This window comes from bacterium (assembly GCA_030646995.1).
In the GTDB taxonomy this organism is placed as follows: domain Bacteria; phylum Patescibacteriota; class Minisyncoccia; order UBA6257; family WO2-44-18; genus JAUSKF01.
In genome coordinates, this window is record JAUSKF010000002.1 from 1 (window position 1) to 109764 (window position 109764).

At 46.1% G+C, this 109764-nt stretch carries 135 protein-coding genes, 5 tRNA genes and 2 pseudogenes (1 of these 142 only partly in view); 108 read left to right on the plus strand and 34 right to left on the minus strand.

Annotated elements, in window-relative coordinates; translation table 11 throughout:
• Together Q7S83_00425 and Q7S83_00430 are read right to left on the minus strand one after the other, a co-directional pair.
• Positions 1-673, minus strand: a 673-nt coding sequence (locus Q7S83_00425; protein ID MDO8466590.1) for a ParB N-terminal domain-containing protein, incomplete at its 3' end; no start/stop codon positions are given.
• 407 nt (positions 674-1080) lie between these two features.
• Entirely contained in the window at positions 1081-1287 is a 207-nt protein-coding gene (locus tag Q7S83_00430; GenBank protein MDO8466591.1) for a DUF3892 domain-containing protein, read from the minus strand.
• 122 nt (positions 1288-1409) lie between these two features.
• On the opposite strand from Q7S83_00430, the gene Q7S83_00435 reads away from it, so the two are divergent.
• The 5 genes from Q7S83_00435 (at position 1410) to Q7S83_00455 (ending at position 4663) form a co-directional block, all read left to right on the plus strand.
• A complete protein-coding gene (locus Q7S83_00435; protein MDO8466592.1) occupies positions 1410-2060 on the plus strand; it encodes a S24 family peptidase in 651 nt (216 codons plus the stop codon).
• 2 nt (positions 2061-2062) lie between these two features.
• Positions 2063-2470: a hypothetical protein gene (locus Q7S83_00440; GenBank protein MDO8466593.1), complete on the plus strand. Its 408-nt coding sequence runs from the start codon at positions 2063-2065 to the stop codon at positions 2468-2470.
• A complete protein-coding gene (locus Q7S83_00445) occupies positions 2448-3197 on the plus strand; it encodes a M15 family metallopeptidase (GenBank protein ID MDO8466594.1) in 750 nt (249 codons plus the stop codon). Before Q7S83_00440 ends, Q7S83_00445 begins: the two co-directional genes overlap by 23 nt.
• Before the next feature lie 218 nt (positions 3198-3415).
• Entirely contained in the window at positions 3416-3628 is a 213-nt protein-coding gene (locus Q7S83_00450; GenBank protein MDO8466595.1) for a hypothetical protein, read from the plus strand.
• A 165-nt stretch (positions 3629-3793) separates the two neighbouring features.
• Positions 3794-4663 carry a matrixin family metalloprotease gene (locus Q7S83_00455; protein MDO8466596.1) on the plus strand — a complete coding sequence of 290 codons (870 nt, stop codon included), beginning with the start codon at positions 3794-3796 and terminating at the stop codon, positions 4661-4663.
• A 37-nt stretch (positions 4664-4700) separates the two neighbouring features.
• Here the strand turns inward: Q7S83_00455 and Q7S83_00460 are convergent, their stop codons facing one another.
• Positions 4701-5237 carry a C39 family peptidase gene (locus Q7S83_00460; protein ID MDO8466597.1) on the minus strand — a complete coding sequence of 179 codons (537 nt, stop codon included), beginning with the start codon at positions 5235-5237 and terminating at the stop codon, positions 4701-4703.
• Positions 5238-5318: 81 nt separating this feature from the next.
• Here Q7S83_00460 and Q7S83_00465 point away from each other — a divergent pair, with 81 nt between their 5' ends.
• The 14 genes from Q7S83_00465 to Q7S83_00530 all read left to right on the plus strand — a co-directional run bounded on the left by Q7S83_00465 (position 5319) and on the right by Q7S83_00530 (position 17589).
• Positions 5319-7184 carry a VanW family protein gene (locus Q7S83_00465; GenBank protein ID MDO8466598.1) on the plus strand — a complete coding sequence of 622 codons (1866 nt, stop codon included), beginning with the start codon at positions 5319-5321 and terminating at the stop codon, positions 7182-7184.
• A 72-nt stretch (positions 7185-7256) separates the two neighbouring features.
• The gene (locus tag Q7S83_00470; protein MDO8466599.1) at positions 7257-7520 is read left to right on the plus strand and encodes a hypothetical protein; all 264 of its coding nucleotides are present in this window, start codon (positions 7257-7259) and stop codon (positions 7518-7520) included.
• 44 nt (positions 7521-7564) lie between these two features.
• On the plus strand, positions 7565-9121 hold the full coding sequence (locus Q7S83_00475; GenBank protein MDO8466600.1) for a DUF2779 domain-containing protein: 1557 nt from the start codon (positions 7565-7567) through the stop codon (positions 9119-9121).
• Positions 9122-9184: 63 nt separating this feature from the next.
• The gene (locus tag Q7S83_00480) at positions 9185-9514 is read left to right on the plus strand and encodes a type II toxin-antitoxin system RelE/ParE family toxin (GenBank protein ID MDO8466601.1); all 330 of its coding nucleotides are present in this window, start codon (positions 9185-9187) and stop codon (positions 9512-9514) included.
• Positions 9504-9818, plus strand: a complete 315-nt coding sequence (locus Q7S83_00485; protein MDO8466602.1) for a helix-turn-helix transcriptional regulator — start codon at positions 9504-9506, stop codon at positions 9816-9818. Before Q7S83_00480 ends, Q7S83_00485 begins: the two co-directional genes overlap by 11 nt.
• A gap of 59 nt (positions 9819-9877) precedes the next feature.
• Positions 9878-10600 carry an exonuclease domain-containing protein gene (locus Q7S83_00490; protein MDO8466603.1) on the plus strand — a complete coding sequence of 241 codons (723 nt, stop codon included), beginning with the start codon at positions 9878-9880 and terminating at the stop codon, positions 10598-10600.
• A 19-nt stretch (positions 10601-10619) separates the two neighbouring features.
• Positions 10620-11288, plus strand: coding sequence for an SDR family NAD(P)-dependent oxidoreductase (locus Q7S83_00495; GenBank protein MDO8466604.1), 669 nt, complete (start codon positions 10620-10622; stop codon positions 11286-11288).
• Between the two features lie 9 nt (positions 11289-11297).
• The gene (locus Q7S83_00500) at positions 11298-11990 is read left to right on the plus strand and encodes an HAD-IB family hydrolase (GenBank protein MDO8466605.1); all 693 of its coding nucleotides are present in this window, start codon (positions 11298-11300) and stop codon (positions 11988-11990) included.
• 18 nt (positions 11991-12008) lie between these two features.
• Positions 12009-12278 carry a hypothetical protein gene (locus Q7S83_00505; protein ID MDO8466606.1) on the plus strand — a complete coding sequence of 90 codons (270 nt, stop codon included), beginning with the start codon at positions 12009-12011 and terminating at the stop codon, positions 12276-12278.
• Positions 12279-12390: 112 nt separating this feature from the next.
• Entirely contained in the window at positions 12391-13653 is a 1263-nt protein-coding gene (locus Q7S83_00510; GenBank protein MDO8466607.1) for a hypothetical protein, read from the plus strand.
• 62 nt (positions 13654-13715) lie between these two features.
• Complete coding sequence (locus Q7S83_00515; GenBank protein ID MDO8466608.1) at positions 13716-15521, plus strand: neutral/alkaline non-lysosomal ceramidase N-terminal domain-containing protein; 1806 nt, start codon at positions 13716-13718, stop codon at positions 15519-15521.
• Positions 15522-15580: 59 nt separating this feature from the next.
• On the plus strand, positions 15581-16432 hold the full coding sequence (locus Q7S83_00520) for a type II CAAX endopeptidase family protein (protein ID MDO8466609.1): 852 nt from the start codon (positions 15581-15583) through the stop codon (positions 16430-16432).
• On the plus strand, positions 16432-17142 hold the full coding sequence (locus Q7S83_00525; protein ID MDO8466610.1) for a CPBP family glutamic-type intramembrane protease: 711 nt from the start codon (positions 16432-16434) through the stop codon (positions 17140-17142). Before Q7S83_00520 ends, Q7S83_00525 begins: the two co-directional genes overlap by 1 nt.
• A gap of 51 nt (positions 17143-17193) precedes the next feature.
• The gene (locus tag Q7S83_00530) at positions 17194-17589 is read left to right on the plus strand and encodes a hypothetical protein (protein MDO8466611.1); all 396 of its coding nucleotides are present in this window, start codon (positions 17194-17196) and stop codon (positions 17587-17589) included.
• 81 nt (positions 17590-17670) lie between these two features.
• On the opposite strand, the gene Q7S83_00535 is transcribed toward Q7S83_00530, so the two are convergent.
• Positions 17671-17916, minus strand: a complete 246-nt coding sequence (locus tag Q7S83_00535) for a GIY-YIG nuclease family protein (protein ID MDO8466612.1) — start codon at positions 17914-17916, stop codon at positions 17671-17673.
• Between the two features lie 33 nt (positions 17917-17949).
• Here Q7S83_00535 and Q7S83_00540 point away from each other — a divergent pair, with 33 nt between their 5' ends.
• Complete coding sequence (locus tag Q7S83_00540; protein ID MDO8466613.1) at positions 17950-18420, plus strand: GNAT family N-acetyltransferase; 471 nt, start codon at positions 17950-17952, stop codon at positions 18418-18420.
• A 221-nt stretch (positions 18421-18641) separates the two neighbouring features.
• Entirely contained in the window at positions 18642-18863 is a 222-nt protein-coding gene (locus Q7S83_00545) for a hypothetical protein (protein ID MDO8466614.1), read from the plus strand.
• 56 nt (positions 18864-18919) lie between these two features.
• Here Q7S83_00545 and Q7S83_00550 read toward each other — a convergent pair whose 3' ends face one another.
• A complete protein-coding gene (locus Q7S83_00550) occupies positions 18920-19225 on the minus strand; it encodes a hypothetical protein (GenBank protein ID MDO8466615.1) in 306 nt (101 codons plus the stop codon).
• 182 nt (positions 19226-19407) lie between these two features.
• Between Q7S83_00550 and Q7S83_00555 the strand changes: the two genes are divergently transcribed.
• Genes Q7S83_00555 through Q7S83_00565 form a run of 3 tightly spaced genes read left to right on the plus strand, consistent with a single transcriptional unit; the run spans position 19408 to position 20528 of the window.
• On the plus strand, positions 19408-19632 hold the full coding sequence (locus tag Q7S83_00555) for a DUF167 family protein (GenBank protein ID MDO8466616.1): 225 nt from the start codon (positions 19408-19410) through the stop codon (positions 19630-19632).
• Positions 19633-19669: 37 nt separating this feature from the next.
• On the plus strand, positions 19670-20149 hold the full coding sequence (locus Q7S83_00560; GenBank protein MDO8466617.1) for a hypothetical protein: 480 nt from the start codon (positions 19670-19672) through the stop codon (positions 20147-20149).
• A 40-nt stretch (positions 20150-20189) separates the two neighbouring features.
• Complete coding sequence (locus Q7S83_00565) at positions 20190-20528, plus strand: hypothetical protein (protein MDO8466618.1); 339 nt, start codon at positions 20190-20192, stop codon at positions 20526-20528.
• A 314-nt stretch (positions 20529-20842) separates the two neighbouring features.
• Here Q7S83_00565 and Q7S83_00570 read toward each other — a convergent pair whose 3' ends face one another.
• On the minus strand, positions 20843-21079 hold the full coding sequence (locus Q7S83_00570) for a hypothetical protein (protein ID MDO8466619.1): 237 nt from the start codon (positions 21077-21079) through the stop codon (positions 20843-20845).
• 103 nt (positions 21080-21182) lie between these two features.
• Between Q7S83_00570 and Q7S83_00575 the strand changes: the two genes are divergently transcribed.
• Genes Q7S83_00575 through Q7S83_00585 form a run of 3 tightly spaced genes read left to right on the plus strand, consistent with a single transcriptional unit; the run spans position 21183 to position 23020 of the window.
• Positions 21183-21689 (plus strand): sigma-70 family RNA polymerase sigma factor, encoded by a 507-nt coding sequence (locus tag Q7S83_00575; protein ID MDO8466620.1) that lies wholly within the window; start codon positions 21183-21185, stop codon positions 21687-21689.
• Entirely contained in the window at positions 21673-22503 is an 831-nt protein-coding gene (locus tag Q7S83_00580; GenBank protein MDO8466621.1) for a DUF5667 domain-containing protein, read from the plus strand. Before Q7S83_00575 ends, Q7S83_00580 begins: the two co-directional genes overlap by 17 nt.
• A gap of 25 nt (positions 22504-22528) precedes the next feature.
• Positions 22529-23020, plus strand: a complete 492-nt coding sequence (locus tag Q7S83_00585; GenBank protein ID MDO8466622.1) for a DUF5667 domain-containing protein — start codon at positions 22529-22531, stop codon at positions 23018-23020.
• 39 nt (positions 23021-23059) lie between these two features.
• Here the strand turns inward: Q7S83_00585 and Q7S83_00590 are convergent.
• Positions 23060-23133, minus strand: a tRNA-Met gene (locus Q7S83_00590).
• Positions 23134-23295: 162 nt separating this feature from the next.
• On the opposite strand from Q7S83_00590, the gene Q7S83_00595 reads away from it, so the two are divergent.
• A complete protein-coding gene (locus tag Q7S83_00595; GenBank protein MDO8466623.1) occupies positions 23296-24483 on the plus strand; it encodes a peptidoglycan DD-metalloendopeptidase family protein in 1188 nt (395 codons plus the stop codon).
• Between the two features lie 19 nt (positions 24484-24502).
• On the opposite strand, the gene Q7S83_00600 is transcribed toward Q7S83_00595, so the two are convergent.
• Both Q7S83_00600 and Q7S83_00605 read right to left on the minus strand, forming a co-directional pair.
• Positions 24503-24865, minus strand: coding sequence for a hypothetical protein (locus Q7S83_00600; protein ID MDO8466624.1), 363 nt, complete (start codon positions 24863-24865; stop codon positions 24503-24505).
• Between the two features lie 119 nt (positions 24866-24984).
• Positions 24985-25731: a glycosyltransferase gene (locus Q7S83_00605; GenBank protein ID MDO8466625.1), complete on the minus strand. Its 747-nt coding sequence runs from the start codon at positions 25729-25731 to the stop codon at positions 24985-24987.
• A gap of 60 nt (positions 25732-25791) precedes the next feature.
• Between Q7S83_00605 and Q7S83_00610 the strand changes: the two genes are divergently transcribed.
• Both Q7S83_00610 and rplU read left to right on the plus strand, forming a co-directional pair.
• Entirely contained in the window at positions 25792-26109 is a 318-nt protein-coding gene (locus tag Q7S83_00610) for a hypothetical protein (GenBank protein ID MDO8466626.1), read from the plus strand.
• Between the two features lie 2 nt (positions 26110-26111).
• Positions 26112-26420, plus strand: coding sequence for a 50S ribosomal protein L21 (rplU, locus tag Q7S83_00615; GenBank protein MDO8466627.1), 309 nt, complete (start codon positions 26112-26114; stop codon positions 26418-26420).
• Between the two features lie 57 nt (positions 26421-26477).
• Here the strand turns inward: rplU and Q7S83_00620 are convergent, their stop codons facing one another.
• Genes Q7S83_00620 through Q7S83_00640 form a run of 5 tightly spaced genes read right to left on the minus strand, consistent with a single transcriptional unit; the run spans position 26478 to position 31117 of the window.
• Positions 26478-26762 carry a hypothetical protein gene (locus Q7S83_00620; GenBank protein MDO8466628.1) on the minus strand — a complete coding sequence of 95 codons (285 nt, stop codon included), beginning with the start codon at positions 26760-26762 and terminating at the stop codon, positions 26478-26480.
• Between the two features lie 44 nt (positions 26763-26806).
• A complete protein-coding gene (locus Q7S83_00625) occupies positions 26807-27376 on the minus strand; it encodes a toprim domain-containing protein (protein ID MDO8466629.1) in 570 nt (189 codons plus the stop codon).
• A gap of 35 nt (positions 27377-27411) precedes the next feature.
• Positions 27412-28776: a replicative DNA helicase gene (gene dnaB / locus Q7S83_00630; GenBank protein ID MDO8466630.1), complete on the minus strand. Its 1365-nt coding sequence runs from the start codon at positions 28774-28776 to the stop codon at positions 27412-27414.
• The gene (gene cysS / locus Q7S83_00635) at positions 28777-30156 is read right to left on the minus strand and encodes a cysteine--tRNA ligase (protein ID MDO8466631.1); all 1380 of its coding nucleotides are present in this window, start codon (positions 30154-30156) and stop codon (positions 28777-28779) included.
• Between the two features lie 52 nt (positions 30157-30208).
• On the minus strand, positions 30209-31117 hold the full coding sequence (locus tag Q7S83_00640; GenBank protein MDO8466632.1) for a CorA family divalent cation transporter: 909 nt from the start codon (positions 31115-31117) through the stop codon (positions 30209-30211).
• Positions 31118-31173: 56 nt separating this feature from the next.
• On the opposite strand from Q7S83_00640, the gene Q7S83_00645 reads away from it, so the two are divergent.
• The 7 genes from Q7S83_00645 to Q7S83_00675 are packed head-to-tail and all read left to right on the plus strand — an operon-like array spanning position 31174 to position 38132.
• Positions 31174-31638 (plus strand): hypothetical protein, encoded by a 465-nt coding sequence (locus Q7S83_00645; protein MDO8466633.1) that lies wholly within the window; start codon positions 31174-31176, stop codon positions 31636-31638.
• A 25-nt stretch (positions 31639-31663) separates the two neighbouring features.
• Positions 31664-32833: a hypothetical protein gene (locus Q7S83_00650; GenBank protein ID MDO8466634.1), complete on the plus strand. Its 1170-nt coding sequence runs from the start codon at positions 31664-31666 to the stop codon at positions 32831-32833.
• 4 nt (positions 32834-32837) lie between these two features.
• On the plus strand, positions 32838-33671 hold the full coding sequence (locus Q7S83_00655) for a hypothetical protein (GenBank protein ID MDO8466635.1): 834 nt from the start codon (positions 32838-32840) through the stop codon (positions 33669-33671).
• Between the two features lie 55 nt (positions 33672-33726).
• Complete coding sequence (locus Q7S83_00660; protein MDO8466636.1) at positions 33727-34179, plus strand: nucleotide exchange factor GrpE; 453 nt, start codon at positions 33727-33729, stop codon at positions 34177-34179.
• Between the two features lie 25 nt (positions 34180-34204).
• Positions 34205-36070 carry a molecular chaperone DnaK gene (gene dnaK, locus Q7S83_00665; GenBank protein MDO8466637.1) on the plus strand — a complete coding sequence of 622 codons (1866 nt, stop codon included), beginning with the start codon at positions 34205-34207 and terminating at the stop codon, positions 36068-36070.
• Between the two features lie 30 nt (positions 36071-36100).
• Complete coding sequence (locus Q7S83_00670; GenBank protein MDO8466638.1) at positions 36101-37030, plus strand: hypothetical protein; 930 nt, start codon at positions 36101-36103, stop codon at positions 37028-37030.
• A 1-nt stretch (position 37031) separates the two neighbouring features.
• Complete coding sequence (locus tag Q7S83_00675) at positions 37032-38132, plus strand: DnaJ C-terminal domain-containing protein (protein MDO8466639.1); 1101 nt, start codon at positions 37032-37034, stop codon at positions 38130-38132.
• Between the two features lie 35 nt (positions 38133-38167).
• Here the strand turns inward: Q7S83_00675 and Q7S83_00680 are convergent, their stop codons facing one another.
• The 6 genes from Q7S83_00680 to Q7S83_00705 all read right to left on the minus strand — a co-directional run bounded on the left by Q7S83_00680 (position 38168) and on the right by Q7S83_00705 (position 42899).
• The gene (locus Q7S83_00680; protein ID MDO8466640.1) at positions 38168-39835 is read right to left on the minus strand and encodes a peptide ABC transporter substrate-binding protein; all 1668 of its coding nucleotides are present in this window, start codon (positions 39833-39835) and stop codon (positions 38168-38170) included.
• On the minus strand, positions 39825-40034 hold the full coding sequence (gene secG, locus Q7S83_00685) for a preprotein translocase subunit SecG (protein MDO8466641.1): 210 nt from the start codon (positions 40032-40034) through the stop codon (positions 39825-39827). The genes Q7S83_00680 and secG overlap by 11 nt, the downstream gene beginning before the upstream one ends.
• Before the next feature lie 12 nt (positions 40035-40046).
• Complete coding sequence (locus Q7S83_00690; protein MDO8466642.1) at positions 40047-40397, minus strand: phage holin family protein; 351 nt, start codon at positions 40395-40397, stop codon at positions 40047-40049.
• Between the two features lie 26 nt (positions 40398-40423).
• Positions 40424-41674, minus strand: coding sequence for a GIY-YIG nuclease family protein (locus tag Q7S83_00695; GenBank protein MDO8466643.1), 1251 nt, complete (start codon positions 41672-41674; stop codon positions 40424-40426).
• Between the two features lie 327 nt (positions 41675-42001).
• Positions 42002-42718 carry a class I SAM-dependent methyltransferase gene (locus tag Q7S83_00700; protein ID MDO8466644.1) on the minus strand — a complete coding sequence of 239 codons (717 nt, stop codon included), beginning with the start codon at positions 42716-42718 and terminating at the stop codon, positions 42002-42004.
• Between the two features lie 91 nt (positions 42719-42809).
• Positions 42810-42899 (minus strand) — tRNA-Ser (locus Q7S83_00705).
• Between the two features lie 210 nt (positions 42900-43109).
• On the opposite strand from Q7S83_00705, the gene Q7S83_00710 reads away from it, so the two are divergent.
• The 15 genes from Q7S83_00710 to Q7S83_00780 all read left to right on the plus strand — a co-directional run bounded on the left by Q7S83_00710 (position 43110) and on the right by Q7S83_00780 (position 53733).
• The gene (locus Q7S83_00710; GenBank protein MDO8466645.1) at positions 43110-43688 is read left to right on the plus strand and encodes a cysteine dioxygenase family protein; all 579 of its coding nucleotides are present in this window, start codon (positions 43110-43112) and stop codon (positions 43686-43688) included.
• Between the two features lie 29 nt (positions 43689-43717).
• Positions 43718-44677, plus strand: coding sequence for a D-alanine--D-alanine ligase (locus tag Q7S83_00715; protein ID MDO8466646.1), 960 nt, complete (start codon positions 43718-43720; stop codon positions 44675-44677).
• A gap of 57 nt (positions 44678-44734) precedes the next feature.
• Positions 44735-45691 (plus strand): hypothetical protein, encoded by a 957-nt coding sequence (locus Q7S83_00720; protein ID MDO8466647.1) that lies wholly within the window; start codon positions 44735-44737, stop codon positions 45689-45691.
• Between the two features lie 66 nt (positions 45692-45757).
• The gene (locus tag Q7S83_00725) at positions 45758-46237 is read left to right on the plus strand and encodes a hypothetical protein (protein MDO8466648.1); all 480 of its coding nucleotides are present in this window, start codon (positions 45758-45760) and stop codon (positions 46235-46237) included.
• Between the two features lie 34 nt (positions 46238-46271).
• Positions 46272-46343: transfer RNA gene (locus Q7S83_00730), tRNA-Arg, on the plus strand.
• Positions 46344-46609: 266 nt separating this feature from the next.
• Entirely contained in the window at positions 46610-46828 is a 219-nt protein-coding gene (locus Q7S83_00735; protein MDO8466649.1) for a hypothetical protein, read from the plus strand.
• A 361-nt stretch (positions 46829-47189) separates the two neighbouring features.
• Positions 47190-47633, plus strand: coding sequence for a hypothetical protein (locus Q7S83_00740; protein MDO8466650.1), 444 nt, complete (start codon positions 47190-47192; stop codon positions 47631-47633).
• 150 nt (positions 47634-47783) lie between these two features.
• Positions 47784-47930, plus strand: coding sequence for a hypothetical protein (locus tag Q7S83_00745; GenBank protein MDO8466651.1), 147 nt, complete (start codon positions 47784-47786; stop codon positions 47928-47930).
• A gap of 131 nt (positions 47931-48061) precedes the next feature.
• Positions 48062-48132 (plus strand) — tRNA-His (locus Q7S83_00750).
• A gap of 81 nt (positions 48133-48213) precedes the next feature.
• Positions 48214-48507 carry a co-chaperone GroES gene (locus tag Q7S83_00755; GenBank protein MDO8466652.1) on the plus strand — a complete coding sequence of 98 codons (294 nt, stop codon included), beginning with the start codon at positions 48214-48216 and terminating at the stop codon, positions 48505-48507.
• A 45-nt stretch (positions 48508-48552) separates the two neighbouring features.
• Complete coding sequence (gene groL / locus Q7S83_00760) at positions 48553-50172, plus strand: chaperonin GroEL (protein ID MDO8466653.1); 1620 nt, start codon at positions 48553-48555, stop codon at positions 50170-50172.
• Between the two features lie 162 nt (positions 50173-50334).
• A complete protein-coding gene (locus Q7S83_00765) occupies positions 50335-50601 on the plus strand; it encodes a hypothetical protein (GenBank protein MDO8466654.1) in 267 nt (88 codons plus the stop codon).
• Positions 50602-50673: 72 nt separating this feature from the next.
• Positions 50674-52179: an IMP dehydrogenase gene (locus tag Q7S83_00770; GenBank protein MDO8466655.1), complete on the plus strand. Its 1506-nt coding sequence runs from the start codon at positions 50674-50676 to the stop codon at positions 52177-52179.
• A 218-nt stretch (positions 52180-52397) separates the two neighbouring features.
• The gene (locus tag Q7S83_00775) at positions 52398-52733 is read left to right on the plus strand and encodes a hypothetical protein (GenBank protein MDO8466656.1); all 336 of its coding nucleotides are present in this window, start codon (positions 52398-52400) and stop codon (positions 52731-52733) included.
• 115 nt (positions 52734-52848) lie between these two features.
• Entirely contained in the window at positions 52849-53733 is an 885-nt protein-coding gene (locus Q7S83_00780; protein ID MDO8466657.1) for a DUF5667 domain-containing protein, read from the plus strand.
• A gap of 134 nt (positions 53734-53867) precedes the next feature.
• On the opposite strand, the gene Q7S83_00785 is transcribed toward Q7S83_00780, so the two are convergent.
• Positions 53868-54425 carry a YdeI/OmpD-associated family protein gene (locus tag Q7S83_00785; protein MDO8466658.1) on the minus strand — a complete coding sequence of 186 codons (558 nt, stop codon included), beginning with the start codon at positions 54423-54425 and terminating at the stop codon, positions 53868-53870.
• Positions 54422-54883 (minus strand): ParB N-terminal domain-containing protein, encoded by a 462-nt coding sequence (locus tag Q7S83_00790; protein ID MDO8466659.1) that lies wholly within the window; start codon positions 54881-54883, stop codon positions 54422-54424. Before Q7S83_00790 ends, Q7S83_00785 begins: the two co-directional genes overlap by 4 nt.
• A gap of 147 nt (positions 54884-55030) precedes the next feature.
• On the opposite strand from Q7S83_00790, the gene Q7S83_00795 reads away from it, so the two are divergent.
• From Q7S83_00795 to Q7S83_00805, 3 genes are all read left to right on the plus strand, one after another.
• Positions 55031-55447 carry a hypothetical protein gene (locus Q7S83_00795; GenBank protein ID MDO8466660.1) on the plus strand — a complete coding sequence of 139 codons (417 nt, stop codon included), beginning with the start codon at positions 55031-55033 and terminating at the stop codon, positions 55445-55447.
• A gap of 17 nt (positions 55448-55464) precedes the next feature.
• A tRNA-Ser gene (locus tag Q7S83_00800) sits at positions 55465-55552 on the plus strand.
• A gap of 163 nt (positions 55553-55715) precedes the next feature.
• Complete coding sequence (locus tag Q7S83_00805) at positions 55716-56654, plus strand: hypothetical protein (protein ID MDO8466661.1); 939 nt, start codon at positions 55716-55718, stop codon at positions 56652-56654.
• Positions 56655-56746: 92 nt separating this feature from the next.
• Here the strand turns inward: Q7S83_00805 and Q7S83_00810 are convergent, their stop codons facing one another.
• Positions 56747-57367 (minus strand): helix-turn-helix domain-containing protein, encoded by a 621-nt coding sequence (locus tag Q7S83_00810; protein ID MDO8466662.1) that lies wholly within the window; start codon positions 57365-57367, stop codon positions 56747-56749.
• A gap of 391 nt (positions 57368-57758) precedes the next feature.
• Here Q7S83_00810 and Q7S83_00815 point away from each other — a divergent pair, with 391 nt between their 5' ends.
• The 40 genes and pseudogenes from Q7S83_00815 to secY all read left to right on the plus strand — a co-directional run bounded on the left by Q7S83_00815 (position 57759) and on the right by secY (position 85571).
• Positions 57759-58280: a hypothetical protein gene (locus Q7S83_00815; GenBank protein ID MDO8466663.1), complete on the plus strand. Its 522-nt coding sequence runs from the start codon at positions 57759-57761 to the stop codon at positions 58278-58280.
• Between the two features lie 62 nt (positions 58281-58342).
• Positions 58343-58726 carry an SET domain-containing protein gene (locus Q7S83_00820; protein MDO8466664.1) on the plus strand — a complete coding sequence of 128 codons (384 nt, stop codon included), beginning with the start codon at positions 58343-58345 and terminating at the stop codon, positions 58724-58726.
• A gap of 129 nt (positions 58727-58855) precedes the next feature.
• The gene (gene bcp, locus Q7S83_00825; GenBank protein MDO8466665.1) at positions 58856-59314 is read left to right on the plus strand and encodes a thioredoxin-dependent thiol peroxidase; all 459 of its coding nucleotides are present in this window, start codon (positions 58856-58858) and stop codon (positions 59312-59314) included.
• Positions 59315-59494: 180 nt separating this feature from the next.
• The gene (locus Q7S83_00830; protein ID MDO8466666.1) at positions 59495-60859 is read left to right on the plus strand and encodes a DEAD/DEAH box helicase; all 1365 of its coding nucleotides are present in this window, start codon (positions 59495-59497) and stop codon (positions 60857-60859) included.
• A gap of 334 nt (positions 60860-61193) precedes the next feature.
• Complete coding sequence (locus Q7S83_00835; GenBank protein MDO8466667.1) at positions 61194-61673, plus strand: hypothetical protein; 480 nt, start codon at positions 61194-61196, stop codon at positions 61671-61673.
• A gap of 7 nt (positions 61674-61680) precedes the next feature.
• Positions 61681-63747 (plus strand): heavy metal translocating P-type ATPase, encoded by a 2067-nt coding sequence (locus Q7S83_00840; GenBank protein MDO8466668.1) that lies wholly within the window; start codon positions 61681-61683, stop codon positions 63745-63747.
• Between the two features lie 14 nt (positions 63748-63761).
• Positions 63762-64103, plus strand: coding sequence for a hypothetical protein (locus Q7S83_00845; GenBank protein MDO8466669.1), 342 nt, complete (start codon positions 63762-63764; stop codon positions 64101-64103).
• Between the two features lie 80 nt (positions 64104-64183).
• On the plus strand, positions 64184-64636 hold the full coding sequence (locus Q7S83_00850) for a DUF411 domain-containing protein (GenBank protein ID MDO8466670.1): 453 nt from the start codon (positions 64184-64186) through the stop codon (positions 64634-64636).
• Between the two features lie 2 nt (positions 64637-64638).
• The gene (gene nirK / locus Q7S83_00855) at positions 64639-65862 is read left to right on the plus strand and encodes a copper-containing nitrite reductase (protein MDO8466671.1); all 1224 of its coding nucleotides are present in this window, start codon (positions 64639-64641) and stop codon (positions 65860-65862) included.
• Positions 65863-65896: 34 nt separating this feature from the next.
• Positions 65897-66691 (plus strand): hypothetical protein, encoded by a 795-nt coding sequence (locus Q7S83_00860; GenBank protein ID MDO8466672.1) that lies wholly within the window; start codon positions 65897-65899, stop codon positions 66689-66691.
• Positions 66692-66703: 12 nt separating this feature from the next.
• Positions 66704-67030 carry a hypothetical protein gene (locus Q7S83_00865; protein MDO8466673.1) on the plus strand — a complete coding sequence of 109 codons (327 nt, stop codon included), beginning with the start codon at positions 66704-66706 and terminating at the stop codon, positions 67028-67030.
• 2 nt (positions 67031-67032) lie between these two features.
• Positions 67033-69099, plus strand: a complete 2067-nt coding sequence (locus Q7S83_00870; protein MDO8466674.1) for a hypothetical protein — start codon at positions 67033-67035, stop codon at positions 69097-69099.
• Positions 69100-69175: 76 nt separating this feature from the next.
• Positions 69176-69754 carry a site-2 protease family protein gene (locus Q7S83_00875; GenBank protein ID MDO8466675.1) on the plus strand — a complete coding sequence of 193 codons (579 nt, stop codon included), beginning with the start codon at positions 69176-69178 and terminating at the stop codon, positions 69752-69754.
• Between the two features lie 49 nt (positions 69755-69803).
• Positions 69804-70007 (plus strand): hypothetical protein, encoded by a 204-nt coding sequence (locus tag Q7S83_00880; GenBank protein ID MDO8466676.1) that lies wholly within the window; start codon positions 69804-69806, stop codon positions 70005-70007.
• A 204-nt stretch (positions 70008-70211) separates the two neighbouring features.
• A complete protein-coding gene (locus tag Q7S83_00885; protein MDO8466677.1) occupies positions 70212-70715 on the plus strand; it encodes a hypothetical protein in 504 nt (167 codons plus the stop codon).
• Positions 70716-70802: 87 nt separating this feature from the next.
• Positions 70803-71219, plus strand: coding sequence for a 30S ribosomal protein S12 (gene rpsL / locus Q7S83_00890; protein MDO8466678.1), 417 nt, complete (start codon positions 70803-70805; stop codon positions 71217-71219).
• 14 nt (positions 71220-71233) lie between these two features.
• Positions 71234-71701, plus strand: a complete 468-nt coding sequence (gene rpsG / locus Q7S83_00895) for a 30S ribosomal protein S7 (GenBank protein MDO8466679.1) — start codon at positions 71234-71236, stop codon at positions 71699-71701.
• An 83-nt stretch (positions 71702-71784) separates the two neighbouring features.
• Complete coding sequence (fusA, locus tag Q7S83_00900) at positions 71785-73893, plus strand: elongation factor G (protein MDO8466680.1); 2109 nt, start codon at positions 71785-71787, stop codon at positions 73891-73893.
• Positions 73894-73993: 100 nt separating this feature from the next.
• Positions 73994-75193: an elongation factor Tu gene (gene tuf / locus Q7S83_00905; GenBank protein MDO8466681.1), complete on the plus strand. Its 1200-nt coding sequence runs from the start codon at positions 73994-73996 to the stop codon at positions 75191-75193.
• A gap of 27 nt (positions 75194-75220) precedes the next feature.
• Positions 75221-75553 (plus strand): 30S ribosomal protein S10, encoded by a 333-nt coding sequence (gene rpsJ, locus Q7S83_00910; GenBank protein MDO8466682.1) that lies wholly within the window; start codon positions 75221-75223, stop codon positions 75551-75553.
• A 229-nt stretch (positions 75554-75782) separates the two neighbouring features.
• Positions 75783-76130: pseudogene (gene rplC / locus Q7S83_00915) on the plus strand (50S ribosomal protein L3).
• Between the two features lies 1 nt (position 76131).
• Positions 76132-76734 (plus strand): 50S ribosomal protein L4, encoded by a 603-nt coding sequence (gene rplD, locus Q7S83_00920; protein MDO8466683.1) that lies wholly within the window; start codon positions 76132-76134, stop codon positions 76732-76734.
• 23 nt (positions 76735-76757) lie between these two features.
• Complete coding sequence (gene rplW / locus Q7S83_00925; protein MDO8466684.1) at positions 76758-77036, plus strand: 50S ribosomal protein L23; 279 nt, start codon at positions 76758-76760, stop codon at positions 77034-77036.
• Between the two features lie 37 nt (positions 77037-77073).
• Positions 77074-77907 (plus strand): 50S ribosomal protein L2, encoded by an 834-nt coding sequence (gene rplB, locus Q7S83_00930; protein MDO8466685.1) that lies wholly within the window; start codon positions 77074-77076, stop codon positions 77905-77907.
• Between the two features lie 6 nt (positions 77908-77913).
• Positions 77914-78267, plus strand: a complete 354-nt coding sequence (rpsS, locus tag Q7S83_00935) for a 30S ribosomal protein S19 (protein MDO8466686.1) — start codon at positions 77914-77916, stop codon at positions 78265-78267.
• Positions 78268-78269: 2 nt separating this feature from the next.
• A pseudogene (gene rplV / locus Q7S83_00940) lies at positions 78270-78608 on the plus strand (50S ribosomal protein L22).
• Between the two features lie 201 nt (positions 78609-78809).
• Positions 78810-79499 carry a 30S ribosomal protein S3 gene (gene rpsC / locus Q7S83_00945; protein ID MDO8466687.1) on the plus strand — a complete coding sequence of 230 codons (690 nt, stop codon included), beginning with the start codon at positions 78810-78812 and terminating at the stop codon, positions 79497-79499.
• Positions 79500-79518: 19 nt separating this feature from the next.
• Positions 79519-79932: a 50S ribosomal protein L16 gene (gene rplP, locus Q7S83_00950; GenBank protein MDO8466688.1), complete on the plus strand. Its 414-nt coding sequence runs from the start codon at positions 79519-79521 to the stop codon at positions 79930-79932.
• Positions 79933-79937: 5 nt separating this feature from the next.
• Positions 79938-80141 carry a 50S ribosomal protein L29 gene (gene rpmC / locus Q7S83_00955; protein ID MDO8466689.1) on the plus strand — a complete coding sequence of 68 codons (204 nt, stop codon included), beginning with the start codon at positions 79938-79940 and terminating at the stop codon, positions 80139-80141.
• On the plus strand, positions 80128-80403 hold the full coding sequence (rpsQ, locus tag Q7S83_00960; GenBank protein ID MDO8466690.1) for a 30S ribosomal protein S17: 276 nt from the start codon (positions 80128-80130) through the stop codon (positions 80401-80403). Before rpmC ends, rpsQ begins: the two co-directional genes overlap by 14 nt.
• Positions 80404-80409: 6 nt before the next feature.
• Positions 80410-80778, plus strand: coding sequence for a 50S ribosomal protein L14 (rplN, locus tag Q7S83_00965; GenBank protein MDO8466691.1), 369 nt, complete (start codon positions 80410-80412; stop codon positions 80776-80778).
• A 13-nt stretch (positions 80779-80791) separates the two neighbouring features.
• Positions 80792-81112, plus strand: coding sequence for a 50S ribosomal protein L24 (rplX, locus tag Q7S83_00970; GenBank protein ID MDO8466692.1), 321 nt, complete (start codon positions 80792-80794; stop codon positions 81110-81112).
• 13 nt (positions 81113-81125) lie between these two features.
• The gene (gene rplE, locus Q7S83_00975) at positions 81126-81629 is read left to right on the plus strand and encodes a 50S ribosomal protein L5 (GenBank protein MDO8466693.1); all 504 of its coding nucleotides are present in this window, start codon (positions 81126-81128) and stop codon (positions 81627-81629) included.
• The gene (locus tag Q7S83_00980; GenBank protein ID MDO8466694.1) at positions 81629-81814 is read left to right on the plus strand and encodes a type Z 30S ribosomal protein S14; all 186 of its coding nucleotides are present in this window, start codon (positions 81629-81631) and stop codon (positions 81812-81814) included. The genes rplE and Q7S83_00980 overlap by 1 nt, the downstream gene beginning before the upstream one ends.
• An 11-nt stretch (positions 81815-81825) precedes the next feature.
• The gene (gene rpsH / locus Q7S83_00985) at positions 81826-82209 is read left to right on the plus strand and encodes a 30S ribosomal protein S8 (protein MDO8466695.1); all 384 of its coding nucleotides are present in this window, start codon (positions 81826-81828) and stop codon (positions 82207-82209) included.
• Positions 82210-82228: 19 nt separating this feature from the next.
• Entirely contained in the window at positions 82229-82780 is a 552-nt protein-coding gene (rplF, locus tag Q7S83_00990) for a 50S ribosomal protein L6 (GenBank protein MDO8466696.1), read from the plus strand.
• A gap of 37 nt (positions 82781-82817) precedes the next feature.
• Positions 82818-83171 (plus strand): 50S ribosomal protein L18, encoded by a 354-nt coding sequence (gene rplR, locus Q7S83_00995; protein ID MDO8466697.1) that lies wholly within the window; start codon positions 82818-82820, stop codon positions 83169-83171.
• A gap of 37 nt (positions 83172-83208) precedes the next feature.
• Positions 83209-83781 carry a 30S ribosomal protein S5 gene (locus tag Q7S83_01000; GenBank protein MDO8466698.1) on the plus strand — a complete coding sequence of 191 codons (573 nt, stop codon included), beginning with the start codon at positions 83209-83211 and terminating at the stop codon, positions 83779-83781.
• Positions 83782-83785: 4 nt separating this feature from the next.
• Complete coding sequence (locus Q7S83_01005; GenBank protein ID MDO8466699.1) at positions 83786-84268, plus strand: uL15 family ribosomal protein; 483 nt, start codon at positions 83786-83788, stop codon at positions 84266-84268.
• A gap of 31 nt (positions 84269-84299) precedes the next feature.
• Positions 84300-85571 (plus strand): preprotein translocase subunit SecY, encoded by a 1272-nt coding sequence (secY, locus tag Q7S83_01010; protein ID MDO8466700.1) that lies wholly within the window; start codon positions 84300-84302, stop codon positions 85569-85571.
• Between the two features lie 97 nt (positions 85572-85668).
• Here secY and Q7S83_01015 read toward each other — a convergent pair whose 3' ends face one another.
• Entirely contained in the window at positions 85669-86268 is a 600-nt protein-coding gene (locus Q7S83_01015; protein ID MDO8466701.1) for a hypothetical protein, read from the minus strand.
• 49 nt (positions 86269-86317) lie between these two features.
• Here Q7S83_01015 and Q7S83_01020 point away from each other — a divergent pair, with 49 nt between their 5' ends.
• The 5 genes from Q7S83_01020 to Q7S83_01040 all read left to right on the plus strand — a co-directional run bounded on the left by Q7S83_01020 (position 86318) and on the right by Q7S83_01040 (position 90543).
• Positions 86318-87004: a nucleoside monophosphate kinase gene (locus Q7S83_01020; protein MDO8466702.1), complete on the plus strand. Its 687-nt coding sequence runs from the start codon at positions 86318-86320 to the stop codon at positions 87002-87004.
• Between the two features lie 2 nt (positions 87005-87006).
• On the plus strand, positions 87007-87765 hold the full coding sequence (map, locus tag Q7S83_01025; GenBank protein ID MDO8466703.1) for a type I methionyl aminopeptidase: 759 nt from the start codon (positions 87007-87009) through the stop codon (positions 87763-87765).
• Between the two features lie 30 nt (positions 87766-87795).
• Positions 87796-88254 (plus strand): hypothetical protein, encoded by a 459-nt coding sequence (locus Q7S83_01030; protein MDO8466704.1) that lies wholly within the window; start codon positions 87796-87798, stop codon positions 88252-88254.
• 192 nt (positions 88255-88446) lie between these two features.
• The gene (locus tag Q7S83_01035) at positions 88447-89757 is read left to right on the plus strand and encodes a Mur ligase domain-containing protein (protein MDO8466705.1); all 1311 of its coding nucleotides are present in this window, start codon (positions 88447-88449) and stop codon (positions 89755-89757) included.
• Between the two features lie 12 nt (positions 89758-89769).
• Entirely contained in the window at positions 89770-90543 is a 774-nt protein-coding gene (locus tag Q7S83_01040) for a hypothetical protein (GenBank protein MDO8466706.1), read from the plus strand.
• 61 nt (positions 90544-90604) lie between these two features.
• Here the strand turns inward: Q7S83_01040 and Q7S83_01045 are convergent, their stop codons facing one another.
• A complete protein-coding gene (locus tag Q7S83_01045) occupies positions 90605-90877 on the minus strand; it encodes a hypothetical protein (GenBank protein ID MDO8466707.1) in 273 nt (90 codons plus the stop codon).
• Positions 90878-90989: 112 nt separating this feature from the next.
• Between Q7S83_01045 and Q7S83_01050 the strand changes: the two genes are divergently transcribed.
• On the plus strand, positions 90990-91184 hold the full coding sequence (locus Q7S83_01050) for a hypothetical protein (GenBank protein MDO8466708.1): 195 nt from the start codon (positions 90990-90992) through the stop codon (positions 91182-91184).
• Between the two features lie 29 nt (positions 91185-91213).
• Here Q7S83_01050 and Q7S83_01055 read toward each other — a convergent pair whose 3' ends face one another.
• Positions 91214-92032 carry a hypothetical protein gene (locus tag Q7S83_01055; GenBank protein ID MDO8466709.1) on the minus strand — a complete coding sequence of 273 codons (819 nt, stop codon included), beginning with the start codon at positions 92030-92032 and terminating at the stop codon, positions 91214-91216.
• A gap of 117 nt (positions 92033-92149) precedes the next feature.
• Between Q7S83_01055 and Q7S83_01060 the strand changes: the two genes are divergently transcribed.
• Complete coding sequence (locus Q7S83_01060; GenBank protein ID MDO8466710.1) at positions 92150-92749, plus strand: hypothetical protein; 600 nt, start codon at positions 92150-92152, stop codon at positions 92747-92749.
• Between the two features lie 85 nt (positions 92750-92834).
• On the opposite strand, the gene Q7S83_01065 is transcribed toward Q7S83_01060, so the two are convergent.
• The 5 genes from Q7S83_01065 to Q7S83_01085 form a co-directional block, all read right to left on the minus strand.
• On the minus strand, positions 92835-95192 hold the full coding sequence (locus Q7S83_01065; protein ID MDO8466711.1) for a type IV secretion system DNA-binding domain-containing protein: 2358 nt from the start codon (positions 95190-95192) through the stop codon (positions 92835-92837).
• Between the two features lie 270 nt (positions 95193-95462).
• Positions 95463-95873, minus strand: a complete 411-nt coding sequence (locus Q7S83_01070; GenBank protein MDO8466712.1) for a hypothetical protein — start codon at positions 95871-95873, stop codon at positions 95463-95465.
• Positions 95874-95970: 97 nt separating this feature from the next.
• Positions 95971-96159: a hypothetical protein gene (locus Q7S83_01075; GenBank protein ID MDO8466713.1), complete on the minus strand. Its 189-nt coding sequence runs from the start codon at positions 96157-96159 to the stop codon at positions 95971-95973.
• 366 nt (positions 96160-96525) lie between these two features.
• Positions 96526-97176, minus strand: a complete 651-nt coding sequence (locus Q7S83_01080; protein ID MDO8466714.1) for a class I SAM-dependent methyltransferase — start codon at positions 97174-97176, stop codon at positions 96526-96528.
• A 241-nt stretch (positions 97177-97417) separates the two neighbouring features.
• Positions 97418-98437: a redox-regulated ATPase YchF gene (locus tag Q7S83_01085; GenBank protein MDO8466715.1), complete on the minus strand. Its 1020-nt coding sequence runs from the start codon at positions 98435-98437 to the stop codon at positions 97418-97420.
• Between the two features lie 73 nt (positions 98438-98510).
• On the opposite strand from Q7S83_01085, the gene Q7S83_01090 reads away from it, so the two are divergent.
• The 4 genes from Q7S83_01090 (at position 98511) to Q7S83_01105 (ending at position 105230) form a co-directional block, all read left to right on the plus strand.
• Positions 98511-99623: an AAA family ATPase gene (locus Q7S83_01090; protein MDO8466716.1), complete on the plus strand. Its 1113-nt coding sequence runs from the start codon at positions 98511-98513 to the stop codon at positions 99621-99623.
• A 97-nt stretch (positions 99624-99720) separates the two neighbouring features.
• Positions 99721-101001 carry a thiolase family protein gene (locus Q7S83_01095; GenBank protein MDO8466717.1) on the plus strand — a complete coding sequence of 427 codons (1281 nt, stop codon included), beginning with the start codon at positions 99721-99723 and terminating at the stop codon, positions 100999-101001.
• A 154-nt stretch (positions 101002-101155) separates the two neighbouring features.
• Entirely contained in the window at positions 101156-103171 is a 2016-nt protein-coding gene (locus tag Q7S83_01100) for a 3-hydroxyacyl-CoA dehydrogenase NAD-binding domain-containing protein (protein ID MDO8466718.1), read from the plus strand.
• A 73-nt stretch (positions 103172-103244) separates the two neighbouring features.
• A complete protein-coding gene (locus tag Q7S83_01105) occupies positions 103245-105230 on the plus strand; it encodes an acyl-CoA dehydrogenase family protein (protein ID MDO8466719.1) in 1986 nt (661 codons plus the stop codon).
• A 28-nt stretch (positions 105231-105258) separates the two neighbouring features.
• On the opposite strand, the gene Q7S83_01110 is transcribed toward Q7S83_01105, so the two are convergent.
• Positions 105259-105642: a hypothetical protein gene (locus tag Q7S83_01110; GenBank protein ID MDO8466720.1), complete on the minus strand. Its 384-nt coding sequence runs from the start codon at positions 105640-105642 to the stop codon at positions 105259-105261.
• 41 nt (positions 105643-105683) lie between these two features.
• Here Q7S83_01110 and Q7S83_01115 point away from each other — a divergent pair, with 41 nt between their 5' ends.
• The gene (locus Q7S83_01115; GenBank protein ID MDO8466721.1) at positions 105684-107507 is read left to right on the plus strand and encodes a glycosyltransferase family 39 protein; all 1824 of its coding nucleotides are present in this window, start codon (positions 105684-105686) and stop codon (positions 107505-107507) included.
• A 102-nt stretch (positions 107508-107609) separates the two neighbouring features.
• On the opposite strand, the gene Q7S83_01120 is transcribed toward Q7S83_01115, so the two are convergent.
• Entirely contained in the window at positions 107610-108347 is a 738-nt protein-coding gene (locus tag Q7S83_01120) for a hypothetical protein (GenBank protein ID MDO8466722.1), read from the minus strand.
• 11 nt (positions 108348-108358) lie between these two features.
• On the minus strand, positions 108359-109474 hold the full coding sequence (gene alr, locus Q7S83_01125; protein ID MDO8466723.1) for an alanine racemase: 1116 nt from the start codon (positions 109472-109474) through the stop codon (positions 108359-108361).
• A gap of 87 nt (positions 109475-109561) precedes the next feature.
• Here alr and Q7S83_01130 point away from each other — a divergent pair, with 87 nt between their 5' ends.
• Positions 109562-109764, plus strand: the 5' end (the start) of a protein-coding gene (locus tag Q7S83_01130; GenBank protein ID MDO8466724.1) for a CPBP family glutamic-type intramembrane protease. It continues 322 nt past the right edge of the window; only the first 203 of its 525 coding nucleotides appear in the window; its start codon is at positions 109562-109564; the stop codon falls past the right edge of the window.

The window sequence follows — 109764 nt, forward strand, 5'->3', positions numbered from 1 at the left end:
CTAAATATTTACGGTCACGCTTGTACCCGAATCCTTCAGTCGCTTTGCCGTTTTTCTTCTTACCTTTGAGGTAGTCCAGGCGATACGGTGGGTCTGTCAGGCAGAGCGACGCCTTATCGCCGCCCATGAGTTTCGTCATATCGGCTGCAATAGTGGAATCGCCACACATAAGCTTATGTTGGCCCAACTGCCAAACATCGCCCTTCTTAATCAGGATTTTGGTGATGTTGAGTTTCTTTAGCTCCTTTTGGAGGTCAAAGATTTCCGGATTCTCGTCAACACCAAAGATGTCGTCTAGGTCTTCGCTGGAGAAGCCGACGTCTTTCAAAAAGATTTCGTCGAAGTCCGCCAGCAGGGTCCAGTCAAACTCGCCGGTGTTCAAATTTAATCTGATACAAATTTCCTTTTCCTTTTCGATGTCGGGAACATTGATATAGACGACTGGCACTTCCTTGAATCCCATTTCCTTAACCACCTCAAGTCGGAAATGGCCACCGATCACGATGTTCTTCCGGCTCGGAGCAGAATTAGCCAGGATTGGATCTACGACACCGAATTTTTTAATGCTTTCTTTCAACTGATCCGACTGCTCCTTGGAGTGCTTGCGGGGATTGTACGGTGCCGGCCGCAAATCGGCGACCGGAACGTACTGAATGTTTAATTTTTTATCCATTTTATTTTTTATTATTTTTTTAATGCGTAAGTTTTAATCGACCCAACCAAGCAACGAAAAACGCCCAGACACGTGTCGCGAGTTTGCGACAAATGTCTGGGCGTTCCAGACGATGCTCTTCTAATTGTTAATTTAACTATACCACGGTTGTTTTAAAATCTTCAACCATGGAAACCCATTCCTTAAGGTCTAGAACAATGTGGGAAAGAGGGCATTTTGGATTCGGGCAAGAAATTTCACATTTATCTCCCGTCTTTACGGTAATTACCCTGTTAATGCCGCGATCTGGTCTAACCATAAACTCATAAGTTCCGTTGGCGAGATCCTTTTTATATACAGGGGTGCCGCATTCACAACGAAACAATCGCGTTATTCGTCCGTCGCTGTGTTTTATAAGATCCATCATATTAGCGGTTTACATTATCTCGCTCGGAACCATCTGGATTATCGCGTACATATTCTCTGCCGTTGATTTTTACAATATGGACGTCGGGATGTCTGCCATTTTTCACTTCTTTTACAGCTTGAAGCCGCGGTACGTGGGGCCGTGAACCGATTTTATAGCTTTCGTTCCGGTTATTAGGTCCGTCGTTATTTCCTCTTACGTGCGCCATAGATAATTTAATTAATAGCTTGGTTTATAATATCGACCTTCTTTAATTCTAAGCCCTGATTTACGGCTTGTCAAGCGTTATGGGCTATTGTAATTTCTGCGGGCTTATGATAGTATAAAAATATGCACGAAATACAAGAAAAGCTTCTTCAGTTTTCCAGAGAGAAAAACCTTGGCCAATATACACTCAGAGAAATAGGGGGGTTTATTAATGTACATTCTCCCCAAAAAGTAAAACACCACCTTCAGCAGCTGGAGAAGCGAGGGCTTATTAAAATTGACAAAATAAAGGGAATTATTGAGCCGATACAACCTGGATGGACAAAGCGGATTTTAAAAAAGGCTGCCCGGATTTTTAATATACCAATTTATGGAATGGCGCAGTGTGGTCCTAAAGGAGTTCTTGCCGAACAAAACCTCGAAGGATTTCTTCGAGTCTCGGACGCGCTCTTACAACGAAAACCAAAGAAGTCATTCTTCGTCGTGCAAGCAAGTGGTCTATCGATGAATGCGGTGAACGTGGAAGGGAAATCTATCGATGACGGTGATTACTTAATTATTGATCGGGAACTAATCAACCCATTAAATGATGACGTTATATTGGGAATTATTGATAACATGGCCGTCATTAAAAAATACATCAAAGATGAAAAAAATGAGCAAATTATTCTTAAATCAGAATCAACGCAAAATTTCCCGCCAATTTATTTGCACAAAAATGATAATTTTATAATCAACGGAAAAGTCGTCCAGGTCATTAAAAAACCGAATTAAACATGAATCAAAAGATTAAAGACAGATTGCGAGCTAATAAGTTGGAGTACTATGATGCGACAGACGACAAGGTGGCAGTAATCCAAAAGCCTACTCTGGAAAAGATTCGCAAAGATGAACGACACCTTGGGTTAAAGATTGGATCTTGGTGGGGCAGCCTGGCATTGGGTAGCTCACTGCTTTTTTCATTAGCAACCACTGAAAATTTTGGAGCATTTATGGGGATTGGCGGATCTGCCTGGCAAGCCATCTTTTTTATAGGATTAGCGATCGCAATCATGGCTTTTATAACGCTTTCCGTTGCCTTAGCGCCTCGCTTACTCAGATTCTTAACAGGTAAAGACAATTCAGACGAAGACACGATTTTTATCGAGAAAAATAGGATTAATGGCAAGAAAGAAGAAAAATAATTTTATGAATTGGCACCAAGAAAAAATTAAGAAGCACCCTCAATGCACCAACACTCAGTTAGTATCGGATGTTGATATCCTTTATCCGCCGTTTGCGCTGGCAATATTGAAAATCTTTGCTAAAGCTCGTGAGGCAGGATTAGGTATTTGTATTTACGAAACCTACAGAGCTCAAGAAAGACAGTTGGAATTGTTTGATAAGGGGAAAACGAAATTAAAAAGTAACGGAATGCACCATTTCGGAGTGGCAACGGATATCGTGTTTTTTAATGACAAAAAGTGGCCGAGCTGGGACGCCACGCACCCATGGTCGCGATTAGGAGAGTTTGGAAAGAGCTTAGGTCTTTATTGGGGCGGAGATTGGGAAGACTTTCGCGATCTGCCGCATTTTCAATTGATAAAAGCTACGTCGGCAGAACAGGCAAAAATTGTAAACGGCGAATATCCAGCTTATGACTCCCAAATTGATAGCTATCTAGAGCAACTTATTCCAGCTTACAATAAAGTAAAATCTTCCAATTACTCGGATCCTAGCATGCAGGATTTTCTATTAGTTTTTAAGAAGATTGAATCACCAAAAATTATAGAGTCAGAACCAACTTCTACTGAGAAAGCCGAACACATTTCCGACCTTCCTAAAGAAAATAAGAGGCCGGAAACGTCTATATTAAGCGTCATTTTGGCGTGGTGTACGGAGCAAATTAAAAAATTAAGAAAACCAAAATAAGATACGAGACACGCCATCGGAATGTCTTATTTGTCTCATTTTGGTTGCCTTCAAGTGACCTGACTGCGTCCTGTAATCGTTATCCGGAGCTCAAAAATCCCTTTTAAAACTTGCCCCAGATAGGTTCAGAACCCCCTCGGGGAGCAAAGCAGGACGAGCGTCGCCTAAAGCGGCGCTTTTCCTTTTGCGGAAGGTGTTTTAGCTGATATAATGAAGCCATGCAAAAAATAGCTACAAAAGTATTTGTCTGTGCGTCGGTTGTTTTTGGAGTGGTGGGTATTCTAAATGTGCTGACATTGCCTGAAGGAGGAGACAACAATGCCTCACCTCTGCACATGATATTTATGAAGCTCATGTTTATCACGGTGATGATTATCCTGCCTTCGTTTGCATTAAGCATCGCCGGCAAGTATCTAAACGGTAAATCTTAATAATAAAAAAGCCCCTACTTTATGGGGCTTTTTAGAAACTTCATTAAATAACGTTGCATGCACAGTCAATCACTTTCAAAACGATACAGTCACCTCCTGTCTGTATTTTTGTTCGCCCTCTTGTTAATACTCGGTTTTATATTTCGGGAGCGACTGGGGGCGCAATTGAGATTTTTGAGAACGCAGATTTTTCCATGCAAGAATCCGATTACCTATTCGATAGGAGTATTTGACGCACGATTCGGAATATCCAAAGCAAACTTTTTAAGAGCCATACAAGAAGCGGAAGCAATTTGGGAAAAGCCGATAGATAAGGAGCTTTTTTCTTATGCAACGGATGGAAATCTACTGGTTAATCTGGTCTATGATTATCGCCAGAATACAACTCAAACGCTACAGGAGCTGGAATTAAAAGTAGATCAAAGCAGAGCTTCCTATGAAGAACTTAAAAGCAAGTATGAATCAATGATTTCTCAATTCGCGCAGGATAAAAGCGCGCTTGAGTTTCGCGTTACGGCTTTTGAATTGCGGAAAAGGACTTATGAAGCTGATGTGAGGCGCGGATCCGCCAGCTGGCGGAGGCAAAAGCATGTTTCCGAAGCAGAAGATAACCGTTTAAACGCGGAAGGAGAATACCTTGAGTACGAGGCGATGGTTTTAAATGAGATGCAGGCTGGTTTAAAGAAACAAGTCGGAGATATTAATATTCTTGCGAGAACCCTTAACGATCTGGCGAGCGCGCTTAATCTTAATGTTGCCAGCTACAATGACGTAGGAGGGACTGTGGGCGGAAATTTTACGCAAGGGGTGTATGAAAGCCACGGAGCAGGTGGGACAGAAAGCATTACTGTCTTCCAGTATGATTCCTATGAAAAACTGGTGCGCGTCTTAGCGCATGAGTTGGGGCATGCTCTTTCTCTTGAGCATATCGATAATCCGGATGCAATTATGTATCGGTTTAATCAGGGAGACAATGATACGCTTACAGCCATTGATCTTCTTGCGCTCAAATCTCATTGTAGAATTAGTTTATAGAGCCAAAATAAAACACCCCATTTGGGGTGTTTTATTTTTATTGAATCGGAGCCAGCACTACTACCTGCGGGTTTTCCCGCACCACGATGAAGCGTCGCTTCCAGCCCTTCAAGAAATCAGCTTCGGAAATATTTTTTTCTACTTTATTTCCGGAAGCCGGATCATGATAGAAAATCATTCCATCCTCCATTCCGGTTACCACGACGATATGTCCAAGCATAGCTTTCGGATTGAATTTATTGTGGATTGATACAATCACCGGACCCACTTTCAAGAAGTCCTTGAACTTACCAAACACCGTCAGGTTGTCCAAATGCATGTAGTCATAATTTTTTCCGGTAAGGCCATATAATCCGGCGAGCGCGGAAAGTTCTTTATGCTTCCAGCCTATGCCGGGTTTGTAGGCGCCCAAATCTAACGCCTGCAAAAGCAGGTTTGCAACCGAGACGCTTTTCGGCTTATAAAACTCCATTGCCATCGCCATACTGGCGATGCCGCAAGCCGAACTCTGCCACTCAATTTGTGGAATGTCTCGGAATTGCGAATAAAAAGGGACGTTATCGTAATGTATCATAGCAATCGATTCTATCACAAAAATAGGCCTATGTCAATCCGCCAGCCGGCGGATGAAAAAGGGTGTAAGATGTAGATATATATGAGTATTTGGCGGGTTTTACTGCAGGATTATAAAAAGCACACAGTAGGCGTGCTGGTGTCTATTCTACTGGTTTTGGTTGGCTGGGTATATATTGAATCGCAATACATCGGCTATTTTTATCCGGGAGTCGCCATTGCCGGCGAGCCCGTTGGCGGTAAGACCTATGCGGAGGTATTCGTTGATTTTAAAACGCGTACCGAGAAATTAATGACTGATGGTTTCCGGGTTGTTCTCACTGGTGAGAAAGGCGAGAAAAAGGTGCATATTCCGTTTGCTATCAGCGGCTTAACTGCCGACAATTTGGTGGAATATTTTTCACTGGGTGCATGGGAGGAGGTAACCGAAGAGGCCTATAAGTTTGGTCGCTCCGGTCCTTTGCTGGTTCAGCCACTGCGTAAGTTATCCGCGCTTCTTTTCGGTACTAATTTTGAATTACCCACAGTAACGCGCAAATACGCCCTGCAGTCACTTTTATCTCGGGAGTTAAGCGGATTTTTCAAAGAAGCAGTGCCGGCTCGTTTCGTGTATGACGGCGCGTTTATGGCCATCGCAAAAGAAAAAAACGGGGAGAGCGGAGGCGTGGATGAAATTGCGGAGATTATTAATTTGCGGCTGGCCGCGCTCGATCCTTCCCCAATTCTATTTTCTTCTGTGCCGGTAATGCCGGCGGTTACCGCCAAACAGCTTGAGCCATTTCTAAAACTTGCGAACGAAGTCTCTAATGCGACGAGCCTTGTTTTTTATTATCGGGATAGCCGATGGAAGGTGAGTGGCCGCACGCTCGCGACTTGGCTCACAGTCAAAAAAGAAAATGAAATCGGAATAGACAATGTTAAGTTGAAGAATTTTCTTGCGAAGACGGTGGCGCCGATTATAGACAATCCGCCGCGGAACAGCCGCTTTGAAATGCGCGGCGGCGTTCTTACCGAAATCATTCCGGGCAAGCCCGGCAATGTGGTGGATATAGAAAAGACGATTCAGCAGGTGGAGAGCGTGGTTTACACAGTGCAGAGCTCTTACGCTACCACCGCCAATCTTTTGCTGGCGCTTACTTCGGCCGGTTCGCAGGTGGATGTGAAGGCACGGACGGGAGTGATTGAGATTCCGATTGAGATTATTCAAGCCAATCCTCAAATCACTAAGCTGGTAGTTGATAATTACGGCATCAAAGACTTAGTTGGTTCTGCAAAAACCAGCTTTAAAGGAAGCAGCAGCGACCGTAAGCATAATATTGAAGTCGGCGTTTCTAAGCTGAACGGCATTCTACTCGCGCCCGGCGAAGAGTTTTCTGCGGTGAACGGTATCGGTGAAACCAACGAAGAAGAGGGTTTCGTAAAGGAATATGTTATTAAAGATAATAAGAGTATTAAAGAATTTGGCGGAGGGCTTTGCCAGCTTGCCACCACGCTTTTTCGGCTTGCGCTGGATACGGGGTTGCCGGTTACCGAGCGAACTAATCATCGGTATGTCGTCGGATATTACGGGCCGGGGTTGGATGCCACTATCTACGGACCGACGCCCGATCTCCGCTTCGTGAATGATACGGGCAATTATCTTCTTTTGCAGGGAAAAGTTGAGGGCAGTGAGTTGGTCTTCGAATTGTATGGTCAGCGCGATGGCCGTATGGTGGAAATTTCCGCTCCGGTTTTAACAGATGAAATTCCGGCGCCGAGTGAAAGATACGTTCCTACGGCGGATTTGAAAATCGGTCAGATGGAGTGCACCGAAACCCCACGCAAGGGAGTTACCGCTGATGTAGCTTATGATGTGCGTTACTTAAACGGCGATACAAAAAACCAGATTTTTCACAGCGTCTACCAGCCGTGGCAGAAGATCTGCTTGTTCGGCACTACTCCTATCTGATTACCTTCTGCCCTCTTGAACACGCCATTCCTATTGGTATAATTCAGTAAGTAACTTTTTGAGGTCTCGGCCGTGGAACACAAAAAGCCGGAGGATATTGATAAGGAAGCGGTGGAACTTTTTAAGAAAGAAGATGAGAAAGCAGTGGACGAGCTCCACGAAGCTTTGAAAATTGATGGCGCCGTGAAATTGATGGCCGGCTATATTGAAAAAGGATTTCTCACTCACGACGAGCCACTCATTCAGGCATTGGAGAAGCTGGAAAAGAAAAAGTTTGAGCTTATTGGGATTGACCCCGATGAGGCCGAGGAAGACGAAGATAAACCACCTAGCTAGGTGGTTTTTTGTTCCTTACCGTTCCGTTATGCGTTATATTTGTTATGAGTTCTTATAGTTCTACTTACTACTTACTACTTACTACGTACTACTTAATACTTACTACTACCCCAATGACCCTCTCCAAAACCGACTACATCCTCTTCCGGGAATGCCCGAAAAATACTTGGTATAAAATCCACCAGCCCGATATTTACTACAAAGCGGAGCTTTCGGAATTTGAGAAACACATTATTGAGACCGGAAATGAAGTGGAGCTGGTCGCTCGGCAATTATATCCGGACGCGGTTTTGGTTGAAGGCCGGGACGAGGGGGCGCAAAAACTTACCCGGGAGCTCATCGCCAAGAAACAGAAAGTAATTTTCCAGCCGGTTTTTCTAAAAGACGGTTTTCTGGCGGCGGTGGACGTATTGGAATATAATCCGGCCACAAAGAGCCACGACATTACTGAAATCAAAGCCTCTAACGAGGCCGATAAGAAGCGGCACTACTATGACCTCGCCTTTCAGGTAAATCTGCTGAAGCGGTGCGGTTTGAAAATTGGCAAAATCAATTTGATGCACCTCAATCCCGAATACACCCGCTTTGGTAAGTTGGATATCAAACAGCTTTTTGCGATTGATGATGTGACTTTGGAAATCAGCGAGCTCGGCGAAGAAGTCGCTTTGGAAATGGAGCAGGCGTTGAAATACCTTTCCAGCGACACCGAACCGCCCGGCTCCTGCAGCTGCCTATATAAAGGAAGGTCCAATCATTGCACCACCTTTCATCACTCCAATCCTACCGTTCCGAAATACAGCGTCCATGATATTTCCCGCATCGGCTTGAGCAAAAAGAAACTGGCCGAGCTTATGGATGGCAGTCATTTCGATATCAAGGAAGTTCCGGAAGAGATGGAGTTGTCGGAGGGTCAGCGAAATCAGGTAAATGCCTATATATTCAATAATATCTTGATGGATAAAGGGGGGATTCGCGAGGAGTTAAAAACTTTAGTGTATCCGATTTATTTTATTGATTACGAAACTTTCCCCTCTGCCGTTCCAATGTTTGATGGCTTTTCTCCGTATCAGCAAATCCCGTTTCAATATTCTCTATTCGTTTTAGAATCCGCTGGTTCAGCATTGAAGCATTTCGAATTTCTCCACGATAAAGTTTCCGATCCCAGCAAAGACTTCGTGGAATCCATGCAAAAACAGATTGGAAAAGTGGGGAGTTTGATTGTTTGGAGTAAAAAATTTGAATGCACAATTAATAAGCAGATTGCTGAAAGAGTTCCGGAGGCCGCGGGATTCATTGAAGATATCAATAACCGCACCTACGACCTGATGGATGTCTTTACCAAACAGCACTATGTCCACAAAGATTTTAAGGGCAGCACTTCTATTAAGAAGGTTCTGCCTGTGCTGGCGCCCGAGCTTTCATATAAGGAATTAGCCATCCAAGAGGGTGGCACTGCCGCCTCGAGCTGGATGAAATTAATTGGCAACGACCTCTCGGCGGTCGAAAAGACCCAACTTCGTAAAGATATGCTGGCCTACTGCAAGCTGGATACCCTCGCAATGGTCCGCATTTTGGAGGAGCTGGAAAAGATGATAAAATAAACCGGTAATTAACTTATTCACAGTCGACCTTGAATCATTTATAGCGTATATGCTATATTCATTATGTACACACATCTAACATCAGAAGTCGAAAAATACATCTTGTCCTTGCCTCAAGATGACCGAGAAAAACTAATTGATATGATCAAGGAATTAGCGCTAAAGAACGGCAAGCTAAACTCCGGTCACACAAAGTACCTAAGGGATAAAATATGGGAATTGCGTCTGGATTCCGGCAAAAGGCAGCATCGATTACTTTTCACAATCGTTCAAGAATCGATGATTGTGATGCTATCCGCCTTTACTAAGAAGACCAGAAAGACACCCCATAAAATAATTGAACGGGCCACGAAGTTGCGGTCGTTAATATTAAAAGAATTAAATGAAAAATAAAATTACAGTAAAGCTTGAAGGGAAAAAAGTCACACTTCGGCCTTTTGGGGATTTCTTAAAAGAACAGTACCCAACTAAGAAATTGCGCGTTAAGGCTGATGCGCGTTTTCAAAGATTCTCTTTTGGTTATGAAGTTTTTCTTGCTCGAAAGAAAAAGCACCTCACTCAAGCTAAATTAGCTAAAAAGCTAGGCACTACCCAAAGCGAAGTTGCTCGCATAGAAAGCGGTGATCAGAACGTAACCTTTGATAAGATCAAAGAAATTGCCAAAGCTCTGAATCAGCCATTTTTGATCAAGCCATAAGATCAATTTCAGTATGTGCAAATTTTGCACATACTGTCGCAAGTGCTAAATTATAAGCCATGGGTCACAAACTAATCTTCCTCGACACCGAAACCACCGGCAACGATATTTTCAAAGATCGTATCTGCCAAGTCTGTTATAAAACTTCTGATGGAATTTATCAGGGGTTTTTCAAGCCGCCCGTGCCGATTTCCGTGAAGGCAATGTCCATAACTCATATCACCAACAAGATGGTCGCCGATAAAGAAACCTTTCAGGGCAGCAAGATGAAAAAAGAGCTTGAGGGTTTATTTGCTGAAGGAATCCTCGTGGCCCACAATGCGAAATTTGATTGCGCGATGCTGGAAGCCGAAGGAATGTCTATTCCGAAGCGCATCTGCACTTTGCGCGTCACGCGGCACTTGGATCCGGAGAATACTATTCCCGAATATAATCTGCAATATTTGCGCTATCACCTCGACCTTGATGTCCAAGACGCCCACGCCCACGATGCCGAAGGGGATGTAAAAGTTTTATGCGCTCTATTTCAGCGCTTGCTCGCTAAAATGGTAGAAACGGGAATGACCGAGAGCGCGGCTATCGCTTCTATGCTCGATGTCTCCAGCCGGCCGTCGTTGTTCCAGTATTTTAATTTCGGGAAATATAAGGATAAGAAAATTGGGGAAGTAGTTAAAACCGACAGGGGATACCTGCAATGGATGCTGGACCGGAAAATGGAAGAAGGCGGGCAAGACGAAGACTGGATCCACACCCTCAAGCATTTTTTGGGGATAGTTCTTTAGAGCTTATTAAAATTTTGGTATGAACGTTTTGATTACCGGAACGGATAAAGGAATAGGAAAAGCTCTCGCGGAAAAATTTCTCGCGGAAGGGCACTTTGTGTTTGGCGCGTATTTATCCGAGGCGTTTCCGGCATCCGATGCCTCGGCGTCCCATCAGCTTGATTTGTCGTCTCCCGAAAGCATTGCCGAATGCGCTAAGAAGATTTCGGAGTCAGGAAAAAAGATAGACATCTTGATTAACAACGCCGGCATTCTTTTGGATGAGGATGAAACAAGGGTTTTAGTAGATAAATTGCGCGAGACATTGGAAGTTAATTTAATCGGCACTATCGATTTTACTGAGCGTGTTATTCCAATGATTCCTAAAGGTGGTCATATTGTAAATATTTCTTCCACCGCCGGATCTTTGGAATTTGCCGGTACCGGAAAGAGTCATCACCCGTACCATTATCCGAGTTATAAAATTTCTAAAGCGGCGTTGAATATGTATACACGAACTCTTGCTACAGCATTAAAGGATTCCGAAATTATCGTGTCATCCGTTCATCCGGGTTGGACGAAGACGGCGATGGGCGGACAGGAGGCAGATATAACTTCGGAAGAAGCGGCGGCGGGTATTTATAAATTTGCGATTTCCAAACCTGAAACGGGACTCTTCTGGTTCAAAGGAGAGCGTTTGCCGTGGTAAAATTTCTCTATGAAAAAGAAACGTAAATTCGCGATTTTTGATATTGATGGCACGATTTTCCGATCCAGTTTACTAATTGAACTCACCGAAGGGATGATTCATCGGGGAATTTTCAAGCCGCGCGTTAGAAATGTTTACACCAAGGCATATAAAAAATGGTTGGATAGAAAAGGGCCATACGGGGAATATATCAATGCAGTTGTAAAAGCTTTTGAAACGAACATTAAGGGCGTGCCGGCAAAAGCATTTTTTAAAATCTCCAAGCAGGTAGCTGATTTTCATAAAGACCGGACTTATCGATATACCCGTCAACTAATCACTGACCTGAAGAAGAAGGGCTACTATCTTCTCGCCATTTCTCATTCGCCGCTTTCAGTACTGCAAGATTTTTGCCGAAAAATTGGCTTTGATAAAGTCTACGGTCGGGTGCATGAAGTTAATAAAAACGGTAAGCTCACCGGCGACACTATGCATCTTGAACTCATCTCCGACAAGGCGAAGATTCTCCAGCGCGCAATTGAAAAAGAAAATCTTACTTTAAAAGATTCGGTGGGAGTGGGGGACACAGAAACCGACATCCGCTTTTTGGAAATAGTAAAAAATCCGATTTGTTTCAATCCGAACTCGGGACTTTATAGACACGCTAAAAAAGCCGGTTGGAAGGTAGTGGTTGAGCGGAAAGACGTAGTTTTTGAACTCTAGTTTTGATATGATATAGCCATGGAACAAAAAATAAATTCACATCGGTTAGGGATGGTAGTCGGCGCGGTCGCGGGTCTGTGGCATGTGGGTTGGTCGGTGTTGGTAGTTGCGGGAGTGGCTCAAGCATTGATAGATTTCGTGTTTCGTGTGCATTTTATGGAGCCGCTCTATCATATCGGAGAATTTAGCCTTGGAACTGCGGTGGCGCTGGTTTTAGTAACTTCGATTATTGGTTATATTTTCGGCTGGTTGATTGGGACGGTTTGGAATAGGATTTACCGGTCTTAAATAAAAAACCGCCCCTGCGCATTAGGGGCGGTTTTTTATTTGAAGAGTGGGGTGTTTGTGATAGCATCTTAAGCAGTTCTTACTATGAACCCAATCATAAATAGGAGGCTGGATGACATTTCTCTGGTGCCTGCTTTTACTGCTGATTATCGCTCAATTGGCCGTGATTCCGTTCTGGCCGAGGATTGTACGGAAAGTAATTCGTCGCAGGCCAGCCTCGTCGAGTCTAGGCGGGCCGACGCGGAAATTCTGGAATTTGGTTTTGAATGCCTCAATTTACGGAGTAGTGCTATTTTTTACCTTGATTCCGTTTATTCGGGTAAGTCTGATTATCGCTGTAGAATCGGCGGTTGTTGATAAAAAAGAGGCGCCTAGTGTGTATTTTAGCCATGAAAGCGAACGGTTTGTGGACATCCGCGGGCAGATTCATGTGCATTGTTATCTTTCACATGATTCAAAGGGAACTCTGGAGGAAATTACCGACGCTGCAGTAAAAAACGGTGTGCGCTGGATCATTCTCACCGACCACATCAGTAGGCTGCCCCCCGGCGATTACCCGGATCAACTTAACGGAGTTCTGTTGGTTTACGGATGTGAGCGGAATTATCTCGAAGGAACTTCGGTCTTCCGAGCTTCGTTGAAAGATCAGAAAGAAACGCTTTACCTGCATGGACACGTCGAGAGTTTCAGCGGAGCCGCGGATTCAAAATGGATTTACCAAAAAGAGGATAAGGATCCGGTAATCCATTGGGACGCTCTAGAAGTGGTGAATTTTCACGCCAACGCGTTGGATAACAAGTTGGGTATTCTAGGCTCGGTATTTTTTTACCCAACTAGTTTGTACAACAATATCACCACTCTGATTCCCAGAAATTTTGACTATTGGCAGAAGCTGGCGGAGCGTGAAGGTCGGCCCATCCCAATTTTCGGAGCCCCCGACGCGCATCAGAACATAAAAATTCTGGGTGTGCAGGTTGATCCCTACGAGCTGACTCTCGGCCTCATCTCGACTCACATCTGGATAGAGAAAGATGGCGAATTGAATCAAGATACTATTTTCGAAGCAATTAAAAAGGGGCGCAGCTACATTGCCTTTGATTATCTCGGGGATCCGACCGGATTTAAATTTTACGCGGAATCTCTGAAGAGTCGGTGTATGACTGGAGAATCAATGTCGGCGCCGAAATATCTTAGTGTTTGGGCGCCCGGCGAAGACTCATATGTCAAAACAAAATTCTATCGGGACAATGTATTTGTTGGTGAAGTGTCCGGTGGTCTGGCTTATATGCTCGATCCTCAGCCGGGATTTTGGCGTGTGGAGCTTTGGAAAGATGACCGCCCGTGGATTATCAGCGGGCAAATCCTTGTTAAGTAACCTCGACATTGTCGGGGTTTTTTATTACTCTATCTGCGTACTTTGAAAAAAGAGGAGGTAGGATGAAGCGCTGGCTGAAGCGATTGGCGATTCCGGTTGCAGCACTTTTGGCGTTCGCCGGCGTGTATTACGCCGCGAATTACAATACTGCCCGATACAATTTTGCGGTAGTGCAAGAAGGAAAGATTTACCGTTCCGGTTTGCCGGATGAAGCCTTTCTTGCCGAGATGGTTGAAAAAAGGAAAATCAAAACCATTATCAGTTTTTTGGGACGGCCGACAGATGACGAAAAAAAGCTTATTGAAACTCATGGAATCCGGGTTGTGAATATAAAAATGTATGTATCCAGAGATCCGACTGATGAGCAGATTGAACAGTTCCTTACATTAGTCAGCGACCCTGCAAATCAGCCGGTGCTGGTTCATTGCCGGGGCGGCGCGGACCGGACCGGTCTGATGATCGCTCTCAAGCGAGTACTGCATGACGGCTGGAGCTTGGAAGCGGCGGAAAAAGAGATGAGTTTCTACCGAAATCTTCCGCTGTTCACGCCGATGCCGCAGAGGAAACTCCGGCAGTACGTTTTGGAAAAATCGGTCGTGGATAAGCGCTGCGCCTACTCTAACAAGTCGGTGGGCAGTTTCCGGGCGGCGGCCGACAAAGAAGTGATCACACCGATCGGTCAGACGAATCTTGCGGGATTTTCTCCAAAGCGGCTGTCGCTGGGGGTTCATGATGATCTTTACGCGCGTTGCTTGATTTTGGAATGTCCTCACGGAGAAAAATTGGCGATTGTTTCACTGGATCTGGTGGGCTTCCTTCGTTATGACGTTCTAAAAGTTCGCGAAGAGCTTAGGAAAAAAGGAGTAATCCATCCGGATTCTTTGATTATTGTTTCCACTCATCAGCATGCCGGTCCGGATCCTATCGGAGTTTGGGGAAGATCTATTCCATTCGCCCCGCATCTATCAGGTTCCGGACGAGACGAAGAGTATCTTGCCTCGGTGCGCGCAAAGATCGTAAACCTCGTTGAGCGCTCAACGAAGAAGCTGGAGAAAGCCGAGTTGTCGGTGATCCAAGCATCGGGCAAGGGATATTCCAAAAACGTTCGGATCAACGAAGATTTGGACACCTCACTAATGGCTCTAGTAGCAAAGGGCGATAAGGGAGTGATCGGCACATTGGTGAACTTTGGAGTTCATCCGGAAACCTATCGGGACAAAAATCAGGTGATTACGGCCGATTTTCCGGGAGTGCTGGTTCAGAAAATGGAGGCCGAATTCGGTGGTACGTCGCTTTTCGTGAACGGACTCTGCGGAGCGATGGTTTCGGTCCGTACGAACGACCTCAAGATCGAAAACCCGACCTATGAACAGCGCGCGGAAGCAGTGGGCGCCGGCTTGACCAAGCGTCTAGTTGAAGAAGCGATTAGCGTAAAACCGATTGATTGTTCCGGAGGATGTTTGCGGATTCGGAAAAAGCTGGTCAAGATCCCGCTGACTAATTTCGTGTTTCAGGAATGCGTGAAGTTGGGTGTCTTGCCGCACAACCGCGATACGATGACCGAAAAACAGGAAGCGATCACCGAAGTCGGGATCATCGACATTGGTGATCTGCGGATCCTGTTGGTACCCGGAGAGATGCAGCCCGGATTCGGACTGAAGATCAAAGAGATGACCGGCGCCGATATGGTTTTTGGTCTCGCCAACGACGAGATTGGCTATATCATCGCCACTGAAGAGTTCTATCGGGTAATCGATCATCCCAAAAAAGGAAAAGTGGACGTTTACGCTTACGAGCGGACGATGTCGCTCGGTGAAGAAACCGGAAATAAGATATACGAAGCATTCAAACAACTGGTAACCGAATAGGTTGCCAGTTTTTTATTTTTTCTGTATTGTATGGGGCAGAACGTTGAAAGGAACAAACGATGAACATCTTCGGAGTCGCCGTGGAAGCGGTGTACGGCCTGATTTTAATGGTGATCGTTGCCGCTTTTGTGTTGGGTTGGAAGCCTAAATTTTCTCCAAAAAAATTCCAGCTCATTAGCGGAATTTTGATAGTGAGCAATCTTGTTCTCTTGGCTATTCTCAAAGAACAGGGAATGTACAATAGGACGTTTGCCTACTTGCTGGTCCCTCTCTTTTTGATCGGCATCGGCTACAAGCCGTTTTCAAACAAGCTGATGGTTTTTCTCGCTGGCTGGATGTGGCTTTGCCTTGAATTAGGGGTGGTGTATAGCAATTACGTCACCATGCTTTCGCTGGCGGTCATCCTGATTCCGGCTTTTCAATACTGGCGAAACTCCAAAGAAGAAGGATTCATCCGGACTAAAACCGCAGATTGGAGATTGATGCTAAACGTCTTCTTCTTTTTCCTAATCTCTACCTTCCTGGTGGCGGCAGCCGGCTGGGAAAGCGTGATGGTCGCCCAGTATCCCGGCAAACTCAAATGGATACCGCTGATTAGCATTATTCCGTTTTTCCTGGTGAAGGCGATTCCTGAAGAACTTGTTTTTCGTGGAATTTTTCAGGGAACGCTGAAAGACAAGTTCGGTTTCATCCCGGCCTTGATCGGTGCCTCGATGATTTACGGAATCGCTGCTATCAATAACCCGGCCGTTTGGGCTTTTCCCAACTGGCATGCAATGGTGAACGCGCTAGTCTTGGGGTTGGTCTGCGGATTCGTCTACAACAAAACTAAATCATTAGCTGTTTCGGGAGCGCTGAATGCTTCCGTTAGCTTTCTCTGGTGGATGTTGTTCGCGAACGGAGGACACTAATGAATAGGGTAAAATCCTGGGCGATAGCTGAAGTGGTTACTATTTTTGCGTTAGTGATGGTGGCCATCTGGTTTTTCCAAGAAAACTACGTCCCTTTTGTTGTGATACTAATCGCAATCGCGGGAGTGATGATTGTTAGTTCTGCGGTGCGGATGCGTGGCGTTAAAGTCGGGGACTATACTGAAACGCTCGGGCTTGGTTGCTTGGAGAAGAACGAGGATGGCCGCAATTACTTAAAGCTGGATTGCAGTTGGATCTGGAAGCTGGCGCTCCTGGCACTGCTCGGACTGACACTGATCCTGATCGCCGGATACTTCTTTAGGCCGGAGTTCTGGCTAGAGAGAAAATTCTGGCGAAAAACGTTTTCCGGTGTTCAGGGCTATATTGTTTGGGGAGTGATCCAGCAATTTGTTCTGCACGCCGGAGTAACAAGCAGACTCTACTCGATCTTTGTTAAAAGTCCTGACCCGAAAAACTTTGAGAGAAGAGCCGCCCTGCTCACCGCCTTGGTGTCCGGAGTTCTGTTCTTTCTAGCGCACACTCCGAATCCAAAGCTGATGATCGTGACTCCGATTGCCGGAGCAGCCACGGCTTACGTTTTTCTGAACTGCCGCAATGTCTGGATATTGGGCATCGCGCATGGGATTCTGGGAACGGCTGTCGAGCATTGTTTGCCCCTGAACATCAATGTCGGTCCTAATTATTGGTAGAAGCCCCGAGAAATCGGGGCTTTTTGTTATAATCAAAATATTATGTCGGTGATGTTGCTGAAAATATTTGTTGTAGCTTTTTTAATCAATGTGATCTGGGAATTTTCCCATTGCTGGCTTTATGCAACCATTCAGAAAATGAAAGGAGAGGATATCGTGAAGTTACTTTTGAAAATGTCCGTTAAAGACGGGGTTTGGATATCAATATTTTATTTAATTACCTATGCGGTATTTCAGAATCTGAATCCTTGGGATAACTGGATGCAGGTGGCCATTTTTGCAGTGATCGCTCTGATGTTTGCTTTCATTGATGAAAAGATTTCCGTGACTATGGGCCGTTGGGAATATGGTCCGAAGATGCCGCTAGTTTATGGTGTCGGCCTTACTCCGCTCTTAGAATTGGCCGTGACCGGTCTATTGACTTTTTGGGTCGTGACCAGCTTTTAATTTTTACCTACTGCTCCAAATTTTCAATTCGAAGAAGCAGAAAATTTGGTTAGCAGTAGCAATCCCGAGCGTAGCGAGGGACTACCTACTCTCGATTAGCTTTAATTTCTTTTCCCTGTTCCATCCCTTTATCTCCATTTCCCTTTTTAATGCCGAGCCGCGAGTTTTACGTTTCTCCGTGTAAAGAATTTTTACAATGCGTTTTGCTCTTGTGTACTTCGCGCCGATGCCGGCTTTGTGTTCGGCAAAGCGGCGTTTAACATCGGTCGTGATTCCGGTATAAAGACTTTTGTCGGCGCAAAGCGCCATATATACAAACCAGGTCATATTGAATTAAGCATACCGTAAAAGTAAGATTATATGATGGATATACGAACACTGGATCAAGGTGACGTCATCGAGCTCTCTAGACTTGTGGGCGAGGTAGCTAATTATCATCACGAGATAGATCCGGTTTATAAATCTCATAATCAGTATTCCGGTCTGAAAGAAATGGTTGAAGGCTGGCTGACGGATGCCGACACTTTAGTTTTACTGGCGGAAGAAAATAAGAAATTAATCGGATATATCCGCATCGGAGTAGAGCCGGCGCCGGAGTATTCTACAGAAAAGAAAATTGGAATGGTCTATGACGCTTTCATTGAAGAAGAAAGCCGGAGGCAGGGGATTGCCGAACTTCTTTTTCAAAGATCGCTGGAGTGGTTTGCAAAAAAAGGAGTAGAGAACATAGAGCTGAACGTGGACGCCCGCAATAGTGGGGCAATCGAATTTTGGCGCCAGCTAGACTTCGCTGATTATAAAATCCGGATGCGCCGCCCCCTCGATCTCTAGGTTTTGATTTTTTTGCATAACCAAAGCGTAGGGAATAGTTTCGAGGAACATGCCGGAGCCCCGACGGCTTGGTCTTAATAGCCTCGGGGCGAGGGAGAGGCGAAATTGTTCGCTGGAAACAATTTACGCCGTTTCCGAGGGGCTATTCCCGGAGTCCTTGATTTATAGGTGATTTTTTGTTATTTTAATTATCGGCACATACAGAGAAGGAGGAGGCAGTGATGGAAAACTTCGAAAAAGAGAATCCCGAAAAGAAGGATCGCTGTGTTGATTGTGGTGGCAAGGACGGTGTAGAGAAGCTCTCTGGCAAGACTGTTCCCGCTGGCAGGGAGGTACCGGTTTGTAGGATCTGCAAGGAGTCGCGCGCCGTGTTCTATCAGAAGAATGAAGTTCCGAAGCCTCTGCCGCAAAATCCCGATGGTCCGAATCGACGCTGTTGTTGAAAAATAAGCTGACAAATAAAATACTCCCATTTCTGGGAGCCTTTTTTATTTAGTGGTTATTGCTTGGGGGGTTCGGGAGGGGAATCTTCGGATGCATTATCCGTCATTCCAATAATTCTCTTATACCACTGGTCATACTTTTCACGCTCCAGATTGGAGGCATCGGCGGGCAGGCGGTAGAGCGTTACCGCAACAAAGTGTTGAGGCTTTTCGCTATTCCAATGACCAACGGTCGAAATTTGGTAGCTTACCGGAAACCCAACGTCTTCAGCATGCTTCTTGGCACACAAGCCTTGCAACCAGGCCTCTGATCGTTTGGTGGGGTCGTGTGTGTTCAAATATTCTTCAAGGCAATTTTTCATTACCTGCGCCCATAGGGACGCGTCCTTGTAGCTGTCGCCGTCGGTTTTCATGAGAGTTCCCTTAGATGTTCTGCATTTAGACTAACGGATTTTAAAATAATTTACTAACCCGTAATATTCTATTTGTTTTTGGTTGCGCAGCTCTTGGCTAGCCCGCAAACTTTCTATAAACTATTTGAATAATGAAGATTGTAGTTACGGCAAAACCAGGGGCAAGAAAAGAGCGGGTAGAGAAAATTTCAGAGACTGAATATATTGTTGCGGTCAGAGAGCTTCCGGTAGACGGTAAGGCTAATGCCGCAATTTTGGCCGCGCTGGCCGCTTATTTTAAAGTTTCCCGCGCCAATGTCCGGATAGTCATAGGGCATACGACTAAAAAAAAGATTATAGGCATAACCGGCATTTAGTGGTATTTTCGTATTAGTAGTTTGAAAGGAGGCGCGATTGAACCGGACTACGGCAAAGTACTGGACTAAGAAGGACAGAAAAGCGGTAAAACGCGCGAAAAGTTTCAAGTCACTAGCGAGGATTGCAATCCGCATCATCCGGAGAATGCCGCAACCGGTCGTCCAGGTTTGCGGACCAATTACCACGGGAGGCGTGGGAACGGTGGCGGGAAATATCGAAATTTTCAAACAGGCCATTAAAAAAGTGCAGAGGTCGGGGAAAAGCGTTTTTGACCAGCTGCCGTTTGAAAAACCGATTTGGAAAATTATGAAAGATTTTCCACGCAGGTGGGGCAGGCCGAACAAAAAAGACTGCCAACTGTTGGATGAATTCTATGGGACTATTTTCCGCTCCGGAGTATTGAAAGAATTGCACTTCATACCTGGTTGGGAATATTCCTTCGGCGCCTGCTGGGAATATGGCCTTGGTAATGAGTTGGGGTTAAAGATTGTCACGTTGATTGACAATGTTCGATGATTCTTGCAAAATGCTAATCAGAATATTAAGGAGCGGCCAGATGAAAGTCATTCCTGCCATGGATTACCCGATTCGGCCGGAAGATATCGACACCGAGCGCTCTTTTCAGAATGCTTTCGGGCATTTTGAAGCAGAAGAAACAGCCAGAGCGATTGTGCGCTTTTTTCAGCGGGAAGGAGATTGGGGTCCGTTTACCCGCGCTGACGTAATCGAATTTGCTCCCACGGAACTGTGGCCTGTTACCCAGCTGATCAAAGGTCCGCACGCCCTCGGTGCGAAATTTATTGAGCGGGATGAATGCGACGAAAAGGTCCATTATGTGACCGGCCAATTCATTGAGCGTTGCCATCAGGCTTCGCCCGCCGACAAAAGAGTCTAAAAACAAAATCTCCCCCAGCCCCCTATTCCCTCATAAATCTCTGCAGCGATGCGGAGATTTTTTATTTAGTACGAGGCTTTTCGGAATGAAGATGTAGACTCTACTTCCATTCCGAAAAACGAAGTAATAAATAAAAAAGATTGCATCCCTCCGGGTTGTGGTTAAAATTCTTTATTTCTATGTCGTAGAACAATGGGCATAGAGTCTATGCCTCAATATTCTCCTCCTCGAAATAAAGAATTTTACCTCACAACGCTGCGAGAGCTTATGTGGGAATAGGGGGCCTATCGGGGAGATTTTATTTACCAACTAACCTAGCAGCACTTTCCGCTGTTGGGTTGGCAGCCATCGCAACACTTGCACATTCCCTTGGTCATTTTGGTGACTCCAGCCAAGATTACGATAATCGGCCAGCCAATTTTTACCATTTCGCTAGAAACTACACCCAAAGCTCCCAAGAGAAAAAGCATACCGAATAGAATCATCCAGATTGCTTTCATGTTGTGGTGGACGCATTTGCAACGCCCGCCTTGTACTATTTCTCCTTCCATGGATTATTTTTAAAATTTGAATTTCGTCGACCTTATAAGTTTATTATACCATCAAACCCTCTTCTGTTATTGTAATAACTGACGGCAAAGGCCGTCATAGATAATGAAATTGGAGGATCAATTCATAAAATTATACGACGATTTATCCGACGCAATTTTCCGGCATTGCTACTTTCGCGTATTTGAAAAGGAGCGCGCAAAGGAGCTGATGCAGGAGGTGTTCATCAAAACTTGGGAATATATGAAAAAAGGAGGGAAGATTGATAATCCTAAGGCCTTTCTCTATAAATCGGCGAATAACATAGTAATTGATGAATCCCGTAAGAAAAAGGCGGCTTCGCTGGAGGCGATGGAAGAAACAGGATTTAATCCGGCCGATAACACTCACGAACGGCTGCTAAAATTTATCGAGGGCGGGGAGATGATCCGGCTTTTAAGAAAATTGGAGCCGAAGCACCGGCAGGCAATTTCAATGAAATATATAGACGACCTAGATATTAAAGAGATTGCGGAGGTGCTCGGAGAAACGGAAAATAACATCACCGTCCGAATCCATCGAGGCTTGAATCAGATAAGAGAAATTCTAAAAGAAAATGGAACAGAAATTTAACGAAATAATTAAAAAAGCGAAAGAAATCCGGATGAAACCGGAAGAAAAATCCGATTTACGGGCGCGTCTTTATGCTGTGGCAAAAGGCGAAGCTGTAATGAGCGAGCCGGTTAGCCGTCAGGCCAATCAAAGGTCAGTAATTTTTAGATTTTTAAAACCCATGCCAATGTTTGCATCTTTGATGATTGCGCTGTTAGCCGGGGGAGGGGTCTCTTTCGCATCCGAAAATTCTTTACCGGGGGATATTTTATATCCGATTAAAGTGGGTATTAACGAGGAAATCCGCGCCAAGATCACCCTGTCCGCCGAAGCAAAGGCTGATTGGGAGGTCCGCAGAGCAGAGCGGAGACTTGAGGAGGCGGAAAAATTGTCCAACAATGGTGAGTTGGATGAGGAAAAGAAGGCCATAGTGGAAGCTAGATTTGAACAACACGCGGCTAAGGCAGGCCAGCAAGCGGAAAAAAGTGAGGAGCGTGCCTTGGTTAAAGCCAAAGCGAAATCTCTCGTGAAACTTGAAGCAGTGCTACAAAAGCACGGCCGAATTTTATCCCGTTTAGCAGAAAAAGACTCCATACAGGCCGCGGCTTCCATGAGAGTTGCCGCTGATGCAGATGTTCAAGCGGAAGCTCCAGTTCAGATTACCGATGACCAAGGTTCACAGGCGGTTCAAAATAAGATTGAGGAAGTTTCAAAATTTTTCTCCGCTGAAACCAGGGTGCCTGAAGAGTTCAAGGAAGAAATTCGCTATGAGGTAAAATCACTGCTTATACCGAAAAGGATTGAATCGAAAATTAAAGCGGGAATAGAGTTGTAAGGGCGCTGCGTGCTATAATCAGGTGATGGTCAAGCATATTATTATTGCTTTGATGACGATTACTGTTGTGAATTGTGGCTCCGGGTTAGCTCTAGCTCATGGTTCCTTTGAATTGCCACTGGCTGGGTTAACTCCCTCTAATTTTTTCTATTTTCTCGATAGATTAGGCGAAACTCTTAGGGAGATTTTTGCTTTTAGTCCCGAAGCTAAAGTGAAATTACAGTTAAGCTTTGCCGCCGAACGGGTGGCGGAGCTGGAGTTAGAATTGGAGACGAATGGCGTAGAAGCAAAGGGCCTTGAGATAGCTCGCAATCGTCTTGCAGAACACATAGTGAGGGGCAATGAAATTATTCACGCAGAAATCGTGAAGGGGAGTGATATGGAAATGATTTCTGAGGATTTTGACCATGATCTGAAAGAGCTCCTACAAAGAGCTGAGGAAGGTTCTGATGATTTAACCGCTGAGATAGAAAAAATGGAAGAGTTGTTGATGATTGAAGACGAGGGGCAAAAATAATATAGTATTTAGGTAAAAAAATCCCCTCAAATTAGGGGATGGGCCCGGAGGGAATCGAACCCTCAACCCGCAGATTATGAGTCCGCTGCTCTGACCTTTTGAGCTACGGGCCTACATATTAAGAAGCATGGGCGCAGTGGGAGTTGAACCCACATCTCCGGTGTACGACCGGATCCTGATAAGTTGGAAGATGCACCCACGCTATGAGGGATTATAGCATAAGGGAAACACTAAGTCAATGATACGTGGTACCAGACTTATAAAAAATAAATAGAATGGTAAGAAAAAGAATAATTCTGCTGGGCTTATTTTTGGGGATTGCCGCCGCTATTGTGGTTGCCCAAATTAAACCGGCCGGCCTTATCTTGGATCCCTTACAAACAATTCGAATTTCTATCCCGACCGGAGCAACATTCATAGACGCAATGCGTTACCTGGGCGTAGCGACTTCTACCTCTCAATCTATTTTGAATTCCGCTCAAGATAAATATAATCTGGCAAAGATTGTGAGCGGCCGGGAGCTGGCCCTTTCCTTCGATGTATTTTCCGGAGATTTAAAGAAAATGGTTTATAAAATAGACGTTGATAATCAGTTAATCGTTGAAGACGCAGACTCGGAAGCTGATCCAGAAAATAAGTGGGGGGCAAAAGTTGAACCGATACCTTATGAAGTACGAGAGCGGTCAGGAGGAGGAGTAATTTCGAAATCATTATATCAAACCATTGTCAGCCAGGGCTTAGATGAGCGTTTAGCGCTGGCGCTAGCGGAGGCCTTTGCTTGGCAGATAGATTTTGCCACAGATATTCAAGAAGACGACAGTTTCAAAGTTGTCTACGAAGAGCGCTATCTGGATGGAAGATATGTCATGCCGGGAAGGATCATGGCGGCGAGCTTTATCAATGCGGGCGAATCCTTCAAGGGATATTATTTTGAGGGAACTGAGAAAACTCGCGCCGGTCATTATGATGAGAACGGCGGGGCTCTGCAGAAAGAATTTTTAAAATCTCCGCTTCAGTATAAATATATCAGCTCCGGATACTCTTTGGCGCGCTATAATCCGATTACCAAAAAAACATCACCGCATCGCGGCATTGATTATGCCGCTCCATCCGGCACACCCGCGGTTTCCGTTGGCGACGGCACAGTTACCCAGGCCGGCTGGAATGGTTACTACGGGATTTCGGTTACTGTACGTCATAACGACACGTATAAAACGGTCTATGGTCATTTTTCTCGCCTAGCCAAGGGGATTAAGGTTGGCGCGAAAGTGAGTCAGGGTCAGGTTGTCGGCTATGTGGGCTCAACCGGGCTTTCCACAGGCCCCCACCTGCATTATGAAATGCATAAATTCAGTTCTTATGTGAATCCTTTCAAGGTAGAAATTCCACCGGGCGATCCGGTGAACGAGATGGATCGCGCAGCTTTTGAAAAAGTTGTAAGTAAATATTCGGGAAGCATATAAAAACCGCCGAAGCGGCGGTTTAGTTACGGGTTTTTTCCAATTGGATCACTATGTCTTTTGCCAAAGCGTCGATAGAATCGTAGATCTTATGAGCCAACCGATGCTCCCAGGGTACAAAAACGATGTCTTGGCACAATGCCTGAGAGATGCTAATTGGCTTCTTGGGCAATCCGGCATCGCTGAGTCGGTCGTCTCTTAGCAGATCAACTCTTAACGTCACTATGGGTATCGAACAAGCGGCCCCCTGTGCCTTACCTTTTTTGCCCGCATTTGCCAGGGGATCTCCAATATTCATTCTGGCCTGCCAAACCAGTCGTTCCCAGTCAAACTTAAATGGAAAAGCCTTCTCGACTTTTCCGGCCAGCTCCAACCAACGGTCCATAAACAAAGGAAATTCTACTCTGCTCGGTGGATGTTCGCTCGGTTCAAAATCAACTAAGAGTCTCGTTCGAAACATTCAAACCTCCTTGAGTGAGCTGTGTATTTTATAGCATAGATACTTTATTTTGCAAAAGGCCGGTTGAAAAAGATTACCCAGACAAAATTCAGAAAATAGCGGCTGACAGTAGCAAAGTAACCATTTTTCTTAAACCGGCGCGCCGAAGACAGGGTGACTAATTTATGAGTAAATAGAACCTTGCCAATCTTGCGTAGCTGTTTTCCTGTATTCACGTCATCACCATAAAAAACATAGTTGATGTCCAAGCCGCCGATCCTTTGCAGAGCGGAGCGCCAAACTGCTAAATTGCCCCCTTGCACTACGCTGCCTTTTCGGAGGATGTAATGCACCAGCCAATAGACCGGGTAGGCGACCAGCAAAAAGCCGTAGAGAGTGAACCAACGGCCGATTGGACCAACGTCGCGATAGCGGTAAACTCCGGCAACAGCGACAACTCCCGGCTGCGTAAGATAACTTAAAGCCACTTCGCTCCAATTTTCCGCAAGCCAATTGTCAGCATCGATGAACGCTAAGATGTCGCCCGTGGCGACATCCACCCCACGCTGACGGGTCCGGTTGGTTCCCGACACCGTTTCCTTAAGAACTTTCACTTTGGGATACCTGGCGGCAACCTCCGATGTGCGGTCAATGCTGTTGTTGTCTACCACAATTATTTCTTTGACCAAATCGGCGGGCTGTTTTAAGATGTGCTCAATAGTTGATCCGATGTAGGCCTCTTCGTTCTTGGCGGGTATAATAAAAGATATGCCCGGTGCTAAAACTTTCACTGTGCTATTGTTTGTTTGCATAACTTAATTTATAGAATTTGTGATGAATAAGAAAATGATAAAAATATTTTAGCACCGGGTATGTTCATAAAATTATTTCTGGCTGTGCCGTTTATATTACTGGCGTTTGCCGTTGCTTTATTTTACATTCATTTTGGCGGATCAGGCAATCTGCTGGTGGTTAGACTAGACAGCGTTCGAGGAATAAATTTTATCAGCCAAGTTGGTGAAGTTTGGGGGACGTTAGCAGTTGTTTTGGCGATCAATGTAGTGAATTTTTTGCTGACTTTAGGATTGTTAAAAAGAGATAGAAAAATAGCTGTTTTGCTCCCATTTACCAGCACCCTCATCAGCCTGTTGATTTTAATTTATATTTCGGTTATAGTATCTGTTAATTAGATATGTTCGCAGTAATAGAAACCGGAGGAAAGCAATATAAGGTTGCAGCCGGGCAAAAACTTAAGATTGAAAAATTAGAATCTCCGGTAGGGGATAATTTAGCTTTCGATAAAGTTTTGTTAGTAGCGGACGGTGAGAATGTAAAAATCGGCGCTCCTTATGTTGCGGACGCTAAAGTAGAAGCGAAAATTCTCCGCCAAGGACACGCTAAAACGGTGATTGTATTTAAATACAGCTCCAAGACCCGTTTCCGTAAGAAGAAGGGCCATCGCCAGAAGTTCACTGAAGTAGAGATTACCGGCATTAAATAAAAAAGCCCCCGATTTTAGGGGGCTTTGCCGCTAACTGCGGTTTTTTCCGTGTCCTCCTCAACAATGGCCAGGATCTTCTTCGCAGCCATTCTCTTGCCCTGCTGGCGGGGGAGTCGGGAGCTTACCTTCTTCTTCGGTCATCGTGAGGTTGTGGTGGAAGATGCCTCCTACAATCATGAGACTCGTTCCTCCAATCAGAAAAATGCTAAGTACCCACGCCGGTCGATCTCCAATCACTGCCATTGTCAGTCCGGCTATCCAAATAATTCCTCCAAAAACCATCATCATTGCGGCAATCATTGCCATTCCGGACACCTTCATCGGCTGCTCTTCCGGATTCATAAGACCCTCCTTATTTGGGGTTTCTGCCTTGGATTATATCAAAATTATGACCTATTGTCAATTGCGCTGGCCAGGGTTTCTTCGTCGGCAAATTCAATTTCTCCGCCCGTGGGGATGCCCCGGCCAAGACGAGTTATTTTTCCAACGGTTTCTTTGAGCTCTTGGGCAATCAGGGAGGCGTTGATGTCGCCGTAAGTAGTCGGATTCATCGCTAAAATTGCTTCCTCTGCGGAGTTAATTGTCCTCAAGCGCAGCTTTTGCATACTGGTAAGAAAGCCGTCCTTTTTGAGTTCTCCCAAAACCAAATACCTTCCGTCAAACTTTTTAGCTTTTTCCAAAGAAATCAAATCCGTTTCTTTTTCCACGATTGCCACTAAGTCTTTCCGGCGGTTTGGATTAGAGCAGATGGCGCAAATTTCAGAATCCGGAGTAGTGGCAAAGCAAAATGAGCAGACCGCCAATGAGTTTAAGCCGCTGACCGCCTGCGCCAACTCCAGCACGTCCGCCCTTCCCTGATTTGCCAGATAAAAAGCTAAACGGGTAGCTTGGCGAGGTCCGATGCCCGGAAGCTTCGCTACTGCTTCAACGAATTTTTTAATAGGCTCCGGTACCATTGTAGGATATTTTTATTATTTAAATATTTAAACGTTTAAACCTCGGTCGGGCTGACATGAGCTTTATCGATATTTTTAAAGCTGGCTTTTTCTTGGTCGAATCTCAACTCTACCGCTCCCGTAGGTCCGTTGCGGTGTTTAGCAATAATGACCTGGGCGATATTTTGCTCTTCCGGAGACGGGTTGGCTTTCGTTTTATCCTCGCGATAAAGAAGCAGTACGATATCCGCGTCCTGTTCGATAGAGCCGGACTCCCGAAGGTCGGCCAGGCGGGGGACTTTACTGTCCCGTTGTTCAACGCCGCGAGATAACTGGGACAAAGCCAGAATTGGCACATTTAATTCCCGGCCCAGCGCCTTCAGGTTGCGGGAGATTTCTGTAATTTGGTGGACCATATTATCGGAGTGGGTGCGGGGCTGGATTAACTGCAGATAGTCCACAATCAGCAGACTTAATCCGTGCTCGGCTTGCAGGCGGCGCGCCATTGAGCGCATCTGCAGAATATTCGGAGAAGCAGTGTCGTCAACGAAGATCGGGGCCTTGGAGAGTTTATCCAAAGCTTCCTGGATCAGCTGGAAGTCGGAATCATCCATTTGTTTCCCGGTGCGTAATTTCCAAAGTGACACTTCGGATTCGGCGGAGATCAGACGATCAATAACCTGATCCTTGGACATTTCCAGGGAAAAAATACCCACCGGCTTTTGTTCATGGATACCGACATGGCGGGCGATATCCAAAGCCAGAGAAGTTTTACCCAAAGACGGGCGGGCGCCGAGGATTATCAGGTCGGAATTGCGCAGTCCGGATAATTTCTGGTCTAATCCGTAGAAGCCGGTACTCAAACCACCCAGGATCTTTTCGCCACTGTGCAATTTAGCCATTCGTTCGTAAGCTTTCGGCAGTTCTTCGTGGATTCGGACGAACTTTTGCGGAACGGACCGCTGGGAAATTGAAAAGATTTTTTGCTCAATACTGTCCATCGCCTCCTCAATATCACCTTCCGGATTAAAAGCTTTTTCAGCAATCTCCGCGGAGGCGCGAATCATATCCCGCAAAATCTTTTTTTCTTTTACGATTTGCGCGTAATGAGCAATGTTGGAGGCGGTCGTAACGCCGTCCAGCAGGTTACTTAAATAGGTTGACCCGCCGATTTCTTTTAGAAGCCCCTTTTCTTTTAATTCGTTGGAGACGGTGGAAATATCGATTGGTTGGTGCTTTTCATAAAGACTAAAAATCGCCTCATAGATTTTGGCGTTGCCGGGGTGATAAAAATCAATATGAGACAGCGTATCCGCTACCTGAATAATCGAGCTTTTGTCGATCATCAAAGATCCGAGCACGGAATTTTCCGCCTCGATGCTTTGTGGAGGCAATTTAAGTTGTGATTTTCCCGAGGGCATTTATTTTTTTAGAATCAGCGGACCGACTGGTGTGTCGTCTACTATGTATCCTAGCTCTTCCACTTCTTTCCGCAAGACATCAGCAGGAACAAACTGTTGATTATTTCTTAATAACATTCTTTGCTTCACCAGTCCCCGTATTTTAAAGGGAATATGAGGAAATTTCAGCTCAACTCCGAGCGTCTGCAGTCTCGCCAGGAGCCAATCGGCCACCATCTCCGCTTCTTTTTGGGACAAGCTCCAGATTTCCGGATTAACGGCGTTCACTACACCAAACAAAGCGGCTAAAGCTTCAGGAGTATTGAAGTCGTCGGCCATAGCTGCATGAAAAACAGCTTCGGATTTTTTAAGCAGGGCTGCAATGTCCAGTTTGCCGGATTCTTTTTTTCTAACTAGTCGTAATTTTCCGATGAACTGGCGTAAATTGGAAATAGAATTTTTTGTCTGCTCAGCTAATTTATCGGAGTAATCGAGAGGGGAGCGATAATGATGGCTGACCACCAGATATCGGAAAAGGGTGGGGGAGTGGGTTTTTAAAAAGTCGCGGATAGTGATGAAATTTCCCGCGCTCTTCGCCATCTTGGCGCCGTTTACCAAAAGATGCCCAGCATGCATCCAAAGTTTCACCATCGGTTTTTTACCGGAAGCCGATTCCTGCTGGGCTATCTCCGCTTCGTGATGAGGAAATTTCAAATCGATACCGCCGCCGTGGATGTCATATTGCGGGCCGAAGAAATATTCAGTGATTGCCGTATCTTCAATATGCCAGCCGGGCCTTCCGGATCCCAGAGGGGTTTTCCAGCTCGGCTCTCCCTGCTTCTCGAATTTCCAGAGGCAGAAATCTCCTTTGTTGCGTTTATTTATCGCGTCATCAATTCTGGAAACCGAATCCTCGGCCTGCTCTAGTGTGCGATGGGATAATTTCCCGTAATCCGGAAATTTTGAAATATCAAAATAATATCCTTCGCTTTCAATCTTATAGGCGACTCCTTTATCAATCAAAGCTTGAATCTGTTTAACAATTTGCCTGATGTAGCTGGTAGCTTTAGCGTATTTATTGACCGAATCCACTCGCAGCTCCTTCATATCCTGCTTGTAGGCTTTGGTATAAAAATTAGCGATTGTTTCCGGATATTTTTTCTCTTCCTTGGCGCGGTTGATTATTTTATCATCAATGTCAGTGATGTTTTGTAAATAAAAAACTTTTATCTTTTGCGAGCGCAGATAGCGGATTATGGAATCAAAAGCGGCATAAGTACGGCCGTTGCCGATATGCGCCAAGTCGTAAACGGTCGGCCCGCAGACGAACAGCTTTAATTTACCGCTCTCCGGAATCAGGAGCGGTTTTTTTTCACCGGACAAGGTATCAAAAATTATCACCCTTTTTATTTAAATATTTAAATTTTTAAACATTGCAATATTGCGCTTCGCGCTATAGCCAGCCCTTTCTTCTAAAAGAGACGACCAGCGTGACTAGAATTATACCAATAATTACGAAGATGGCCCAAAAAGTGAGCTGGTGCTCAACAATATATCTTTCAACGAAGTTGATTGAAGCGAGAGATAAAAAGATGGACAAGGGAACGGCCAGAAAAGCGAAGATTGTGAATCGTTGCATTACCGAGTTGGTTTTTGCGTTAAGAAGCTGGCCGTTAGTGGTCTCCAGAGCTTCAATGGTCGCGCGATAATTTTCCACGTGCTGGGTTACCTTAGAATAATCGCCGACCAAATCATCAAAATAGATTCCGAAGTCTTCTCCCCAAAATTTCACTCCGACGTCTCCAAGGGAAGTCAGTAAAATTTCTTGCGGAGCGCTGATGATGCTGTAGTCGAGAACGTCGCGCTTGGCGTAAGAAATCTTTTGCAATAACTGCGTCTCCTTGCCTTTGAAAATCTCTTTTGATATTTCCTGAATGTTGTCTTCCACGTGGCGCAACTGGCGCATTGAGAAGCTGATAATCGCCTGAATTAAATAGTAGCCACAGCGTGCTGTGTCCTGCATCGCCTGATTTTTGAAATTTTGATTATTACTTATAGTCCTCATAAATGTATCAATCGGCTCCAAATCTTCATAATGGATGGTAATAATCTTATTTTTAGTTATCAAGAAATCCACCTCCGCTTTTCTGGAGGTTTTTAAAGATTTATCGTAGATAGGCAGATGATAGGTAAGGAACAAATAATTATTGTAAAATTCAACGCGGGATCGACTGGAAAAATGCAGCAGCTCATCCAAAATGATCGGGTGAAAGTCATGTTGTTTCTTCAAAAAATCAATGTCCGTTTTAGTGGGCTTTAGGATGTCTATCCAGGTAATTTTAGGGGATTTGGTTATCCACATAGGGGCAGCAACTAGCCACTAGCCATTAGCGACTAGCACTACTATAATTATACAATATGGTAATGACTCTGAAGAAACCTCTTTTTTGGATTAGCGTTCTAGCTTTAGTTGGCTTGGGTTTAGTGATGGCGAATTACGCTTTCGGTTTCTGGCCATTCACTTCTCCAAAAATAAAAATCGTCTGGTCTCAAATTGGAGATATTCCCGCCGACTGTGGCAAGGGTTATGTTTTGCAGTCAATTAATCCGCGTATCTGCGTTTCGCTAATCACCGGATCGGTTGCGCCTTCCAGTTCTGCTAGCGGCCCGGGATGCACGGGAAATGTCGGGGCCACCGGTCCGGGGCTCACTTCCGGTACCGCTATCTGTTCCGTGCTCTGCCCAGCAGGCAAAAAACCTCAGATCGTGAAATATACAGGCGTCGGCACGCCGTTCGTATCGTTTGATCAGGCGCAAGGGAAATATATTTGTAACGGTAAACCGACTGTCGGAGCGAGCAGTATTCAGTGCGAATGCCAATAGTTCGGCATGGTATAATAAAAAATATATGAAGTTAATTAAAAAACCTTTGTTTTGGACGAATGTTGTTTCCATTTCAGTAACCGGAGTAATGGTTGCCGGTCTAGCATTCGGCTGGACCAATCCAAAAGAAACTCCTCCGAACGGATCCGGAGAGGTAATCGTTACTTCAGACAGAAAAGTTGGCGTTGGCACTTTGTCGCCGACACAAAAATTAGATATTACCGGTTATCTGGTTGGCCGTTCGGGTTTTTGCTTGGGCAAAGATGATTTGACGGTTGTTCCCAGTCCAACTGCAGTTGATGGCCTATTCTCATTATCCAACACCGTTTCAGTAAGCTCCCACAGCACTACAGATTCACGTGAACGAACTTTTCCATCTTCTCATAGCGTCTCTCTTAGCGCCATGCATGACACTTTATCCAGTGCTGGCTATACGGATAAAAGTACATTGAGGACTGCCAGTGAAAGTGGCGCAGTTACTCTACGTGACGCGGCGACAGAAAGTGGTATTACTACCAGTGTTACTAGCGCGGCGGGTACAGTCAGCACAGTTGCCTATAAGGCCGTTGGTTGTCGCACTACTTGGCCAGCTCCGGGAGTCGGAGTTGAAAAAACAGAAGGCGCGGAAATAGTTTCCGGATCAGGTTTATCAGTTATTAAAACAAAATCGTCAATTGCTACTTTTGGGACCCCAAGCGATCAAATCGTCAATAAAAACCGTTTAGCGAAATTCGCATCAGACAAGCGGGGGCAAGAGACAATCGGAAACGCTAATATTATTGATGATGGATCTACTGTATCGGTCACCAGTAATTTTTCTTTCAGCGGTAAGTTGGTTGGAGGCGCTGTACCGTGGGGCAATCTTTCAGAAATTCCCAAAATAGATTGTGGTGCCGGCAAGGTTTTGCAGGGCATCTTCCCAACAAAATGCGTCACTTTGTCCGCTGGCGCTCCGGCTCCAGCTCCGGCTCCAGCTCCCGGCCCGGCAACCTGCACTTCTTCTATACCCGCTACTGGCCCAGGTCCGACCAGTGGAACAGCAATTTGCGGTCTAACCTGTGCAACCGGAGCAAAAGTTGTCAGCTATATCGGCTCCGGCACTCCATATGCGGCCCTGACCACTCCACCGACCGGATATACCTGTAGTGGGAAATATACCGTTGGACCCAGTAGCATCACCTGTTCTTGCTTATAAAAATATGAAGATTAGAAATTTAGCCAACGTAATCTCTTTTTCAGTAGCGGGCTTAGTGATTGCCGGAGTCGCTTTTGGCTGGACGAATCCAAGCGCTACTCCTCCGGACGTTGGTGGGGCTTTGAAAGTTGATTCAGCAACCGGCAATGTTGGCATTAACTTGGGAACTGCTGCCCCGACCCAAAAATTGGACGTTGGTGGATATGTTAAAGGAAGAACTGGTCTTTGCATTGGAACTGGCGATGTTGTCGGTGTTGATTGCCGAACCTCCTGGCCAACCGGAACCGGCAATGTCAGTGTTGTTGGTAGTGGAACTTCCGGAAAATTAACTAAATTCACCGGAGCAACGACTATTGGCAATTCTAATCTCACTGAAGGCTCTACCGGAAATATCAGTATCGGTGGGACTCCCGGGTCAACTTACAAGCTGGACGTTACCGGGAAGATCAATGGTACAGAGATCTGTATCGCCGGAGTCTGCAAGACCACATGGCCCTCCGGATTAACCGGCAGCGGTACGACCGGAAAAATTCCGAAATGGACAGGAGCCTCCTCTCTGGGAGATTCTTCATTGACTGAATCCGGAGGTATTACGAGCGTTGGCCCGACCAATGATCTTTCTGCCGATGGAAATATCTGGGGTTCGCAATCGAACACGAGCATAGGTCCTAGTGCCGCATATGGAACTCACCCTTGGATTGTTCCTGGTGGAGTTTACGGAGCTGGAACGGGAGGATGGGAATTAAAATGCCCAGATGGTCAATTTATGATTGGTATTACTCAAACAGTTAACAGCTCCAATTATCCTGGAGCTAAGATTCTCTGCGCCAAGCTCTAACCTGATATTTGCATAGGTTTTGACAGCCGGCTTTTAATTTCTTATAATATTGGCCATGGCTACTATAGAGGTTCCCCAAGAAGGAGAATTAGAAAAATTAATCAAAGAAAAAGAGGAGTACTTGAATGGCTGGAAAAGAGCAAAGGCTGACCTGATAAATTATCAAAAGGATGAATCTGTGCGGGCCCAGGAATTTATGAAGATTGCCAATACGGCCATACTCCTTGATTTGATACCAATTTTAGACAGCTTCGATCTCGCAATGGCCGCTTCCCAATCTGATAAAAGCGCCGCGGTAATAAAATCTCAATTTGAGGAAGTTTTAAAAAGATATGGAGTAGAGAAAATATCTATTGAGCTTGGAAAGCCATTGGATACCAAAAGCCAGGAATCGGTAGGGGAGATGGAATCTAGTCACCCGCCGGGATCGGTAGCAGAGGAGGTAAGTAAGGGGTATGTAATGAATGGGAGGGTGATTCGTCCGGCAAAGGTTAAGGTCGCAAAATAACATTTAAACAATTAGATATAAAAATATGGGGAAAATAATCGGCATAGATTTAGGCACTACCTATTCTGAAATAGCGATTACGGAAGCAGGTATACCGAAAATTCTAGAAAACGCGGAAGGTATGCGCACCACGCCTTCAATGGTCGCGGTGAATAAAACTAATGAGCGATTGGCCGGACTTTTGGCTAAGCGGCAGGCGATTACTAACCCAAAGAACACTATTTTTTCGGTAAAGCGTTTAATCGGCCGGAAATTTAGTGACGCAGAAGTTCAGAACGATAAAAAATGGTTGCCTTATGAAATAAAGGAATCGGCAACTGGAGGCGTTGAGGTGAAGATGGGTGAAGATTGGTATAAGCCGGAAGAAATTTCCGCTATGGTTTTAGCTAAATTGAAAGCTGACGCTGAAGCAAAACTGGGAGAAAAAATAGATGGAGCGGTTATTACCGTACCTGCATATTTTGATGACAGCCAACGTCAGGCCACTAAAAACGCCGGTGAAATTGCCGGTTTTAAAGTAGAAAGAATCCTCAATGAGCCAACTGCGGCGGCGCTTGCGTATGGTTTGAATAAAAAGAAAGACGAAAAGATTGTTGTCTATGATTTTGGTGGAGGAACTTTTGACGTATCTGTGCTGGAAGTAGGGGAGGATAATGGCCAGATTACTGTAGAAGTTAAGGCCACCGGCGGAGATACCCACCTTGGAGGTGATGACTTTGATAAGAGAATTATTGAGTATTTAGTTAATGAATATAAAAAGCTTGAAGGAGTGGATCTTTCTAAAGATGCGCTCGCCATTCAGCGCTTAAAAGAAGCGGCGGAGCGCGCCAAGCATGAGCTATCGGTATCTTTTGAGACTGAAATAAATTTACCCTACGTTACCTCTGATGCTTCCGGACCGCGTCATTTCCTGATGAAATTTAGCCGAACCAAACTCGAAGAGTTAGTGAGAGGATTAATTGATACTTCAATTTCAATTCTGGATAAAACCATTAAGGAGGCGGGGTATACTACGGCCAATATAAACGAGATAGTGCTGGTTGGCGGCCAGACTAGAATGCCCGCAATGCAGGAGGCAGTGAAAAAGTACTTTGGCCGTGAGCCGCATAAAGAATTAAATCCTGACGAAGTAGTGGCGCTTGGCGCTGCGGTGCAGGCGGAAAATCTATCTGCGAAAGCTGAAGGCCGGACTTCTGAAGGCTCCGTGAAAGACATTCTTTTGCTCGACGTTACACCACTTTCTCTTGGTATTGAAACGCTCGGCGGAGTTTTCACTAAACTTATTGATAAAAACACTACCGTTCCAACCACTAAAGCGCAGGTATTCTCTACCGCTGCGGATAATCAGCCATCCGTGGAAATTCACGTTTTGCAGGGAGAGCGCGAAATCGCTTCGGGAAATAAAACCTTGGCCAGATTTATGCTGGATGGAATCCCTCCGGCTCCTCGAGGAACCCCGCAGGTTGAAGTTAGCTTTGACATTGACGCTAATGGAATCGTGAGTGTTTCTGCAAAAGACAAAGCTAGCGGTAAAACCCAAACTGTTCGTATTGAAGCGAATACCAGCTTATCCAAAGAGGAAATCGAAAAACTGAAGGCGGAGGCGGTGCAATATGCCGCTGAAGACCGGCAGAAAAAAGAATTAGCAGAAGCAAAAAATAATGCGGAGCATCTGATTTATGCTTCGGAAAAGGCTCTTAAAGACGGCGGCGAAAAAGTTCCGGCAGATGTTAAAGAGGCAATCACTAAAAAAATTGAGGCTGTGAAAGCGGTCAAAGATGGGCAGGATGCCGCTATGATCAAAACTGCTTCCGATGCTCTTTCCGTTGAAATTCAGAAAATCGGTCAGGCAATGTATGGCAACCCGCCTAAAGAACCAGAGGCTAAGTAGGGATAATGTATAATTAACTCATAGCTCGCAATGCACAATAACTTCTCAGTTAAGGTGCTCTTTATAACCTCTTTACCGGTCGTATCGGCGTTTTTGTTTGGTGTTTTCTTCAAAAACTTCATTAGTTCCGCCCATTTGGGTATTTTTGTAGTCGCGATAGTAATGGGTTTGGTATTTCTGGCTGCTGTAATTGTATTCAACATTCTAGAGGGAGATTGGGTGATTTCCTCCGTGAGTTCCGGCTTATCGGCAGCAGCAATGACTGTGTCGTTTTTGGGTAGCGCCTCAATGATTCTTTTCTCCGGCACCCTAATCGCTTTCTGTTTGATATTTTTCTCAAACCGGCGAACTCAATTCTCTGTGCAAAATAATCTGAAAGTTAAGTTTTGGGGAATGGCGAGTACATCGGCAAGTTTTGCCTCATCCGGAATTTCTATTTTTGCTATCTTGGCCTATCTGTCATTATTTAATTTTTCCGATCCGGCCTCGCTAAAAAAGACTTTGGAGGTAGCAATTAAACCGATGGAGCCGATTTTTTCCAGCTACATACCCGGTTTTACTATCCGCCACACCATCACACAGATTGCCGCCAGTCTTTTACCCGATGATTTAAAACTCGCCCCAGCAGAAATAAAGAGTCAGGTGATTCAGCAGGCCTCTGATCGGCTGATGGTTATCTTGGGAAATTACATTAAAATACCGGTTTCCGGCGGAGATAAGGTTATTGATATAGTTTATAAGGCTACGCTGGGGAAAATATTAAATTATTCCCCACTGGTGAGAAACTTAATTTTGGTAGCAGCGGGATTCATTATTTTCCTACTTTTGAAATTTATTTTGATTTTTGTTAATTGGCTGGCGATTGCTTTGGCGTATGGAATTTATAGCTTGCTACTTAGTTTAAAATTTTTCGAAATTCAATTGCAGAGTATAGATAAAGAAGTTATAGTTATCAAATAAAATGAAGGATTATTACAAGATTTTGGGAGTTGAGCGGGGCGCCACCGAGGACGACATCAAGAAAGCCTACCGAAAGCTGGCCCATCAATACCATCCGGATAAATCCGGAGGCAGCGCCGACAAATTTAAAGAAATAAATGAGGCTTATCAAATACTGTCCAACAAGGAGAAGAAGGAGCAATTTGATCGCTTTGGCCGGGTTCACGATGGGCAAACGGGTGGCTCTCCGTTTGGAAATGGCTCACCCTTTGGCAGTAATTTTGAGTTCGGCTTTGGTTTTGACCCGAGCAATATTGATGATATGGGTAATGTCAGTGAAATATTTGAGGCCTTCTTTGAAGGAATGGGTGTGAAAAAACGTAATAATTACCGACGAGGCTCTGATGTAGAATTTATCCAAGAACTTACCCTCGAAGAAGCTTTTCGAGGCACGGAAAAGCTAATTAGAACTAAGATATACTCCGTCTGTGAGGCCTGCACCGGCATCGGCTATGACAAAACTGCCGGCACGACCGAATGCGCTACTTGCAGTGGCCGGGGCGAGATAAAAGAAAGCCGGAATACTTTTTTCGGTAATTTTGCGCAGGTAAAAACTTGCCCGAAATGTGTAGGTTCAGGGCAGGTGCCAAATAAGCCTTGCGATAAATGCGGGAATGCCGGTCGTGTCCTTTCCAGTCGGGAAATTACCGTAGAGATTACTCCGGGAGTCAGTGATGACCAATTGATTAAGATTACTAAGGCTGGTGAAGCGGGAGAGCGCGGCGCAGAGGCTGGTGATTTGTATGTACGGATAAGAATTGCGCCGCATAAAATTTTTGAGCGTCGGGGCGACGACTTGGTTACTAAGAAGCAGGTTGATCTGGTGAACGTCCTGCTTGGCGAGAAGATTGAAATTTTCACTATTGGCGGAAATAAACTCCATGTTGAAATCCCCGCGGGAATTAGTTTGAAAGATAAAATGCGTATTCCGGGAGAAGGAATGAATCGTTTTGGTGGCCGTGGCCGAGGAGATTTGTATGTGGAGTGGGATATTAAAACTCCAAAAAAAGTAAGCTCGAAAGTTAAAAAGCTTCTCGAGGAATTGAAAGACGAACTGAACTAACTCCGCTGGCTAAACCCTGCCTACGGCAGGCAGACCTAGTCGCTATTTTTGAACACTCTAGCTGTTTTCAAATACCAAGCAGCCACGTTATCGAATCGATTCGAAGAATAAGCAATAGGGTCCTCGGCGAAACCGCCTAGTTTTTTTGACACCGCGTAAATGTAATCGGGGGAGTAGAGGAACACTGCGGCTTTTGCCTCATAAATAGTTTTTTGAATCTTGGACATATTTTGATTACGGATGGATTCATCCAGGGCTTGCCTGGTATTTTCTAATAAAGTATCAACGGCTTTATCGTTGAGCAATGAAAGATTCAGGCCCGGATCAAAACGCTGCGATGAATGCCAGAAAGAAAAAATGTCGGGAGTTTTATTTAAAGTGTTGCCGAATAGAATCATTTGGTAGTTTCTCGGCTTGATTATGCCGTTGATGATATCGGCCGATTTCAAAACTGCAGGATTAATTTTAACTCCAATTTTCGCCCAAGACTCTTTTAGGGCATTGGCGGTTTCCACCAAAAAACGGGCTTCGGGTAAAACTAAATCAAATTCCAAAATCACTTTGCTTTTTTGAATCAGCTTTTCCCGGATTCCTTTATCGTTTAACTTCCAGCCGGCCTTTTCCAAAGCCTGATTGGCCTTTTCTATCGAAAATTCCTGGCTGGAATATACGGATGCATCATATCCGGAAACACTTGATGGAATGGGTCCATAAGCGACGGTTCCATATCCACCCAAAACTTCAGACACCAAGCTTTGATTATCGGTGGCTAGGCTAAGAGCGTTACGGACGTCTTTTTCTTTCAAAGAAAGCCCGGTATTCGGGTTCAAGAAAACCGCGTAATATCTGGAACGAGATGGAGAAAATACACTATGGCCAATTTTTATTCCGTTTAGGTCGTCTATTTCTAATCCGCCGATGCCATCAATACCCTTTATATTGAAAGCCTTTAATGCATCTTCTTTGTTGGGAAAAAATTTAACTGTGAAATTTTTAATGAAAGGTTTTGTGAGAGAATAATTTTTGTTGGCAATTAAGTTGTATTGCTCAATAAAGCCATCAGGCCGTTTTTCGTAATTAACGAATTTATAGGGACCGCTTCCGATCGGCTTCAAACCATATTCGGATAAGCGAAAATTTTGCGGAGGAATGCCGTCGTATATATGTTTAGGCGCAATCCTCAAATTTTTCATGTTCTCCAAGAAGAAGGCGTAGGTATTTTTTAAAGACAGATGTAACTCCAGTTCACTAACCCTTTCTATGGTCACGCCCTGCCATGTCGCAAAAAGAGGGGATCGGGCCTCCGGATCCTGCACCATATTGATAGTGAAAATCACGTCGTCGCTGGTCAGCGGGGCGCCATCGCTCCATTTTAAGTCAGGTCGCAAAGTGACCGTCCAGTTTTTCTGGTCGGTATCCGCTTCGCGTTTTTCGGAAATATCATAGAGGCTGGCGAAAAGTAGAGTAATCAGGTCGCGGTCGGCCTCATTGTCTCCCGAGATTAAAGGATTAATAGCGACCGGCTGACCGATAACACCTTCAACATAATTCCCGCCCTCTACCGGCTGGGCATCGGTATTTTGGTAATACCAAACCAGACTGAATGCGATTGAAGCTACGGCAAAAACCATCAAAGCTCCGCCGAAGAGTTTTTGCTCTGCGCCAGAAAAAGACCGCCAGATTTTTAAAAGCTTATAAAACAAGGTTTAAGAGAGCGAGACCTGCAAAGGCAAAAGCCACCACGATAGTTAAGCCAAAAATTGCTTTTTCGAATCCACGGCGGGTTTGATAAAAGCCGCCGTCACTACCTCCGAAAATACCTAAGCCACCAGTGGAAGAGCGCTCTTGAAGTAGAATCAAGATGATTAATATAACCGAAACTAATATTTGAGCTAATGTCATTATATTCATAGTTTATTTGAAAGCTTTAGCTCCATAGGAGATAGTCGCGTTCACCGCTCCAATCACTATAGTCGCCAAAACCAAAGGTATTAATCCACTTATTGTAAGCCCCGAAGAGAAAATGTCAACCAAATAGATAAGGGCGCCGTTCAGCACAAAACCTAAGATTCCCATCGTTAGCCAGATTAGAGGTTTGAGCATAAAGCGCAAAATGGGTAGGACGAACGAGTTAGCGAGGGTCAAAAGGACTACGACGATCGCGATTCCCATCCAATCATCGGTAACCGCGAACCCCGAGATTAAGTACTCCGCCGCCAATAAAGCCGCTAAGTTAGAACCGAGGCTAATTAATATGCTAATCATTACTTTATTATACCATCCCACTTAATTTATATCAGGCTGGTACGCGTAGCAAACATTGCCTTGCTGCGAACCTGGCGGTGATAGCGGATCACGAAGTTGTGAGTTTGATGAATAGCGCGCTCGATCAACTCTTGAAGTTCTTTTGGCGCTTCGGCCATGCCGATTACTTTGCGATGAGGTTTGGCGTACGAAACAAGTCGTATGTCGTCAGTCGTGTGTCGTTTGTGGAATTCGTCCAGTACTCGTTTCGCCGCCCGATATTGGGTAATACCGCCATCGATCACGATCAGATCGGGATATGGCCATTCGGGATGATTTAAGCGGCGCCCCAAAACCTCACTAATCATCCTCGGGTCGTCACGAGTAGGCGCTGATTTTATCTTAAATTTCCGGTAAGAGTTTTTATCCGACATCCAAACGCCATCTCGTTTTACCAATACCGTCATCGCTCCTACCGCTTCTTTCCCGGCAAAGTTTGAGTTGTCGTAGCATTCTATTTTTTGGATATCCAACTCCGAGGGTTTAACGGTATAAGTATTCAAAAATTCTTTGTGCTCAAAGATTCTTTCCAATGCCCAGCGCTCCTTTTCGTCTTTAAGCGATGCCATAAGCTTTTTGCCCGTGCCATTTAAAACCATTTTTATCGCCCGGATATTCTTCTGATATTGTTTTCTATTCGCAATATTACTTTTCCAGATTCGCATTACCTGCCTGCCGGCAGGCAGGTTGGCGATTACTCCATCTTTTTTGCAGCAAAAACCGAAGCATTTTCCGATTTGCGCGTTTAAGCAGTCGCGGAAATGAAGTTGGAAGCAAGAGCAGTAGGGGAATGAGCGGCGAAGTAATTTTAAAACAATCCGCAGGGCGCCACCGTCGGTGAAGGGGCCGATCCGTGCACGACTAACGACTAACGACGAACGACGATGAAGATTTTCATGCCCAACGACGATTTTCGGGAAGGTGTCCTTTGTAAAGTGGACATAAGAATAAGTCTTGTCGTCCATCCACAAAACGTTGTATTTCGGCTTTAAAGATTTAATCAGCCGCGATTCTTCTATCAGGGCTTCGATGTCGGAGCGTAAAACCGTGTATTCCAAATGATCCGCTTCTTCGTGAAGGGACTGGGTTTTCAGGTCGGTAATCTTCAAATACGATTTAAGCCTATTTTTGAGATTAGCCGCCTTTCCTATATATAGGACTGCATTGCCCTGATAGAAGGTATAAACTCCTGGTTCGGTGGGTGAGTTTTTAATTTTTTGGATAATTGACTGGTGCATATTGCGCTGGTATTATAGCCGAAGCTCTCTAAATCTCAAAGGAATAGAATGACTCACGACAAAGATACGTGCCTTAAGAGCGTCGATCTGCTCTTGGGTTGGCCTCTAAAAAAAGCGCCTCACGAGAAAGTGTTGAAACTATTCGCCGTATCCATATGTGGTTTAACCGTAGAGCGATGTCTTGCGGGCAAGAAAGGAAAACGGTCCGCCGTTTCTGGGAATCTCGGGAAGATTGCCAATATCTTGTATAAAGAAACTTTGCGAAGGATGGAAATGAAAAACAAAACCCGCTAGTAAGGCGGGATTTTTTATAGAGAGACTCTCGAATCATTTTTTTTCGGCGATTACTAAACGGATACCGGATTCCTTTCCACCGATTTCCAGAGAAATCACTTTCACCGAGCTCCATTTCGCTTCATCGAATAGGTTTAATATGTCAGGCAAAAGAAAATTCATGTAATACATTACGAATTCCGGCTTAATCCAGTGATTGCGTAATTTCATCGTAGCGTCAAAAGCAAAGTAGGGCCACGCAGAAAGGTGATACCACTTTGGGCGTTCGGCGGTAATGAAGGCGAATTTTCCTTCCCGACGAAGCATCGAGTAAACCACATCAATGAATTCTTTCTGCTGGTTCTTTTCGATATGCCCCAGCGCTCCGAAGCAAGTAATCAGATCGAAATCTTTTAGAAACTGGATATCAAAGATGTTTTTACACACAAATCGGACTTCAGGCTTGGTGACGGCGGAAAATTTCTTTCTCGCTTCAGCCAGCATCGGCTCGCTCCAGTCGATTCCCACAATTTCTCTTCGGACAATTGGCAGCAAGCCTTCAATGCCTGCGCCCGTTCCGGTGCAAAGATCAATCGCATATTCAAAAGGTCCTTCAGTTTTCAGATAATCGGAGGTGGCATCAATGATTTCTTTAGGGGTCAGAAATGGCGTGTAGTCAAATTTCGACGCCAGTTGGTCGTAGCCTTCTTTGGTTGAAGAAAGTCCCTGCTTGATCAATTCTCGCAGGCTCGGTCCTTTTGGATGAAACATTTGTTTTCTCGATTCAAAAAACTGAATAAAATATACCGCTAATTCACCAAGCAAAGCAATCAAAAACACCCGTTTGAGGTGTTTTTTATTTTGGCGGAAGCGGAAGGATTCGAACCTTCGGAACCCTTTCGGGTTCAACGCATTAGCAGTGCGCTGCTTTCGGCCGCTCAGCCACGCTTCCGTATATATTTATTTTCTCGGCAGAGCCTCGATCAAAAATCAGGGGAATCGTGTCTGCCCGGGTTGCCCTTGCAACCCGTTGAATGCCACATAGCCATTCAACCCACGCTTCCAAAACTTTCTATATAATAACAGTCTTTTTGCAATTTTGCCAGATTTCTCATACTATCAGCGTAGCCGTTTGATGGTGCGTAATAACAAAGGAGGCCAGATGCAAACGGAATCCTGGCATAGATGGATTACTGACATTACACTTGATATTCCGGCTGGCACAATTCTGGGAGCTATTCAGGAAATGGTACGGATCTCCAGGTTTTCCAATGCCAGAGTGCATGCGGATATTAACGATATTTGGATGTGTGTAAGCCCAGACGAGACATCGCTAGAGGTAATGGAACTCTACAAGCAGGCAAATAGAGAAAGAAATCTGGCGGAAAAAGCGAGGAGAAAAAAGAAGCCCTGCTACAAACGCGAAGTACTGTACGCTGACGCAAAGATGGAGATTGTGCGTATCGTCTGGCTTCCCGGTTCAAAAAGTCGTCCGCATGATCACGGAAAATCTCATGGAGTAACGATTGTCTTGAAGGGTTCAGTCTTCGAGAAAGTATTCGACAAGAAAACAAAAATGTTCCTGCGGAGTGAAATCCATCCGGCCAACCTCAATGCATCCTTTGATGAGTCGCCCCGCCTGATTCACATCATCGGCAACGCCCGCCCTGATATGGAAGCGATCACCCTCCATATCTATATGCCTCCGCTGAAAATGAAATTCTACGACGACCTCGCCTAATCGCGAGGTTTTTTGTTAATATTACAGGAATGAAAGAATCTCCGAAAAAAATTCGCATCGCCGTATTAATCGGCGGGCCGTCGGCGGAATATGACGTGTCGCTGAAAACCGGTGGGCAAATTCTCACCAACTTAGATCACGATAAGTATCAGGCGCGGGCTATTGTAATCTCCAAAAATGGAAACTGGCCGATGAAGCCATCGGAGATAAAAAAGAAATTCGACCTCGCCTTTATTGCGATGCACGGAGAATATGGAGAAGACGGCACCGTCCAAAAGATTTTGGATAAATACCGGATTAAATACACCGGCTCCGGAGCCAGGGCTAGCGCTCTGGGAATGGATAAGGTTTTGTCGTCAAAGATTTTCACAAAAGCCGGTCTAAGTGTCCCGCAGTTTTCTTTATTGAAAATCAAGAATGGCAATCTCGCTCCCAGCGATACTAGGCAATCACTTTTCCATCTTCCGGTTGTGGTAAAGCCAACCGACAGGGGATCGAGTGCCGGTACGATGGTTGTGAAAAAGGTGCAGGATCTTCTTCCGGCAATTCAAAAAGCGGCCAAGTTTTCCGAGAATATAATGATTCAAAAATATATTGAGGGCAGGGAATTCACCTGCGGAGTAATTGAGGTCAAAGGAAAACTAAAAGCCCTTCCACCTACGGAGATTGTGCCGAAGCTCCGAGGATTCTTCGATTACTATTCAAAATATACTTCGGGCGCTTCCCGAGAAATTACGCCGCCGAGAATTTCCCGCAAAGAGATGAAAAAGATCCAAGCCCAATCACTGAAAGCACATCGCGCAATCAGGGCAAAAGGAATGTCCCGCACAGATTTTATGCAAAACGAAGATGGCAAGCTGTATGTGCTGGAAATTAATACCATTCCGGGTATGACCGCCACTAGTTTACTGCCTCAAGAAGCCCGAGCGGCCGGAATTGAGTTCCCAAAACTGTTGGATTTGATTATTGCTTCGGCACTGGCGAAATAACTGGATTTGTGCTAATATAGGCAGGTTGTTTGACATATTTTTAATGAGGAGAATCCGGTGATCAAGCTCGTAATCGAGCCAGGGGTTAAAAAGACATGGGAGCAATTTCTTGCCGAAAATCCGCCCTTTTCTATCGGTATCGATGGTTATGTGAATGCGCCGCCACTCCTTTCTGAAAAAGGTCCCCATCTTAATCTCGACCACCACGAAGGCGTAGATCGACTCGCCACTTACAGTACTTGCAAGCAGATGATGCTTGCTATCAATGGGCGACTTTTCAGAACCTTCCAAAAAGATGGAGTTCCGACAGCAACGCTTTTCGGAAATGACTGCGATCAGGATGTTTGGGTTGTTGACGCAACGATCAATCATCACGAACGTTTTGTCGGCGCGAAAAGCGAACCGAGGTTGAGGCAGTTGATTGACGTGGTTGATCTGCTAGACACCACCGGCGGACTTTACCTGATGGATATTAATTCCCGACTTCGCAAAGAAGTGAACTGGATTTTTCACCCCTATACCGAAGCCCGGACAAGCGGCACGCTTGAGAAAATGACAGGTGAAGAAATGGTCAACCTTGTGAAGTTGGGCGGGCGGAGAATTATTGATTATGCAAACGGCAGAGGTGGGCAAATTGAACCTGATACGCGCCACAAGATACGTCACAAGGGAAATGGCTGGGTGATGTTTGAGGAAATCGGAGCTGATGCCCGATACAAGGTTTGTATGGAGGGAGACGGCGCTTACGTGATGATTAAAGAGGGAGGCAGTAGTAGCCGTTTCCATTATTCTGTAGGACGAATTTCCAAGTTTGTTCCCTTTCCGGTCAGAGAGATTATTAATGCTCTCAATGCCGTGGAGGGACCCACGGTGGTAATGGAAAAAACACACCGACCCACTTGGGGTGGTTCGGACATTATTGGTGGTTCACCAAGGGTGTTTGGCAGCTGTCTGACACCTGAAGAAGTAATTAAAATCGTTGAAGAAGTTTTAGCAAAAACAGGCCCCGCTTAGCGGGGTTTTTTATTGCTCGCCACTCCCTACTTAATACTCACTACTTACTACTGTATACTTATCTTTATGGACCCCGAAAAGAAAATCTACTGGAGCGCGCCCGAGTTTGAATATCACGAAAAAACTCATGTTTGGTTTTGGATGATTGTGATTGGGGTAATCGCTATGGTTGCTGTAGCCCTCATTCAAAAGAACATTCTTTTTGCAATTTTTGCTGTCTTAGCAGGAGTTCTGGTGTTGCAGTGGGGGAAGACCAAGCCGGATTACGTAGATTTTCAATTAGATGAAGTGGGGATTAGCGTGGGCGGAAAAAATCCGCATCCATGGCAAGAATTTTCCGGCTTTGCGATTCACCGGCTTCATCACGAAGAAGAGGGGCTTTCCGAGTTAGTACTCCAGCGCACCGGCAGTCTTGGAACGCATTGGAAATTTCTGGTGCCAAATAAAGACGTGGATAGGGTCCGCCATTTCTCCAACCAGCATTTACATGAAATTGAATTTGAAGATTCGCTAATTGAGCACATCTCGCGCCTGTTGCGCTTCTAGCTAAAAGTTGTAAAATACGTAAAGTTAGAAATAAGCCCTCGTCGTTCAATGGTTAGGACGCAAGATTGCGGATCTTGCGATTGTGGTTCGATTCCACACGAGGGCACAAAGTTACTCAAATAGTTCTCTCGCATCACCAGAGCTCTTTTTGGCCAGCGCCAAAAATGCTCTTTTCTCTCGGCGATTTACTCCGACTTAGCGTCGGAGACCGGCTAAATCACCTCCGAGATATGCTGCTCAAAAACTATTCTCGCTGTTGGGAAAATCAGCGAAGCGAGACCCCTGTTCCACACGAGGGCACAAATATAAAACTAGTTTTGCTATCCTTTATTTAGCTCCTTAATTAAGGACACCTACCTATGAGGTGCCCCGATGAATGAGATAGCAGACGACATCCTGATGATTGCAAAAGTCTTCGCCGCATCGATTGTTGGGTTCTTGGTATTGGCGGGATTCTTCGCGGCAGGGGAGGCCGAGGCTATTCTTTATGGCCTTCTAATACTCGCTAACATCCTCCTCGCAACCTTAATTTCCGTGACTGCTATGGTAATTATGATTCTGCTGGGAGGTAGGTTTTGCCGGTTATTTTAGGCCCCTTTTTTGGGGTCTATTTTTGTCCCCGAATTAAACAAAGCGAATAAGGCTTTACCCCAATGCTCTGAATAAGATTCCGTTCCCTCAAAGCGCAGGGAATAGTTTCGAGGAACGTGCCGGAGCCCCGACGGCTTGGTCTTATTAGCGTCGGGGCGAGGGAGAGGCAAATTGAGCCGCAGGCTTGCCCGCCTTAGGCGGGAGCTCAATTATGCCGTTTCCGAGGGGCTATTCCTGGAGCCCTTGACAAAATGATATAAAGTATGCTATTATGGTTTGGTAGTCGTTAGCAGTACATTCAATTAACCCCGGGCGTTCCGACTAAATAGTCGAGAATTAGCCCAAAATAAGGAGTAAAGCAATGAACCCCAACAGCCACCTGTACATGTCCGCAGCGGTGATCGTCATCGCCGCCCTCGTGATCTTCGGAAGGAAGATCTGGGCGGCAGCGAAGGCGCCGTTCCAGTGGCTCGACCGCTGGATGAAGGACCTCACCAATGACTACAGTGGTGAGGATTCGGATCAGCGCGCGGATGTCTCCACGGAGCCGCTGACGCTGGCGAGAATCGAAGCGACGATGCTCCAGGACGAGCTCGTTGCCGGCCGCAACACGGGTCGGGTCCGCCAGTATCTGCGTAAGAAAGGCTGGCGGCTCGTCGAGTTCAAGGGCCACAGCGGCGGAATGAAGTTCGGGCTTGTGGTCGCCACGCGGAAGCGCGGTCTCCATGGGCAGGCCAGGATCAACGTCGGACCGGGAAAGTACTCGGTCTGGCGCAGCCTGGCCAGCCTCCAAAAGGTGGCCTAACCACTTCAAGTCCTATCGCCAGGTAGGCACCCCGGTATCTAAACCGGGCGCCCCGCAAGACTTTGAGCTATTTAGCTCTGGTCTCCGCGGGGCTTTTTTTATTCAACATAAAGTGTTACAATATCCCCAGTTCATCAAGGAGAAAAAGAAGTGGGTTATTTTGTTCCTGCCGCCCTGTTGATCTGCGCAATCATCTCTTTCGGCGTCGCTTGCTATATGAGCTACCGCGACAGAAATAAGAAAGATGAGTATTACAAAATCCAACAGGAGCTGAAAAAGAAAAATGCCCGAGGTTGACACAACCCCGCATCTTTTGCCAATTCGGCACAAGGTGCGGGGCTTTATTTTTCTCCCATTCGGATGTACCATCCCACAATAGTTATATTTGTCTGGTATATGAATAAGCTATACTTTGTTTAGTAAGTATGGTGCCCATAGTGTAGCGGCAACACTAGAGTTTGTGGAACTCTCATCACGGGTTCGAATCCCGTTGGGCACCCTAAGGGCTTCCTCGGAAGCCCAGTTTTAGGGGGCTTTCTTTTTGTTAAAAATTGATTATAATAGGTAAACAGAAAAACTTATGACTAATTTCAAACCGCTCTCAAATCACTTATTTATTGAACCTCTCAATACCGAGAAGGCCACGAAGTCCGGAATTGTTTTGCCGGAAACTGCCGAGAAAGAAAAGCCGATGGTGGGAATTGTGATAGCGGTCGGTGAAGGAAAACGAAATGAAAAAGGCGATGTTGTGCCGATGGCGGTAAAAGTCGGCGACAAGGTTTTATTTAAAAAATACGGCCCCGACGAAATTGAAGTAGAGGGGAAAAAATATCTGGTCGGAGAGGAAGATGATGTCCTCGCGATCCTGGAATAATAATATTTAAACGTTTAAATATTTAAATAATAAAAATATTCTACAATGAGTAAACAAATTCTATTCAACGAAAAAGCCCGCGAGGCGATGAAAAAAGGTATTGATAAGCTGGCTCAAGCTGTCATTGCGACTCTTGGCCCGCGCGGCAAGGCGGTAGTTATTGAAAAGGGCTATGGCGCTCCGCAGGTTACTTTTGACGGCGTTACTGTTGCCAAAGAAATTGAACTCGAAGATAAATTCGAGAATCTTGGCGCTGATTTAATTAAACAGGCCGCTGATAAAACCAATGATGCCGTTGGTGATGGCACCACTACTTCTATTGTATTGGCGCATTCTTTGATTGAAGAGGGCGAAAAGATGCTCAAATCCAAGGACGTAAATGTAATTCAGCTCGCCGAAGATTTAAAGAAAGGCGCTCTTATTTTGGCGAAAAATCTTGAAGCTCAAAAAGAACCGGTGAATGATCTGGCGAAATTGGCTGAAGTTGCTTCACTTTCCGCGAAAGACAAAACCATCGGCGGCTTAATCGCTGAAGTAATTCACAAAGTTGGAAAGGAAGGCGTAGTCACCGTGGAAGATTCAAACACCATCAGTAATTCGTATGAAGTAGTGGAGGGTATGCAGTTTGATCGTGGTTTCATCTCGCAATATATGATTACCAACAGCGAGCGGATGGAGTCCTCTTTGGAAAATCCGTATATTTTGGTTACCGATAAGAAAATTTCCGCCATCGCGGAGATTCTGCCGATTTTGGAAAAGGTGGTGCAAAGCGGAAAAAAGGAAATGGTAATTATCGCCGATGATGTGGAAGGCGAGGCTCTGACTACTCTGGTAGTCAACAAACTCCGCGGCGTGTTCACCGTGCTTCCTTTGAAAGCTCCGGGATTCGGAGATAGAAAAAAAGAAATGCTTCAGGATATCGCCACAATTACCGGCTCTCAATTTATTTCTGAAGAGCTTGGCAAAAAGCTGGAGGCGGTAGAACTGGCCGATCTTGGTACGGCTCATCGGGTTGTGTCTAATAAAGACACCACCACAATCGTGGGCGGAAAAGGCGATAAGAAAAAAATTGAAGAGCGTGTTGCTCAATTGAAAGCCCAACTGCAAAAAGCGGAGTCCGGTTTTGATAAAGATAAATTACAGGAACGTTTGGGTAAGCTAGCCGGCGGAGTAGCCGTCATTAAAGTTGGCGCTCCGACCGAATCTGCCCAGAAAGAATTAAAAGATAGAGTTGAAGATGCTGTGGCCGCCACGAAGGCCGCGATGGAAGAAGGGATTGTGCCGGGAGGTGGAATGGCTTTGTTCTACGCAGGAATGGAATTACGTCATCCGCCAGCTGGCGGAAGCAGTATTGCCAACGATATTTTAATTGCCGCCTCCGAGGCTCCTATCCGCGCCATTGTGGAAAACTGCGGCCAATCTCCTGATTTTATTTTGAACCAACTTCCGAAGAAAGCGGGCTGGCAGGGTTTTGATGCCAACAAAGGAAAGATGGGGGATTTAAAGGCCGCCGGCATTGTGGATCCGCTGAAAGTCACCAAGACTGCCTTAATGAACGCCGTTTCCGTTGCCGCAAACTATCTCACCATTGGCGCCGCCGTTACCGATATTCCTAAGAAAGAATCTCCAGTCGCCCCGCAGATGGGAGGAATGGGGGAGTACTAGAGATAAAAAATCCGCCCTTTGTCAGGCGGATTTTTTAACCACTTCTTTATTATAGATTGACAAATCTAAAGAAGTGAGTTATCTTATTTGCAGTTCCGTAATGGCTTGATTAATCCAACGGGATTGATCGCCAGCGCATACTTTCTTATTCAGGAGAGTCCTATGAAGATGGACGAAAAAGCTACGTTCAGCACGGTAGTTATCGTAATTGCGTCGATGATTGTCGCGATGAGTCTTTCGATTGCTTTCGGCTTTTTTGCCGGAATTGCAGGGATGATCTTCTCCATTGTGCTATTCCTGATGCTTGATTCCATCGATGAGAGTCTCTCCATGTTGGCCAGTGCCAAAGCTGCGGATAGTCTGGTGAATCAGAAAAAGCCCGCCGAAACCTACACTGACAAGGGTGAAAAAGTTGAAGTGAAGGCTTGAAATTTGTCCGCCTCGACACCGAGGCGGATTTTTATTACTCTGATTCAGGTTAATTGAAATAAAAGAGGCGCGATGAAACCCGACGAATACGAGCTGACGCTGGCCGAGTGGGAATTTATCAAAACTTTTTTGACCGACAGGGGATTGCCGATTGATGTCGACAAAACCTTCAACGATGTGTATATCAAGACCCGTTATTCGAAAGTTCGTTCGCGTTCGGAAATTTATGATTTTTCCACCGAGATTGCGCCTGGGCTAACCTTGGGATTGCCGTTTATTATGGCGAATATGGTTTGTGTCGCGGACGCCAAGGCGATCGTGGCTCTGGAAAGAGAGGGCGGCCTCGGAATTCCTCCACAAATGTTGGAATTGAAGACGCGCTTGGAGATGTTGGATGAGATCGGCCGGAGAGATTCCGCGCTAATCGATAATCCGCTTACTATTTATCCCGACGCCACCCTGGAAGAAGCCAAAAAATTAATGGGTAAGCGCGGCGTTTCTAGTTTGATCGTGATCAACGGAGAAGATAGGCCGATCGGCATCTTGAGTACGCGAGACTGGATGTACGAAGCTGATGAAGGGAAATTCGTTGGCGATCTGATGGGCGGAAAAAGAAAACTTTACGCCGCCAAAAAGGGCATAAGCTTCGGGGAGGCGGCCAAGATCTTGAAGCGTCATGAGATTGAAAAACTGCCGCTGCTGGGAAAGAATGGCGCTTTGGCCGGTCTGATCACGGCTCACGGCTTGTTCTACAAACACCATCATCCCCGCGCTACGCGCGACGAGAAAGGACGTTTTCTGAAAGTCGGAAGTGTAGGAGTCGGCCAATATTTCACCGCAGCTCATATGCGAGAGGTGGAAACGCAGGTCCGTAAAGGAATTTGTCTGTTACTGATCGATACGGCGCGCGCGTTTTCTATTAACACCAAAGAGGCGGTGGAAGCGGTGCGGGCGCGGTTCCCTGAGCTTCCGCTGATGGTCGGCAACGTGGATTGTCCCGAAGGAGCGAAGGCTCTTTTCCAGTGGGGTGTGGATATCGTAAAAGTCGGCATCGGCCCCGGAGAGGCTTGCCGCACCCGCGAAGTCGGCGTCGGAATGCCCCAGCTTTCCGCTGTTGCCAAGTGCGCGGCGGTAGCGCGGATGGAATCAGTGAACGGAAAACGAAAATATATCGTTGCCGACGGGGGAATGAAAAACCCGGGCGACATTTGCAAGGCGCTGGTTGCCGGAGCGGACGCGGTAATGTCGGGCTCGCTGTTCATTGGAGCCATTGAATCGGCCGCTGAAGCGAACGTGAATAAACATGGGTTGCGGATCAAAGAATACGTTGGTTCGGCTTCATCTAAAGCGCAAAAGGAGCGCATCAACCATGGAACACTTGTTAAAAAACGTCGCCCCGAAGGTGTATCGCAAGAAATGCCAGTGCTGGGTACGATGGAAGAAGTAGTTGAGGAATTGGTCGACGGAATGAAGTCTACCCTTAGCTTCCTCGGAGCTTGGAATATTCAGGAACTGAAAACCAGAGGAAAATTCGGCTTGCAAACCTCCGCCGGACTGAAAGAAGGAATAAAAAAGTAATAACTGATGACTAACAACTAACGACTAAGAACCGGTACGCCCGCTTGCAAAAGCGGGTTTTTTTTACCTACTGCTCAAAATTTTCAATTCAAAGAAGTAGAAAATTTTGTGTGCAGTAGCAATCCTGGGCGTAGCGTAGGATTATCTTGCAAAAAATCAACAGAAGTGTTAATATCTCGCCAGAACCCTAACAGGAAAGGAGAGTGCTCATGGTTCGTATGCACGACGGAGAGATGTATCTGGTATCTGTGGCGCACGGAGGCAGAGGGCATGGCGAAGAAATGTCGATGCTTTGTTTGGCCGACGACTTGGAGTTCGCGCTGAACACCGCCCGGACGGCCGAAAAGTTCGGCTATGACATTTCGCGCGGTGATGACGGCATCTTCATCTGGAAGTTTAATGTTAACGTTATCTACGCAAATCGTTTTCCTATCTTCGAGCGGCGTCTGACTTATAAAAGGGTTTCCGACACGGAAAAATCTTGGGTCGAGCATTGGAACTCCGCCGCCCACAAGGCTTTGGTTAAAAATAAGGTGGTCCGATCCCGCAAGTAGCATCACCCACCCCGCTTGAATAAAGCGGGGTTTTTTGTTCTGGGGAGAAGTCTATTTATCATTTTAGTTATAATGTATAAAACGGTCTCCAATTATAAAAATAATAAATATAAATATGCCAGCAATATTAGTTATTCTCGTATTAGTGCTAGGAGGAGGGGCATCTGTCGCGTCGGAACAGGCTACTCCCGGTAGCTTGCTTTACCCCGTAAAGGTCAATATCAATGAAGGGGTGATCGGAGCGCTTTCCTTCTCAGCCAAAGCTAAGGCAAATTGGGATGTCCGGGTTACAGAGCGACGTCTTGAGGAAGCCGAAGAGCTTTCGGCGGAAGGGAAGCTTGATGCTGATGCTCGGGCGCAGATTGAAGAGAACTTTGCAGCGCATGCCGACCGGGTTCATGAGCGCATTAGTGATTTCCAGGCTCGCAGCGATTTCAACGCGGCCGCGGATGTGGCCGCCAATTTTGCAACTTCTCTCCGCGTGCACCAGACGATTCTTGAACGCCTTGCTCTAGAGAATAGTTCGCAAGCGGTTGAAGTAAACCACATAGTGGTAAAAGTTCGCGAGCAAGAGTTGGTGACTGCCAAAGAGCGAACCAAAGCGGAAGCAAGCGCATCTTCTCAAGCCAGCCCAGACGTGCAAGCGGCGGCAGAGGGCCGGATGGGAGCGGCGCAGAATAAGATTTCCGAGGTCAGAGCTTTTCTGAACCGAATGAAGACATCTCTCACCGCATCGGCAGTAGCCAACGCGGAAGCGCAATTAGCTGTTGCTGACAAGCTCTTCGCTGATGGAAAAGTAAAACTGGATGCGAAAGCTTACGCTGAAGCCTTTACGCTGTTTGGCAAAGCTCACGAAGCCGCTCAAGCGGTAAAATTGATGCTGGATTCCAGCGAACGACTCGATCTTGATATTCGCGTGGATACTAAGATGGATGTCGAGACTAGGACAACTAATTCAGCTGGAGTTAAAGTAGACGCTTCGGTAAAAATCGGTCTGTAAGGTTTGGATCAAATAAAAATCCCCCAAAGAGGTTCACCCGCCTCCGGCGGGGGATTTTTTTATTTCTTTCCATTCCCACTTATTCCACTATTCGCGCGAATAAGGTCATAAGGGGAGTAGGGCGGGAGGAAATTTCACTGCAGCATTCCGTATTTTTTGTTCTGAGCCGTCATTTTCAGAAAGTAGGCCAAGCGAGTTTTTCGGCCTTGGTTCCAGGCGGAGGCAGTAATCCAAGCGATGCGAATCCGGCGATAATGCTCCGGAAACTTTTTAAAATTATTCCAGACTTGCATATCTTTTTTCATCGCCTTTTGTAGCCAGAGGGGGATTACAATCTTTCCGGCGTTTTCGGCTTTGTGGTGGCCCTTGGTGGCGGCGATTCCGGCTGGGTGCATCAATCCAGCCTTAAATAACCGGCGGGCTTTTTCTTTATTCAACTCCGACCAGCTACTTTTTGGATTGCGCGGGCTGAACCTTTGAGCAAAGGAATCTTTATCAACCGTCTTCACGGTGCTGTCTATCCAGCCGAAACAGAGCGCCTCATTTACTGCGTCGCCATATTCCACCCGCGGCTTGCCGGAACTCTTTTTGTAATAGACCAGCCAGATCTCTTTGGCCTTGGCGTGATTCTTCTCCAACCACTTCCGCCAAGTTTTCCGATTAGGAGCGTAAAAAAGTTTACCTAGTTTCACTGTCTAAGATTTTTTATTTCTTCAAGTTCTTCTTCTGAATCACACCAAATAAGAGCCCAGTATTTTTCTCGGCCTAATTTTTCATATGCTCCGTAGCGGTGATTTCCATCTCGAACGGAAAAAATGCCGCCGGCGTAAGAAACAATAAATGGGGCGAGATCTCCCTCTGATTGAATATACTCAATCAAAGAATTAACTTTTCTATTCCAATTTTCTATGGATTCCTGATATTCCATTTCTTTTTCCGGACCACAACACCTTTCCAACTTTTTCAGAGGGAAGAGCATGGGGCCAGCCCAGTACCTTTTTCGTTTCTTCAACCCATCGGCTAAGGCGGAATTTTTTCCTTCCGCGCGCAAAAAAGTATCTATCCATTTTTCCAATTGGCCGTCTTGGGAGTGTTTTGTGATCTCTGCTATCAAGTCGTGATGGGTGGACTTATTGTTGGACTGATTCATCGAAAAATTATAACACCAGCTTGAACAAAGGCGAGTTTTTCATTATTCTATGAAAAGACTTTGCTTCCGGCTCCTGCTCTGCGGGGGCTCGGGCAAGTCCAGGAAAAGTGTTCATTAAGTTAGGCGCACGTGCTATAATAGCAAGTGATGACCTCAAAAGAATTACGAATCGCAGGAGCAATGTTGTATGTAGGGGAGGGGACGAAATTACGCAAAGATCCTCGCTACAAAAACACATTCATCTACGCTATTGAGCTCACTAATTCTGACCCGCAGATTGTCGCGCTGTTCATCAAGTTCTTGAAAGAAGAGCTGGAAGTTGATTTCAGTAAGGTTAGAGGCCAGCTCTTTATTTACCCCGACCTGAACCGGGAAAAGGTTATGCGGGTCTGGAGCCGCAAAACCGGGATTCCGATTGCGCAGTTCCAAAAGGTCATTATGCTGAAACCGAGAAGTTTGGTATTCAGACATAGTCCGTTGGGAACTTTTAAAGTCCGAATGAGCAGTAAGGAGAAGTTTCTAAAGCTTCAATCTATAATTGAAAGCGTTTGGAAAAGCGTATAGTATCGACAAGTTAACACGGAGGCGTCGCATAGCGGCCTAGTGCGTGCGCTTGGAAAGCGCATATACCGAAAGGTATCGAAGGTTCGAATCCTTCCGCCTCCGCCAGTTGGGAAATGAAGTCATTGGCTCGCCCGCTACGCGGGCTCGCCAGCCGTTTTGAATTCAGTAAGGCCAGAAGCGGGTTTTTCTTTTCTGAATTGAATAAAACTGGTATCTTAATAATGTGTGAATATTGAGAACCTATTGTGATAGGCGTGTAATAAAAAGTATGAACCAAAAAGGATTTCCACAACTTATCTTAATGGTCGTTGTTGTAGTAGTTGTCGTGGCAGGAGGTGGTATTTGGTATTATCAGAAATCGGCTGAACAAAATAAACCTGTATCAGAGGTGCAAGTGGTCCCGGAATCGCCCTCTGTTCCAACCGAACAGCCCAAACAGCAAGTTAAAGAACAAGAACAGCCGCAAACAACAGAGGTGTTAAAACCTTCGGAGAAACCCGTTACTCAAGAAACCACAAACAATAATAGCCCGATTTCTCCTTATTCGGTTATATGGAATAGCAAAGATTTTACCTGGTATCCAAATGGGACTCCGCCTGCCTGTCCGCAGCCGCTTACATTAAAAACGCCAGTAGATATGCAATTGGTGACCGGAGCGTTATGGCCCGGTCAGGTGCGAGGTGGATACAAAGCCCACGGTGGTTTTCGATTTAATAACGACGGCACAAATGATATAACGGTTCGTGCTCCGGTTGGCAGCCATCTTATTCAAGCAAGTCAATATTTAGAGGGTGGAGAGAAACAGTATTTCTTTGTTTTTTCCGTTCCATGTGGATTTGTTTATCGCTTAGATCACGCCAGAGTATTATCTGTGAAACTATCAGAAGCAGTAAAGAATCTACCGCCCGCGACCGAGGGCGATAGCAGGACAAGTTATATTAACCCTCCGGTGTGGGTAGATGCTGGAGAAGTTGTGGCTACTTCAATAGGAGTTACCAAAAATATATTTGTTGACTTTGGGTTGTACGATGTGCGAAAACCAAATAATGTAACACCAAATCCAGCTTGGGCTGATCTTTATGCAGCCGATAAAGAATTCGGGCATTACGGAGTCTGTTTTTTTGATTATCTTTCCGGCAATGACGGCACAACCATGCGCTCCCTTCCCACTGGAAAGGAGGGCAAGGTCAGCGATTATTGTAAATAAAAAAGCCGAGTTTCTGGAAAAGCAAAATTGAGAAACATAAAGAAATAATTTAAAAGACCCGCCTCATCGGCGGGTTTTAATTTATCAATTTACTATGGCTCGAGCGGTGGGAGGGAATCGCCGGTGATGGCGTCGATCACATCATTGATCTGAATCGGGGATTGGATCAGGCCCTCGGGCGGGGTGATTGTCGCGGTTTGGGGCTTGGTGTTTGGCTTCTTCACACCTACCGTAGTGCTGGTCGGGGTTGTGCTTATGGTACCTTTTACTTCTGGTTCAGGCTCGGTGTCTCCTTCGGGATTTTTGAGTTTACCCAAAGATTCGCGCGAAACAGTGAGCGCATCCTCGACAGCTTGTTTTACCTCGCCCTCGGCTTGCGGCACCACATCGGACAGTGCTTGCTCTTCCGCGGCGGCAAGATCAGCGACTTGATCGGCCAATTCCGGTTTTTGGCTTGAGACCGCGACCACTGCGTCAGTGGTGTTTTTGAGCGCGGCCAGGGTTTGGTTCACGATTTCAGTGGTTTCTTTATTCTCCACAAGCTTGGCGACTTCCTGTATCGTCAAAAGCGACGGGTTTCTAACGCCCCGCTCTAAACCGCTAATGTATGTTCGGTGGACGCCCAAAACCCTTGCTATATCGCCCTGCGACATTTCTTTTTGTAGGCGCACTTTGCGGACTTTTTGCCCGAATTTCGATACTTCTTTATTCATATGCGTAAAATCCACTTGCAGATATTTTAGCAAATGTTGTATAATTGGTCTATGGAGAGCAATTACTCTATAAGCATTTCGGGGAGAAGAGTTGTGTTGCCCGCGCAATGGGAGGGTTGGGCAAGGGCAACTCTATTTTGTTTTAGTGGCGGCGCATTTCTGAAATCCGAAACCCCCAGTCCGAAACCCGCCCACATTCCTCCCCAGACCCCTCCTGCGGGCGGGAAAAGAGCCGGGGCAGGGCGAATCCATTCCCCCAGACAAATTGTTTCGCCCTGCCGAGTCCGCTTTAATCATCTGGATTCTGCTCGAAATAGTTTCGAACTTTGTCCAACAAACACCGCCAGTTATTAAGTTAAGCTATGCTTAGTTCAAAGGGGCCTAAACAAACATGGAACACTCAATCTACTTAGCGAAAGTAATCGGTTTAGTGAGTGTGATTGCCTCACTGGCAATTTTAGCGCGCTATAAGAGGAATATAGAGCTTGAAATAGAAGTGACGAAAATTCCCGGTCTGACTTTTTTGGCCGGATTCGGCATTCTCGTTCTCGGCGCCTTGATGGTGGTGAGCCATAACATCTGGGTAGCTGACTGGCGGGTTGTCATCACAATCCTCAGCTGGTCCGTGCTGTTGAAAGGAACTGGAAGGATCTTCGTCCCGGAAGCGGTGAAATATATGATTGAAAAGAAGCGCACCGTCCGCTGGTTCATCCTCGGCGAGATTGTTCTTTTGCTGGTTGGTTTATTCCTGATGTATCAAGGATTTGTTGCTCCGAAACTGGCCGAAAGTTACAAGCCCGGAATTCCTGATGGAGTAGCGTGCACAATGGACGCGAAGATGTGCGCTGATGGTTCATATGTCGGCAGAGGCGGCCCGAAGTGCGAGTTCTCTAAGTGTCCGAATGAAATCTAAAGGCCCCTCGTTAAGAAGGGGCTTTTTTATTTTACGCGGAACTTGATGCTAGAATGAAGCAAATGAAAAAACTACCGCACGACAACGTTTGGACCCGTCTGATGCCTTCCAAAATCAGCGGCGTTGGCGTTTTTGCTATTAGAGATATTTCGGCCAACACTAATCTTTTCGAAGATGATGATGTAAAAATGGTTACGCTTCAGAAACCGGAAATTGATGCGATGGACTTGGAAACCAAAAAGCTCTACGATGATTTTTGCGTAATTAGAGGCGACAAATACATCTGCCCGCAAAACTTCAATGATATCACCGTGGGCTGGTTCATAAATCACTCCACGAATAATCCGAATGTCCGTTGTGATAAAAATCTTGTATTCCACAGCGCCAGAGATATCAAGGCAGGGGAGGAGCTCACGCTGGATTACTCAACTTACAGCGAAAAATAAATAAATGATCCCGTTAGAAGCAGCCAATCTAAATAACTATAATAATCAACATGCAAAAAACAGTCGTAAATAACAAAGTAGTCTGCGTGTCACGGGTACGCCCGGCAGGCGCACCCTGCTTCTAACGGGATGAAAAAACGTCGTAATTTCTCACTTCCGGACCAGAACGGAAAAATTCATACCTTAAGCGACTACAAAGGCCAGTGGGTACTGGTGTATTTTTATCCGAAAGATGACACGCCGGGATGCAATGCTGAGGCCTGCGCGATTCGCGATAACTTTCCGGAATTCCAAAAGCTCGGCATCCGGGTTTTCGGCATCAGCGCCGATCCGGTTAAAAGTCATGCTAAATTTGCGGAAAAATTTAATCTACCGTTCACTTTAATTTCCGATGAAAAAAGAACCACCATTAAAAGATGGGGTGCTTGGCAGAAAAAAAGAGCGATGGGAAAGACGTATATGGGCATCGCACGCATGTCCTTTCTGATTGACCCCGATGGCGATATTGCCATCACCTATGGAGAAGTGACGCCGGAAACTCATGCGCAAGAAGTTTTAGACGATTTGAAGGAATTATTGAATAAATAAAAACCGCTTCTTATAGGGGCGGTTTTTTTGTTGTTACCTACTGCTCAAAATTTTCAATTCAAAGAAGTAGAAAATTTTGTGTGCAGTAGCAATCCTGAGCCTGCCTGCCGGCAGGCGTAGCGTAGGACTACAAATAACTTGATATTTTATATCAATTATGATACTCTATGAGCCTATTAAATGAACGAGGAAATAACTCCCAAAGTAGAGACGAAAGCATCCGGGTTTAACGGACTAGGAATTGCGCCGGGCATATTAGAAATGTTGGCTAAATTCGGTTATGAAACTCCGACTCCAATCCAAGAGCAGGCTATTCCGGTAGCAATGCAGGGAAAAGATATGGTGGGCATCGCTCAAACCGGCACGGGTAAAACTTTTGCTTTCGGAATTCCGATGATTCAGCGTTTGGCGCAAATCAAAGGCAGGGGATTAGTAGTACTTCCAACCCGCGAGCTGGCTACACAGGTAGATGAATCACTTCACAAAATCGGAGGTCCGGGTTTACGCACTGCAGTTTTAATTGGCGGTATGGCAATGGGACCGCAAAAAGGCGCTTTGGCTCGTGATCCGCATATTATTGTGGCCACCCCCGGACGCTTAAATGACCATCTTCAGCAAAGACTGGTGAGTTTGAGTAATGTGAAAATTGTGGTGCTTGATGAAGCCGACAGAATGTTGGATATGGGTTTTGCTCCGCAAATTCAGAAAATTTTTAACGCTCTTCCGGCTGAACGCCAAACGATGCTTTTTTCCGCCACAATGCCTCCGGAAATTATGACGATGGCGACTAAGCATATGAAGCTGCCTATTCGCATTGAAGTAGCGCGATCCGGAAGTACCGCCGACAAAGTTACGCAGGAAATTTTTATTATCCGCAAAGAAGACAAAGTTCGCTTACTTGAAAAGCTTCTTCAGCAATATATCGGACCGGTATTAATTTTTACCAGAACTAAGCACGGAGCTAAGCGGCTTACTAGAGATGTTGCCGATATGGGTCACACCTCCGCCGAGTTGCACTCTAATCGCTCGGTCAATCAGCGCCGCGAAGCTTTGGACGGATTCAAAGCCGGAAAATATCGCGTATTAATCGCTACCAATATTGCAGCCCGCGGTATTGATGTGAGCGGGATTGAATTGGTAGTCAATTTTGATTTACCGAGCGATACCGACGACTACGTGCACCGCATTGGCCGCACTGCTCGCGCCGGCGCTGAAGGTCACGCCATTTCTCTCGCTACTCCTGAACAACGAGGCGAGCTTCGCGACATTGAACGCCTGATTCAAAAGCGTTTGCAGGTTTCTCCGGTTCCGGAGCTTCCGCCTGCCCGACCGACAAGATACGTCCCAAGGGACGAGCCGAGATCTTTTCGTGGCGGCGGTCGGCCATCTTTTGGCGGAAGCCACGCTCAGCGGGGCGGTTCTCGCTCCGGTGGCGCTGGTCGCCCAAGTTTTGGGGGAGCCCTCCGCCGGCCGGCGGACCGCCCGCATCCAGGAGGTTCTTTCGGCGGCGCTCGCCGCTCTCCTCGCCCCCGATTCCGCCGCTAGTTTATAATAGGTGCTATACTATTCCAGAAAGGTCTTTGGTTTTTCACAAAAAATAAAATGATCATTCTGAAAGAAGGAGAGGGCGAAAATTGCCCGACCTGCAGCCATCCGAAACACGAGGGAAAGCCCTGCGATTGCGGTTGCGGAAAATAACTTTTAAAAAACTGCTCTCGCAAGAGGGCAGTTTTTGTTACGTGTACCAGACTTATAGAAATTTAATGGGATGGTACGCGTACCAGACTTATAGAACTAAAGTGGGATGGTACTGCGTGCGTACCAGACTTATAGAAATTTAATAGGATGGTATAATTAAAATAATTTCGTGAGAGGGTTGATGGAAAAATTCTGGCTTTGGTATGAGCGGCACTATCGCATCAGTCTGGCGATTACCGCTTTTTTGTTTACCCTACAAATCGTCCATTTGATTTGGCTCGCCACAGACATTGTCTTGCCAGCAATTATCGGCACGCCCCATGTTTTCGCAGAAAATTCTTTCGCCAGAATCATTCTGGCGTTGGTGGATTACACCGAGATACCGGCTCTCATCTCCGTCAATATACTTTATTTACGCCATCTGAAAATTTCGCCGTCCTTCAAGCATTACACCTACCTCGTCTTCATTAATCTCCAGTGGGCGCATTTGTTTTGGATTACTGATGAGATTATTCTTGAAACTTTTGGAAAGCATGGCGTCACGCCTGAATGGAATGTGTGGCTGGCGGTGCTGGCAATCGGAATCGATTATCTGGAGCTTCCGGTGATTTATGAAACACTAAGGGAATTTTCCCGTCGTTTTTTAAGAAAAGCAGTATAATCAGGTTATGAATTATACCTGCCCGATGCATCCGGAGATAAAACGGAGTCAGCCCGGTATTTGCCCGGAATGCGGAATGACCCTAGTACCCGATAAAGAAAAACGGAGTTCGGATAAACACGCCGGCCACCGCACTGCGGATTTTTTAAAAAAGTTTTCAATCAGCTTATTATTGACCATTCCGGTTATTTTATATTCCGACATCATCACCAATCTGACCGGATTTCGGGCGCCAACTTTCCCTGGCGCCGGTTTTCTGCCGTTGATCTTAAGTTCAATAGTATTTTTTTATTGCGGATGGGTTTTCTTGACGGGCGCCTGGAGAGAAATAACCGCAAAATTGCCGGGTATGATGACGCTGATAGCCATCGCCACCTCTACCGCCTACCTATACAGCGTTATTTCTGTCTTTCTGAAAGGAGAAACTCTTTTTTGGGAGTTGACCACGTTAATCACTGTGATGCTTCTGGGTCATTGGCTGGAAATGCGTGCGGTCAGTGGCGCTCAAGGAGCGCTTAAAGAACTTTCAAAACTACTACCGGACACAGCAGAAATTTTGCGAAACGGCCAGCCGGAAAAAATACCGGTGGGTGATTTGAGAGAATGGGATTTGGTTTTCGTCCGACCGGGAGGCCGGATTCCGGCTGATGGGATAATTTCTGACGGACAATCACAAGTAAATGAGGCAATGATTACCGGCGAATCAGCGCCCGTTGCAAAGAAAATCGGCAGTGAAGTGATCGCAGGCACTATCAACGGCGACGGTTCTTTAACTATAAAAATCACCAAAGTAGGAGAAAAAACTTTTTTGTCCGGAATAATGCGTCTTGTGTTGGAGGCTCAATCTTCTAAATCCCGTCTTCAAGTTCTTTCTGACAGGGCCGCCTTTTACCTGACGACAGTTGCGGTGGCCGGAGGAGGGGCAACTTTAATTTCTTGGATTCTTTCCGGGGCGGGAGCGGGTTTCGCGATTGAAAGAATGGTGGCAGTGCTGGTTATTGCTTGCCCTCACGCTCTCGGACTCGCCGTTCCACTGGTCGCCTCTATATCTACGACACTCGCGGCTCGCAACGGATTTTTAGTGCGTCAACGTTTAGCATTGGAGCAAGCCAGAAATATTGACGTGGTTCTTTTTGATAAAACCGGCACGCTGACCAAGGGAGAGTTCGGCGTTACCAATATTTGGCCGGTGGGCTCGGAAAATGAAAAAGAAATTTTAGAACTGGCCGCTAGTGTGGATGCGCAATCGGAGCATGTTATCTCAAAGGCAATCGTCACAAGAGCGATGGGCGCGGGAACGAAACTAAAAGAAGTAAAAAACTTTAAACGATTACCCGGCAAGGGCGTGAGCGGAGAAATTGATGGCTCGGAAATAGCAGTCGGCGGGCAGGCAATGCTGGAAAGTTACGATTTAAATATTGAAGGCGGCCTAAGAGAAATAACTGAAGCCGAAAGTAAAAAAGGAAAGACTTTAATCTTCTTAATTAAAGATAGAAAACTTTGGGGAATCTTGGCCTTGGCAGATTTAATACGCGAAGAATCGCGAGAGGCTATTTCGTCTTTGCAAAAATCCGGAGTAAGGGTTGCGATGATTACCGGTGATTCCGAGGGCGTGGCCGCTTGGGTTGCTGGTGAATTAAACATAAGTGAATATTTTTATAAGGTTTTGCCGGGTGAAAAAGCCGAGAAAGTGAAATTACTGCAATCTAAGGGGCAAAAAGTGGCGATGATCGGTGACGGCATCAACGACGCGCCGGCTCTTACGCAGGCTGACCTCGGCATCGCAATCGGCGCGGGGACTAACGTTGCAATTGAATCAGCTGGAATTATTTTAATGAGAAGCGATCCGCGGGATATTATAAAAATCATTAGACTCTCAAAGCTAACTTACTCCAAGATGATCCAAAATCTTTTCTGGGCGACCGGATATAATGTGGTGGCAATGCCGCTGGCCGCGGGAGTCCTAGTGAGCCAGGGGATTATTCTGGAACCGGCACTGGCGGCCTTACTGATGTCGGTCAGCACCATAATTGTGGCCTTGAACGCTGTCTTGTTGAAAAGAAGGCGTTTGTAAGCTAACTTACCAATATGGTTAAAGCGTTCTCAATTTTAATGTTGCTCGCTATCGGTCTAACCTTGGGGGCCGGTCTTTTTGTTTACGCCTCAGATCATTCGGAAGCTAACGGCCTCTGCCCAATATCCGTGATGTCAAAGGCCGCCTGCCCAGCCAAGAGCGGCCTTTTGAGCTTATTGTTGGCAATCAGCTTTCTGTTCGCTGTATTTTTTAACAAAAAAATCTTCGCATCATTAAAACCGAAGAAACAATACTATGGTCACCGGATCACCTTTTCCAGTCTCTATCAATTGAAATTTTCCGATTGGCTGACTTTGCATGAGAAACGCGACCCTTCTTTGTTTTTAGGGTATTGATTTGCGCAGTCTAACTGCGTGTTTAGTATTACAAATCAATGCCCGCTTTAGTCGAGCGGGCATTTTTAACTGAAAGATAAATGGACAAAAAATCATTCTTACTGGGTCTGAGCGCTATACTGATAGTAGTATCGGCTTTTGCTTTTATGGCGACCCGTTCTTCATCCGGACAAAGCATAACCGTCTATAAATCTCCCACTTGTGGGTGCTGCGGAGGATATATCACCTATCTGAAGAAAAACAATTTCCAGGTTACGGTCGTGGAAAAAACAAACCGTACGGAATTAAGGGAAAAATTCCACATCCCGGCTGATATGGAGAGTTGCCATACTTCCGTTGTGAATAATTATGTTGTCGAAGGGCATGTCCCAGTAGAGGCAATCAATAAGTTACTGGCGGAAAAGCCCGATATAGACGGCATTACCTTACCGGAAATGCCGGCCGGATCTCCCGGAATGGGCGGCGCAAAATCCGGTCCGTGGACAGTCTACGCCTTATCGAAAGGCGCAAAATCAGAATTCCTAATTAAATAAATATGGCTTTCCTAACTTTGGTTGAATTCGTTGTTGTGTATCTTTGGGGTTGGTTAGTCCTGACTATTCTTGCCAGTGTCGGCATTTTCTTGCTAATTAAAAAGTACTATAGAATAGAGATGGCGATTTTTGGTGTGATAGCGGTCGTGGGGCTGGTGGCGATTTTATTCGGACCCAAAATCTTCCCAAAGGCTTTTGAATACCCCCCATTTCTTACCACCTTCGGACCATCAGACGGTCCGGCTCTGCCGTTCAAAAGCGCCATTGCTTTCCTGAAAAACTATTCAAAAATGGAAAAGGTGGAGAATATCGCGCGTAATCCAAACGATATTCCTCCACCAATTACCCGCAATTATCCTGAAAAGATAAAAATTAATCTGACGACGAAAGAAGTGATATCGGAAATTGCGCCCGGCACCTTCATGAATTACTGGACGTTTAACGGCACGGTTCCGGGTCCATTTTTACGGGTTCGCGAGGGCGATACGGTGGAATTGACGCTCACCAATGACAAGTCCAGCGTCCACGCGCACAACATAGATCTGCACGCGGTGAATGGGCCTGGAGGAGGAGCGGCGCTGACAAATGTTGATCCGGGCGAAACAAAGTCTTTTACTTTCCAAGCTCTAAACCCCGGGTTATATGTATATCACTGCGCTCATCCCAATGTCGCTACGCATGACACGCATGGTATGTACGGCTTGATTTTAGTTGAACCGATAGGAGGATTAACAAAAGTTGATAAGGAATTTTATGTGATGCAGGGCGAGCTTTACACGACGGGCGATATTGGTAAAAAGGGATTGCAAATTTTTGACGCAGTCAAAATGCTGAACGGCAAACCGGAATACATAGTCTTCAACGGAAAAACTTCAGCGTTAACCACGAACGTCAAAGCGAAGGTGGGGGACCGGGTCCGGTTTTTTGTCGGTAACGGAGGAGTAAATCTGATTTCTTCCTTCCATGTCATCGGCGAAATTTTCGACACTGTTTATCCAGAGGCTTCAATTGGTGGGGCGTTATTCAAGAATGTTCAGACAACGATAGTGCCGGCTGGCGGGGCGACAATAACGGAATTTTTGCTCAACGTTCCGGGTAAATATCCTTTCGTGGATCATGCTTTGGCCAGAATTGAGCGCGGCGCCTGGGGAGTTTTAGATGTAGCGGGCGAAGAAGACGTCAGAATCTTTTCTGGAGATTTTGAAGCAGACGACCATAGTCATTAATTAACAAATAGCCGGAAGGTGGTAGAATAGAAGGATGAAAAAAATAAATTATTCAGCCGCCGCCGGAGCCGTTGTTTTGTTCGCCATGCCCATCTTAGTGGGAGCTACATCTGTGATTCCGGTTCAATATGAATTACGTGACAGCTCATCTGATTCGGTGGATTTGAAAGTTGAAAGCTCTGTGATTGTAGATGTTAATAGAGACGGATTACCGGATTTGCAGACTGTCGGTGGGCGGGCAGAGCTGGATAAATTCAATTCCGGAACGGGTGGCGACGCGCCAAGCGCGATTAACACCAGTCATTCGAATATAAAAAATATGATTTCGTCAGACAACGATCCGAATGATCCTCAAGGTTCGCCAAGATTACTCCCGACCGTCAATAAAAAAACCGCGAAAGTAACGGTTCGTGGTTGGGATGCCGAAAAGAAAGAGGCAATAATGGGAATGGAAGCCAACGTGAAGGCGACCGTTGAGGCTGACGAAAATATCAGCTCGATTACGATTGCTCCCGATAAGATTGAAATGGCTTACCGCCGCCCGGCGAAACTATTTGGATTTATTCCGGTAGCTTATCAGCACGCTTTTACAGTTGATGAAAAAGGTAATGTGGCCCAAGGGCACCCGTGGTGGCTGATGTTTGCGAAGGACGATGCTGATAATTTTGGTTCTGACGTAAAATATATTTTCCAGAATAATCAAACCGATTTAGTTTTCATCAAAATGCAGACAATAATGCAACAGCAGATGCAACGATTTAGCGCGTTGAGCAATGTCATGAAGAGCCGGCACGAGGCGGCGATGAATTCCATCCGGAACATGAAGTAGGAGGATTGGGTTATGCACAATAGAAAATTCCCCTTTGTCGGGGAATTTTCTATAATTAAGGAGATGGAAGGAGAAGCATTACCCGCCCAGAGAAAACCAACCCTAATAACGGCAATTATTATTTTGGCCGTTGTTATTGCCGCGGTGGCTGGGTATTTTGTTTGGAGAAATTCATCCACCACTCCGGAAGAGCGAGCCTTTAATGCTCTGGACCAGGCCGCGCAAACCGGCACGTTGCCAATAATCGATCCGTCCGGCAATCCGGCGGAGAGTTTACCGACGGTTAATCCGGTTGATCAGATCAATCCTTTCGGGAAAACTTATAAAAATCCATTTTAAAAATGACGAAACAATCTTTAGCTTTGCTGGTTTCCGCGATGCTGGTCTTAACGGGGCTAGCCGTTTCTTACAGTTTAGTCGCCCAAGCGCAAACAAATTTAAATTCTTCGGTTTCTGTAAAAAAACAACCGGATGATGGACTTTTTACTATTACGGTTAGTGATTCCGATGGTATCCAGGAATTTAATTTTCAACCGGCCGCGGGGGCTAGATATGGTGGGGAATTGAAATGCCCAAAAACTTTCTCAAACAACAACGTATTATTTGTTGAATCAGAAGCTTTTAATCCGGCGATGAAAGTGACAATTACCGATTGCAAAAAAAATGTCGCTGAATTTGAAATCGGCCCATTAACAAATGGATCCGGCAAAGGAGTTTTGACCAATCAGCCGAAAGTGGAGCCAGTTCCTACGCCGGCGCCGAAACCGGAACCAAAAGAAGAATCAACTGCGCCTTCTAAAGAAGACATCAAATATCCCATTAAAGAATTAGGAAATTGCGGCAGTGAGACAGCTTGCCGAACATACTGCGACAAACCTGATAACTATTCCGAGTGCTTTGCTTTTGCAAAAAAATTCGGTCTTTTAGATGAGAAATTGGCGAATAAATCAGAAGAGGAATTAGAAGATTTCGCCAAGACTCTAAAAACCGGTGGTCCTGGTGGCTGTAAAGACCAAAAGTCTTGCGAAGCTTATTGCAACGACACCTCTCGCTTAAATGAATGTTTGGCTTTTGGCGAGAAGCACGGCCTTATGAGTCAAAAAGATCTGGAAGAGGGCAGGAAAATACAAGCTATTCTAGCGCAAGGCGGAACGTTGCCCGGTGGATGCAAAAATAAAAATGAGTGCGAGGCCTACTGCGCTGGCGGGGATCATATTGAAGAATGTTTGGCCTTCGCGGAAAAAGCCGGATTTATGCCACCGGAGGAATTGAAGCAAGCAAGAAAGGCGATGGAATTTATGGCCCGAGGAGAAACTCCAGGCAACTGCAAATCTAAAGCGCAATGCGAGGCCTACTGTGAAGATGAAAGTCATTTTGAGTCCTGCATCGCTTTCGCGGAAAAAGCAGGGTTTATGTCTCAAGAAGAGCTGCAAATGGCGAAAAAATCCGGTGGTAAAGGCCCCGGTGGCTGTCGTGGTAAATCACAATGCGAAACTTTTTGCCAAGACGAACGCAACATTGAACAATGCCTGTCTTTTGCAGAAGAACACGGATTGATGAAGAAGGAGGACGTTGAAAGAGCTAGGAAGACCGGCGGGAAGGGGCCTGGAGGATGTCGCGGTAAAGCATGTGAAACTTTCTGTGACACTCCGGATCATCAGGATGTTTGCGTAGAGTTCGCCAAAGAGCATGGCCTGCTTTCTGAAGAAGATCTCAAACGAATGGAGGAGGGTCAACAAAGTTTCCGCAACGCTCTGGATCAAGCTCCGCCGGAAGTTAAGGAATGTTTAGCAAAACAAGGAATTGATGAAAATAATCCGCCGAGAAGGGGCATAGAAAAACAAATGCAGGAATGCTTCCAGGCCTTCCAGGGGCAAGGCGGACCTGGTGAGGGTGGTACTGGCGGCCAGCACAATGAAGAATTCTCTCGCCAGCACGATGAAATACGATCGGCTCAATTCCAGAAAGAAGGTGGTCCGTCCGGCGAACACAACCAAGAACGCTCCAGCCAACAATATTTAGAAGGCAAGCCGCCGATGCACGACTCAACAGTTTCCGCCGAACAGTATTCAGGAGGCAAGCCACCAGAGCACGACTCCAAGATTTCCTCAGAACAGTATTTAGGCGGAGATAAAAGGATGACGTGTCCTTCTATGCCGACAGTGGATTCTTGCCCTGACGGCCAAGAAAAGTTTGCCGCTTACAGCTCTCCGGATTGCGGCACTTACTATGCCTGCCAGCCAAAGCAACAAGAGTATCAACAACAGCAACACTCAGAAGACCAATCGCGCCTTCAATCCCAACAGCAATATCCGACCCGAGAGGTTTCGTCACCAACTACCGCAAATATCAATGATTCTTTGTTGGGGCAAGTTCTACACATCCTAGCCAATCTTTTGCACTTGTAGTTTTTAGGTTAGAATTAACGAGATGAATGATTTTGTAATTTCAGCTTTCCAACTCTTATCCCTAGTATTCTCCGTGATGATTCACGAAGTTTTACACGGTCTTATGGCACTAAAACTCGGCGATACCACTGCCAAAGATCAGGGGCGGTTGACCTTAAATCCTCTAAAACACATCGATCCCTTTGGCTCTGTCGTAGTGCCATTAGTGCTCCTCGTGACCGGTAGTCCGATATTGATTGGATGGGCAAAGCCGGTGATGTATAACCCCGCCAATATTAAAAATCCGAAAACCGGAGACCTGCTAATCAAGTTGGCCGGTCCGGCGAGCAATTTGGCCTTGGCAGTCGTTTTTGGTTTGATTCTACGTCTGCTTTTCCCTTTCGTGAATGTTCCAATTTTCGGCAGTCTGGTTATTTTTCTAAAAATCATAGTTGCTACTAATGTATCACTCGCTATATTTAATTTGGTTCCTCTGCCGCCGCTGGACGGCTCAAGTATCTTATTTGCGCTGATCCCGGACAAGTGGCACGCTCTCCAGGAATTTTTGACCAGACACGGCTTTTGGTTGCTTATAATCTTTATTTTCTTCGGTTTCCAATTAATTCTTCCTATTATAGGCAGCATCTACCTCCTACTGACGGGTCCGGCTGGATAGTTCTAAAATTTCTGATATAGTTTCGGCAGTTCTTGATAAGGAGGACCTTATGCAGCTCGCCGTGAAGATTGTGGGAACCATTTTTATTCTTGGAGTAATTCTCGGCGCCTTGCTCGGCTTCCTATGTATGCACACTAAGCCCGGCTCCAGACTGCAAAAATGCGCCTCTACATTCGGAAATATCAGCTTAGGAACGGCCGCCTTGAGTATGCTGACGATGCTAGCGCTAGTTGGCTTGAGCCTTTGGCTTTGAAGATGATTTCCAGCCCCTTTCGGGGCTTTTTTACCTGTTGCTTAAAATTTTCAATTCGCAGAAGCCGAAAATTTTTCCAGCAACAGCAATCCTGAGCGCAGCGTAGGATTACCTTAAAAATTATTATAATTGACTTTTCGGCTCTAGCGTGCTAAATTATCGCCAGTCAGTTGAGTTCTTCGAAAACCCAATAAGGAGCAGCCTGTGAGCGACGAAAATGATCCGAAGATCCGAAACAGCCAAGAAATTCCGCCAGACAAAGATTTTGATCTGGCGGCCGAGAACGGCCGGCTCAAAGACAAGATCAAGGATATGGAGGCCGGGCTGAAGAACGGCGAGAAGATCGCTGGAGAACAGATCGCCACGCTGCGAAAAACCCTGAATACCAGAGAGAGCGCCAACTTCGGCCTCATCCTGGCGTTCGGCGCAACCTTGCTCGGACTTCTTGGCTGGTTCTCATACCTGAGCGCCGGAAATCATTATTTCGAAAAGCTGGCCAATGATGAGAGCGACGCTTGTAAGCTTGTGGAGACACAAAGAGATCGGGCCGAAGCCGAGGTTCGGGCTATCTCGGTAATCCACACCGAAGACGGCTACATCAGCACGCAGGACCTCCTGCATCAGCTCAACGGCGCCACTCGTCCACTCCATGACCAGATCGAAAAGTTAGAAGCGGAAAAAGCCGAGTTGGAAAAGAAGCTAAAGTAAAACCCAAGAGGACCAAAAGGTCCTCTTTTTATTTACCTTTTGACAAGGATGAGCCTGTTTTGCTATACTTCTTCCTATTGAATTCAGATGCCAACGATTAGACAATTAGTCAGATACGGCCGGAAAAAGACGGTCTACAAATCAAAGGCCATCGCGACCCAGCGTTATTTTAATTATCTGAAAAATAAACCGTTGACCGTAGCCGCTCCGTTCAAGAGGGGAGTCTGCGTGAAAGTTTTCACTACCACTCCAAAGAAGCCGAACTCTGCTTTGCGTAAAGTTGCCCGCGTGCGCTTAACCAACGGCATGGAAGTCACCGCCTACATTCCGGGAGAAGGACACAACCTGCAGGAACACTCTATCGTGATGATTCGCGGTGGCCGTGTAAAAGATTTGCCGGGAGTCCGCTACCACATCGTCCGTGGAGTTTTGGATACCGTGGGAGTTGTTGCTCGAAATCAACAGCGTTCTAAATATGGAGCCAAAAAGAAAAAGGCAGAGTAAAAAAATAAAAGAACATGCGTAGAAAAGTAAACTATAAAAGAGAAAAAGTAGCGGATATGAAATACAACAGCGTCGCTCTCGGACGCTTTATTAACTATGTAATGAAAGACGGCAAAAAATCGACCGCCCAAAGAGTTGTGTACGGAGCTTTCGCCATAATCAACAAAGAAACTAAGGGTGAGCCTCTTCCGGTTTTTGAAAAGGCTTTAGAAAATGCCGCTCCGGCTGTGGAAGTAGCTTCCAAGCGCGTTGGTGGAGCCAACTATCAGGTGCCTCGCGAAGTCCGCGCCGACCGGAAATTCATTTTGGCCTGCCGCTGGATTATCGAAGGCGCCCGCAGCAAAAAAGGCAAACCGATGGCCGCTAAGTTAGCTGAAGAGCTTATGTTGACCGCGAAAAACGAAGGCAACGCGATTAAAAAGAAACAGGATATGCACAGAATGGCTGAAGCCAACCGCGCTTTTGCTCACTTCAGTTGGTAGCCTGAAAAGTTAATAAAGCTTCTAAAAAGAAACCTGAATAATGTTTAAATATTTAAACATTTAAATAATAAAGATATCCTACAATGGCAAGATTATATCCAGTTGAAAGAGTCCGAGACTTCGGAATTATTGCGCACATTGATGCAGGAAAGACTACTGTGTCCGAGCGGGTGCTTTTTTATACCGGCGTTTCCCACAAAATCGGTGAAGTGCACACCGGCGACACTGTTATGGACTGGATGGAGCAGGAGCGCGAGCGTGGCATCACTATTACCGCCGCCGCTACCACCGCTTTTTGGATTCCAAGCTATGCAAATGGCGACAAAACAAAAGAATATCGCTTCAACCTGATTGATACTCCCGGCCACATCGACTTTACAGTTGAGGTAAAGCGTTCTTTGCGTGTTTTGGACGGCGCAGTCGTGGTATTCGACGGCGTATCCGGCGTAGAACCGCAATCCGAAACCAACTGGCGCTATGCCGATGACTACGGCGTACCGAGACTTTGCTTCATTAATAAATTGGATCGTATGGGAGCGAGCTTTGAAAATAGCTTGGCTTCGATTCGCGAGCGCTTAAACCCGAATGCAATAGCCATTCAGTTGCCGATTGGCTTGGAGGCCGCCTTTGAGGGTCTGGTGGATTTAATCAAAATGAAGGCGTATAAGTTCGAGGGCGAGAAAGGTTCCGATATCATAGAAATTGAAATTCCGGAAAATATGAAAGTGGAGGCTCTTAAGCGCCGAAAGGAATTGATTGAAAAGATTGTTGAACAGGACGATGCGTTGATGGCTTTGTATCTCGACGGGCAGGAACCAAGCGTTGATGAACTAAAGCGCGTACTTCGCAAAGCTACTTTGGAATTGAAAATCGTGCCGGTCTTAACCGGTTCGGCTTTGAAAAACAAAGGCGTACAGCTGATGTTGGACGCGGTTGTGGATTATCTACCGTCTCCAGCCGACATTAAGCCGACCAAAGCTACCGACTTGAAAACTAATCAGGAAGTTTTTCGTAAACCGGACGACAAGGAACCGTTTACGGCGTTGGCTTTTAAAATCGCAACCGATCCTTTCGTGGGCAGCTTAACTTTTTTTCGAGTCTATTCCGGAACCCTCAAACGTGGAAGCTACATCCAAAACTCTAATAAGGGGACACAGGAACGCGTCGGCCGTATTTTAAAAATGCATGCCAACCAACGGGAAGAAATCGAAGAAATTTATGCCGGTGAAATCGGCGCTTTGGTAGGTATGAAAGCCACAACTACCGGTGATACACTTTGCGATCCTGAATCAAATCCGGTAATGCTTGAGAAAATTATCTTCCCACAGCCGGTTATCGGCATCCGCATTGAGCCGAAAACAAAAGCTGACCAAGAAAAAATGGGTATGGCTTTGCATCGCTTAGCTGACGAAGATCCGACTTTCCGCGTGGCCGGCGATCCGGAAACAGGAGAGACCATCATTTCCGGTATGGGTGAGTTGCACTTGGAAATTATTGTGGACCGTATGAAGCGCGAATTCGGCGTGGACGCCAACGTGGGCAGGCCACAAGTAGCTTATAAAGAAACCATTAAAGGAAAAGCTGAAGCCGAAGGTAAATACATCAAGCAGTCCGGCGGTAAGGGTCAGTACGGACACGTTTGGATTAAAATGGAGCCGCTGGAGCGTGGCAAGGGATTTGAATTCGTCGATGAAACCAAAGGAGGTTCCGTTCCGAAAGAATTTATTAAGCCTGCGATGAAAGGTATCGAAGAAGCGATGGCCCGCGGTGTTGTGGCCGGCTTCCCGATGATTGACGTGATGGTTACTCTTTTTGATGGTTCTTTCCACGAAGTAGACTCTTCGGAATCTGCTTTCAAAATCGCCGGCTCAATGGCTTTCCAGGAAGGCGCCAAGAAAGCGAAGGCGATTATGCTTGAGCCGATTATGAAAATACAGGTTTTGGCCCCGGCTAATTATTTGGGAGATATCACCGGAGATTTAAGCTCGAAACGTGGTCAGATTAATGAAATGAGCGACCGAATGGGTGGCATTAAAGTTGTGGATGCTAAGGTTCCGCTTTCGGAAATGTTCGGCTACGCAACCAAACTTCGCTCTATGACGCAAGGCCGCGGAAACTTCACTATGGAATTCTCCAGCTATGAAGAAGTGCCGGCAAGCGTTGCGGCTTTGATCAAAGACCGAAAGAAATAGCCCTTGACAGGGAGGGGAAGTTTTATATACAATCTGATATAACGTTTGTTAATAAAAACTTTAAGAAAAAGTCGTCGAAAACATAAAATAATAAAATAAAATGGCAGAAAAAGAGAAATTCGTCAGGAACAAGCCTCACGTAAACGTCGGCACAATCGGACACGTCGATCACGGGAAAACTTCCCTGACCGCGGCTATTACGCACGTCCTTTTCTTGAAGGGTTGGGCGAAGAAAGAAGAGAAAGTCGATGATATCGATAACGCACCGGAAGAAAAAGCCCGTGGTATCACTATCGCGTTGCACCACTCTGAATATGAGTCCGAGAAGCGTCACTATGCTCACATCGACGCTCCTGGTCACGCCGACTACATCAAAAACATGATTACCGGCGCCGCCCAGATGGACGGAGCAGTCTTGGTAGTTTCCGCCGCTGATGGACCTATGCCTCAAACTAGAGAGCACATCTTGCTTGCCCGCCAGGTCGGCGTGCCGGCTTTGGTTGTATTCTTGAACAAATGCGATATGGTGGACGATCCGGAATTGATTGACTTGGTTGAATCCGAAGTCCGCGAACTTTTGAAGAAATATGAATTCCCGGGTGACACAACCCCGGTCATTCGTGGTTCCGCTACCCTTGCTTTGGCCGCGAAAACTGCTGAAGATCCGGCCGCTAAGCCGATTCTGGACTTGATAAAGGCCCTGGATGAATTCATTCCTGACCCGATTCGCGATACTTCCAAGCCGTTCTTGATGCCAGTAGAAGACATCTTCTCGATTGAAGGCCGCGGTACTGTGGTTACCGGCCGTATCGAGCGTGGCATCGTAAAAGTAAACGAAGAAATCGAAGTCATCGGCTTGAAAGCGACTCAGAAAACCGTAGTTACTGGCATTGAAATGTTCAATAAATTATTGGACGAAGGCCAAGCCGGAGATAACGTAGGTATTTTGCTCCGTGGATTGAAAAAAGAAGATGTTGAGCGTGGTCAGGTGCTTGCCAAGCCGGGAACATCCAATCCGCACACCGAATTCGATGCCGAAATCTATGTATTAAGCAAAGAAGAAGGTGGCCGTCACACTCCTTTCTTTAAAGGCTACAAACCTCAATTCTATATCCGCACGACCGACGTAACCGGCGATGTAACTTTGCCGGAGGGAATGGAAATGGTTATGCCTGGAGATACCGTAAAAATCGGCGTTAAGCTGATTGCTCCGGTCGCTCTTGAAGATAAGCAGAGGTTTGCTATCCGCGAAGGTGGCAAAACTGTAGGCGCTGGTGTAGTGTTGAAAATCACTAAATAAGCTACCTAGTACCGAGCACTTAGAAATATGGCAAAAGCAAAAATAAAGGAAGAACAGGAAAAATTGCGGCTTAGGATAAAGGCCTACGACAGCAAGCTGATTGATAATTCAGCCCGCCAGATCGTGGATACCGCTAAGCGTTTCGACGCGGAAGTGGTTGGCCCGATTCCTTTGCCTACGGAGATAAAAAAATATACCGTAAATCGCTCGACTTTCGTTCACAAAAATTCGAGAGAGCAATTTGAATTGAGAATCCATAAGCGCCTGATAGACATTCTGAATCCGAGTCAGGCGATCATCGGATCACTGTCTCAATTGAACTTGCCTTCCGGAGTAGACATTGAGATAAAGATGATCTAATCAATCAAAAAACCGGGAAATCCCCGGTTTTTTGATTGCAAACACTAATCTCTAAACCCTAAATCCTAAGCCCGATCAAGGGGCTAGACATATTAATTAAAATAGGATAGAATTCTTCCTATCGCGTCTATCCAAACGGGAGCTCGAAAAAATGGAAAAATTCAAAGGCAAAAAACTGAAAATGACTCAGGTCTACTCCGGCGACAAACTTATGCCGGTTACTCCGGTTAAAATTGAATCCGGAGATTTAAGTTTGCTAAAAATCGGCGATCTCATAAAAGGAAGCGGCACGATGAAGGGAAGGGGATTCCAAGGCGTAGTTAAGCGTCATGGTTTCCACGGCGGCCCGAAAACTCATGGTCAAAAGAACCGCCAGCGCGCCCCTGGTTCGATCGGCAACACTACTCCACAACGTGTTATTCCGGGAAGAAAAATGGCCGGTCACATGGGTACAACCCGAACCACTATGAGTGGTCTTACTGTTGTTGATATTAAAGTTGAAGAAAAAATTGTTTTAGTAAAAGGCGGCCTACCGGGCAACAACGGTGATCGCGTTGAGCTTAGAACTTACAACTAGCATGAAAACCTCCGTCTACAATTTGAAGGGTGATGTAATCGGCGAAATTGAATTGCCGGAGGATATTTTCGCCCGCGAATGGAATCCTGATCTAGTACATCAGGTTCTATTGTCGCAAGCCGCTAATCGCCGTCTCCCTTGGGCGCACGCCAAGAACCGCGGAGAAGTTCGTGGTGGCGGCAAAAAGCCTTGGAAACAGAAGCACACCGGCCGCGCTCGTCATGGCTCTATTCGTTCTCCAATCTGGAAAGGAGGCGGCGCTACTCATGGCCCGGTAAAGACTCGTAATTATTCTCAAAAAGTTAACAAGAAAATGGCCAAGGTGGCTATCTATTCCATTCTTTCCAAGAAATTGGCCGACGGTCATCTAAAAATAGTGGATACATTAGAATTGGAAACCGCCAAAACTAAAACATTATTCGCTTCCGTAAAAAAGTTCTTGCCTGCTTTGCTGATTGCCGCTAAAGAAAACAAGAATATCGCCCGCGCTTCCAATAATATTCCAAGAACCCGTAGCTTGAGTGGAGCCAATTTGAATATCGAAGACGTGACGAAATACAAGAATATCTTGCTGGATAAAAAGGCCGTATCGGAAATACAATAAAAATTTAAATATTTAAAAATCATATGAACAAGTTTTTAATAAAACATCCGGTAATCAGCGAGAAGGCGACTCAAATGGCTGCTTTGAATAAATACATCTTTGCCGTTGCCGACGAAGCCACCGCCCCGGAAGTAAAAAAGGCCATAGAGGGCATCCATAAAGTTAAAGTGGCCAAAGTAAATATGATTAACGGAAAAATGAAACCGAAACACTTCGGCCGCTTTTTGAACGAGCAAGCAGGATACCGGAAAGCGATCGTTACTTTGAAAGAAGGTCAGAAACTCGATATTTTACCAAAATAAAATATCGAAAATTTAAATATTTAAAGATTTAAACATTATGAAAGTTTATAAACCAACCTCACCATCACGCAGACACTTAACCGGCATCAAGTACTCGGATATTTTGACTACCAGTAAGCCGCATAAAGCGCTGACCCAGAAACTGCGGACTAATTCCGGCCGCAATAATCGCGGAGTAATTACGATGCGTCATCAAGGTGGCGGAAATAAAAAAGTTTACAGGATAGTTGATTTCTTGCAAAACAAAATCGGTGTGCCTGGAAAAGTAGAAACCATCGAATACGACCCGTATCGCAGCGGTTTTATCGCTTTGGTTTCCTATAAAGATGGCGATCGTCGCTATATTTTGGCTCCAAAAGACCTGAAAGTAGGGGATGTGGTAATCACTGCCGAAAATGCTCCTTTGAAGCCCGGAAATCGATTGCGTATTAAAAATGTGCCGGTCGGCTATTTCGTTTTCAACGTAGAAATTCGCGCCGGTGGCGGAGCTAAACTAGCTCGCTCAGCGGGTGCCTACGTAGAAGTTTTAGCTCACGAAGGCGGCTTAACGGATCTTCGCATGGGCTCGAAAGAAGTCCGAAAAGTCTCATCTGAAGGTTGGGCATCAATTGGACAAGTTTCCAATCCTGACTATAATCTAGTGAACATCGGAAAAGCCGGCCGTTCCCGCTGGTTGGGTATCCGTCCGACTGTCCGTGGCTCAGCTATGAATCCGGTTGACCATCCGTATGGTGGAGGTGAAGGCGCACAGCCTCGTGGCACCCGCCGTCCGAAAACTATCTGGGGTAAGGTTACCGGTGGACACAAAACTCGGGATAAAAAGAAATGGTCATCCAAGTGGATTATTCAACGTCGGCCGAAAATTAGATAAAAAAATATGTCACGCTCAAGTAAAAAAGGTCCATTCGTGGATCCAAAATTATTGAAGAAGATTGCCAACATTAAACCCGGTCAAAAGACGGTTGTTAAGACTTGGTCGCGAGCTTCTGAAATTGCCCCGGAAATGGTGGGGCATACTTTTGGCGTGCACAACGGAAAAACTCATATCGAAGTCTTCGTCAAAGAAGAAATGGTGGGACATCGCTTGGGAGAATTTTCACCAACTAAGAAATTCGTGAAACACGGCGGTAAAATGCAACGAGAATTGGAAGCTTCTCAGCAAGCCGCTGAAGTTGCTAAAGCCCAAGCCGCTAAAGCAACCGTAGCTCCAGCTGCCGGCGCAAAGAAATAATTATGAATCAGCAAATTGCAAAACTTAATTATCTGACGATTGCCCCACGAAAAGTGAGGCTTATTGCCAATACCTTAAAAGGCTTGTCGGTTCAAGAAGCGGAAGCGCAACTTTTACTTCGCGTTCAGCGTTCCGCCCCTCCTCTATTAAAGCTTCTGCGTTCCGCTATCAGCAATGCGAAAAATAATAAGATGGACGCCTCCAAGCTGGTGATTTCTTCTATCTTAGTAAACCAAGGCCCGATGTTGAAGCGATTCTTGCCTCGAGCTATGGGCCGAGCTACTCCAATCCACAAAAAAATGAGTCATGTTGTTTTGGTGCTAAAAGAATCCGACAAAAAGATCGTGAATCGTTTCGTTATTACTCCACCGGCGAAGAAATCCACCGCTCCAAAAAAGGAACGGGTGAAGCCGAAAGCCGAAGGGGGACAAGCCGAGAAACCCAAGGATCAAAGGGGTTTCTTCAAAAAGATGTTCCAACGGAAATCCGTATAATGATATTTAAATATTTAAACGTTTAAATAAAAAAAATAAACAACCATCATGGGTCAGAAAATACAACCATTTAAATACCGCTTAGGCATCATCAAGAACTGGAATTCCCGCTGGATGCCGAAGCACTTAAACTTCAAGAATTATCTTGAGGAAGATTTAGTGATCCGCAAAATCATTCATAGCAAAATCGGATTGGCCGGAATCGTTTCAATTGAGATTGAACGCGGCACCGATAATTCTTTCCGTGTGTTCGTGAAGGCCGCGAAACCGGGCTTAGTGATTGGCCGGGGAGGTAAAGGTGTTGAAGAGCTCTCCAAAGCCATCGATGATAGCTTGAGGAAGTTATTCATTAAAAGGAAAACCGAAAAAGCCAAATTTTCGGTCCGTTTGAATATCGAAGAATTAAAACGTTCGGAGCTTTCCGCTCAGTTTATCGCCCAATCAATTGCTTGGGATATGGAAAAGCGCCTTCCTTATCGCCGCACTCTGAAAAAATATATTGAGAGCACGATGCAAAGCCGCGACGTACAGGGTGTAAAAATCAAAGTTTCCGGCCGCTTGGATGGAAATGAAATTGCTCGCCGTGAGTGGTTGGCGAAAGGTAAATTACCTTTGCAAACTTTGCGCGCCAACATTGATTACGGGGAAGCTGCTTCATACAACAGCTACGGCACCGTAGGTGTGAAGGTCTGGCTATACAAAGGCGATGTATTCAATACCGTAAAACGCGATATTTAAATAATAAAAATATCCTACAATGCTAGTTCCAAAAAAAGTAAAACATAGAAAGTGGCAGAAGGGCCGCTCCAAGACCAGAATGGTGGAAACGCGTGGTACTACCTTAGCGTTCGGTTCTTTTGGTTTGAAGGCCACAACCGCCGCTTGGATAAATTCCCGCCAAATCGAAGCCGCCCGTCGCACCATCAGCAACTTTATGAAACGCGAAGGAAAAGTTTGGATTCGCATCTTTCCGGACAAGCCGATCACTAAATCAAGCGGCGCCACTCTTGGTGGAGGAAAAGGAGCCGTGGACTACTATGTATTTCCGGTAAGACCCGGCCGCATGTTGTTCGAAATTGACGGAATCACTCCGGCTATCGCCAAAGAGGCTTTGCGTCTGGCCAGCCACAAACTTCCGGTGAGAACCAGAATGATTACCAAAGCTAAATAACAGCTATGAAAAAGAAAGAAATTCAACAACTGAAAACGAAGCCCGTCGAAGAATTGAAAAAAATGCTGTCCGAACAGACGGAAAATTTGTGGACTTTAAAGCAGAGCCTATTGAACGGCAAAGTTAAAAATGTTAAAGAGATGCGTGACGTTAAGAAGGGAATTGCCCGACTTATGACGTTCGTCAAACAAAACAATGGAACAAAATAAAGCCAAAGCTGAAGTTAAGCACCGTAAACTCCAAGGAGTGGTGGTTTCGGATAAAATGCAGAAAACTGCAGTCGTGGCTGTGACGCATGAGCGAAAGCATTCTAAATATTTGAAATACTTTAAGGTCACTACCCGTCTTAAAGCCCACAATGAAAATAACGAATACAAGACAGGGGAGGTAGTAGTCATTGAAGAAACCCGCCCGCTCTCTAAAGAGAAGCGCTGGAAAATCATAGAAAGAATTGTTGAGAAAAAAGCATAAAATAACATGATCCAAGAACGAACAATCTTAAAAGTTGCCGACAATTCAGGAGCGAAAACCGTTCGTTGTTTTCGCGTTCTCGGAGGTAGTCGCCGCCGCTACGCCGAAGTAGGGGATGTCATCGTGGCTTCTGTACAGGTAGCCGAACCGAGGAAGCCGGTAAAGAAAAAGGATGTTGTGAGAGCGGTGGTAGTCCGTCAGCACAAAGCCTTGCGTCGCGCCGATGGATCCTATGTGCGCTTTGACGACAACGCGGTCGTTTTAATTGACGACAAACTTGAGCCAAAGGGCACCCGCATCTTCGGACCAATTGCCCGCGAGGTCAAAGAAAAAGGTTATGAAAGTATTGCTTCATTAGCAGAAGAATTAATTTAAATACTTAAATACCATGCTTAAGAAAAACGACACAGTAAAAATAATCGTAGGAAAAGATCGCGGTAAAACCGGCAAGGTTTTGCGCGTGGATGTAAAGAATGGAATGGTGCTGGTAGAAGGCTTAAACACCGTTAAAAAGCATGTCCGTCCGAAAAAACAGGGGGAAAAAGGCCAGACGATTTCCTTGCCGCAGCCTTTATATTTTTCAAAAGTTATGCTATTTTGCTCTAGTTGCGCCAAAGGCGTAAGAACCAGGGTTAGAATGACCGAAAATAAGACTTCCAGTGTCACCCTAAAAGAGAGGGTGTGCATAAAATGCCAGAACGTAATCTAGCTATATAGCGACCATGAAAATCACACCAATAAAACAAATCGAGAAGATAGTTGTGAATACCGGAATCGGGCGTCTTTCTTCACAGCCAAATTTCTCAGATAAAGTTCTGCCGGAGATCTCCGCTAATTTCGCCGCCATTACCGGCCAGAAACCCTCGGAACGTTCCGCAAAAAAGTCTATTTCCAGCTTCAAACTTCGCGAAGGAACAGTAGTTGGTTTAAAAGCTACCTTGAGAAAAAAGCGGATGGAATTATTTTTAGATAAAGTAATCCGTGTTGTCTTGCCCCGCGTTCGGGATTTCCAAGGAATTAGTATTAATAATATTGACGGGCATGGAAATTTGAACTTTGGAGTAAAAGATCAGCTCGTTTTTCCGGAAATCAACCCGGAAACTTCGAAATCTAATTTCGGTCTTGAAATCACGGTTGTTCCAAGAAAACACAAAACCAAGGATGAGGCGATCGCCTTTTATAAAGAAATCGGAATTCCATTTGAAAAAACAATCACTAAAAAATAATGGCTAAGAAATCAGTGGTAGCGCGGGCCCTAAAACCGCCGAAGTTTTCTACCCGGATTGTCCGCCGTTGTTTCCGTTGCGGCCGCCGCAGGGGATTTATGCGAACCTTTGGAGTTTGCAGGATCTGTTTCCGAGAATTAGCGGCTAAAGGAGAAATTCCGGGAGTTAAGAAGTCTTCCTGGTAAAAAATAAAGACATGTTAAACAATCTTTTAATTACAATTAAAAACGCCCAGAAAGCACGGAAGGAAGCCGTGAAATTACCGTACTCCAATTTTGACTTTGCAATCGCGGAAATTTTGGCGAAAAGAGGTTTTGTGGAAAGCGTCGCTAAAAAAGGCCGCATGCCGAAAAGAATAATTGAAGTAAAGATTAAATATGATGCTAACGGGCTAGGAGCAATCACCGGCATCAAAGTATTGAGCAAGCCATCCCGCCGCTTATATTCCGGCTACGCCGAGTTAAGAGCCGTTAAGCAGGGCTACGGTGTTTCTATTGTATCCACCTCAAAAGGAGTTATGACTTCCTCTGAAGCCAGAAAACAGAAAGTCGGCGGTCAATTACTATTTGAGATCTGGTAGAGTAATCACGAATAAAAAAATGTCTAAATTAGCTAAAAAACCAATAATCGTTCCGGCAGATGTAGAAGCCAAATTGGCCGACGGGTTTTTGCGATTTTCCGGAAAAGAAGGAAAATTATCAGTAAAAGTTCTTCCTTATGTATCTGCTGAATTGAAAGATGGTCAGATAACTTTGAAATTGGAAAATGCCATCAAGCAGGGCCGCGCCAACATCGGCACGCTGGCGGCTTTGATAAAAAATTCGATTGCCGGTGTCAGCGCCGGATTCGTTAAAATTTTAGAAATGGAAGGCATCGGCTTTAAGGCCAGCATGGAAGGAACAACCATAGTTCTGACCGTAGGATTCTCTCATCCTGTAAAATATATTCCGCCTGACGGAGTAAAGGTGGTGGTAGAGAAAAATGTAATCAAAGTTTCCGGAGCCGACCGAGCCTTAGTTGGCTTGGCTGCGTCAAAGATCCGCAAAGTGCACCCACCGGAACCTTATAAGGGTAAGGGTATCCACTATAAAGGAGAGGTGGTGCGACGCAAGGCCGGTAAAAAAGTTGCAGGCGCAGGAACGGCGGCCTAGGTAAGATTTCGAAATATCGATATATCGAAAATTCATTATGAACAAAGCACAACTAAAAAATTTAAACAGGGGATTGAGGCAGAAACGTAACCGAGCGCGTGTTTCCGGCGTCTCCGAAAAGCCGAGGCTTTCCGTATTCCGGAGCAATAAATACACCTACGCTCAACTCATCGATGATGTTAACGGCCGCACAATCGCCTCTGCCTCCACTCAAGAGCTAAAAAAGAAAGGCAAAAAAACCGAACTCGCCCAAGAATTAGGGGCTTTGATTGCCGAAAAAGCAAAAAAGGCGGGGGTTACGGAGGCAGTTTTCAATCGCTCGTTCTATAAATTCCACGGCCGCATTAAAGCAGTCGCCGAAGGAGCTAGACAAGGAGGCCTCAAAATTTAAATTTTTAAATATTTAAATAAAAAAATACACAACCAACATGGAACCAGTAAAACCAACAACTCAAGCAGTAGCGCCGGCAACCGGTAAACCAGGAGCCCCACATATGGGTGCCGCCACTCGCTTTGGCCAGCATCGTCCGGGTGGACGCCGCCCAGGGCGCCCGAAAGAGCAAAATCCATTCGGAATGAAAGATAAGATGTTGGATTTGCGTCGTGTTACCCGTGTAGTAGCCGGAGGTAAAAGATTCCGCTTCCGCGCCACAATTATTCTTGGTGATGAAAAAGGAAAAGTAGCTGTTGGTGTTGCTAAGGGATTAGACGTTCAATCCGCTATCTCTAAAGCTAAGCATGATGCCGCAAAGCATATCATTACCGTTCCGCTCAAAGGACGCACGATTCCTCATGAAGTTGCAGCAAAATTCAGCGCCGCTGATGTAATTATAAAACCAGCCAAAGAAGGTCACGGCTTGAGAGCGGGAGGCGCCGTACGCGTTGTGCTGTCATTGGCCGGAATCAAAGATGCTACCGCCAAATGCCTTGGCCGCACTCCGAATAAATTGACTAATGCCCTCGCTACAATTGAAGCTTTAAAGAAACTGAAAAAGAAATAAAATTATGCAATTACACGACTTAAAACCTAACCATCCGCTAAAAGCCAAAAAGCCGCGCGTCGGCAGAGGTGGTAAACGCGGAACTATGTCTGGAAAAGGGCAAAAAGGACAAAAGTCCCGCGCTGGCCATCGTATCCGTCCGGCAGAACGCGACTTCATTCAACGCTTGCACAAATTGCGCGGTATTAAGAATAAACCTCACGAAGAAGGAGCGGCAGTTCTTAACGTTGGAGTTTTAGCTAAAATGGCTAAAGATGGCGTTATCAGCGAAAAAGTTCTTGGGAAAAAGGTGAAGATTTTAGGAGAGGGAGAAATTAAAGTAGCGCTAACGATAATGGGCTTAGAAATTTCTAAGTCTGCGCAAGCAAAGATTGAGAAAGCCGGTGGCAAAGTAGTGGTAGGAGTAAGAATCGTACAGCCAGCGAAGGGGATGGGTAAGACGAGGTTGCCGGGCAGAAGGATAAAAGTAGCGGAGAAGACTAAATAAGATATATAATTAGTGATCAGTAGGCTGAATAATGAATAAACTACTTCAAATCTTTAAAATTCCGGACCTAAGAAAGAAAGTTTTTTACGTTCTCTTGGGATTGGTAGCTTTCCGCATCCTTGGCGCAATCCCGATTCCGGGAATTGATGCCGCAAAGCTTGCCCAATTCTTTAATTCGAACCAAATTTTTGGCTTCTTCAACTTGTTTTCTGGTGGTGGTCTAACCAATCTCTCCATCGTAATGTTGGGAGTCGGTCCATATATCACCGCCACAATCATCATGCAGTTGCTCACAATGATTTTCCCAAGCTTGAAAGTGATGTACTACGAAGAGGGAGCGGCCGGCCGAGCTAAGTTCAATCGCATCTCCCGCTATCTCACTATTCCTCTAGCGGCTCTACAGGCATATACATTCTTAAAGTTGCTTGGTAGCCAAGGGATTCTAGGCACCCTAACACCACTAGAAGCCCTTCAAAATGTCCTCATTATTACTGCCGGTAGTATGCTCTTGACTTGGATTGGTGAATTAATCGGCGAGCAAAAAATCGGAAACGGAATCTCTCTTATTATCTTCGCCGGTATCATTAGCGCTCTTCCGACAGTCATTAAAAATACCGTCATCTCCTTTGATCCGGCGAATCTTCCTACCTACATCGCCTTCGCGATTCTTTCCGTGATTATTATCGCCGGAGTCGTCTTCGTGAACCAAGGAGAACGCAAAGTACCGGTCTCATATTCCCGACGTATCCGAGGGAATAAAGTTTATGGAGGCTCATCCAGCTACTTACCGCTAAAAATTAACCAAGCGGGCGTAATCCCGATTATCTTTGCCATTTCAATAATGCTTTTCCCGCAATTCTTTGCCCAAATTATTTCTCTTTTCGCGCCGGAGCCTGCGGCGACATTGCAAAACTTAATTAATCAATTCTTAAATAACCAATATATCTACAGCGCGGTCTACTTCACTTTGGTTGTCGCCTTCACTTATTTCTACACTTCGATCACTTTTGACCCCAAAGAAATTGCAAAGAATCTCCAACAGAGCGGGGGATTCGTGCCGGGAATTCGCCCGGGCGAGCCAACCGGAGAATACATCGGCAATCTTACCAAGCGATTAACTTTGTTCGGAGCTTTATTCTTAGGCTTGATAGCAGTTTTGCCGAACCTGACCCAAATCCTTACGGGGGTGCAAACTTTAACTATCGGCGGCACCGGCCTATTGATCGTGGTTTCGGTAGTATTGGAAACTATAAAGCAATTGGATTCGGAACTAACCCTCCGAGAATACGAGGGGATTCAGTAAGGGCTCCGGGAATAGCCTCCGGCATGTTCCTCGAAACTATTCCCTGCGCTTTGTATAATATTGAAAAGCCCCGTTTTAAACGGGGCTTTGATTTTATTTATTCGATCCAGCCGCGGTCAATGTAGCGGCCGCGATCAAAGATTGCAGATTCCAAATGCACGCTTCGGACCGGGAGAACTTTCTTAGCAGCAGTGAGTTTCTCGGCAAAGATCATTTCTGCGATTCGCGGGCTCATCCCATCGCTGATTCTTTGGGTCAGATAATACTTCAGCAGGCCGTCTTCTCTCGGCAAAAGATTTCGGCTCCAAGCCATGTTCAGGTCATCCGACAACTTCATGAAGGTCTTCACCTGATCCGGCTGCAACCCGAAGATGAAGTGAGTCTCATGGTAGATGGTTTGCGGAAAAAGTGTTGCCATTTCTCCCAGCCGGCACTCCAGTTTTGTCCTCATAATCGTGAACCCGGCCTTGCGCACATCCTCTTCCAGTTTGGTAATGTAATCTTCCATCTTCACGAAGCCGCACTGCAGATTTACCGCGCACATCATCTGTATGGGATACTGGCCCTTAGACAACTCAACCAGCACCGGCTTGATTTCGTTAGCCTTGCAGAACTTGGTCCACTTCTCAATTTCGGTCGGCGGATCAACGGTGATATGAAGCTCAAAATCCATCCTAGCCTCCTCTTCTTCTTTCAATGAACTAGCATACTTTATATTAAACGCCGATCGTTGTAAAATGTTTCATATGGCAAAAGCAGTAGTAATTTATGGACCGCCCGGATCTGGAAAGGGGACACAGGCCAATCTTTTGGCATGGACAAAAAACTATATCCACTTTGATACCGGAAAAATTTTGGAGCAATCTTTGAACGACCCGGAAAATTTAAAAGATCCGGAAGTTAAAAAAGAAAAAGAAAATTTCGACAGCGGAATTTTGGTGACGCCGTCTTTCGTTTTAAAACTCACTGCGGAGAAAACAAAAGAAATAGGGGAGTCCGGTTTCAATATTGTTTTTAGCGGTTCACCTCGCACAATGTTTGAAGCCTTCGGCGATGATCAGAATGAGGGTCTGATTTCGGTTTTGGAAAAATCTTACGGGAAAGAGAATGTGAGTTTCTTGTTTTTGAAGATCGATCCGCAAGTGGCCATCAAGCGCAACGCCAACCGGAAAGTCTGCTCGCTTTGCGCTACGGCCATTCTATACAACGACTCTACCCACCATCACACCGAATGCCCGCTCTGCGGCGCTAAACTGCGCACCCGAGCCGTGGATAATTTAGAAGTACTCCAGACCCGCATTAAAGAATACGAAGAACGCACTAAGCCGATAGTTGATGAATTAAAGAAGCGCGGTTACAAAATTCTAGAAGTTGACGGAACCCCCGCTCCTTATATAGTCTTTGCGGAGGTCAAAAATAACCTGGGACTATAAAGATGATTCTTAAAACTAAAGAAGAAATTGAGAAGATCCGGCAGGCCGGAAAAATTTTGGCGCAGGTAGCAAAAACCATTCTCGCGCAGGTGGAAGTAGGCGTGAATCTTAAATCGCTAGACCGACTTGCCAAGGAGCTGATTACCAAAGCAGGGGGCAGTCCGGCGTTTTTGAATTACCGGCCATACGGCGCCGATAAACCATACGCCTTTTCTATCTGCACATCGCTAAATGAAGTCGTAGTGCACGGCACTCCGAAAGACTACAAGCTAAAGAACGGCGACATTTTAAAACTGGATTTCGGGGTGGACTATCAGGGCTACAAAGCTGACGCCGCTTGGACCATCGGAGTCGGACAAATCAGCGAGCGGGCGCAAAAATTGTTGAGAGTTACCGAAAAAGCCTTGTTTGATGGAATCAAAGCGGCAAACATCGATAAACATTTAGGTGATATCGGCCACGCAATCTCCGACACCGTTAAACAACATGGCTTTTCAGTAGTAGACGGGCTAACCGGTCACGGAGTTGGAAAAGAATTACATGAAGATCCTAGCGTCTTCAATGAAGGGAAGAAGGGGAGTGGCCCGGTATTAAAAGAAGGTCTAGTGATCGCTATCGAACCGATGGTCAGCATTGGCTCCCCTAGCATCATCCAAACAAAAGACGAGGCCTACGCGACCGCCGACGGCAGTCTTTCCGCCCACTTTGAGCACACGATTGCGCTGACGGAAAACGGCACAGAAATACTGACTCTGATATAATAAATAAGTCGTAAAAAAATAAAAACTTAAATGCCGGAAAAATCAAAATCTAAAAAAAGGACAGTCATAGCGGTCGTTTTGTTGGCCATGGTCGCAGTAGTGTTATTACTCGGTTATTACTTATGGCAAAATGGCGGATTGGACTGGAAGCTGCCCACCTTACCACTTTTATCAGAAGCGCCCTACCAAGCGGTATTTTTGACCAATGGGCAGGTATATTTCGGTCGGGCATCTAATTTAAACGCCAATTACGTCACCTTAAAGGATGTTTATTACCTCCAAGTCAGTCAGGTTTTACAGCCGGTCCAGGGCAAAAAGGCCCCGGAAACCCAGCAATCCATCAGTTTAGCTAAACTGGGCGTTACCGAACTTCATAAACCAAAAGACGAAATGAAGATTAATCGGGCGCACGTGATATTCATCGAGGATCTAGATGATGACTCACAGGTGGTCAAAGCGATAGAGGATTACAAAGCAACGTTGAAATAGAATAACGAATCAAGAATCATGAATTATGGAAAGGCGTCCACCCGGACGTTTTTTCATTCGTCAGGGGAGTGGCTTTCTGATTTATGAGGTACCTGTCGCAAAACCCTTCTTGTGCGACACTACCACTAATTCAAGCTGGGCGCTCCCCGACCTACTAATGCCGGTTTTTTCCTGTTATTATTTAGATGTTTTATGAAGCAAGAAAAAAGAAACAGAGTTCATTTCATCGGCATCGGCGGGATTGGTATGAGCGCTTTGGCGCGATATTTTTTATCCGAAAAATGGCAGGTCTCCGGCTCCGACCTCTCCCCTTCATCTATTACCGACGAATTAAGAAAGGAGGGGGTGAAATTTTTCTCTGGTCATAAGGCTGCGAATATTTCTACAAACATCCAACTCGTCGTCTATAACAATGCGATTCCCGTCAGTAATCAGGAGTTAAGCTACGCTAAAGAGCTTGGACTCGCCTGCCGCACCTATCCGGAGGTCGTGGGTGAATTAACTAGAACTTACAAAACCATTGCCATCGCCGGCTCACACGGGAAAAGCACTACCACCGCAATGACGGCGCTGATTCTTATTGAAGCCGGAATCGATCCGACAGTAATCGTAGGCACAAAATTGAAAGAGTTTGGTCCGCCATCCGCCCCTTCTGGCGGAGGCGGAAAAAATTTCCGTAAGGGAAAAGGCGGGTATCTGGTGCTCGAGGCCGATGAATGGAAGGCCGCCTTCCACCACTACTCCCCTTTTGTGGCGACTATCACCAATATCGATGCCGAGCATTTGGATTTTTATAAGACTTTCGCCAACGTAAAAAAATCTTTTGAGAAATTTAAATCACAGTGCCATAAAATCGTGGAGCGTCCGACCGACAAAAAAATTGCGGAAAAGATTCGCCGCGTCTTAAAAATACCCGGAGAGCACAATGTGCAAAACGCCTTGAATGCCTACGCGGTGGCTAGTTTTTTGGAAATCCCAGAAAAGATAATTTTGTCGGCTCTGGGTAAATACCAAGGCGCTTGGAGGCGAATGGAGTATCGCGGAAAACTCGGGAATGCCCTCGTTTATGATGACTATGGCCACCACCCCTCCGAGATTAAGGCTACCCTAGCCGGATTTAGGCAGAAATGGCCTAAAAATGCCCTAATTTGCGTCTTTCAGCCCCATCAGGCCAAGAGACTAGTTGCGCTCTATGATAGCTTTAAAACGGCGTTTAAGGACGCTAGTCGGGTGGTTATTCTACCTACCTATCAGGTAGCGGGCCGGGAAGCGGAAAAAACCAACAACCGACGACTAACAACTAACGACAAAACGGCGGAGGGGCTGGCTAAGGACATCGGGGCCACTTACGTTCCCCATCCCGAAATAGACCTGAAAAAAGTCTTACTTTCCCTAGTCGCCCGGTCGTCAGTCGTAGGTCGTCAGTCGCCCCCCGTTATCGTAATGATGGGCGCCGGAACTATTAACGAACTAACCCCCAAGCTACTAACTACTAACTACTAACTACTATTTTGTATGGATTATTTTACAAACGTTGAACAATTCAAAGAGCAGTGCGGTTACACGATTGATGGAATTTGGTATCCGCGGGTCACAAAGATTGTTGGTATAAAAAATAAACCTGCCCTACTTTTCTATTACGCCGAAGCTCCTAGCTATGCCGCCGCGCTGGCGCAGACGAAGATCTCGGCCGAGGAAGGCACTTTAATCCACCAGACAATGGAAAAAATATTCGTGGGAGAATCTCCGGAAATTCCGGAAAGTATCGCTCCGGCCATTAAGGCCGCCAAAGAATTAATTGCCCAAAAAGGAATCCAGATAGATGCGGCGAACATTGAGCGGAGAATATTCGACCATGAGCATCGATACGCCGGCACAATCGACGGCCTCGCTCTTATCGGCGGAAAATTTGGCGTGCTGGATATTAAAACCTCGCAGGCGATTTATCGGGATTACAATCTGCAAACTTCAGCGTATATGTTCGCCCTCTGCAAAGACCCAATCCTTTCGGGATTAAATACCCGCTGGATCTTCCGTATCGATCAGCAAAAACAATGCTACCGATGCGGCGCTTCAATGCGCCCGAAGGGAGGACGGGAAAAAATCCGTGGCGCTAAAAAAGGAATTTGCCCGAATGACGACAGCCATGAATGGTCCCCTCTTACCGGTATTGCCGAGCTACAAGAATTTCCGCTCTGGCGCGGGGATTTTGATGCGTTCTTGGGCGCGAAAAAATTGTGGGAGTGGGAGAATGAAGTATGGCTTCAGAAGACGGGATATTTAAAGTGATATAAAAAAAGCCCCGCCACCCGCCAACATCTGCGAAGTTGTGGCGGGGCGGGGCAGAACTTCACTTCCAGCAGTGGATCCGGAACAGCCGGATGCGGGCATCGGACACCTCGCTGACCATCGGATCAAGAATCTGGCGTCCGATTACGACATCCTCCCCCTTGGTCTTCGCTTCCGTCAGATCCACGGCCTTGATTGTTTCGGCCGTGGAAACAATGTTTCCCGTGGGGTTGAGAAACTCGTAACTCACCAGGTACTCGTTGTGGGGCATAGCGCTCTCCTTGTTTGAGATGCGAACTAAAAAGAACTTAACGGCACAGGGGAAGTTTAGCATAAATATCGTGTCTTGTCAAGCCCGAAAACTTTGACAGCCCGAGCTTAGCCCCTCGAATTAACCATCAAAAAGGTTTATAATCTGGAAAGCGCAACTTGATCGGGGTCCGAAAATGCTCAAGAAAAAAACCTTCTACAAAAACGGTCCGAATGCCGTCAAAGAGCTGGAAGAGGCGGTGGAAGATTGGCTGGATGAAATGGACGACAAAATTGAGATTGAAGATATTCAGGAATTTGAAGACGAAAATGCGCAGGGAAAGATTACCATCACGGTAATTTCTTATAGAGATTTACCGGCCGACGGATAAAACTGCCCCACTAGGGCAGTTTTTAATAGCTAGGCAGGCCTCCCTGATTTTTCAAATATCTTCAAGAATCTTCCGTAAGCGGCTTTTATATCGGGATTAACCGCAGGATGTTTTGAAAAGCTTTCCGCCTGTTCTTTTAACTTTCCAATCAATCTCATCGAAGACTCGACGAGCTCATCAGATTCCACTCCTCCGGCCAAGTCGCGCATCATACCCTCTAACTCGTCGCCGTCAAAAGAAATTATAAAATACGGAAGCTTTTGATTAGCTTTTTTTACCGCTTTATATCCGGGAGCCTCTTTTGTTTCCTCCAACGCATAGCCATATTTTACTTCCGCACCGTTTAATACTTTCTGAATTATTTCTTTTTGATCCTTTAGTTTAGCGGCCTGATTAGTGGTGGCATCAATAGCGGCCAATGGTTCGCGGGTAATCGTATCAAAAATTAAATTATCTACCTTATTACCGCACATATCATCATATTCAGAAGAGCGGACGGCAATGAATCTTCCGCCAAACCAATGACTGTTTACCCCGGAAGTCTTTGTAACTTCCAACGCCTCCCCTACCGCCTTTTCAGCTTTCTTCTCCGGACTCGCGGCTGATTCTTTTTCAAATTTTGCCTTCAATTTTTTGGTTAGCGTCAGGTCGTCTTTTATCTCTTTTATCGGCACAGGGCCCAAAAACGCCTCCATTTTGACTCGGCAGTTTTCGTCCACATCAAAACCGAACTTATTCAACTTCTCCGCCTGCATTTTTAACTCCGGAGCCAATTGCTCTAATTTCTCCTGAAAAAACTCTCCCCTGTCTAATTTCTCGGTTTTAGATTCCGGCCGGCCGAATTTCATAGTAATCAAATTATAACAGAACTGCTGGTTCAGCCGCTTATTGACATTTATCTAGTTTTTTGCTATATTACCTGAAGTTGCACATCGACATCCCTCTTCCCCTTAAGGAGTCAGGCCATGAATAACGGACCTACGGTTTTCACGTCGGAACTTCTCTGGAGGTTGGCAGATATCGGAAAGCATCTCCGCGACTGCACGGAAGACATCGTGAAATTCTCCAACATTTTCGGCGATCAGTTGGTTGCCGCAGGAGAATCCGAAATCCAGCCGAAAAATTTCGTCCTAAATTGGATCATCGCCCGCCGTAATTTCGCCGGACGCACTTCCCCGGAGCGCGCCGGTGACATAGAGCAGAAAATGCCTATGTTTGCCGAAGATCTCTGTGGTAAAGAATTTGCGGCCGAAGTCCAGTTAATTCGTTCGCAAATCTATCCACCTTTCTCTATTGAAAGAGAGCGCCAGAGGCTTTCTGCTTCTGCCGCCTGCTACCCATTCCTTCCCGAAAAACCAGTAATGGTGACGGAGGCCGAACAAGGTATTCCCCAGAATGACGACGGATCGCGGCAGACCGACTGGGCGGGCTTCACGAAGCTCGGCGAACGCCAGCCGGAAACGCCTACGGACGAGGAGGAATTCAAACCGGCAAGCCAATTACCACCCAATTATCGATTCAAGGAGCAACTCACCGACGAACATTCTTTTGACGGAATCGAATAACCCACAACCCAACCCGCGCACGGTGCGCGGGTTTTTTGTCTTGAATTTTTGTCCTTACTACTTACTACTCGCTACTTACTACTTTCTACCCCCTAAGCCTCTTCAAAATATCCAACTCCACCATCTGCCGATTGCGGCCGTAAACTTCCCGGGATAGATTCTTTGCTTTATCAATCATATTCAAATTGCCTTTTGCCGGAGGGAAAATATGGATATTGAAAGGCCTGGCGGTCTGCCCTTTAATTAAAAGCTTCGCGAAGGCGTTGAAGTTATCGATATTCAACAAGTCATTTTTCGTAAAGACCGGCTCGAATTGCTTCACCAGAAATTCCGCATCTTCGGCGCCAACACGGAAGACAATCTGCGAACCGACGTTACCAAAAACCGCGTCGCGGATTTTTTCGGTCAACTGGCCGATAAACTGATGCGCGATTACCAAATTCAAACGATATTTCCGGGCTTCCGACAAAATCGTGGCGATAGAATCAGTGGTAAAGTTTTGGAACTCATCAATATACAAAGTAAAATCTTTCCTCTCTTCCTGCGCTGTGTCTACTCTAGAAAGCGCGGCAAGCAGAAGCTTTCCAACCACGACCATACCCAATAATCCGGCGTTAATATCCCCTATCTTACCTTTGGATAAATTCACCAACAAAATCTTCCCTTCATCCATAATCTTCCGGAAATTCAACGAAGAATTTGGCTGACCGATAATCGGACGTATATAATCATTCGAAGTGAAATTATTAAACTTAGAGGTGATGTAGGGCGTCATATTCGCCAGCGAAGCCTCTCCTCCCGCCTTGATGGCTTCCTTTTCCCAAAAATCAATCACCGTCGGGTTAGTCGCTTTTTGTAAAAGACGCTTCCGATAATCCACGTCGGTAAAAACCCGCGGCACTTCCATAATAGTGGCGTGCTCATTCGGGTCATCCATAAGCAGTAGCAAGGCGTTCCGCATATACTGCTCAAACATCGGACCCATTGTTTCCGGATTGAAGAGTTTATTAAAAATACTCTGCATCTCATTGACGATAAAAGTCTTTTCTTCGGGCCGATTCGCATCGTATTCAAGCATATTCAAACCCAAAGGATGCTGGAGATCCCCCGGATCAAAAATCACCACATCTTTAAGGCGTTCTTCCGGAATTAAACCGAGCATATGCTCAATTAAATCTCCGTGCGGATCCACCACTGCTATCCCCTTTCCCGCCTGAATATCCCCTGTGGCCATATTAAACATCGCCGTGGATTTACCGGTACCGGTCTGACCGATAACGTAAACGTGGCGGCGACGGTCTTCATCGGTAATAAACACTGGCCTTGATTCTCCACGGAATACACTTTCTCCTATCAACATTCCTCTATCCGGCAAAACAGACGGCGGTGGCGCGGACTCTTTCGACTTTACCCATTTCAATCTTGGAATTTCCGTCAGAGAAGTCGGGAGGTGCCAGATGCTCGCAATCTCGTCGGCATTCAAAATCATACTTTGGCTTTCATCGAATTCACGAAAAACAAATTTAAAAACCAAATCTTTCGGGTTACGCAGTTCGGATACTTTAAATTCGTTTCTCAAAGGAGCGGCAAATTGACTAAACGAGCCGGTTAGGGCGTAGAGCAATTCCTCCGCGCGATAGGCAGACGGGGCCGAAGAGACCAGCCGCACATTCACTTCAAATAACGGCTTAGAAACCTTCTGATTCAGAAGCTTCACCGCTTCTTCGTCTATCACCACAGGTTCCGGTTTATCTTCGGGTTTGGGCGGAGCTTTAGGAAGAATTCTACTAAGCAATTTAGTGTGGAAAAGATCACCCAACTTCTCTCCCTTCTTCAAACGACCGATATAACTGGAAATACTTTTCCTTGCGGATTCGGGTGCCGGACGCACTAAAACTTGGAGCGCTATGCCTTCACCCGCCAACTCTACTTTGGAAAAATTACTCAACATCGGCAAAAAGGTATCAATGTTCGCCTCGGCAAAAGTCCGCACCGGAGTGGCGTAATGTTGTTTTAATTTTAGAAAAGCCGCTTTTACTGCTCCCTGCGAATTAAAGATTGTGTAATCGTCGCATTTAGTCACCTGCGCGTCGGGCCAAAGCCCTTGAACCTGTTTCGCGGCGAACTCCATTGATTCCTCCGGCACAGCGACATAGAAATGAATATCCTCGCCTACGTTATGTACCGCCACCTCCAAGGAAAACGGTATCTTCAAGCCGGACAGGAGGCCGAAAAGCTGGCTGGAAGAATTAATCTCCTGCAGCATATCTTTCTTCTCCCGCTCGTCCATTTTTTGCGCCAAGCGTACGGATAAAAGCCGCAAGCGCAAAGTCTTTAGAAATTGCCTACGTCGATTTTTTAGAAAACTCAAAACCGCCAAAACCATTGCCACAATTAGCAATGGAATGCCAAAAGAAACTGCTAACGCAATGTATCGGTCCATCTCAGTGATGCCTGAATGCCCTCCTTTCCCAATTGAAGGCAGCGACCTTGTGGTGATTTATAGGCGCGCTTGCGAGCGATATAAACATATCGCGAGTATGCGTAACACCTAAATCAGCCAAGTGTCGCGCCTCCCGAAGGGTAAGGAAATTTTTATCAACTCCTTCGTTGCTCGGGCTGGAAGTAGAGTCTACATCTGCGCTCTCGCGCCTTGGAGATTGAGTAAAAATTTCTCTTATCAATTGGGAAAAAGGGTATTCAGGCATCACCTTCAGTTTAGCAAACCACGCTTCTTGAGCTCTGGGTACAACTTATCAATTAGCGCATCATGAAAGGCATCTAAGACCAACGGACCCGAAATAGCCGCTTCTTTAGCGGCATGTTGAATGCCTTTATGCCAAGCAAGGTCGAGTAATTTCTCCACTTTTAGCTTCACGTCTGCCGGCTCCGATTGCATATACTCGGGAAGGGGGCTATTGGCAGATGGCGCTGGAGTCGCAGGCTGAGGCGCTGTTGGCTGGCCGGCCGCTCCCGATGAAGAAGACATTTTTTCTTTCAGGACTGATTGCAAAGCCTGTCTCCCCTGCTCGGAAAGCCCGCGTTCTTTTATCTCGCTGGTGAGTTCTTTGATATCCTGCTCGATTATTGAATGCTCTGTTGGTTCTGCAAATTTTTCTGCCATACGCAAATTATAAGTTTTCTAAAAATTTTAAGCAAAAGAAAATCCCCATAGCATCTTTGATACTATGGGGATTTTACGGCGCCTACGCTGGCGTGTTTCATTCGGCCTCCTTTTTGGAAAAAAAGCACCAACCGACCCAGCAACCGGCGACTCCGCCGATTACCGCTCCGATCACGATCCCCACCCACGGCATCGGGTAGCTGTAGGCCAGCGGCTTTGCCGCGGCCATCAGCGCTCCGCTCGCCGCGCCGAGCACCGTCAACATCACCTTCAGTTTGCGTCTCACACGAGTCTCTCCCTAGATAAAACTCTGTTTTGTCGGGCGACCAATCCACAATGGATTGGTTTAGCCTTTCCTAATTACTGTTTGCAAGTATAGCGGAAAATTTCCCCCTTGTCAAGGGCTCATCGGCATTTCTTTCAGGAACCCGGTCCGGCTAGAAAAAATAGATTCGCTCCGGTTGATTTTTGGGATAAATTGAACAGCTCCCGTTCCTCCCTTCGGGATTTTCCGGCCATTCAATTTTTTAACCAAAAATCTGTCCTGCGCTCATTATTTTGGGCTAGCCTCCCCTTGTGGTTCCTTACAAAGAAATGCCGATTCGCTTTGTTCTATAAACGACGCCCTAATCGCTAGTGCCTGCCGCAGTTTTTATTTGCGCCGCATTACATAAAAATGCACCGAAGCTCCTTGCTGATTGCCACTCTTGTGAACAATTCTTTCCAGTATCTCAAAGTAGCTTCCATACAACACCTCCACTTGCTGTGGCGATACGGCAATTTTTTTGATCCACTCCTCCACCCCCGGCATTGGATCATCTTCGCTTTCTTTGCCGAACGTTTCAAAAAAGTAGTACCCGCCACTAGCTTGAACCTCCGCCAACTGCTCGATAAAAGAACTTTTCTCGTCGCCAATTAAAAATTGCGAACTTAAAAGGTCTAAAACAACGTCATATCTACGGGCCGCAATTTCTTTAATTTTTGCGAGGGCTGAAAAGTCTCCAACGAAAAACTCACTTTTTGCTCCCGCCGACTTAGCTTTTTCTCTTGCTTCAGTAATTGCAACTTCGGAAATATCTATGCCAACTGTTTCAAATCCATTTTTAGCGAAAAAAATTGATTTATCACCCACGCCACAACCGATATCCAACAATAATCCGCCTGATAATTTATATTTTTTTATCAGTTCTAGAAAAAAATCCGCTCTTTCGCCGCCCCAAACCGCAACCCCCTTTTTCTGCTTGTAGAAATCATTCCATATCATAACCTTGGTAACGTCCACTTTCGAAACGGCAACCAACATGCAACTTCCTTTCAAAGTTTCTAGCAAGATTATAGCCACGATAAGGAAAAATGACAATGGCTCGGTCTAATTACTTACAAGAACTCGATCCTCCAAAGCGCAGGGAATAGTTTCGAGGAACATGCCGGAGGCGATTTTGCTTGGTTCGTTTGTTAATACAAACGAAAAATCGCCGAGGGAGAGGCAAATTTGCTCGCTGGAAGCAAATTATGCCGTTTCCGAGGGGCTATTCCCGGAGCCCCTATCCGTGACGGAATTCGGTAACGTCCCCATCCTGAAACACATATTCTTTTCCTTCTAAGCGGAGCCAGCCTTTTTGCTTGGCAGAGCTCCAAGAACCGGCTTCTAATAGTTTTTGCCAGTTGATGACTTCAGCTCGGATGAATTTCTTTTCAAAATCGGTGTGAATAGCGCCGGCGGCTTGCGGAGCTTTGCTTCCCTGTCGGATCGTCCAGGCGCGAGATTCATCTGGTCCGGTAGTGAAGAAGCTCATTAGGCCGAGGATTTCATAAGCTTTTTTCACCAGCTCTGGAATTTCAGCGGCAGAAGAAAGATCAGACACCACATATCCCGCTCCCCTTTCGGCAATCTTTCCCTTCAAATCTTCAGACACATCCTCCGGTTTGCCGTTCAATAAATAAACCTGCTTTTTCGCGGTGAGCAAATTTAGAGCGGAAACTTTTTCATTCTCCAAAGCCTCGGCAAATTCCGGAGTAGCCAAATTTTTCCCGGACTCCAATGCTTCTTTAACTTTTTTAATTGCTTCAAAATCTTTGATTGCCTGCTTTTGCGCGGGCCCGCCGGTTTTCGTGTCGCCTTCCGCTTTTTTATAAACTTTTTCTATTGAATCCAAATCTTTCAACCCCAGCTCGGCGTTGATAATCTCCATATCCCGAATTGGGTCAACCGAATTTTCCACGTGAATAATTTCACTACTCTGAAAAACACGAAGCACCATCAAGACCGCGTTGGTTTCGCGGATGTGGGTCAAAAATTTATTTCCCAAACCCTCTCCAGCACTCGCGCCCTTCACCAAACCGGCAATGTCGTAGAACTCCACTATGGCAGGAATGGTTTTCGCTGACTTACTCATTTCTGTAAGCTTGCTCAAACGCTCATCAGGAACGGTAACCACGCCTACATTCGGATCAATTGTGCAAAAGGGATAGTTGGCAATATTTACGTCATTTTTCGTGAGTATTTTAAAGAGCGTGGACTTCCCCACGTTCGGCATCCCCACGATTCCGATAGATAATTTCATTCGCTTGATTATAGCCGATTTCAGTGGCAAAATAAAGCACGTTCGTTGAAAACTACAAAGAACAGGAGGCGGGATGAAACGAATCGTTCTGACTGGCGGACCTTGCGGTGGAAAAACCACAGGGAAAGAATATGTACGGGAAAAGCTGTTGAATTATGGCCGCTCCCCTATCTTCGTTCCGGAGGTGGCAACACTAATCATTGGGTGCGGATTGAATCCTGGAGAACTGTCTCCGGAACAATATTTCGAATTCCAAAAACTTATCTTCAGCACCCAAATGAAATTTGAGGATGATATTTTCCTCAAAGCAGTAGAGATTAAAGCATCAAAAAAACCGATGATTATAATGGATCGGGGATTGATGGATGCCAAGGCTTATATGACTCCGGAAATGTTTGAGGCAGTGCTGAAAGATCACGGAATGGACGAAGTAGAGGCGCGGGATAAGCGTTATGATGGCGTATTTCATTTGTCTACTGTAGCTGATGGCAAGCCAGAACTTTATAGTCAGGCAAATAATCCCTCCCGATTGGAAAAAACCCCGGAAGAAGCGGTATCTGCCGATCACAAGACGCGCAATGCCTGGCTTGGCCATCCGCATTTGCGAGTCATCGACAATTCCACAGACTTTGATCAGAAGATGAATCGTCTGTTGAACGAAATTCGGAGGTTGCTGGGAGATCCGGTTGCAATCGAAACCGAACGCAGTTTCGTGGTTCACGGAGGATTTCAGCTTCAGAAAATTCCTATTCCGTTCAAAAAAATCCACATCGAACAAGTTTATCTGAAGGGGAAAGCGGGAGAAGAAAGCCGGATACGCAGACGCAGTCAGGAAGATGCCGGTTCCGTCTACTACGAAACCAGGAAACTGCCGGCCATTTCCGCCGCTTCTCGGCCGGAAAATGAATGGCAAATCTCCGCGAGGGAATACGCCAGCAAGCTTAGCTTGGCGAGTCCGGACCACGACATTGTCCGGAAAAATCGCTTCTGCTTCTTGTACAAAAATCAGTACTTTGAACTTGATAGGATTTTGGAACCGAAGCGACTATTTGGACTCGTGCGCTTGGAAATTGAACTCACCGAAGAGAACGATAAGGTGGAAATTCCCGACTGGCTCGGGAAAGTCGAGGAAGTAACCGGCAATCCGAAGTGGAGCAACTACGAACTGTCCCGAAGGCCGAAGTAAAAAAACAACCCCCTCATTGAGGGGGTTTTTGTTGCCAAAGCTATTTTTTTCTGGTAAAATAACTCCGGTTACTTTTACAAGAAAAGAGGAGGCTAGAATGAACCGCGCAGTAATCGTGGACGGAGTACGAACTCCTTTTATGAAGGCGGGCTCGCTGACGAGTCTGCGGGCAACTACTCTGGGATGCGACGTAATCGAACATTTGCATCTGAATCTTCATGGGTTCCGGCTCGAGGACATTGATTTGGTAATTGGCGCCAACGTCGGCAACCAAGTTCTCCCCCCCGACGGTTCTAATCTGACCCGCCTGATTGCCTTAAAAGCAGGGATTCCAATAAAAGTTCCGGCTTTTACGGTAAATATCAATTGCGCTAGCGGCCTTCATGCCATTTTGACAGCGGTGAAAGAGGTGGAGCTGGGTCTGGCGAATTGCGTATTGGTGGTAGCGGTAGAAGTAATGTCGGATTACACCGCCGCCTACAGCCGTAAACAGCGGCAGAAATTCGCTAATCTCCTGACAGCATCGAGAAGTAAATCGCTTTTGAAAAAGCTTTCATCCACCGCTTCAGCGCTTGTGAAAGTAAAGATTATGAAGCATGACCCGCAGTGGATGATTAAACTCGGTTTGACCGATCCGTCCTGTAATTTGAGTATGGATAAGGTTTCCGACAAGATTGCCGAGAAATACAAAATTTCCCGAGAAGAGCTGGATCTCTATGCTCTGGAGTCTCACCGAAGAGCAAATAATGCATCAGATCGTTTGCGCGGAGAAATGTGTTCATTCACCCTGAATGGAAAAAAAGAGCTGCCGTGGTTCTATGATGACGGCGTTCGGCCAAATCAGACTTTGGCGGCACTCGCGAAATTGAAACCGCTGAATGAAGGCGGGGTCACGACCGCAGGAAATTCCTCCCAGATCACTGACGGCGCCGTGGCATTCCTAATCGCCAACAAAGAATGGGCAGCAGCAAGAAAGCTTCCTGTGCTAGCCGCGATGAGTTCTAAAAATTCTGCGGCCTGCGGCTGTGAACCCTCGATGATGGGTCTCGGGCCGGTCGGCGCTATCTCTAAGTTGAGGGCGCAGGGTTGGACCAAGATGAGTGATTTCTCTGTTGTGGAGACCAATGAAGCTTTCGCTTCTGTGGTGCTCGCTCAGTCGAAGATGCTCAAAGAGATTGGAATGGGTCCGCTTGATTGGGATCGCACCAACGTAAATGGCGGCGCGATCGCTATCGGCCATCCGATCTCCGCAAGTGGTGCCAGACTGGTGTTGACCTGCGCGAAAGAACTTCAGCGACGCAATCAGCAATATGGCCTCGTGACACTTTGTGTCGGTGGCGGCCAGGGTGTCGCGGCAGTGATTGAAAACAATGAGTAGCCCCATCCCCGTGTTCAACGCGTTGAACACGGGGATTTTTTATATAACACTTATGTCCTGGTCAGGATATAAGTGTTATATTTTCATTCTTGATTTTTCGTTGAGTTCCTGTTATTTTAAGTTCGGTTCGTTCACAAACGAAAGGGAGAAAATAATGAGTAAGTTCTGGAAATGTTCGACCGACGAAGAAGGAAATATGGTTGCCGAGCTTGATCTCGGACCGGATGAAAAGCAAAACCTTTTGCGGGCGGAAGTTCTGAAGGAATTGAACGTCATTTTGTCTACGAACAACCCGAAGTGTCTGATTATCACGACTGCCAAGCCGCACAGTTTCTGCGCGGGCGCGGATGTCGGAGAAATCAACGCTTTGGCGAACGGGAAACAGGAACATCTGGTAGCAGCTCTCGAGAGTATGCATGCGCTTCTGCTGAAGATTCGCAATTCCTCTTATCCAATCGTGGCCGCGACTTCCGGAGAATGTCTGGGGGGCGGAACCGAACTAGTACTCGCCTGCCACAAGCGCATTGCCGCAAGACACCCTAAGACGCGCTTCGGCTTGCCTGAAGTGATGCTGGGAGTGATTCCCGGTTTCGGTGGAACACAGCTGTTGCCAAAGTTGGTCGGAGTCCGGAAAGCAATGGAAGTGATTGTTGGCCAGAGGAAGCTCTCGGCTGATGATGCTCTCAAATGCGGATTAGTGGACAAAGTTGTGATTCCGGAACTGCTAATCGTGGAGGCAAAAAAAATTGCGTTTGAAGAAACGGAACGTAAGAAACTTTCGTGGGTAGACAGAATCGGCGCCGTTCGTGATTTCGTGATGAGAATGGCAAAAAAGCAGACTCTGAAAGCCACGAAAGGTGTCTACCCTGCTCCGATGAAAGCCATCGAAGCAATCGATTTCAGCGACGCCAATCTGGAAGACGGTTTGGCCCGTGAAGGCCAACTCTTCCTCGAATGCGCCGCGACGATGGAGTCCGCCAGCTTGCGGGATATTTTTCTGAAACAGCGCGAGGCAAAATCCAAAGATTGGATTGGTGTCAATCCGCCATCCGCCCATTCTGGCGGAGGCGGAACTCCTCCGGAAAAAGTACTTATGCTCGGTGCCGGCGTAATGGGACGCGCAATCGCTTACGCCGTTCTGGCGGGAGGCGTGAGGGTGAACCTGCACGATATGAGTTCAAAAGCGATTCACGAAGCGGTATTGTTCATCGAAGGACAGCTCGCTAAAGAAGTCAAAAAGAGCAAGCTCTCGCTTGAGAAAGCGCAGGGCATGCGCGATCGGCTGATTGTCAGCTACGGCGATGAGCCGACGATCGATGGCGTGGATTTCGTGATTGAGGCGATCGTGGAAGATCTGACCATCAAGCCGCGGGTTCTAGCCGAGCTGGAAAAGAAACTTCCGGAGAATGCGGTCATCGCCACCAACACTTCTTCGCTCCTGCCGAGCGATATTGCCGCTCCCCTGACTCGCAAAGACAAGTTCTGCGCGATGCACTTCTTCAACCCGGCCCACAAAATGGACCTGGTAGAGATCGTTGGCACGGCGGAAACTTCCAAAGAAACTCTGGCAAAAACGCTGGCGCTCATCAAAGCGATGGGTAAGACCCCGATCCTTTTGGATAAGGAATGCGCCGGCTTGCTGGTGAATCGAGTACTGGTGCGTGGAATGGCTAAGGCGCTTGATTGTCTATTGTCGGGAGAAGATCCTTGGGAAATAGACATGGCGCTCGAAGGGGCCGGAATGGTTATGGGTCCGTTCAAAACCATCGACCTCGTCGGCTTCGACATTGCCTACCACGTGATGAAGATGATGGGCCACTACTATCCGGAGATTTACGGGAAAACAGAAGTCGGCAATCTGGAGCTGCACAAGTTTAAGGACATACTCGGTCAGAAAACCGGTAAAGGTTTCTATGTCTGGGAGAACAACAAAGCCGTAAAGCCCAACAAGGAAATTTTGAAGAAGTTCGGCTGGGAGTTGTTCCCACATGACAAAGAAATCGGAGCATTGGACTGCTGTCATTTGATCCGCAAAGAAATGAACGAAGAAGCGATGGCGCTCGTTAGCGAACGCATCTGCTCCGATCCGAATATGATTGACCTCTCGCTGGTACTGGGTGCCGGACTCTTCCCGAACCGGCGCGGACTGCTGAAAAATCCGATCATCTAATAACCTCAAGCCCCCTTTTCAAAGGGGGTTTTTTGTTTTAAAATAGCTTCGGTTCCTTAATAAGGAGAAAGACATGGACGTTGCCAAGTCTTTGGGAGCGGGAGTGGCGATTGCAGAAGCAAGTCGCGACAAAGAAAAGCTGGCCAGTCTGATGCCGGATATTTTCCGGGGAAAGTTGGATGTCAGTTATTTCGAAGATCTTCCGAAAGACACTTTGTGCGATTTGAAGTTCCAGGCGAACTATCGAAAACTCGAGGAATTTTTGAAAACGGAAGTCGATCCGAATGAGATCGAGAAAACCAATGAAGTTCCGAAAGGGGTCTTGGATTGGCTTTGTGAAAATGGCTACTTCGCTCTGAAGTTGCCGGAAAAGTATGGCGGTATGAATCTGTTGCAGTCCCAGTATATGGCGCTGCTTCAGCTGACTGCCACGCGTTGCGGAGCGCTCGTTGCTTTGCTTTCTGCCTCCAACACCATCGGTGTCGGTTGGCCGATCATGGCTTTCGGCTCTCCGGAACAGCAGGATACCTGGCTTCCATTGGTTGCTAAGTCCCCTTCCGGATTCGCCTTCACTGAAGAAAAGGCCGGTTCCGATCCTTCCAGTATGGAAACCCATGCTGTGCGGGTTCGCGAAAACGGTAAGGTGGCCGGTTACCAGATTAGCGGTCGCAAGTGGTGGACCACTAACGGCCCGGCCAGCGACAATTCCTATCTTTCCAAGGTGATCATTGTGATCGCCAAGATCGTGGATTATCCGGATCAGCTTTCCGATTTGGAATACAAAAAGAATCCCGTTTTCGGAGCTTTTATTGTTCCGACTGGTTCTCCGGGAGTAAAGGTTGTTCAGAGATGTGAGTTCCTCGGTTTGAGGGGCATCTACAACGGCATCACGGACTTCGAAAAAGTCTACATTCCGCTCGAACAGCTGATCGGGAAGAAGACCGATTCCAGCGGAAAAACCGAATACTATCAGGAAGGTTCCGGTTTCCGGATCGCTTTGCAGGCGCTCAACAGCGGCCGAATCACGGTCTCCGGTTGTTGCTCTGCAACTGCCAAGATCGCTCTGCAAGTCGAGCGTTGGTGGGGTCTTACCCGCCATCAGTGGGGAAAGCAGATCGGCCAGCATGAACTTGTTGGCACCGGAAAGCTTGCCGAAGGCGTCGCGAAAGCTTTTACGATGGAAGCGATGACCTGGTTTGCCGCCGGTCGCGCTGATAAGCATCTGGATTGCCGGATGGAGGCCGCGACTGCCAAAGTCTTCAATTCCGAACAACTCTGGCAGATCGTTGATGATCTGGCGCAGATCCGTGGTGGACGAGCCTACGAAACTCCGGAATCTCTGAAGAAGCGAGGCGAAGCGCCGATCCCAGTTGAAAGAATGATCCGCGATGCTCGGCCGAATCGAATCTTCGAAGGCGAATCCTCGATCCTTGGACTGTTCGTAGTTCGTGAAGGAGTTGAGGAATACAAGGCGCAGGGTGAAATCTTCTTTGAAAAAGGCCGGTACGGAAAGAAAATGAAGGCCGCTGTTGGCTTCGCGAAAGAACTCGCTAAGCTTTCTATCCCGAACTTTAAAATGCGTTCACAAATCAAAAAGTTCTCGAAGGATTGGCCTCAGCTTGCGAAGCACCTACTTCACGCAGATAAGTGCGCGCGGAAGCTGGCAAAAGCGATCATTATCATTTCCGGTAAGTACCAGGCCAAGCTGATGCATAAGCAGCTGACCCTTACCCGGTTCTTCAATATCGCCACCGAGATCTACGCGATGGCCGCTGTTTGCGGATACGTGATCAAGGAGTGGCCGGTCCACGCAAAGGCTGATCTGGCTGACTTCTATTGCCAGGGAGCCCGCCGTAGGATCGAAAAAGAATTCGCCGCCTTGTCGGACAACAGTGATGCGCTCGGTCGCAAAATTGCCAATCTCACTCTAATGAATGGCTACGAAGATTTCCTTACGGACGGCACCATTCCGATGGTTGAGATGCTGGATCTGAAAGATCCCCAGCCTCCGAACCTCATGCCGCTGCCGCACTCACGCCGTGTTGATCGTAAAGCCTAAAAGCTCACCGCCCAGAAATGGGCGGTTTTTATTTATCTTTAGCAAACCAAGCCTCTTTAATCTCGGCCATCAATTCATCCGAAATAGGCAATCGCTTTCCGGGCTGACTTTTGCCGGGGTAACGCCAAGTAGAAATCATCACTCTTGTTGAACTTTTTACTTTCAACTTTTCACTATTCAACTCCCCCGAGCCAATTGCATACATCAGCCAAATCTCCTGCTTCCGCTTTGGTGTATCATTCCGCATCATCACCGCCAAAGTTCCTTCGGCGACCCCCTCTTCCTTGCGGGCGGGGTTTTTCAAAATAGTTTTAATTTTTTGCTCGGAAATGCCGTAAAAAAGCATCTTATCTTTTATATGCTGGGTCCACCGGAAATTCTTGTCGTTTTTAGGAAACTTCACGAAAGACATAGAAGCGCCGTTAAGGCGTAGTTGTTATATACTAAAGGTAAATGAGGTACTTATCTACTCTGGTCCGGATCATCCTACTCTCCTTCATAGTTTTCTTAGCCGGAGTCTTAATGGTCAAAAGCTCCCTTGGAGACTCTCCTATTAGCCAAGAACCCGCCAATTTAGCCGCCGGCTATGGCTATATAAGACTTCTGGACTATCGACTTGGTGTGGAGCAACCGCCACTCGGCAAGGCTTTATCTGCGGTGCCACTTTTATTTCAAAAATTAACCTTCCCAATCGCCAGCTTGAACTGGCAACGAGATATTAATAGCTCGCAAGCCGTCGGCCGGCAATTTCTGTACGAATCAGGAAATAGCCCGAGTCAGATGATTAACGCCAGAAGAATCGTGCCGATTATTTTTACTTTATTATTAATCCTCGCAATTTATTGGACATCTAAAGAATTAATCGGAAAATGGTGGGCGCTTTTGCCCGCTTTTCTTTTTGCCTTTTTCCCAACCGCGCTGGCCTACGGGCACTATGCCACCACTTCAGCCGCCTCCACTCTAGCAATCTTTGGAGCGGTAATAAGTTTTCTGTGGTTCCTCAATCAACCCTCCAAGCGAAAAATGCTCTGGGCGGCCGTCGCTTTCGGATTAGCTCAACTAACCACCTTCGCGGCTTTAATTCTTATTCCCTATTTTCTGATAATTTTGACAATTTTCTATCTGGCAAGCGTAACACGAGATTACCGGATGACTGACCCGCGCGAGCGCTTGCGACGCTTTGGCTTGCGGGCCTTTCGTTATTTTCGGTCACTGATGGTTATTTTCACAATTGGTTTCTTGTTGGTTTTTAGCATTTATTTGCTTTTCACTTTGAGCTACCCGCTTGAGAAACAGCAATCCGACACCACTTTCATCCTCGATCAATTCCAACCGCAATGGCTGGGCGACTTCGTAACACAAATTTCCGGCACGCCCGTCTTGCGGGCTGCCGCGCATTATCTTTTGGGAATTACATTGAATTGGCCGGTAGAATCCAACTCTGCAGAAGGGTCGCTCTTGATAAGCGCGGGCCTCAAAACCCCAATCGCTTTGCTATTGCTGATACTCATCTCCTTAGTATTTTCTCTGATGAACATTGGCAAAGCCCTTTGGAGCATGCTCCGCCGCCGCACAAAGAACTTTTCTGATTATTTAAATACCGACTTCACTGAATTCGCGATGTTAATTTTCACTGGAACCTACTGGGCCGGTAGCCTAGCACTGGGCGCGACAGGGTTAGAAAAAATACTACCCACACTCCCCTTCTTGTTCATCTTAATCAGCAACGGAATCAGAAAGTGGTCTGCCGGCACAGAGCTCGCCAATGCCCGCAATTTGGTAATCAAAATATTTCTAGTATACGAAGAATTTCTCCAACTTTCTTTAAAATCCGCAGCTTTGATAATTCTGGTAGTCGCCTATTTCATAACTCCTCTGATTACCTATCCTCATTTTCTATCATTCTCTAATTTGCTGGCCGGCGGCACAAAAAACGGCCATCGACACCTCACCGATTCAGATTATGACCTCGGCCAAGATTTAATCCGCCTTAAAACTTGGACTGTGGCTAACCTACCCGAATTTGATAAAATTGCCGTGGACTATTCCGGCGGCGGGGATATAAAAATCATAGCGCTAGCCGAAGAGTGGGAGTCCGCAAAAGGCGACCCGATTAATGATGGAATCCGCTGGCTTGCAATCTCCGCAACTACGCTCGCCAACGCAAAAAAATCTGCCAATGCCGAAGATCAATATATCTGGCTAACCGCGTCCGCCAGCTGGCGGATTTACGCCCGCGCCGGAACTTCGATATTTATTTATAAACTGGTGGAGTAATCACGAATAATGCAAATTAATTAACTAAATAATGCGAATGGTAATCCGCACTTCTTATTCGCAATATTACCTCCCCCAATTCGTATTATTAGCGATTACTCCTTACCTGCTTTTAAGGTAAATCCGGTTTTCTACAGTAAAGTCTACGTATTCAGAAGTCCGCAGTTTGCCGGACAACATCAAATCCTGAAGATAAGAAAATATTTTTAGAGAAGGTAAAAATCGGACGCTAAAAATTAACTTTTCCCCGCGCACGCCAAAAGCAGTCAGTTCCTGTAGACGCGCGTCAAAACGATATTCGCTGACTCCCAACACCAACCCATTCAATCCGGCCATAATCCTTTGCACGTTCTCAAAGGCATCAACCGCCATCACAGAATCTCCAATTCTGACAATTTTGCCGGCCGCATCCACAATCTTAGGAATGGCCGAACCCTCGGTGTCGGGGGCTTTCTCTATTAACTGCCCGCCTCGGCTAATCCAATAGCAATCATTACTGCACCAGATTGCAAACCTATCAGCCGCTCTGGCCACTATTCGCAAAGTGCCGGTCAAGAAGTCCTTCTCTACCTTAAATCCTGAAACCGTGGACGGCCAAGAAAGGAAGTTTCCGAAACCTAAAAATCTGGCTAAGTCGCCATTCAAAAGCTCCCCGCGAATCTCCTCGAAGTCCGCAGAGCCGGAAACATCAAATTTCTTAATCCGAAAAAAATCAAAATTTAAAAGAGTGTACAAAATGCCTAATCCTAGAAAAGTCAGCAGGCCTGCGTAGCAATAAAGTTTTAATCTAAGTCTGCGGTAGTATTTTCGCTTTTGAATTTTAGAAAGAGGTAGAGCCATCCGGTCATTATTTACTTAATAATGCGTTCAATTAAAGGATTAATCCGAGTTAAAACTTCATAATAACTCGCTCCACCGGCGCGACGGGCAACTTCGTAAGCGCTCATTTCTTCAGTTTTCTGCCTGCCTATCAACGTAACGGAATCCCCTCTTTTTACAGAAATTCCTGTCACATCCACCACTATCATATCCATAGAAACGCGGCCCAAAATTCTAGCTCGCTTGCCTCCCACTAATACTTCACCAACACCGGAGAGTGAGCGCGGATATCCATGCCAATAACCAATCGGAATTACGGCAATTTTAGATTTTTTGGAAACCCGCTCGGTTAGGTCGTAGCCCACAAAATCACCGGCCTCCACTTCTTTCACCTCGCTGATCAACGCGCGCCACGATAGAACCGGTTCCAGTTTAATTTTTTCCATCTGAATGCCAAGCTCGGTAGAAGGCCATAAACCATAAAGCCCGATACCAATGCGGACCGCATCCAAATGGTATTTTTTATTCACTAAAGTGCCGCCGGTTGCCGCCGCGTGACGTAAAAGATTCTTCAGGCCGGCTTTTTCCAGAACCTCAACAGCTTTCTGAAATTCCGCGAATTGCTGATCAGTAAAGGTCGGGTAATTAATGTCTTTGGCGGAAGCGAAGTGCGTATAAACACCGGTGCAATCGGCTTTCATTGCATCATTCATTAGTTTCAAAGCGCCCGGTAAATCTTTTGTATAGAAACCTTGGCGATGCATTCCGGTATCAATCTTCAAATGAAACTCGGGATGATATTTTGAAGTCTTTAATTCTTTCAATGCCTCTAAGCTGGAGATAGTTATAGTAATTTCATTTTCCGCAGCCGCTTTTAGAAGATTCGTGAAGGTCGGGCCAAGTACCAAGATTGGCTTAGTGATCCCTTCTTCACGTAAGCGAACTCCTTCTACTACGCTATCCACACAAAAACCATCAACCCCCAAAGAATCGGCTATTTTAGAAAAGGTTACGAGACCATGGCCGTAGGCGTTGGATTTCACAACCGCAAAAAGCTTGGTCTTGGAACCAACCAAATTGCGGAAGATTTTCAGATTGCGCTGAACCGCCTTTCGGCTTATTTCTATCCAAGTCTTGTAAGTATTCATCAATGAGCTTAATTTATCACAAAAATTGCGTTTTGCATAGGTTCGTTGTAAAATAATTCTAGTTTTGTTGATAGATGAGGAGGCTGGATGGCACGCTTTAAAGTTTGGCGGCCATTCAAAGAGTGGCCTCCGGTAATGAAAGCGGCGGCGTTTATGCTTCCGGCCACGCTGACCGTCATTCTGCATCAGTGGCTAATGCCCATATCACCCGACACTCGGGAAATATTGGCGCGCTACTATCGTAGCGAGCTGCAGTCTTGGATGAATATCGTGGACTTCATCATCTTTAT

Bases quoted from the DNA above. Each gene is read 5' to 3' on its own strand.
- Q7S83_00430 (MDO8466591.1), bottom strand. From the start codon at position 1,287: ATGGCGCACGTAAGAGGAAATAACGACGGACCTAATAACCGGAACGAA.
- Q7S83_00435 (MDO8466592.1), top strand. From the start codon at position 1,410: ATGCACGAAATACAAGAAAAGCTTCTTCAGTTTTCCAGAGAGAAAAAC.
- Q7S83_00440 (MDO8466593.1), top strand. From the start codon at position 2,063: ATGAATCAAAAGATTAAAGACAGATTGCGAGCTAATAAGTTGGAGTAC.
- Q7S83_00445 (MDO8466594.1), top strand. From the start codon at position 2,448: ATGGCAAGAAAGAAGAAAAATAATTTTATGAATTGGCACCAAGAAAAA.
- Q7S83_00450 (MDO8466595.1), top strand. From the start codon at position 3,416: ATGCAAAAAATAGCTACAAAAGTATTTGTCTGTGCGTCGGTTGTTTTT.
- Q7S83_00460 (MDO8466597.1), bottom strand. From the start codon at position 5,237: ATGATACATTACGATAACGTCCCTTTTTATTCGCAATTCCGAGACATT.
- Q7S83_00465 (MDO8466598.1), top strand. From the start codon at position 5,319: ATGAGTATTTGGCGGGTTTTACTGCAGGATTATAAAAAGCACACAGTA.
- Q7S83_00475 (MDO8466600.1), top strand. From the start codon at position 7,565: ATGAGTTCTTATAGTTCTACTTACTACTTACTACTTACTACGTACTAC.
- Q7S83_00480 (MDO8466601.1), top strand. From the start codon at position 9,185: ATGTACACACATCTAACATCAGAAGTCGAAAAATACATCTTGTCCTTG.
- Q7S83_00485 (MDO8466602.1), top strand. From the start codon at position 9,504: ATGAAAAATAAAATTACAGTAAAGCTTGAAGGGAAAAAAGTCACACTT.
- Q7S83_00490 (MDO8466603.1), top strand. From the start codon at position 9,878: ATGGGTCACAAACTAATCTTCCTCGACACCGAAACCACCGGCAACGAT.
- Q7S83_00495 (MDO8466604.1), top strand. From the start codon at position 10,620: ATGAACGTTTTGATTACCGGAACGGATAAAGGAATAGGAAAAGCTCTC.
- Q7S83_00500 (MDO8466605.1), top strand. From the start codon at position 11,298: ATGAAAAAGAAACGTAAATTCGCGATTTTTGATATTGATGGCACGATT.
- Q7S83_00505 (MDO8466606.1), top strand. From the start codon at position 12,009: ATGGAACAAAAAATAAATTCACATCGGTTAGGGATGGTAGTCGGCGCG.
- Q7S83_00510 (MDO8466607.1), top strand. From the start codon at position 12,391: ATGACATTTCTCTGGTGCCTGCTTTTACTGCTGATTATCGCTCAATTG.
- Q7S83_00515 (MDO8466608.1), top strand. From the start codon at position 13,716: ATGAAGCGCTGGCTGAAGCGATTGGCGATTCCGGTTGCAGCACTTTTG.
- Q7S83_00520 (MDO8466609.1), top strand. From the start codon at position 15,581: ATGAACATCTTCGGAGTCGCCGTGGAAGCGGTGTACGGCCTGATTTTA.
- Q7S83_00525 (MDO8466610.1), top strand. From the start codon at position 16,432: ATGAATAGGGTAAAATCCTGGGCGATAGCTGAAGTGGTTACTATTTTT.
- Q7S83_00530 (MDO8466611.1), top strand. From the start codon at position 17,194: ATGTTGCTGAAAATATTTGTTGTAGCTTTTTTAATCAATGTGATCTGG.
- Q7S83_00535 (MDO8466612.1), bottom strand. From the start codon at position 17,916: ATGACCTGGTTTGTATATATGGCGCTTTGCGCCGACAAAAGTCTTTAT.
- Q7S83_00540 (MDO8466613.1), top strand. From the start codon at position 17,950: ATGATGGATATACGAACACTGGATCAAGGTGACGTCATCGAGCTCTCT.
- Q7S83_00545 (MDO8466614.1), top strand. From the start codon at position 18,642: ATGGAAAACTTCGAAAAAGAGAATCCCGAAAAGAAGGATCGCTGTGTT.
- Q7S83_00550 (MDO8466615.1), bottom strand. From the start codon at position 19,225: ATGAAAAATTGCCTTGAAGAATATTTGAACACACACGACCCCACCAAA.
- Q7S83_00555 (MDO8466616.1), top strand. From the start codon at position 19,408: ATGAAGATTGTAGTTACGGCAAAACCAGGGGCAAGAAAAGAGCGGGTA.
- Q7S83_00565 (MDO8466618.1), top strand. From the start codon at position 20,190: ATGAAAGTCATTCCTGCCATGGATTACCCGATTCGGCCGGAAGATATC.
- Q7S83_00570 (MDO8466619.1), bottom strand. From the start codon at position 21,079: ATGGAAGGAGAAATAGTACAAGGCGGGCGTTGCAAATGCGTCCACCAC.
- Q7S83_00575 (MDO8466620.1), top strand. From the start codon at position 21,183: ATGAAATTGGAGGATCAATTCATAAAATTATACGACGATTTATCCGAC.
- Q7S83_00580 (MDO8466621.1), top strand. From the start codon at position 21,673: ATGGAACAGAAATTTAACGAAATAATTAAAAAAGCGAAAGAAATCCGG.
- Q7S83_00585 (MDO8466622.1), top strand. From the start codon at position 22,529: ATGGTCAAGCATATTATTATTGCTTTGATGACGATTACTGTTGTGAAT.
- Q7S83_00595 (MDO8466623.1), top strand. From the start codon at position 23,296: ATGGTAAGAAAAAGAATAATTCTGCTGGGCTTATTTTTGGGGATTGCC.
- Q7S83_00600 (MDO8466624.1), bottom strand. From the start codon at position 24,865: ATGGACCGTTGGTTGGAGCTGGCCGGAAAAGTCGAGAAGGCTTTTCCA.
- Q7S83_00605 (MDO8466625.1), bottom strand. From the start codon at position 25,731: ATGCAAACAAACAATAGCACAGTGAAAGTTTTAGCACCGGGCATATCT.
- Q7S83_00610 (MDO8466626.1), top strand. From the start codon at position 25,792: ATGTTCATAAAATTATTTCTGGCTGTGCCGTTTATATTACTGGCGTTT.
- rplU (MDO8466627.1), top strand. From the start codon at position 26,112: ATGTTCGCAGTAATAGAAACCGGAGGAAAGCAATATAAGGTTGCAGCC.
- Q7S83_00620 (MDO8466628.1), bottom strand. From the start codon at position 26,762: ATGAATCCGGAAGAGCAGCCGATGAAGGTGTCCGGAATGGCAATGATT.
- Q7S83_00625 (MDO8466629.1), bottom strand. From the start codon at position 27,376: ATGGTACCGGAGCCTATTAAAAAATTCGTTGAAGCAGTAGCGAAGCTT.
- dnaB (MDO8466630.1), bottom strand. From the start codon at position 28,776: ATGCCCTCGGGAAAATCACAACTTAAATTGCCTCCACAAAGCATCGAG.
- Q7S83_00640 (MDO8466632.1), bottom strand. From the start codon at position 31,117: ATGTGGATAACCAAATCCCCTAAAATTACCTGGATAGACATCCTAAAG.
- Q7S83_00645 (MDO8466633.1), top strand. From the start codon at position 31,174: ATGGTAATGACTCTGAAGAAACCTCTTTTTTGGATTAGCGTTCTAGCT.
- Q7S83_00650 (MDO8466634.1), top strand. From the start codon at position 31,664: ATGAAGTTAATTAAAAAACCTTTGTTTTGGACGAATGTTGTTTCCATT.
- Q7S83_00655 (MDO8466635.1), top strand. From the start codon at position 32,838: ATGAAGATTAGAAATTTAGCCAACGTAATCTCTTTTTCAGTAGCGGGC.
- Q7S83_00660 (MDO8466636.1), top strand. From the start codon at position 33,727: ATGGCTACTATAGAGGTTCCCCAAGAAGGAGAATTAGAAAAATTAATC.
- dnaK (MDO8466637.1), top strand. From the start codon at position 34,205: ATGGGGAAAATAATCGGCATAGATTTAGGCACTACCTATTCTGAAATA.
- Q7S83_00670 (MDO8466638.1), top strand. From the start codon at position 36,101: ATGCACAATAACTTCTCAGTTAAGGTGCTCTTTATAACCTCTTTACCG.
- Q7S83_00675 (MDO8466639.1), top strand. From the start codon at position 37,032: ATGAAGGATTATTACAAGATTTTGGGAGTTGAGCGGGGCGCCACCGAG.
- secG (MDO8466641.1), bottom strand. From the start codon at position 40,034: ATGACATTAGCTCAAATATTAGTTTCGGTTATATTAATCATCTTGATT.
- Q7S83_00690 (MDO8466642.1), bottom strand. From the start codon at position 40,397: ATGATTAGCATATTAATTAGCCTCGGTTCTAACTTAGCGGCTTTATTG.
- Q7S83_00695 (MDO8466643.1), bottom strand. From the start codon at position 41,674: ATGCACCAGTCAATTATCCAAAAAATTAAAAACTCACCCACCGAACCA.
- Q7S83_00700 (MDO8466644.1), bottom strand. From the start codon at position 42,718: ATGTTTCATCCAAAAGGACCGAGCCTGCGAGAATTGATCAAGCAGGGA.
- Q7S83_00710 (MDO8466645.1), top strand. From the start codon at position 43,110: ATGCAAACGGAATCCTGGCATAGATGGATTACTGACATTACACTTGAT.
- Q7S83_00715 (MDO8466646.1), top strand. From the start codon at position 43,718: ATGAAAGAATCTCCGAAAAAAATTCGCATCGCCGTATTAATCGGCGGG.
- Q7S83_00725 (MDO8466648.1), top strand. From the start codon at position 45,758: ATGGACCCCGAAAAGAAAATCTACTGGAGCGCGCCCGAGTTTGAATAT.
- Q7S83_00735 (MDO8466649.1), top strand. From the start codon at position 46,610: ATGAATGAGATAGCAGACGACATCCTGATGATTGCAAAAGTCTTCGCC.
- Q7S83_00740 (MDO8466650.1), top strand. From the start codon at position 47,190: ATGAACCCCAACAGCCACCTGTACATGTCCGCAGCGGTGATCGTCATC.
- Q7S83_00755 (MDO8466652.1), top strand. From the start codon at position 48,214: ATGACTAATTTCAAACCGCTCTCAAATCACTTATTTATTGAACCTCTC.
- groL (MDO8466653.1), top strand. From the start codon at position 48,553: ATGAGTAAACAAATTCTATTCAACGAAAAAGCCCGCGAGGCGATGAAA.
- Q7S83_00765 (MDO8466654.1), top strand. From the start codon at position 50,335: ATGAAGATGGACGAAAAAGCTACGTTCAGCACGGTAGTTATCGTAATT.
- Q7S83_00770 (MDO8466655.1), top strand. From the start codon at position 50,674: ATGAAACCCGACGAATACGAGCTGACGCTGGCCGAGTGGGAATTTATC.
- Q7S83_00775 (MDO8466656.1), top strand. From the start codon at position 52,398: ATGCACGACGGAGAGATGTATCTGGTATCTGTGGCGCACGGAGGCAGA.
- Q7S83_00780 (MDO8466657.1), top strand. From the start codon at position 52,849: ATGCCAGCAATATTAGTTATTCTCGTATTAGTGCTAGGAGGAGGGGCA.
- Q7S83_00790 (MDO8466659.1), bottom strand. From the start codon at position 54,883: ATGAATCAGTCCAACAATAAGTCCACCCATCACGACTTGATAGCAGAG.
- Q7S83_00795 (MDO8466660.1), top strand. From the start codon at position 55,031: ATGACCTCAAAAGAATTACGAATCGCAGGAGCAATGTTGTATGTAGGG.
- Q7S83_00805 (MDO8466661.1), top strand. From the start codon at position 55,716: ATGAACCAAAAAGGATTTCCACAACTTATCTTAATGGTCGTTGTTGTA.
- Q7S83_00810 (MDO8466662.1), bottom strand. From the start codon at position 57,367: ATGAATAAAGAAGTATCGAAATTCGGGCAAAAAGTCCGCAAAGTGCGC.
- Q7S83_00815 (MDO8466663.1), top strand. From the start codon at position 57,759: ATGGAACACTCAATCTACTTAGCGAAAGTAATCGGTTTAGTGAGTGTG.
- Q7S83_00820 (MDO8466664.1), top strand. From the start codon at position 58,343: ATGAAAAAACTACCGCACGACAACGTTTGGACCCGTCTGATGCCTTCC.
- bcp (MDO8466665.1), top strand. From the start codon at position 58,856: ATGAAAAAACGTCGTAATTTCTCACTTCCGGACCAGAACGGAAAAATT.
- Q7S83_00830 (MDO8466666.1), top strand. From the start codon at position 59,495: ATGAACGAGGAAATAACTCCCAAAGTAGAGACGAAAGCATCCGGGTTT.
- Q7S83_00835 (MDO8466667.1), top strand. From the start codon at position 61,194: ATGGAAAAATTCTGGCTTTGGTATGAGCGGCACTATCGCATCAGTCTG.
- Q7S83_00840 (MDO8466668.1), top strand. From the start codon at position 61,681: ATGAATTATACCTGCCCGATGCATCCGGAGATAAAACGGAGTCAGCCC.
- Q7S83_00845 (MDO8466669.1), top strand. From the start codon at position 63,762: ATGGTTAAAGCGTTCTCAATTTTAATGTTGCTCGCTATCGGTCTAACC.
- Q7S83_00850 (MDO8466670.1), top strand. From the start codon at position 64,184: ATGGACAAAAAATCATTCTTACTGGGTCTGAGCGCTATACTGATAGTA.
- nirK (MDO8466671.1), top strand. From the start codon at position 64,639: ATGGCTTTCCTAACTTTGGTTGAATTCGTTGTTGTGTATCTTTGGGGT.
- Q7S83_00860 (MDO8466672.1), top strand. From the start codon at position 65,897: ATGAAAAAAATAAATTATTCAGCCGCCGCCGGAGCCGTTGTTTTGTTC.
- Q7S83_00865 (MDO8466673.1), top strand. From the start codon at position 66,704: ATGCACAATAGAAAATTCCCCTTTGTCGGGGAATTTTCTATAATTAAG.
- Q7S83_00870 (MDO8466674.1), top strand. From the start codon at position 67,033: ATGACGAAACAATCTTTAGCTTTGCTGGTTTCCGCGATGCTGGTCTTA.
- Q7S83_00875 (MDO8466675.1), top strand. From the start codon at position 69,176: ATGATTCACGAAGTTTTACACGGTCTTATGGCACTAAAACTCGGCGAT.
- Q7S83_00880 (MDO8466676.1), top strand. From the start codon at position 69,804: ATGCAGCTCGCCGTGAAGATTGTGGGAACCATTTTTATTCTTGGAGTA.
- rpsL (MDO8466678.1), top strand. From the start codon at position 70,803: ATGCCAACGATTAGACAATTAGTCAGATACGGCCGGAAAAAGACGGTC.
- rpsG (MDO8466679.1), top strand. From the start codon at position 71,234: ATGCGTAGAAAAGTAAACTATAAAAGAGAAAAAGTAGCGGATATGAAA.
- fusA (MDO8466680.1), top strand. From the start codon at position 71,785: ATGGCAAGATTATATCCAGTTGAAAGAGTCCGAGACTTCGGAATTATT.
- tuf (MDO8466681.1), top strand. From the start codon at position 73,994: ATGGCAGAAAAAGAGAAATTCGTCAGGAACAAGCCTCACGTAAACGTC.
- rpsJ (MDO8466682.1), top strand. From the start codon at position 75,221: ATGGCAAAAGCAAAAATAAAGGAAGAACAGGAAAAATTGCGGCTTAGG.
- rplD (MDO8466683.1), top strand. From the start codon at position 76,132: ATGAAAACCTCCGTCTACAATTTGAAGGGTGATGTAATCGGCGAAATT.
- rplW (MDO8466684.1), top strand. From the start codon at position 76,758: ATGAACAAGTTTTTAATAAAACATCCGGTAATCAGCGAGAAGGCGACT.
- rplB (MDO8466685.1), top strand. From the start codon at position 77,074: ATGAAAGTTTATAAACCAACCTCACCATCACGCAGACACTTAACCGGC.
- rpsS (MDO8466686.1), top strand. From the start codon at position 77,914: ATGTCACGCTCAAGTAAAAAAGGTCCATTCGTGGATCCAAAATTATTG.
- rpsC (MDO8466687.1), top strand. From the start codon at position 78,810: ATGGGTCAGAAAATACAACCATTTAAATACCGCTTAGGCATCATCAAG.
- rplP (MDO8466688.1), top strand. From the start codon at position 79,519: ATGCTAGTTCCAAAAAAAGTAAAACATAGAAAGTGGCAGAAGGGCCGC.
- rpmC (MDO8466689.1), top strand. From the start codon at position 79,938: ATGAAAAAGAAAGAAATTCAACAACTGAAAACGAAGCCCGTCGAAGAA.
- rpsQ (MDO8466690.1), top strand. From the start codon at position 80,128: ATGGAACAAAATAAAGCCAAAGCTGAAGTTAAGCACCGTAAACTCCAA.
- rplN (MDO8466691.1), top strand. From the start codon at position 80,410: ATGATCCAAGAACGAACAATCTTAAAAGTTGCCGACAATTCAGGAGCG.
- rplX (MDO8466692.1), top strand. From the start codon at position 80,792: ATGCTTAAGAAAAACGACACAGTAAAAATAATCGTAGGAAAAGATCGC.
- rplE (MDO8466693.1), top strand. From the start codon at position 81,126: ATGAAAATCACACCAATAAAACAAATCGAGAAGATAGTTGTGAATACC.
- Q7S83_00980 (MDO8466694.1), top strand. From the start codon at position 81,629: ATGGCTAAGAAATCAGTGGTAGCGCGGGCCCTAAAACCGCCGAAGTTT.
- rpsH (MDO8466695.1), top strand. From the start codon at position 81,826: ATGTTAAACAATCTTTTAATTACAATTAAAAACGCCCAGAAAGCACGG.
- rplF (MDO8466696.1), top strand. From the start codon at position 82,229: ATGTCTAAATTAGCTAAAAAACCAATAATCGTTCCGGCAGATGTAGAA.
- rplR (MDO8466697.1), top strand. From the start codon at position 82,818: ATGAACAAAGCACAACTAAAAAATTTAAACAGGGGATTGAGGCAGAAA.
- Q7S83_01000 (MDO8466698.1), top strand. From the start codon at position 83,209: ATGGAACCAGTAAAACCAACAACTCAAGCAGTAGCGCCGGCAACCGGT.
- Q7S83_01005 (MDO8466699.1), top strand. From the start codon at position 83,786: ATGCAATTACACGACTTAAAACCTAACCATCCGCTAAAAGCCAAAAAG.
- secY (MDO8466700.1), top strand. From the start codon at position 84,300: ATGAATAAACTACTTCAAATCTTTAAAATTCCGGACCTAAGAAAGAAA.
- Q7S83_01020 (MDO8466702.1), top strand. From the start codon at position 86,318: ATGGCAAAAGCAGTAGTAATTTATGGACCGCCCGGATCTGGAAAGGGG.
- map (MDO8466703.1), top strand. From the start codon at position 87,007: ATGATTCTTAAAACTAAAGAAGAAATTGAGAAGATCCGGCAGGCCGGA.
- Q7S83_01030 (MDO8466704.1), top strand. From the start codon at position 87,796: ATGCCGGAAAAATCAAAATCTAAAAAAAGGACAGTCATAGCGGTCGTT.
- Q7S83_01035 (MDO8466705.1), top strand. From the start codon at position 88,447: ATGAAGCAAGAAAAAAGAAACAGAGTTCATTTCATCGGCATCGGCGGG.
- Q7S83_01040 (MDO8466706.1), top strand. From the start codon at position 89,770: ATGGATTATTTTACAAACGTTGAACAATTCAAAGAGCAGTGCGGTTAC.
- Q7S83_01045 (MDO8466707.1), bottom strand. From the start codon at position 90,877: ATGCTAAACTTCCCCTGTGCCGTTAAGTTCTTTTTAGTTCGCATCTCA.
- Q7S83_01050 (MDO8466708.1), top strand. From the start codon at position 90,990: ATGCTCAAGAAAAAAACCTTCTACAAAAACGGTCCGAATGCCGTCAAA.
- Q7S83_01055 (MDO8466709.1), bottom strand. From the start codon at position 92,032: ATGAAATTCGGCCGGCCGGAATCTAAAACCGAGAAATTAGACAGGGGA.
- Q7S83_01060 (MDO8466710.1), top strand. From the start codon at position 92,150: ATGAATAACGGACCTACGGTTTTCACGTCGGAACTTCTCTGGAGGTTG.
- Q7S83_01065 (MDO8466711.1), bottom strand. From the start codon at position 95,192: ATGGACCGATACATTGCGTTAGCAGTTTCTTTTGGCATTCCATTGCTA.
- Q7S83_01070 (MDO8466712.1), bottom strand. From the start codon at position 95,873: ATGGCAGAAAAATTTGCAGAACCAACAGAGCATTCAATAATCGAGCAG.
- Q7S83_01080 (MDO8466714.1), bottom strand. From the start codon at position 97,176: ATGTTGGTTGCCGTTTCGAAAGTGGACGTTACCAAGGTTATGATATGG.
- Q7S83_01085 (MDO8466715.1), bottom strand. From the start codon at position 98,437: ATGAAATTATCTATCGGAATCGTGGGGATGCCGAACGTGGGGAAGTCC.
- Q7S83_01090 (MDO8466716.1), top strand. From the start codon at position 98,511: ATGAAACGAATCGTTCTGACTGGCGGACCTTGCGGTGGAAAAACCACA.
- Q7S83_01095 (MDO8466717.1), top strand. From the start codon at position 99,721: ATGAACCGCGCAGTAATCGTGGACGGAGTACGAACTCCTTTTATGAAG.
- Q7S83_01100 (MDO8466718.1), top strand. From the start codon at position 101,156: ATGAGTAAGTTCTGGAAATGTTCGACCGACGAAGAAGGAAATATGGTT.
- Q7S83_01105 (MDO8466719.1), top strand. From the start codon at position 103,245: ATGGACGTTGCCAAGTCTTTGGGAGCGGGAGTGGCGATTGCAGAAGCA.
- Q7S83_01110 (MDO8466720.1), bottom strand. From the start codon at position 105,642: ATGTCTTTCGTGAAGTTTCCTAAAAACGACAAGAATTTCCGGTGGACC.
- Q7S83_01115 (MDO8466721.1), top strand. From the start codon at position 105,684: ATGAGGTACTTATCTACTCTGGTCCGGATCATCCTACTCTCCTTCATA.
- Q7S83_01120 (MDO8466722.1), bottom strand. From the start codon at position 108,347: ATGGCTCTACCTCTTTCTAAAATTCAAAAGCGAAAATACTACCGCAGA.
- alr (MDO8466723.1), bottom strand. From the start codon at position 109,474: ATGAATACTTACAAGACTTGGATAGAAATAAGCCGAAAGGCGGTTCAG.